The 115,343-nt window shown below is 64.1% G+C and carries 97 protein-coding genes, 1 tRNA gene and 3 pseudogenes (2 of these 101 only partly in view); 43 read left to right on the forward strand and 58 right to left on the reverse strand.

Annotated elements, in window-relative coordinates; all coding sequences use genetic code 11:
* From ACVWY5_RS29150 to ACVWY5_RS29175, 6 genes are all read right to left on the reverse strand, one after another.
* Window positions 1–882: the 5' portion of a trypsin-like peptidase domain-containing protein gene (locus tag ACVWY5_RS29150; RefSeq protein WP_028334930.1), read on the reverse strand. It extends 207 nt beyond the left edge of the window; the window shows 882 of its 1,089 coding nt (coding positions 1–882); its start codon is at window positions 880–882; the stop codon falls past the left edge of the window.
* Window positions 883–979: 97 nt separating this feature from the next.
* Window positions 980–1,855 (reverse strand): dihydrodipicolinate synthase family protein, encoded by an 876-nt coding sequence (locus ACVWY5_RS29155; RefSeq protein WP_028334929.1) that lies wholly within the window; start codon window positions 1,853–1,855, stop codon window positions 980–982.
* Window positions 1,848–2,804, reverse strand: a complete 957-nt coding sequence (locus ACVWY5_RS29160) for an NAD-dependent epimerase/dehydratase family protein (protein WP_028334928.1) — start codon at window positions 2,802–2,804, stop codon at window positions 1,848–1,850. The genes ACVWY5_RS29155 and ACVWY5_RS29160 overlap by 8 nt, the downstream gene beginning before the upstream one ends.
* 23 nt (window positions 2,805–2,827) lie before the next feature.
* Window positions 2,828–4,468, reverse strand: coding sequence for a phosphoglucomutase (alpha-D-glucose-1,6-bisphosphate-dependent) (gene pgm / locus ACVWY5_RS29165; RefSeq protein WP_028334927.1), 1,641 nt, complete (start codon window positions 4,466–4,468; stop codon window positions 2,828–2,830).
* A 245-nt stretch (window positions 4,469–4,713) separates the two neighbouring features.
* Window positions 4,714–6,366, reverse strand: coding sequence for an acetolactate synthase large subunit (locus tag ACVWY5_RS29170; protein WP_028334926.1), 1,653 nt, complete (start codon window positions 6,364–6,366; stop codon window positions 4,714–4,716).
* A 78-nt stretch (window positions 6,367–6,444) separates the two neighbouring features.
* Window positions 6,445–9,111, reverse strand: coding sequence for a M1 family metallopeptidase (locus ACVWY5_RS29175; protein ID WP_028334925.1), 2,667 nt, complete (start codon window positions 9,109–9,111; stop codon window positions 6,445–6,447).
* 251 nt (window positions 9,112–9,362) lie between these two features.
* Here ACVWY5_RS29175 and ACVWY5_RS29180 point away from each other — a divergent pair, with 251 nt between their 5' ends.
* Window positions 9,363–10,817: a GH1 family beta-glucosidase gene (locus ACVWY5_RS29180; protein WP_028352160.1), complete on the forward strand. Its 1,455-nt coding sequence runs from the start codon at window positions 9,363–9,365 to the stop codon at window positions 10,815–10,817.
* Here ACVWY5_RS29180 and ACVWY5_RS29185 read toward each other — a convergent pair whose 3' ends face one another.
* Both ACVWY5_RS29185 and ACVWY5_RS29190 read right to left on the reverse strand, forming a co-directional pair.
* Complete coding sequence (locus ACVWY5_RS29185) at window positions 10,818–11,885, reverse strand: maleylacetate reductase (RefSeq protein WP_028334924.1); 1,068 nt, start codon at window positions 11,883–11,885, stop codon at window positions 10,818–10,820.
* Window positions 11,886–11,905: 20 nt separating this feature from the next.
* Entirely contained in the window at window positions 11,906–12,886 is a 981-nt protein-coding gene (locus tag ACVWY5_RS29190) for a helix-turn-helix domain-containing protein (RefSeq protein ID WP_028334923.1), read from the reverse strand.
* 140 nt (window positions 12,887–13,026) lie between these two features.
* On the opposite strand from ACVWY5_RS29190, the gene ACVWY5_RS29195 reads away from it, so the two are divergent.
* On the forward strand, window positions 13,027–13,752 hold the full coding sequence (locus ACVWY5_RS29195; RefSeq protein ID WP_028334922.1) for an alpha/beta hydrolase: 726 nt from the start codon (window positions 13,027–13,029) through the stop codon (window positions 13,750–13,752).
* Here ACVWY5_RS29195 and ACVWY5_RS29200 read toward each other — a convergent pair.
* Both ACVWY5_RS29200 and ACVWY5_RS29205 read right to left on the reverse strand, forming a co-directional pair.
* Window positions 13,749–15,242 (reverse strand): flavin-containing monooxygenase, encoded by a 1,494-nt coding sequence (locus tag ACVWY5_RS29200; RefSeq protein ID WP_028334921.1) that lies wholly within the window; start codon window positions 15,240–15,242, stop codon window positions 13,749–13,751. The two genes, ACVWY5_RS29195 and ACVWY5_RS29200, sit on opposite strands and share 4 nt — an antisense overlap.
* A 117-nt stretch (window positions 15,243–15,359) precedes the next feature.
* Complete coding sequence (locus ACVWY5_RS29205; RefSeq protein ID WP_028334920.1) at window positions 15,360–15,809, reverse strand: cupin domain-containing protein; 450 nt, start codon at window positions 15,807–15,809, stop codon at window positions 15,360–15,362.
* Between the two features lie 263 nt (window positions 15,810–16,072).
* Between ACVWY5_RS29205 and ACVWY5_RS29210 the strand changes: the two genes are divergently transcribed.
* From ACVWY5_RS29210 to ACVWY5_RS29225, 4 genes are all read left to right on the forward strand, one after another.
* Window positions 16,073–17,101: an AraC family transcriptional regulator gene (locus tag ACVWY5_RS29210; protein ID WP_028334919.1), complete on the forward strand. Its 1,029-nt coding sequence runs from the start codon at window positions 16,073–16,075 to the stop codon at window positions 17,099–17,101.
* A gap of 96 nt (window positions 17,102–17,197) precedes the next feature.
* The gene (locus tag ACVWY5_RS29215) at window positions 17,198–18,064 is read left to right on the forward strand and encodes a S1C family serine protease (protein WP_028334918.1); all 867 of its coding nucleotides are present in this window, start codon (window positions 17,198–17,200) and stop codon (window positions 18,062–18,064) included.
* Window positions 18,061–18,435, forward strand: coding sequence for a response regulator transcription factor (locus ACVWY5_RS29220; protein ID WP_456671725.1), 375 nt, complete (start codon window positions 18,061–18,063; stop codon window positions 18,433–18,435). The genes ACVWY5_RS29215 and ACVWY5_RS29220 overlap by 4 nt, the downstream gene beginning before the upstream one ends.
* A gap of 336 nt (window positions 18,436–18,771) precedes the next feature.
* Window positions 18,772–18,984, forward strand: a complete 213-nt coding sequence (locus tag ACVWY5_RS29225; RefSeq protein ID WP_028334916.1) for a hypothetical protein — start codon at window positions 18,772–18,774, stop codon at window positions 18,982–18,984.
* Between the two features lie 139 nt (window positions 18,985–19,123).
* Here the strand turns inward: ACVWY5_RS29225 and ACVWY5_RS29230 are convergent, their stop codons facing one another.
* Window positions 19,124–19,474 (reverse strand): hypothetical protein, encoded by a 351-nt coding sequence (locus ACVWY5_RS29230; protein ID WP_028334915.1) that lies wholly within the window; start codon window positions 19,472–19,474, stop codon window positions 19,124–19,126.
* Window positions 19,475–19,805: 331 nt separating this feature from the next.
* On the opposite strand from ACVWY5_RS29230, the gene ACVWY5_RS29235 reads away from it, so the two are divergent.
* The 7 genes from ACVWY5_RS29235 to ACVWY5_RS29265 all read left to right on the forward strand — a co-directional run bounded on the left by ACVWY5_RS29235 (window position 19,806) and on the right by ACVWY5_RS29265 (window position 28,875).
* Complete coding sequence (locus ACVWY5_RS29235) at window positions 19,806–20,915, forward strand: mandelate racemase/muconate lactonizing enzyme family protein (protein ID WP_456671726.1); 1,110 nt, start codon at window positions 19,806–19,808, stop codon at window positions 20,913–20,915.
* A 219-nt stretch (window positions 20,916–21,134) separates the two neighbouring features.
* The gene (locus ACVWY5_RS29240; RefSeq protein ID WP_028334913.1) at window positions 21,135–22,553 is read left to right on the forward strand and encodes a M20 family metallopeptidase; all 1,419 of its coding nucleotides are present in this window, start codon (window positions 21,135–21,137) and stop codon (window positions 22,551–22,553) included.
* Window positions 22,554–23,023: 470 nt separating this feature from the next.
* The gene (locus ACVWY5_RS29245; protein ID WP_028334912.1) at window positions 23,024–24,814 is read left to right on the forward strand and encodes a peptide ABC transporter substrate-binding protein; all 1,791 of its coding nucleotides are present in this window, start codon (window positions 23,024–23,026) and stop codon (window positions 24,812–24,814) included.
* Window positions 24,815–25,093: 279 nt separating this feature from the next.
* Window positions 25,094–26,050 carry an ABC transporter permease gene (locus ACVWY5_RS29250; protein ID WP_016842735.1) on the forward strand — a complete coding sequence of 319 codons (957 nt, stop codon included), beginning with the start codon at window positions 25,094–25,096 and terminating at the stop codon, window positions 26,048–26,050.
* On the forward strand, window positions 26,016–26,933 hold the full coding sequence (locus tag ACVWY5_RS29255; protein WP_028334911.1) for an ABC transporter permease: 918 nt from the start codon (window positions 26,016–26,018) through the stop codon (window positions 26,931–26,933). The genes ACVWY5_RS29250 and ACVWY5_RS29255 overlap by 35 nt, the downstream gene beginning before the upstream one ends.
* Window positions 26,930–27,910: an ABC transporter ATP-binding protein gene (locus tag ACVWY5_RS29260; protein WP_283090560.1), complete on the forward strand. Its 981-nt coding sequence runs from the start codon at window positions 26,930–26,932 to the stop codon at window positions 27,908–27,910. The genes ACVWY5_RS29255 and ACVWY5_RS29260 overlap by 4 nt, the downstream gene beginning before the upstream one ends.
* Window positions 27,907–28,875, forward strand: a complete 969-nt coding sequence (locus tag ACVWY5_RS29265; RefSeq protein WP_028334909.1) for an ABC transporter ATP-binding protein — start codon at window positions 27,907–27,909, stop codon at window positions 28,873–28,875. Before ACVWY5_RS29260 ends, ACVWY5_RS29265 begins: the two co-directional genes overlap by 4 nt.
* A gap of 187 nt (window positions 28,876–29,062) precedes the next feature.
* Here ACVWY5_RS29265 and ACVWY5_RS29270 read toward each other — a convergent pair whose 3' ends face one another.
* Window positions 29,063–30,025, reverse strand: coding sequence for a LysR family transcriptional regulator (locus tag ACVWY5_RS29270; RefSeq protein WP_028334908.1), 963 nt, complete (start codon window positions 30,023–30,025; stop codon window positions 29,063–29,065).
* A gap of 100 nt (window positions 30,026–30,125) precedes the next feature.
* Between ACVWY5_RS29270 and bla the strand changes: the two genes are divergently transcribed.
* Window positions 30,126–31,025, forward strand: a complete 900-nt coding sequence (bla, locus tag ACVWY5_RS29275; RefSeq protein ID WP_038377578.1) for a class A beta-lactamase — start codon at window positions 30,126–30,128, stop codon at window positions 31,023–31,025.
* A 34-nt stretch (window positions 31,026–31,059) separates the two neighbouring features.
* Here the strand turns inward: bla and ACVWY5_RS29280 are convergent, their stop codons facing one another.
* Entirely contained in the window at window positions 31,060–32,481 is a 1,422-nt protein-coding gene (locus ACVWY5_RS29280; protein WP_028334906.1) for an amidase, read from the reverse strand.
* Window positions 32,482–32,704: 223 nt separating this feature from the next.
* Here ACVWY5_RS29280 and ACVWY5_RS29285 point away from each other — a divergent pair, with 223 nt between their 5' ends.
* The gene (locus ACVWY5_RS29285; protein WP_193395265.1) at window positions 32,705–33,619 is read left to right on the forward strand and encodes an ankyrin repeat domain-containing protein; all 915 of its coding nucleotides are present in this window, start codon (window positions 32,705–32,707) and stop codon (window positions 33,617–33,619) included.
* Between the two features lie 298 nt (window positions 33,620–33,917).
* On the forward strand, window positions 33,918–34,736 hold the full coding sequence (locus ACVWY5_RS29290; protein WP_038377577.1) for a class I SAM-dependent methyltransferase: 819 nt from the start codon (window positions 33,918–33,920) through the stop codon (window positions 34,734–34,736).
* A 352-nt stretch (window positions 34,737–35,088) separates the two neighbouring features.
* On the opposite strand, the gene ACVWY5_RS29295 is transcribed toward ACVWY5_RS29290, so the two are convergent.
* The 11 genes and pseudogenes from ACVWY5_RS29295 to ACVWY5_RS29345 form a co-directional block, all read right to left on the reverse strand.
* A complete protein-coding gene (locus ACVWY5_RS29295; RefSeq protein ID WP_244978680.1) occupies window positions 35,089–35,655 on the reverse strand; it encodes a c-type cytochrome in 567 nt (188 codons plus the stop codon).
* Window positions 35,656–35,744: 89 nt separating this feature from the next.
* On the reverse strand, window positions 35,745–37,454 hold the full coding sequence (locus tag ACVWY5_RS29300) for a pyrroloquinoline quinone-dependent dehydrogenase (protein WP_028334903.1): 1,710 nt from the start codon (window positions 37,452–37,454) through the stop codon (window positions 35,745–35,747).
* A 406-nt stretch (window positions 37,455–37,860) separates the two neighbouring features.
* Complete coding sequence (locus ACVWY5_RS29305) at window positions 37,861–38,799, reverse strand: carbohydrate kinase family protein (RefSeq protein ID WP_028334902.1); 939 nt, start codon at window positions 38,797–38,799, stop codon at window positions 37,861–37,863.
* A gap of 8 nt (window positions 38,800–38,807) precedes the next feature.
* A complete protein-coding gene (locus ACVWY5_RS29310) occupies window positions 38,808–40,460 on the reverse strand; it encodes an FGGY-family carbohydrate kinase (RefSeq protein WP_028334901.1) in 1,653 nt (550 codons plus the stop codon).
* Window positions 40,461–40,502: 42 nt separating this feature from the next.
* A complete protein-coding gene (locus tag ACVWY5_RS29315) occupies window positions 40,503–41,276 on the reverse strand; it encodes an SDR family NAD(P)-dependent oxidoreductase (RefSeq protein WP_028334900.1) in 774 nt (257 codons plus the stop codon).
* Window positions 41,277–41,368: 92 nt separating this feature from the next.
* Window positions 41,369–42,376, reverse strand: coding sequence for an ABC transporter ATP-binding protein (locus ACVWY5_RS29320; protein WP_028352159.1), 1,008 nt, complete (start codon window positions 42,374–42,376; stop codon window positions 41,369–41,371).
* Between the two features lie 16 nt (window positions 42,377–42,392).
* On the reverse strand, window positions 42,393–43,223 hold the full coding sequence (locus tag ACVWY5_RS29325; RefSeq protein ID WP_028334898.1) for a carbohydrate ABC transporter permease: 831 nt from the start codon (window positions 43,221–43,223) through the stop codon (window positions 42,393–42,395).
* Between the two features lie 4 nt (window positions 43,224–43,227).
* The gene (locus ACVWY5_RS29330) at window positions 43,228–44,100 is read right to left on the reverse strand and encodes a carbohydrate ABC transporter permease (RefSeq protein WP_024583852.1); all 873 of its coding nucleotides are present in this window, start codon (window positions 44,098–44,100) and stop codon (window positions 43,228–43,230) included.
* A gap of 209 nt (window positions 44,101–44,309) precedes the next feature.
* Window positions 44,310–45,622 (reverse strand): annotated as a pseudogene (locus ACVWY5_RS29335) (ABC transporter substrate-binding protein).
* A gap of 552 nt (window positions 45,623–46,174) precedes the next feature.
* Window positions 46,175–47,128, reverse strand: coding sequence for a sugar-binding transcriptional regulator (locus ACVWY5_RS29340; protein WP_028334896.1), 954 nt, complete (start codon window positions 47,126–47,128; stop codon window positions 46,175–46,177).
* A gap of 9 nt (window positions 47,129–47,137) precedes the next feature.
* Window positions 47,138–47,803, reverse strand: a complete 666-nt coding sequence (locus ACVWY5_RS29345) for an HAD family hydrolase (RefSeq protein ID WP_028334895.1) — start codon at window positions 47,801–47,803, stop codon at window positions 47,138–47,140.
* Window positions 47,804–47,917: 114 nt separating this feature from the next.
* Between ACVWY5_RS29345 and ybaL the strand changes: the two genes are divergently transcribed.
* Window positions 47,918–49,639 (forward strand): YbaL family putative K(+) efflux transporter, encoded by a 1,722-nt coding sequence (gene ybaL, locus ACVWY5_RS29350; protein WP_028334894.1) that lies wholly within the window; start codon window positions 47,918–47,920, stop codon window positions 49,637–49,639.
* Between the two features lie 61 nt (window positions 49,640–49,700).
* Entirely contained in the window at window positions 49,701–49,934 is a 234-nt protein-coding gene (locus ACVWY5_RS29355; protein WP_028334893.1) for a hypothetical protein, read from the forward strand.
* 86 nt (window positions 49,935–50,020) lie between these two features.
* Here the strand turns inward: ACVWY5_RS29355 and ACVWY5_RS29360 are convergent, their stop codons facing one another.
* The 5 genes from ACVWY5_RS29360 to ACVWY5_RS29380 all read right to left on the reverse strand — a co-directional run bounded on the left by ACVWY5_RS29360 (window position 50,021) and on the right by ACVWY5_RS29380 (window position 53,248).
* Window positions 50,021–50,245, reverse strand: coding sequence for a hypothetical protein (locus ACVWY5_RS29360; RefSeq protein ID WP_016843345.1), 225 nt, complete (start codon window positions 50,243–50,245; stop codon window positions 50,021–50,023).
* Between the two features lie 51 nt (window positions 50,246–50,296).
* Entirely contained in the window at window positions 50,297–50,575 is a 279-nt protein-coding gene (locus ACVWY5_RS29365) for a chaperone modulator CbpM (protein WP_028334892.1), read from the reverse strand.
* A complete protein-coding gene (locus tag ACVWY5_RS29370; protein ID WP_028334891.1) occupies window positions 50,572–51,474 on the reverse strand; it encodes a J domain-containing protein in 903 nt (300 codons plus the stop codon). Before ACVWY5_RS29370 ends, ACVWY5_RS29365 begins: the two co-directional genes overlap by 4 nt.
* Before the next feature lie 125 nt (window positions 51,475–51,599).
* Window positions 51,600–51,782, reverse strand: coding sequence for a hypothetical protein (locus ACVWY5_RS29375; protein ID WP_028334890.1), 183 nt, complete (start codon window positions 51,780–51,782; stop codon window positions 51,600–51,602).
* 83 nt (window positions 51,783–51,865) lie between these two features.
* A complete protein-coding gene (locus ACVWY5_RS29380) occupies window positions 51,866–53,248 on the reverse strand; it encodes a YXWGXW repeat-containing protein (RefSeq protein WP_080667118.1) in 1,383 nt (460 codons plus the stop codon).
* Window positions 53,249–53,916: 668 nt separating this feature from the next.
* Here ACVWY5_RS29380 and clpB point away from each other — a divergent pair.
* The 5 genes from clpB (at window position 53,917) to ACVWY5_RS29405 (ending at window position 59,175) form a co-directional block, all read left to right on the forward strand.
* Window positions 53,917–56,529: an ATP-dependent chaperone ClpB gene (gene clpB, locus ACVWY5_RS29385; protein WP_028334889.1), complete on the forward strand. Its 2,613-nt coding sequence runs from the start codon at window positions 53,917–53,919 to the stop codon at window positions 56,527–56,529.
* Window positions 56,530–56,629: 100 nt separating this feature from the next.
* Window positions 56,630–56,884, forward strand: a complete 255-nt coding sequence (locus ACVWY5_RS29390; RefSeq protein WP_028334888.1) for a DUF2171 domain-containing protein — start codon at window positions 56,630–56,632, stop codon at window positions 56,882–56,884.
* 147 nt (window positions 56,885–57,031) lie between these two features.
* A complete protein-coding gene (locus ACVWY5_RS29395) occupies window positions 57,032–58,093 on the forward strand; it encodes a Dyp-type peroxidase (protein ID WP_028334887.1) in 1,062 nt (353 codons plus the stop codon).
* Window positions 58,086–58,901, forward strand: a complete 816-nt coding sequence (locus ACVWY5_RS29400) for a family 1 encapsulin nanocompartment shell protein (RefSeq protein WP_028334886.1) — start codon at window positions 58,086–58,088, stop codon at window positions 58,899–58,901. Before ACVWY5_RS29395 ends, ACVWY5_RS29400 begins: the two co-directional genes overlap by 8 nt.
* A gap of 37 nt (window positions 58,902–58,938) precedes the next feature.
* A complete protein-coding gene (locus ACVWY5_RS29405; RefSeq protein WP_456671727.1) occupies window positions 58,939–59,175 on the forward strand; it encodes a hypothetical protein in 237 nt (78 codons plus the stop codon).
* Between the two features lie 118 nt (window positions 59,176–59,293).
* Here ACVWY5_RS29405 and ACVWY5_RS29410 read toward each other — a convergent pair whose 3' ends face one another.
* Window positions 59,294–60,583, reverse strand: coding sequence for an MFS transporter (locus ACVWY5_RS29410; protein WP_028334884.1), 1,290 nt, complete (start codon window positions 60,581–60,583; stop codon window positions 59,294–59,296).
* Window positions 60,584–60,701: 118 nt separating this feature from the next.
* Here ACVWY5_RS29410 and ACVWY5_RS29415 point away from each other — a divergent pair, with 118 nt between their 5' ends.
* The gene (locus ACVWY5_RS29415; protein ID WP_028334883.1) at window positions 60,702–61,913 is read left to right on the forward strand and encodes an amidohydrolase family protein; all 1,212 of its coding nucleotides are present in this window, start codon (window positions 60,702–60,704) and stop codon (window positions 61,911–61,913) included.
* Window positions 61,914–61,940: 27 nt separating this feature from the next.
* On the opposite strand, the gene ACVWY5_RS29420 is transcribed toward ACVWY5_RS29415, so the two are convergent.
* From ACVWY5_RS29420 to ACVWY5_RS29430, 3 genes are all read right to left on the reverse strand, one after another.
* Window positions 61,941–62,966, reverse strand: coding sequence for a cellulase family glycosylhydrolase (locus ACVWY5_RS29420; protein ID WP_028334882.1), 1,026 nt, complete (start codon window positions 62,964–62,966; stop codon window positions 61,941–61,943).
* Window positions 62,963–64,252, reverse strand: coding sequence for an O-antigen ligase family protein (locus tag ACVWY5_RS29425; RefSeq protein ID WP_028334881.1), 1,290 nt, complete (start codon window positions 64,250–64,252; stop codon window positions 62,963–62,965). Before ACVWY5_RS29425 ends, ACVWY5_RS29420 begins: the two co-directional genes overlap by 4 nt.
* 75 nt (window positions 64,253–64,327) lie before the next feature.
* Entirely contained in the window at window positions 64,328–65,182 is an 855-nt protein-coding gene (locus ACVWY5_RS29430) for a WecB/TagA/CpsF family glycosyltransferase (protein WP_051376191.1), read from the reverse strand.
* A gap of 463 nt (window positions 65,183–65,645) precedes the next feature.
* Here ACVWY5_RS29430 and ACVWY5_RS29435 point away from each other — a divergent pair, with 463 nt between their 5' ends.
* Window positions 65,646–66,776, forward strand: a complete 1,131-nt coding sequence (locus ACVWY5_RS29435; protein ID WP_028334879.1) for a GNAT family N-acetyltransferase — start codon at window positions 65,646–65,648, stop codon at window positions 66,774–66,776.
* A gap of 24 nt (window positions 66,777–66,800) precedes the next feature.
* Here the strand turns inward: ACVWY5_RS29435 and ACVWY5_RS29440 are convergent, their stop codons facing one another.
* Window positions 66,801–68,021 carry an FAD-dependent oxidoreductase gene (locus ACVWY5_RS29440; protein WP_028334878.1) on the reverse strand — a complete coding sequence of 407 codons (1,221 nt, stop codon included), beginning with the start codon at window positions 68,019–68,021 and terminating at the stop codon, window positions 66,801–66,803.
* 618 nt (window positions 68,022–68,639) lie between these two features.
* Between ACVWY5_RS29440 and ACVWY5_RS29445 the strand changes: the two genes are divergently transcribed.
* On the forward strand, window positions 68,640–69,965 hold the full coding sequence (locus ACVWY5_RS29445; protein WP_198400244.1) for a lipopolysaccharide biosynthesis protein: 1,326 nt from the start codon (window positions 68,640–68,642) through the stop codon (window positions 69,963–69,965).
* A gap of 118 nt (window positions 69,966–70,083) precedes the next feature.
* Here the strand turns inward: ACVWY5_RS29445 and ACVWY5_RS29450 are convergent, their stop codons facing one another.
* On the reverse strand, window positions 70,084–72,189 hold the full coding sequence (locus ACVWY5_RS29450) for a GumC family protein (RefSeq protein WP_028334876.1): 2,106 nt from the start codon (window positions 72,187–72,189) through the stop codon (window positions 70,084–70,086).
* A 279-nt stretch (window positions 72,190–72,468) separates the two neighbouring features.
* Here ACVWY5_RS29450 and ACVWY5_RS29455 point away from each other — a divergent pair, with 279 nt between their 5' ends.
* Entirely contained in the window at window positions 72,469–73,659 is a 1,191-nt protein-coding gene (locus ACVWY5_RS29455; protein ID WP_028334875.1) for a glycosyltransferase family 4 protein, read from the forward strand.
* 15 nt (window positions 73,660–73,674) lie between these two features.
* Window positions 73,675–75,228 (forward strand): glucosamine inositolphosphorylceramide transferase family protein, encoded by a 1,554-nt coding sequence (locus ACVWY5_RS29460; protein WP_028334874.1) that lies wholly within the window; start codon window positions 73,675–73,677, stop codon window positions 75,226–75,228.
* Window positions 75,229–75,246: 18 nt separating this feature from the next.
* Here the strand turns inward: ACVWY5_RS29460 and ACVWY5_RS29465 are convergent, their stop codons facing one another.
* From ACVWY5_RS29465 to ACVWY5_RS29520, 12 genes are all read right to left on the reverse strand, one after another.
* Window positions 75,247–76,449, reverse strand: a complete 1,203-nt coding sequence (locus tag ACVWY5_RS29465; RefSeq protein WP_028334873.1) for an ABC transporter substrate-binding protein — start codon at window positions 76,447–76,449, stop codon at window positions 75,247–75,249.
* A 56-nt stretch (window positions 76,450–76,505) separates the two neighbouring features.
* Window positions 76,506–77,207 carry an SDR family NAD(P)-dependent oxidoreductase gene (locus ACVWY5_RS29470; RefSeq protein ID WP_028334872.1) on the reverse strand — a complete coding sequence of 234 codons (702 nt, stop codon included), beginning with the start codon at window positions 77,205–77,207 and terminating at the stop codon, window positions 76,506–76,508.
* 39 nt (window positions 77,208–77,246) lie between these two features.
* Window positions 77,247–78,053 (reverse strand): glutathione S-transferase, encoded by an 807-nt coding sequence (locus ACVWY5_RS29475; protein ID WP_028334871.1) that lies wholly within the window; start codon window positions 78,051–78,053, stop codon window positions 77,247–77,249.
* Between the two features lie 24 nt (window positions 78,054–78,077).
* Entirely contained in the window at window positions 78,078–79,238 is a 1,161-nt protein-coding gene (locus tag ACVWY5_RS29480) for an iron-containing alcohol dehydrogenase (RefSeq protein ID WP_028334870.1), read from the reverse strand.
* Between the two features lie 41 nt (window positions 79,239–79,279).
* Entirely contained in the window at window positions 79,280–80,053 is a 774-nt protein-coding gene (locus ACVWY5_RS29485) for an enoyl-CoA hydratase-related protein (protein WP_028334869.1), read from the reverse strand.
* Window positions 80,054–80,065: 12 nt separating this feature from the next.
* Window positions 80,066–81,076, reverse strand: coding sequence for an NAD(P)H-dependent flavin oxidoreductase (locus tag ACVWY5_RS29490; protein WP_028334868.1), 1,011 nt, complete (start codon window positions 81,074–81,076; stop codon window positions 80,066–80,068).
* 21 nt (window positions 81,077–81,097) lie between these two features.
* Window positions 81,098–82,285, reverse strand: a complete 1,188-nt coding sequence (locus tag ACVWY5_RS29495; RefSeq protein ID WP_028334867.1) for an acetyl-CoA C-acyltransferase — start codon at window positions 82,283–82,285, stop codon at window positions 81,098–81,100.
* A 15-nt stretch (window positions 82,286–82,300) separates the two neighbouring features.
* A complete protein-coding gene (locus ACVWY5_RS29500) occupies window positions 82,301–83,431 on the reverse strand; it encodes an acyl-CoA dehydrogenase family protein (protein WP_028334866.1) in 1,131 nt (376 codons plus the stop codon).
* Window positions 83,432–83,531: 100 nt separating this feature from the next.
* Entirely contained in the window at window positions 83,532–84,713 is a 1,182-nt protein-coding gene (locus ACVWY5_RS29505) for an acyl-CoA dehydrogenase family protein (RefSeq protein ID WP_028352158.1), read from the reverse strand.
* 12 nt (window positions 84,714–84,725) lie between these two features.
* The gene (locus tag ACVWY5_RS29510) at window positions 84,726–85,463 is read right to left on the reverse strand and encodes an SDR family oxidoreductase (RefSeq protein ID WP_028334864.1); all 738 of its coding nucleotides are present in this window, start codon (window positions 85,461–85,463) and stop codon (window positions 84,726–84,728) included.
* A 48-nt stretch (window positions 85,464–85,511) separates the two neighbouring features.
* A complete protein-coding gene (locus ACVWY5_RS29515) occupies window positions 85,512–87,026 on the reverse strand; it encodes a class I adenylate-forming enzyme family protein (RefSeq protein WP_028334863.1) in 1,515 nt (504 codons plus the stop codon).
* 104 nt (window positions 87,027–87,130) lie between these two features.
* On the reverse strand, window positions 87,131–87,769 hold the full coding sequence (locus ACVWY5_RS29520) for a 2-hydroxychromene-2-carboxylate isomerase (protein ID WP_028334862.1): 639 nt from the start codon (window positions 87,767–87,769) through the stop codon (window positions 87,131–87,133).
* Between the two features lie 205 nt (window positions 87,770–87,974).
* On the opposite strand from ACVWY5_RS29520, the gene ACVWY5_RS29525 reads away from it, so the two are divergent.
* Complete coding sequence (locus ACVWY5_RS29525; protein WP_028334861.1) at window positions 87,975–88,481, forward strand: winged helix-turn-helix transcriptional regulator; 507 nt, start codon at window positions 87,975–87,977, stop codon at window positions 88,479–88,481.
* A 45-nt stretch (window positions 88,482–88,526) separates the two neighbouring features.
* Here the strand turns inward: ACVWY5_RS29525 and ACVWY5_RS29530 are convergent, their stop codons facing one another.
* The 3 genes from ACVWY5_RS29530 to ACVWY5_RS29540 form a co-directional block, all read right to left on the reverse strand.
* Entirely contained in the window at window positions 88,527–89,402 is an 876-nt protein-coding gene (locus ACVWY5_RS29530) for a PhzF family phenazine biosynthesis protein (RefSeq protein ID WP_028334860.1), read from the reverse strand.
* A gap of 26 nt (window positions 89,403–89,428) precedes the next feature.
* Window positions 89,429–90,472 (reverse strand): alpha/beta fold hydrolase, encoded by a 1,044-nt coding sequence (locus ACVWY5_RS29535; RefSeq protein ID WP_028334859.1) that lies wholly within the window; start codon window positions 90,470–90,472, stop codon window positions 89,429–89,431.
* Window positions 90,473–90,574: 102 nt separating this feature from the next.
* Window positions 90,575–92,896 (reverse strand): molybdopterin guanine dinucleotide-containing S/N-oxide reductase, encoded by a 2,322-nt coding sequence (locus ACVWY5_RS29540; protein WP_028334858.1) that lies wholly within the window; start codon window positions 92,894–92,896, stop codon window positions 90,575–90,577.
* Between the two features lie 431 nt (window positions 92,897–93,327).
* Between ACVWY5_RS29540 and ACVWY5_RS29545 the strand changes: the two genes are divergently transcribed.
* The 8 genes from ACVWY5_RS29545 (at window position 93,328) to ACVWY5_RS29580 (ending at window position 101,496) form a co-directional block, all read left to right on the forward strand.
* The gene (locus ACVWY5_RS29545; protein WP_028334857.1) at window positions 93,328–93,990 is read left to right on the forward strand and encodes a hypothetical protein; all 663 of its coding nucleotides are present in this window, start codon (window positions 93,328–93,330) and stop codon (window positions 93,988–93,990) included.
* Window positions 93,987–94,253, forward strand: coding sequence for an HGGxSTG domain-containing protein (locus tag ACVWY5_RS29550; protein WP_038377574.1), 267 nt, complete (start codon window positions 93,987–93,989; stop codon window positions 94,251–94,253). The genes ACVWY5_RS29545 and ACVWY5_RS29550 overlap by 4 nt, the downstream gene beginning before the upstream one ends.
* Window positions 94,254–94,619, forward strand: a complete 366-nt coding sequence (locus ACVWY5_RS29555; RefSeq protein WP_321176882.1) for a hypothetical protein — start codon at window positions 94,254–94,256, stop codon at window positions 94,617–94,619.
* A 676-nt stretch (window positions 94,620–95,295) separates the two neighbouring features.
* Window positions 95,296–95,625 carry a hypothetical protein gene (locus ACVWY5_RS29560; protein ID WP_028334854.1) on the forward strand — a complete coding sequence of 110 codons (330 nt, stop codon included), beginning with the start codon at window positions 95,296–95,298 and terminating at the stop codon, window positions 95,623–95,625.
* 410 nt (window positions 95,626–96,035) lie between these two features.
* Window positions 96,036–96,644, forward strand: coding sequence for a DUF262 domain-containing protein (locus tag ACVWY5_RS29565; RefSeq protein WP_051376190.1), 609 nt, complete (start codon window positions 96,036–96,038; stop codon window positions 96,642–96,644).
* Between the two features lie 29 nt (window positions 96,645–96,673).
* Window positions 96,674–97,507: a hypothetical protein gene (locus ACVWY5_RS29570; protein ID WP_051376189.1), complete on the forward strand. Its 834-nt coding sequence runs from the start codon at window positions 96,674–96,676 to the stop codon at window positions 97,505–97,507.
* Window positions 97,508–97,908: 401 nt separating this feature from the next.
* Complete coding sequence (locus ACVWY5_RS29575) at window positions 97,909–98,895, forward strand: glycoside hydrolase family protein (RefSeq protein ID WP_028334853.1); 987 nt, start codon at window positions 97,909–97,911, stop codon at window positions 98,893–98,895.
* Window positions 98,896–99,186: 291 nt separating this feature from the next.
* Window positions 99,187–101,496 (forward strand): O-linked N-acetylglucosamine transferase family protein, encoded by a 2,310-nt coding sequence (locus ACVWY5_RS29580; protein WP_080667115.1) that lies wholly within the window; start codon window positions 99,187–99,189, stop codon window positions 101,494–101,496.
* A gap of 191 nt (window positions 101,497–101,687) precedes the next feature.
* On the opposite strand, the gene ACVWY5_RS29585 is transcribed toward ACVWY5_RS29580, so the two are convergent.
* Window positions 101,688–101,876 (reverse strand): hypothetical protein, encoded by a 189-nt coding sequence (locus ACVWY5_RS29585; protein WP_050386810.1) that lies wholly within the window; start codon window positions 101,874–101,876, stop codon window positions 101,688–101,690.
* Window positions 101,877–102,335: 459 nt separating this feature from the next.
* Window positions 102,336–103,679, reverse strand: coding sequence for a TubC N-terminal docking domain-related protein (locus tag ACVWY5_RS29590; protein ID WP_028334850.1), 1,344 nt, complete (start codon window positions 103,677–103,679; stop codon window positions 102,336–102,338).
* Window positions 103,680–104,792: 1,113 nt separating this feature from the next.
* On the opposite strand from ACVWY5_RS29590, the gene fabF reads away from it, so the two are divergent.
* Complete coding sequence (gene fabF / locus ACVWY5_RS29595) at window positions 104,793–106,055, forward strand: beta-ketoacyl-ACP synthase II (RefSeq protein ID WP_028334849.1); 1,263 nt, start codon at window positions 104,793–104,795, stop codon at window positions 106,053–106,055.
* An 85-nt stretch (window positions 106,056–106,140) separates the two neighbouring features.
* Here the strand turns inward: fabF and ACVWY5_RS29600 are convergent, their stop codons facing one another.
* Together ACVWY5_RS29600 and ACVWY5_RS29605 are read right to left on the reverse strand one after the other, a co-directional pair.
* On the reverse strand, window positions 106,141–107,322 hold the full coding sequence (locus ACVWY5_RS29600) for a radical SAM protein (protein ID WP_028334848.1): 1,182 nt from the start codon (window positions 107,320–107,322) through the stop codon (window positions 106,141–106,143).
* A 26-nt stretch (window positions 107,323–107,348) separates the two neighbouring features.
* Window positions 107,349–107,744: a hypothetical protein gene (locus ACVWY5_RS29605; protein WP_028334847.1), complete on the reverse strand. Its 396-nt coding sequence runs from the start codon at window positions 107,742–107,744 to the stop codon at window positions 107,349–107,351.
* An 802-nt stretch (window positions 107,745–108,546) separates the two neighbouring features.
* On the opposite strand from ACVWY5_RS29605, the pseudogene ACVWY5_RS29610 reads away from it, so the two are divergent.
* The 3 genes and pseudogenes from ACVWY5_RS29610 to ACVWY5_RS29620 form a co-directional block, all read left to right on the forward strand.
* A pseudogene (locus ACVWY5_RS29610) lies at window positions 108,547–108,992 on the forward strand (IS5/IS1182 family transposase); the annotation flags it as partial.
* Between the two features lie 803 nt (window positions 108,993–109,795).
* Window positions 109,796–110,485 carry a hypothetical protein gene (locus ACVWY5_RS29615; RefSeq protein WP_028334846.1) on the forward strand — a complete coding sequence of 230 codons (690 nt, stop codon included), beginning with the start codon at window positions 109,796–109,798 and terminating at the stop codon, window positions 110,483–110,485.
* Window positions 110,486–111,697 (forward strand): helix-turn-helix domain-containing protein, encoded by a 1,212-nt coding sequence (locus tag ACVWY5_RS29620; RefSeq protein WP_028334845.1) that lies wholly within the window; start codon window positions 110,486–110,488, stop codon window positions 111,695–111,697.
* A gap of 69 nt (window positions 111,698–111,766) precedes the next feature.
* Here ACVWY5_RS29620 and ACVWY5_RS29625 read toward each other — a convergent pair whose 3' ends face one another.
* The 3 genes from ACVWY5_RS29625 to ACVWY5_RS29635 form a co-directional block, all read right to left on the reverse strand.
* The gene (locus ACVWY5_RS29625; RefSeq protein WP_321176881.1) at window positions 111,767–111,901 is read right to left on the reverse strand and encodes a hypothetical protein; all 135 of its coding nucleotides are present in this window, start codon (window positions 111,899–111,901) and stop codon (window positions 111,767–111,769) included.
* A 67-nt stretch (window positions 111,902–111,968) separates the two neighbouring features.
* Window positions 111,969–112,220 carry a hypothetical protein gene (locus ACVWY5_RS29630; protein ID WP_028334844.1) on the reverse strand — a complete coding sequence of 84 codons (252 nt, stop codon included), beginning with the start codon at window positions 112,218–112,220 and terminating at the stop codon, window positions 111,969–111,971.
* Between the two features lie 1,234 nt (window positions 112,221–113,454).
* Complete coding sequence (locus ACVWY5_RS29635; RefSeq protein WP_456671728.1) at window positions 113,455–113,754, reverse strand: hypothetical protein; 300 nt, start codon at window positions 113,752–113,754, stop codon at window positions 113,455–113,457.
* A gap of 177 nt (window positions 113,755–113,931) precedes the next feature.
* Here ACVWY5_RS29635 and ACVWY5_RS29640 point away from each other — a divergent pair.
* Window positions 113,932–114,312 (forward strand): annotated as a pseudogene (locus ACVWY5_RS29640) (tyrosine-type recombinase/integrase); the annotation flags it as partial.
* 186 nt (window positions 114,313–114,498) lie between these two features.
* Here the strand turns inward: ACVWY5_RS29640 and ACVWY5_RS29645 are convergent.
* Window positions 114,499–114,575: transfer RNA gene (locus ACVWY5_RS29645), tRNA-Pro, on the reverse strand.
* Between the two features lie 90 nt (window positions 114,576–114,665).
* Between ACVWY5_RS29645 and ACVWY5_RS29650 the strand changes: the two genes are divergently transcribed.
* Window positions 114,666–115,343, forward strand: partial view of an L-threonylcarbamoyladenylate synthase gene (locus ACVWY5_RS29650; RefSeq protein WP_321176880.1) — the 5' portion only. 297 nt of this gene lie beyond the right edge of the window; only the first 678 of its 975 coding nucleotides appear in the window; the start codon lies at window positions 114,666–114,668; its stop codon lies off the right edge, out of view.

The raw sequence follows: 115,343 nt of genomic DNA on the forward strand, positions 1-115,343 counted from the left end.
GCGCTCGGCCGGCGACCCCGGTGTCGTGCGCACCACGATCAATCCTTCGGCACCGATACGGGTGGCGACGGCCTCATTGGCGGTGACGATGCCGATCCCCGGCGTCGGCACGCGGCCGTTGCGGATCAGCTCGGGCACCACGCGATTGACGATGTCGACCGGGATCGCGAAGCCGATGCCGGCATTCGAGCCCGATGGCGACAGGATCGCCGTGGTCACGCCGATCAGCCGGCCGGCGGAATCGAGCAACGGGCCGCCCGAATTGCCCGGATTGATCGCGGTGTCGGTCTGGATCACGTTGGAGATCTCGCGGCCGCTGGAGGTCGGCAGCCGGCGCTTGAGCGCGCTGATGATGCCGCTGGACATCGATTGATCGAGCCCGAACGGGTTGCCGATCGCATAGGCAAACTGGCCGACCTTGAGATCGGACGAGCTGCCGAGCGCCAGGGACGGCGGCAGGTTGCGCGCGCTGCGGATGCGCAACACGGCCAGATCGTAGTTCGGCGCCGTGCCGACGATTTCGGCGCGTACCGCCTCGCCGGAGGCAAAGCGGATCGCGACCTGGCTCGCATTCTGCACCACGTGGTTGTTGGTGACGACGTGGCCGTCATTGTCCCAGACAATGCCGGTGCCCGACGCCGCGCCGCCTTCCTGATCCTCGCTCAGCGGATTGGCGGCAGTTTGCGTCACCACCTGCACGACCGACGGCGAGACCTTCTCGAAGATCTCGACATTGGCCTTTTCGGCGTCCGACAGCGCGCCGCGCTCGGCGACCGCGCGGGCAGCCGGGCCGCTCCACGGCGCCTGACGGATGCTGCCGGCCGCGAATATCAGCAGAACGGCCGCGATCACGGCCAGGACAAGGACGGTACGCCGATTCATTGCTGTGCTCCACGCAACAAACGCGCTGACCAAGCGGAGGTTTCCGGCATTGCCAAGGCGGATTGCCCGGCATTTTGCCGCGTGGCCCCCGACGGCTTCAGGCCAGATCGCGCAACGCCGCCTCGACCACCTTGCGCTGCTCGGCCGTGAGCGGCGCCTGCGGCGGCACGGGATCGCCGACGTCGTAGCCCTGGCTCGCGAGCCCGGCCTTGATGCAGGCGGCGAGGTTGAAGCGGGCAAACGCCTCGTTGATGCGCCACAGCTTGCGCTGCAGGGCCATCGCCTCATCCCAGCGGGTGCGGCGGCACAGATTGTAGAGCTCGACGCTTTGCCGCGGGATGATGCAGGCCGGGCCCGCCATCCAGCCGTCGCCGCCGATCAGCATCACCGCGGCCGGAATATGGGCGGAGGCCGAGAACACCTTCAGGCTGTCGCCGCAACGGTTCATGATCGACAGCAGCCGCCCGGTGTTGGTCGAGGCGTCCTTGATGTAGCCGATGCGCGGATGCTCGGCGAGCCGCGCGATGACGTCGAGCGTGAGGTCGGAGCGCTGGAAATTCGGATTGGTGTAGATCACGACCGGAATGTCGACGGCATCGGCGATGGCGCGGAAATAGGCTTCGACCTGCGCATCGCCGACCGGAAAATACGCCTCCATGATCGCGAGGATGCCGGTCGCGCCGCGCTTCTGGTAGGCCTTGGCCTGCGCCACCGCGTCTGCCGTCGAGGTCGAGGCGACGCCGGCGACCACGGGCACGCGGCCCTGCGCGGCCTCGATCGTGGTCGCCACCACCTGCATGCGCTGCGCATTGTTGAGGTAGGCGAACTCGCCGGTCGAGCCGAGCGGCGTCAGGCCGTGGACGCCGGCCTTGACCAGATCGTCGCAGAGCCGGCCCAGCACCTCGGTGCGGACATGGCCGGCAGGGTCGACCGGGGACACCAGATACGGAAAGACGCCGTGGAAATCAGCCATTTGCGAGCCTCGTTGACGGCGAGACATAATCGGGATCGTGCGCAAAGGGAAGCGGCGTGCCGCTGCGCAAGGCGCCGAGCACCGCTGCGAAATCCGTGCCGGCGCGGAAACCGAGCAGCCGTTCGGCCTTGCTCGCGTCGTAGATCCGGCCGATCGATTTCGGCAGGTGCCAGCCGCGCCGCGCGAACAGCGCCGGCGCATCGGGGAAGGTGCGCGCGATGACCCCGGCCGCGTCCGTCTTCAGGTCGGCGACATCGCTGCGCGCAAACGGCGTCGGCGCGCTGATGACAAAGACCTCGAAGCCGCGGATCTTGTCCAGCGCCGCGACATGAGCATCGGCGGCGTCCTCGACGGTGAGGCGGCGGTACAGCAGCTCGGTCGCCTTCAGGTTCTCGCCATGGATGTCGCGGATGGTGTCGTCATCCTCGGGGAAGAAGCGGCTGGTGCGCAGCACCGCGCAGTTCAGCCCGTGCTCGCGGCTGTACAGCCGGCACAGCCCTTCAGCGGCAAGTTTTGTCACTCCGTAAATGTTGCGCGGCTCGAGCGGTCCTGTCGTCTCGTCGAGCCACACCGCAGCATGGCCTTCCTCGTCGCGGATCGCCTGCGAGATCATCAGCGAGGTCGTCGAGGTGAGGACGAAACGGTCGTGGCCGGCAGCAACGGCTGCCTGCAGCAAATTGAGCGTGCCTGACACGTTGACGTCGACAAAGGCCTGCGGCGCGAACCGCGCGATATCGGGCTTGTGCAGCGCGCCGCCATGGATCACGGCCTCGATGCCGTAATCCGCGAACACGCGCTCGACCACCGATCGTTCGGCTACCGAGCCTGTGACATCGGTCGCCTCGCCCGGGACGACGTCGAGGCCGACCACATCATGGCCGGCCTGTCGAAGCCGCGGCGCGAGGAAACGGCCGAGCCAGCCGGAGGAGCCGGTCAACAATATTCGCATGAGGTCCGCCCGGCTCGCGCGTTTCAGAACACCTTGGCGATCGCGGCCTGCGCGTCGCCCTGGATCTGCTTGAGATGATCCGGCCCGCGGAAGCTTTCGGCGTAGATCTTGTAGACATCCTCGGTGCCAGAGGGACGCGCGGCGAACCAGCCCGCCTCGCTCTCGACCTTGATGCCGCCGAACGGCTGGTCGTTGCCCGGCGCCTTGGTCCTGACCGCCCGCACGGCATCGCCGGCGAGCTGCGTCATGTTGAGCTGATCGGGCCCGAGCGCCTTCAGCGCGTTCTTCTGCTTCGGCGTCGCCGCCACATCGATGCGCTCGTAATAGGGAACGCCGAGTTCGGCGGTCAGCTCGCCAAACAATTCGCTCGGATCCCGGCCGGTCTTGGCGATGATCTCGGCCGCCAGGAGGCCGAGGATGATGCCGTCCTTGTCGGTGGTCCACACCGAACCGTCGCGCTTCAGGAAGGATGCGCCCGCGCTCTCCTCACCGGCAAAGCCGAAGCCGCCGCTGCCGAGCCCGTCGACGAACCATTTGAAGCCGACCGGCGTCTCGACCAGCTTGCGGCCCAGCTTCGTCGCGACGCGATCGATGATCGAGCTCGACACGATGGTCTTGCCGATCGCGGCGTCCTTGCTCCATTGCGGCCGGTGCGCGAACAGATAGGCGATCGCGGTGGCGAGGAAGTGGTTCGGGTTCATCAGCCCGTTCGAGCGCGTCACGATGCCGTGGCGGTCGGCGTCGGTGTCGTTGGCGAAGGCGACGTCGAAACGATCGCGCATCCCGATCAGGCTCGCCATCGCATAAGGCGACGAGCAGTCCATCCGGATCTTGCCGTCCCAGTCCGCGGTCATGAAGCGGAAGGTCGGATCGACCGCATCATTGACGACCGTGGCGTTGATGCCGTAGCGCGCGATGATCGGCTGCCAGTAGTGCACCGCCGCGCCGCCGAGCGGGTCGACGCCGATCTTGACGCCGGCGGACTTGATCAGCGCGAGATCGACGGTGTTGCCGAGATCGGCAACATAGGGCGTGATGTAGTCGTGCAGATGCGTGGTCGCTGCCTTGCGCGCGCGATCATAGGGCAGCCGCGCGACGCCCTTGAGGCCTGCCTCGATGTAGCGGTTGGCGTTCTTCTCGACCACGGCGGTGACGTCCGTGTCGGCCGGGCCGCCATGCGGCGGATTGTATTTGTAGCCGCCATCCTCCGGAGGATTGTGTGACGGCGTGATGACGACGCCGTCGGCAAGGCCCGTGCTGCGGCCCTTGTTGTAGCTCAGGATCGCGTGCGAGATCACCGGCGTCGGCGTGTAGCCGCCCTGCGCATCGATCATGGTCTCGACGCCGTTGGCCGCGAACACCTCGACCGCGCTGGCCAGCGCCGGCTCGGCCAGCGCATGGGTGTCGATGCCGATGAACAGCGGCCCGGTGAGGCCCTTCTCGCGCCGGTAATCGCAGATCGCCTGTGTGGTGGCGAGGATATGGTCCTCGTTGAAGGAATTCTTCAGCGACGAGCCGCGATGGCCCGAGGTACCGAACGCAACCCGCTGGGCGGGATCGCCGGCGTCGGGCTTGCCGGCGAAATAGGCCGTGACCAGCCGCGGCACATTGGCAAGCGCGGCGGGATCGATGGGTTTGCCGGCGGCAGGATTTGGTGCAGTCACGTGACCTCTCAGATCTGGTATCGCCGGCCATCAGCACAACGAGTGATGCCATCGCGTAATATCTTGGCGTGCTACCATGGCGGCTTACGTTCAATCAAGCCGAGGGCTTTTCGTTCCTTGCCCATCGCAGCCATGCTTCAGCTTCTTGTTTGAGCATGATCTCCGCGCAAACGCTTTGCGTTTGTCGCGAGGGAAAACCGCTTCGCACTTTGCGCTAACGCGGCCGTTCGGGTCCGGATCATGCTCTACGACACATCGATCTGCTGCACCTTCTCGCGCAGTTCGTCGACCAGCACCCGCTTGTTCTCGGTATAGTCGATCGGCACCACGACAAGATGCACGCCGCCGCCGGAGAAGGCGCGCTCCAGGGTCGGGACGATCGCATCCGTGCTCGCGATCCGCGAACCCTTGGCGCCGTAGCTCTCGGCGTATTTGACGAAATCCGGATTGCCGAAGGTCAGGCCGAAATCCGGGAAATTGTCGACCGCCTGCTTCCAGCGGATCATGCCGTAGGCGGAATCCTCCAGGATCAAAATCACCAGATTGAGCTTGAGGCGGACGGCAGTCTCGAGCTCCTGCGAGTTCATCATGAAGCCGCCATCGCCACAGACCGCGAGCACGCGGTTCTTCGGATACAGCATCGCCGCCATCATCGCCGACGGCAGGCCGGCGCCCATGGTCGCGAGCGCGTTGTCGAGCAGCAGCGAGTTCGCGAGCAGCGTGCGGTAGTTGCGTGCGAACCAGATCTTGTACATGCCGTTGTCCAGCGCGACGATGCCGTCCTCCGGGATGACCTGCCGCACATCGTGCACGATGCGCTGCGGCGTCGGCGGCCAGCGGCCCTCGGTGGCGCGATCGGTGACCTTGGCCAGAATGCTCTCGCGCAGGCTGAGCAGCGCGCTGGCATGCGGCAGCTTTCCCTCGACCCGATCAGCCAGCAATTCGAGGCTCGGCCCGACATCGCCGATCACCTCGCATTGCGGGAAATAGACCTGCTCGACCGTTGCCGGCATGTAGCTGACATGGATCACCTGCGGCCCCTTCGGGCCCATGATGAAAGGCGGCTTCTCGACCGTGTCATGACCGATCGCGATGATGAGGTCGGCGCGGTCGATCGCCTCGTGCACGTAGTCGCGCTCACTCAGCGCGGCAGTTCCCATATACTGATTGGTGCCGCCCGACACCGTGCCCTTGCCCATCTGCGTCGTGAAGAACGGGATCTTCGTGCGCCGCACGAAGTCGCCGATCCCGGCGGTGGAGCGCGGACGCGATGCCGCAGCACCAAGCATGATCAGCGGGCGCTGCGCCTTCAGGATCATGTCGGCGGCGCGGTCCAGCGCGGCGGCGTGCGCGATCGGAATTTCGATCGGATGCGGCGGTATCATTTCGACCGGCGCAGTCTCCTCGCCCGCGATGTCCTCCGGCAGTTCGAGCAGCACCGGCCCCGGCCGTTCCTGCGTCGCAATGCGAAAGGCGTCGCGGACCAGCGTCGGAATGGTCGCGCCGCTGACGATCTGCAGCGACAGCTTGGTCAGCGGACGAAACGTGTTGACGATGTCGACAATCTGGAACTTGGCCTGCCGGCTGCTCAAGATGCCCTTCTGGCCCGTCAGCATCACCATCGGCATCGCGCCGAGCAGCGCATAGGCGGCGCCGGTGGTGAGGTTGAGCGCGCCGGGGCCGAGCGTCGTCATGCAGACGCCGGGCTTTCCGGTCAACCTGCCATAGGTCGCCGCCATGAATGCCGCGGCCTGCTCGTGGCGCGTCACGATCAGGTTGATCGAGGATTTGCGCAGGCTCTCGACGACGTCGAGATTCTCCTCGCCGGGAACGCCGAACACCCGCTCCACGCCCTCATTCTCGAGGGCAGCGACCAGCAAATCGGAACCTTTGACCATCTCAGCCTCGCATCGTTGATTACATGCCGCGCACGGAGCATAGCCGCATCGCGCGCCGCCGGAAACTCCCTCGCGATCTCACGGCTTGTGCGCCCTGATCCAGGCGTCGGCGGCGGGCAGCACGCGCGCGGCAAGATCGGCCGAGATTGCGATCGCCTGCACCGATCGCGCCACCATCACCCGTCCGCCGGTGGTCGATTGCGACGGAGCGAACGCAGCCAGTTCCGCCGCGTGTGCCTCATCGGTAAAGTTGGTCATGAAGTTCGGCACGAACTGGTCGCGGAAGTTCGGCCCCTGCCTCGCCAGCAAACTATCGAAATTGGTCCGGACGAAGTCCCAGGCGAGCTGCGGCTGCTCGCCGGCGGACGCAACCGCGTTGATCATCCCCGTCACGATCGTGTCGGGCAATTCGTTGGTCAGCGTCAACGCCAGCGTTGCCCGCGCCAATTCGGCATCGCGGGCACTTGCCGCCGCGAGATAATAGCGCAGCCGTTCATTGGTTGCCGTGCTGTTACGTGCCAGCGCCAGCAGCTGGTCGTAGGTCGCCCGATCGGCGGTCACACCGACAACATGCGTGACGGCGTCGCGCAATGCGGTCGGAAGCGAATTGGGATCATCGACGAATGCCGCAAAGCGCCGCTTCGCTTCCGCCAGAATAGCTGCATCCCCGAGATCGCCAAGCGTCGAGATCAGGCTTGCACGCAACAACGCAATGTCATCGTCGCCTGAACCGGCGCCGTCCCATCCGATCCGATCGAACACCGGGCGCAGCTTGGCGCGGGCATAGGCCTGGATCACCGGCCGCTCGGTGCGGTCGCGAGCCAGGCGGTTCAGCGCCGCAAATGTCGAAATCACCTGGTCCCACACCGCGCGATGGTCACCGGCATCGAGCGCATCGAGCAGCGCGAGATAGGACGGCGCCTCCGCGCGGCCCGCCTGCACCAGCGCCCAGCTGTCGGTAACGACATTGAGACGGTCGGCGACCTGCATTTGCGGGAATGCGTTCAGCAACGCCGCACGGTTCTTCGGACCGTACTCGACCCTGAAGTAACCGACGTCGCCGAGGTTGACCTTGATCGCATCGCCGCAGGCGCCGGCCGGCATATCGGTGCTTCCCTTCAGCAATATCTCGTCAAACGGCTTGCCATGCGTCGGTCCGACCGCAACGGGGATCTGCCAGTTGCGGGCCGGCAGCGGCGGATTGTTGGCCGGCGCGATCACGAAGCGATCTTGCCGCAAGGTCAGCCGTTGCGCCGCGCCATCGCAGTCCGTCTCGGCCACGACCAGCGGCACGCCGTCCTGCTCGGTGAAGGAGGCGGCGATCCCAGTGATCGCCTTGCCGCCGCTACTCTCGAGCGCCTGCCAGAGATCAGCGGTTGTCGCGTTGCTGTAGGCATGCGCGGCCATGTATTTGCGGATGCCGTCGCGGAACGCCGGTTCGCCGAGATAGGTCTCGAGCATGCGGATCAACGCCTGCCCCTTGTTGTAGGTGATGGCGTCGAACGCCGTCACCGCTTCGCTGTGATCGGCAATCGGCTGCTGCACGGGATGCGAGGTGCGCCGCGCATCGAGCGCCATGGCAAACTGCTTCGCGCCGTAACCGTTCAGCCAGCCCTGCCACTGCGGATAGAACTGCTCCGAGGCCTTGGTTGCCATCCAGCTGGCAAAACCCTCGTTGAGCCAGAGATTGTCCCACCACGCCATGGTGACGAGATCGCCGAACCACATATGAGCCATCTCGTGCGCGATGATGGCGAAGATGCCGCGCCGCGCGGTCTCGGCGGAAGTCGCAGGATCGAACAGCAGCCGGCTCTCGAAGAAGGTGATGCCGCCCCAGTTTTCCATTGCGCCGCCGAACCCGCCGGGAACGGCGATCAGGTCGAGCTTCGGCAGCGGATATTTGACGCCGAAATAGTCGTTGTAATAGCCGAGCAGCTTCACCGCGCTGTCGAGTGCGAACCGGCCCTGCCCGCTCTTGCCCTCCGTCGTCACCACGCCGACTGTGACGCCGCCGGCATCCGCTGTGACGCGCTCGAGCTCGCCGACCGTGAGCACGAACAGATAGCTCGACATCTTCGGCGTCGGTGCGAACGCAACCTTCTTGAGATCGCCGGCGACCGGCTCTTCGCTGGTCACGGGCATGTTGCCGACCGCGAGCAGATTGCGCGGAATGACGACGGTCAGCGCGAAGCTCGCCTTGAACGACGGCTCATCCCAGCACGGGAAGATCCGCCTTGCATCGGCTGGCTCCAGCTTGCTGGAGATCATCCGCTTGATCCCGGTCCCGGTCGGGTAGTCGACCGAGAACAGGCCGGTGCCGAATTTGTTGATCTGCGCCGTGAAGGCGATGCGCAGCTTGTGGCGGCCGGCCGCAAGCGGCCTGGCGAAGGTCAGCGTTGCGGTCTGCGCGGCGGCATCGGTCGCGACCTCCGCGCGCTGCGCGCCGTCATCGATCGTAACCTCTGCGAATGTCGTGTTGACCGCGTTCAGCGTCAGCTGCGCGGTCGCCTCGCGCGCCTCGATGTCGACGGTCTCGACGCCGGGCAGAGCGAGGCCCGCGATATCAGGCGTCAGCTCGATCGCGTAATGCAACGGGACCACCGTCTTCGGCAACTTTCCGGGCGTGCGGTCGAACGAAAATGTCTGCTCGGCCTGCGCGCTTGCGGCCATCGCCAAAGCCAAGCCGATCGCAGTGGCAAGACGACGCAGCAGCGCCCTTCGGACATGGGTTGCAGGCTTGTTCATCGCGCGCAGCTCACGGGAATTTCGGGGATATTCGGATGTCATTGCGGAAAGACGTAGCAGGCAATCTAGTAGAGAAAATGTCGCCACAAAACTGACAACTCCGCGACATTGACATCGCAATGGTTCGCATTGATTGGTACGCCGCTCGCCACGGCGCTTGGGCCTGCCGACCCCTTGTTGCTCAACGGCGGGATGGAAGGTTAACCTACGGCCCGCATTCCAGCCGCAGCGTTCGGCGACGGGAGACAGCAATGTTCGGAAAGTTCTCGCGCCGGCAGTTTGGGGGCCTTGCAGGCCTTTCGGCGCTCGGTTTGAGCGGCCCTGCCGAGGCTGCAAACCGTGCGCCGCGGCCGGACGGCACGAACTTTCCCACGGGCTTCGTCTGGGGCACCGCAACTTCGTCCTACCAGGTCGAGGGCGCGGTCAACGAGGACGGCCGCGGCCCGTCGATCTGGGACACTTTCACCCATACATCGGGCAAGATCGAGGACGGTTCGACCGGCGACCGCGCCAACGACCACTATCACCGCTACAAGGAGGACGTTCGTCTCATCAAGGATCTCGGCGCCAAGGCGTATCGGTTTTCGATCGCCTGGCCTCGGGTATTTCCCGACGGCTCCGGCACGCCGAACCCGAAGGGCCTCGACTTCTACAACCGCCTGGTCGACGAGCTGCTGGCGAACGGCATCGAGCCCTACGCCACGCTCTATCACTGGGACCTGCCACAGGCGCTGCAGGACCGCGTCGGCGGCTGGCGCTCCCGCGACACCTCGAAGGCATTCGGCGACTATGCCGGCTATGTGGCGCAGCGACTGACCGACCGCGTGAAGAACGTCTTCACCCTCAACGAGGTCGGGCGTTTCCTCCCCTTCGGCTATGCGCTCGGCGTCGACGCCCCGGGGCTGAAGCTGCCGGCGGGCGAGGTGAACCAGGCGCGCCACCATGTGGCGCTGGCGCATGGCCTTGCGGTGCAGGCGATCCGCGCCAAAGGCCGTGCCGGCACGCGGGTCGGGCCGGCCGAGAACATCACCGCCTGCGTGCCCGCCTTCAACACGCCGGAGAACATCCGCGCCACCGAGATCGCGACCCGCGAGCTCAACGCAGGTTTTCTCGGTGTCGTCCTCGAAGGCAAATACACCGAAGGCTTCCTGCAATATGCCGGTGCGGATGCGCCCAAATTCACCGCGGACGAGCTGAAGATCATCTCGCAGCCCAATGATTTCGTCGGGCTGAACATCTACGCGCCGCAATGCTACATCCTTGCCACCGAGCATGCCCCCGGCTGGAAGCCGCTCCCGATGCCGGCTTCCTTCCCGCACATGAGCTCGGAATGGCTGCGGATCGCGCCGGAGACGATCTATTGGGCGCCGCGGATCGCCGCCAAGCTGTGGAACATCAAGAGCATCTATATCAGCGAGAACGGCACGTCCGGCGAGGACAAGGTGCATCCGGACGGGCAGATCTACGATCTCGACCGCATCATGTTCCTGCGCAACTACCTTGCGCAATTGCAGCGCGCGACCGCCGACGGGGTCCCGGTTCACGGCTATTTCCTGTGGAGCCTGATGGACAATTTCGAATGGATCTTCGGCTATGAGAAGCGCTTCGGCCTCTACCGGGTGGATTTCGAGACCCAGGCCCGGGTGCCGAAATTGAGCGCGGCATTCTACCGTGACGTGATCGCGCGCAACGCGATCGGGGTCTGATCATCCGGCCTGCGGCCGCGTACCGGACCACGCGCGCTTCAGCAGGTCGCGGATGCCGCTCTCCTCGATCGGCCGCGGATTCCAGTAAGGATTTTTGGTGGCGAGCGCAGCGGCCTTTGCGATGCCGTCTTCGGGCATGCCGATCTCGGCGAGCGAGCGCGGCGCGCCGAGCCTTGCCGACAGATCGAACAAGCCGTCGGCGGCGCTGGCCGCTCCAAGCGCCCTCGCCGCGCGGCTAACTGGATCGCGCGCGGCCGGCGTATTGTAGGCGATGGTGTGCGGCAGCAGCACTGCATGGGTCTCGGCATGCGGCAGGTCGAACAACGCGCCGACCGTATGACAGAGCTTGTGGTGCAGCGCCATGCCGACGGTGCCGAGACAGACCGCGCACAGCCACGCGCCATAGAGCGCGTCCGCGCGCGCATCGAGATCGCGCGGCCGTGCGATCACGTCCGGCAGCGATGATGCGAGCTTTGCGATCGCCTCTTCCGCCATCAGCGAGGTGATCGGGTTGCCGTCCCGCGCGTACAGCGCCTCGGCGGCATGCGCGATCGCATTGAGGCCGGAGATCGCGGAGAATTTTGCCGGCATCGAGATCGTCAGGTTGACGTCGTAGATCACGGTCTCGGGCAGTATCCTTGGCGATGATTGCGTGGTCTTGACGCCGTCGACGGTCTCGCCGAGCACCGGCGTCATCTCGGAGCCGGCATAGCTGGTCGGCACGATCAGTTGCGGCAGGTCGGTGCGCAGCGCAATCGCCTTGCTGAGGCCGGTCGCGGCGCCGGCGCCAATCGCAACCACGCCGTCCGGCTTGAGCTCGCGGACGATCTCCATCGCATGTTCGGTCACCGCCACCGGCGTATGCACCACTGCGCCGTCGAACAATCCGGCCACACGGCCGCCGGTCAGGTCAGCGAGATCGCCGAGCTCGGCTTGCTGCCGCCGGCTTGCCAGCACCAGCGCGCGGCTGATGCCGAGCCGGTCGAGCTCGTCCGCCAGCTGCGCGACCGTGCCGACCCCGAACACGACCCGCATCGGGCTGACCTGGTAGGTGAATGGTTGCGCCATGGCGATTTCCGAAGGGTTGGTCAGCCGCGGCGCCAGTCGCGCGGCGTGCAGCCGAAGCGGTGCCTGAAGCGCCGCGTGAAATGCGACAGGTCGGAGAAGCCCCAGTCGAACGCGATGTCGCCGATCGCGCGCCCCGAGAGCGCGGGACCCCTCAGATCGCGCGCGGCGCCGTCGAGACGGCGGTCCATCACATGGCTGGCGAATGTCGTGCCGGCGCGCTCGAACAGTTTGTGGACATAGCGCTCGCTGATGCCGATCGCAGCCGCAACGGCGGCAACGCCGAGCCCGGGCTCGCGCAGCCTGCGGTCCACGGCACGGCGCAGCGCAAGCCACGTCGCATCGGCAAGGCTTGCGCTCTCCGCGACGCCTGCGCGACCACTGCACGACAGGCTGAGCGCGACCAGATCGAGCAGCACGCCGAACAGCCGCGCGTTGTCCGCATCCGAGGCACGGAGCGCGGATGTGTTCAGAACCTGCGCCGTCTCGGTGATGAGATGGCCGACGAAGGGATCATCCGAGACCCGCGCCGGCGCGACCTCGGGCGCCGACGGCAGCCGTTCATCCAGCGCCTCGGCCGGCACCCAGAACGAGGCGACCTGCAGCGCCGGGCCGCGGTCGTGCAGCAGCGCGAACCGCTGGCCGCTGTCGAAGATTCCGACCTGCCCCGGCGACAGGCTGATCTCGCGTCCCGCCTGCCGGATCCGGCAGCGGCCGGCGAGCTTCAGATTGAGGTAGTAGCAGCGCCGGCTGGACACGGCGATGTCGGCAGCCGAGCGCCGCACGACATGCTCCGGGAAGCTGACCCGGTTGACCGCGCCGTCGCCGAGCCCAATGGTCTCGACGCGGGCAAGGAAGCCGGGCGTCGCCGGCGGCTCCGGCGTCAGGTTCATGAAGGCCCGGCAGATCGCCTCGCGGTAATACGCGAACTGCTCGCCGGGCCTCGTGTCCGCGGTATTCCAACTCAGCCTGCGCGAGCGATCCGCGGCGGCGATTTGCTGCATCAGTTCACTCCGAGCCCAGTCCGGTTCGCTCACAGCCAAGCGCGTTCCGCGGGTCCAGGTCAATATCCATCAGGAAGCGAATGAAACTTGCGCGTATCCCGGTCCGTCCGGACGCGGCAATCCAGACAGGGAGGTACAACATGTCGACCTATGTTCTCGTCCATGGCGCCTGGCATACCGGCGCCGAGTTTGAGCCGGTTGCGGCTGCCATCCGCAAGGCCGGCCATGTTGTCCACACCCCGACCATCAGGGGCAACCGCCCCGGCGACCAGAAGGACTCCGGGCTCGCCGAGGCGATCCAGTCGATCGCGGATTATCTAGCCGAGCATAATCTGAGCGACATCGTGCTGGTCGGCCACAGCTATGGCGGCATGGTCATCACCGGCGTTGCCGACGCCGCCGCGAACCGCATCCGCCGCCTCGTCTACTGGAACGCGTTCGTGCCTGATAACGGCGAGTGCCTCAACGACATGGTGCCGCCGCACTATCGCGGCCTGTTCGACGCCATCCACGCCGAGCGTGGCGACGGCTCAGTGGTGCTGCCGTTCCCGATCTGGCGCGAGGCCTTCATCAACGACGCCGATCTCGAGACGGCGCAGCGCGCCTATGACAAGCTCAACCCGCATCCCCTGAAGACCTTCCAGGACAAGATCTCGCTGCGCACCAATCCTGCCGAGATGCCGATCGCAAAGTCCTACGTGAACTGCACGGAGGACACCGCCATGCCACACAGCCTGCCCTGGCATCCGAGGTTGTCGGAGAAGCTCGGGCTGTTCCGCCTGGTCCAGGTGCCGGGCAGCCACGAGCTCTGCTTCTCCAATCCCGAGCGGCTGGCACAAGCCTTCCTCGACGCCGGCCGCGATTAGGCCACCGCCCTGTAAGCGGGCGCAGTCGCGAGGAAGCTGGCATAGGCGTCCGCATCCGGCGGGGTGAACTTTTCGACGAGCGGGTTGCGGCGCGACGCCTTGGTACCGATGTCCGCCAGCAGCTCGTCGAAATGCTTGAAGTGGTACGGCGCGACGCACAGCCCGCCATAGACGCCCGCTGCCGGACGCTCGACGCGCTTGAAGTTCAACATCATCGCGATGTTGTCGTTCATCTCGGCCGCGCTCGGCTGCCGCGCCAGCTGGCCGTCGGCGTAGCGCACCAGCCAGTTCGCGGCGAGATCGGCGCACAGCACGGTGCAGAAGCTCGAATTGAAGCCGACGAAGCCCATGTCGGGCAGATCGGGATTGGCGATCAGCCGGTAGAGACGGTATTGCCCGTCGGGCTCGACCAGCTTGTTCTGATACTCCTCGGGCAGGAACGGCACGCCGAGCTTGTAGCCGATCGCGAGCACCGCGACATCGGCCGCGACGCGCTGGCCGCCGCTCATCACGATGGTCTTGCCGTCGTAATGGTCGAAGGTGCCGCGCACTGCCTTGATCCGGCCGTCGGCGACCATCGGATAGAAGCCGGGGGTTGCGATCGGCACCGAGCAGTTGACGCCGTCCTCGATCCGCTCCTTCGGCACCATGCCGCACTGCTTCAGCTTGAGCTGCACCTTCAGCATGCTCTCGAGCCCGCGCCAGTTCGCCCACACGAACGGCTTTGCCACGACATGCACGAGGCGTGCCATCGGCCCGATGCCCCAGCTGGCAAACATCTGCTCCTGCGCGCGGATGTAGAGGATGCGCTTGAAGTTGACGAGGCCGCCGACGAAATAGGGAATCCGCCAGACCGGTTCGCGAAACACGATGGTGACTTCGCTGGCGCCGGAATTGACCGCATTCACCGCGATGTCGGTCGCCGATTTGGAGCCGCCGAGCACCACCACCTTGCGGCCCTTGGCAAGCGTTGGATCGCCGTATTGCGATGAATGCAGGATCTGCCCGCCCTGCGCCTTGAAGCCGTCCTCGCCGGCCAGCGGCAAGGTCTGCGGCTCGTTGAATTGCCCGGTGCAGACCGCGACGAAGTCGAAATCCTCGTGGCCGGTGGCGCCGTCGGTCGAGCGCAGCGCCAGCGTCCAGCCCGGCCTGCCGTCGGCGCGGCGCTTCATGCCTTCGACCTTGGTGTCGAACCGCATCGCGCCGTCGAGCCCGTGGCTGCGAGCGTAGTCGCGCAAATAGGCATGGACCTGCGGACCCTTCGGCCATTCCGGATAGGACTCCGGCATCGCCTTGTCGGTGTAGCGATAGAGCTCCTTCGGGCTCTGGGTCTGCACGTCGGGATAGGAGCGCGCCGGCTCCCAAACCCCGCCGAGATCGCCGCTGCGCTCGATGATGGTCACCTTGTGGCCGCGACCGGCAAAGGCCTTGCCGGCGGCAAGGCCGGAAATGCCGGCGCCGATGACGCACACATGCTTCTGCTTGACCATGAAACCGCTCCGAATTGAATGAACAGGTCCAATTTCGCTAAGCGCGCGCGTCCCTCATCGCCGGAGTCCAGCTCCGGCGATTGCCGCCTCGCGTGCGTATTGTCTTGTGTCGCTAGCCTAGTCGTTGGCTTCCGGCGGCAGGAAGTCCACCTCGTGCTCGGCGGAGATACGCACCACCTCGGCGGGGTCCTGCAGATTGTGCAGCTTCTCGAACAGCGCCTCGAGCTTTTGCATCGGCGACACCCAGAACAGCGCCCGCACCGGCTTATCCGACTTGTTGAAATAGCCGTGCGGGATGCCGCGCGGCATGCGCACGAGGTCGCCGGCCTTGGCCTGCACCCAGACGCCGTCGAGCTTGAGGTCGAGCACGCCTTCCTGCACCAGGATGAACTCGTCCTGGGTCGGGTGGATGTGCACCGGCACGAACTGGCCGGGATCGCTGTTGGTCTCGAACGCGAAGGTCGAGTCGGTGATCGCCTTCGGATAGTAGACCTGGCCCAGGATATTCCAGGTCTTGCCACCGTAGCCGGTGCCGGTTCGGGTAATGCCTTTTTCGAGCGTGCCCATGTCAGCCTCTCCAGTTTTGATGCGCAGTGCCGACACGGAGCCTGTCGCCGGCCGGTGAGGCTGTCTAGCCGATAAACGAATCCGCACCCGGCACCTTCATGCTGCAATGCGGGAGCATTGCGCCGGCCGGCTGCTGCCCCATGCCGCCGCATCGTCCTGACCGCCGATCGGGCAGATTGCACGACGAAACGGCGTTCCCCTTTGCCGCGGGATGCTCTAGGCTGCCTGATGTTTTAGACCTCAAACAACTCCGGACGGCCGGCGTGACTGCTGTTGGCAACGAGGTTTCGGCAAGCGCGAATTCGGCAAGCGCAAGGCTCAAGGATTTCGCACGCGTCGCGACGGCGCGCGTCGATGACGCGGCGGAAGCGATCGGCCGCATCTTCTGTCCGCACGATCTGACGCCGGTCGATCACTCCGCGAGCGATTTCTCCGCGCATCACAATTGCGCCGACTTCGACGGCTTCTCCGTCAGCTATGTCGCCTATGGCGGGTCGGTCGCGATCAATCCCGGCTGCCTCGATCGCTTCTTCCTGTTGCAGATGCCGCTGTCCGGCTCGGCCTCGGTGCGGACCGCCGCGCACGAGCTCACCACCGGACCACGGCACACCGCCTCGCTGCTGTCGCCGACCATTCCGACCGAGATGACCTGGCGCGGCGACTGCGCCCAGCTGATTTTGCTGCTCGACCGCAAGCTGGTCGAGCATCGCGCCGCGGCGCTTGGTGGCGTGGCGGTGAGGCCGGTCGAGTTCGATCCGGCCGTCGCGTTGGGCGGGCCACTCGGGCAGACGCTCTCGGCCAGAATCGAGCAGCTTGTCGCGGCCGCCGAGCAGCTCGGGCCGCGCAAGACTTTGTCGGCGGTCGCGGCGGCCGATTGGCGCGAGTCGTTTCTCAATGTCCTGCTCAATGAACAGAGGCACAGCCTGAGTTCGGCGATCGATGTCTTCAACGGCCGCACTGAGGCCCAGCCGGCCGCCTTGAAACGCGTGCGCGCCTATCTGGAAAACCGCGCGACCGAGCCGCTGGACCTCGCCGAGCTTGCGGAGATCGCGGGCACCGGCATCCGCGCGCTGCAACTCGGTTTCCGCCGTCACTTCGGCACCACCGTGTCCGAGATGCTGCTCGACATCCGCCTCGCCCATCTCAACGCCCGCCTCAAGACGGCGCGGCCGGGCGAGCGCATCGTCGATATTGCATTCGACCTCGGCTTTACCCATCTGAGCCGGATGGCGAGCGCCTACCGCGCCAAGTTCGGCGAGAGCCCGAAGGCGACCCTGCAGCGGCTGAGCTGAGCGGCGGTTCCGGCGGCCCGGCCACGCCCTGCCCATCCGGCCAGTATCGCCGTCAGCCGCGACATCCCAGATTGAGGGAAGCCAACGGAGTTTCCCATGACCGAAACGAATATCCTGTCCTCGCTGTCATCAGCCCTTGCGGAGACCATTGCGCGCGCTGCGCCCGCCATCGTCTCCGTGCATTCGCATCGCGCGCGCGCCTCCGGCTTTGTCTGGAAGGCGGGCTTGATCGTCACCGCCGACGAAGCGCTGGCCGACGAGGGCGAGATCGAAATCCAGTTCGCCGACGGCAGCCGCAGGCCGGCGACCGTCGTCGGACGCGACCACACCACCGACGTCGCGCTGCTGCGCGTCGAAGGCGATGTCGCCCCCGTCAAGCTCTCGACCGGGAGCCCCGCGCTGGGATCGCTCGCGGTGATCGTCGCGGCCGACCGCGGCGCGCCGACCGCGCGGCTCGGCATGGTCGCGTTGTCGGGCCCGGCCTGGCGCAGCCTGCGTGGCGGCGAAATCGATGCACGGATCGAGCTCGACGTCCGGCTGCGGCACAGCCAGCAGGGCGGCCTCGCGCTGAACGCCGCGGGCGAGCCGTTCGGCATGGCCGTGCTCGGCCCGCGCCGCGTGCTGACGATCCCGGCGACGACCATCGAGCGGGTCGCAGGCCAGCTCGAGAAGAGCGGCCGCATCGCGCGCGGATATCTTGGCGTCGGATTGCAGCCGGTCCGGCTCGACGACGGCCTCGGCGCGATGGTGATGAACGTCGACAAGACCGGCCCCTCGGCTGCCGCCGGCATCCGGCAGGGCGACGTGATCATTGCCGTGAATGGCGAGAAGCTGTCCGGCGTGCGGGCGCTGTCGCGCGGCCTCGGACCGCAGAGCGTCGGCACGGTGGTCGAGCTTACCGTGCATCGCGGCGGCGAGCCGCTGAACTTCAAGGTGACAGTCGGCGAGAGGCCCGAGACGTGAGCGATAAGCCGGCCAACGACATCGTCATCGCGCTCGAGGTCGACGACGCCGTCCTCGCCGACCGGCTGGCGACCCTGCTGGGCGGCGTCGCCGGCCTGCGGCTCGCCGCGCCGGGCGAACAGGCCACGGCGGCGGTCGTCGCGCGCAACCGCGAAGCAGCGGGCGCCAGCGACTTCGAGCTGACGCCGCGCGAGCTCGACGTGCTGGCGCTGCTGGCGGAAGGCGCGTCCAACAAGATGATCGCACAGCGGCTCGGGATTTCCGTTCACACCGCCAAGTTTCATGTCGGCTCGCTGCTCGACAAGCTCGACGCCACCGGCCGCACCGACGCCGTCGCCCATGCCGCGCGGCGCGGGGTGATCAATTTGTGAGGGGTGGGATGACTGTTGTAGTGACACTGAGCCGAGATCTCTCCACTCGTCGTCCCTGCGAAAGCAGGGACCCATAACCACAGCATTTGATTGTGAACGAGATCGTGGCCCCAGCGTCGCGCAACAATGCGCACTTGGGGTAATGGGGTCCTGGCCTTCAACAGGACGACGGCGAATCTTCGTGCGCACTCGTCAGTTGCACGCAGCCACTGAACAGCGACCCCAAATCAGCGATTTGGAAAATTCCGCCCTGCGGACACCCGACTCAGTATTCGACCGGATACAGACGCCTTCACGATCTGGCTATGCAATCTTCAGCCAACAAGAAGAAACGGCATGAAGAAGCTGATCGGTCGTCATCGGGACATTCAATACACACTCACCAACATCGAACCTGACCTCTGGGCTTGGTCGTTCGACATCAACGGCAAGACCAGGCAAGGCAGCACGCGCGCGCGGCTCGACCTGCTGGCGCGGCGGCGCGTCTGCACGCTGATCGATCGCGAATTGAAACGCGCGGAACGTACCAGGCCCAACCAGCCTGACTAATCGCTCTCCCCGGTGAAAGTCCGTTGGACGGGCCGCGCCTATCAGAAATGAAAACTCCCGCAGCGCCGGCCGCGGGAGTTGTTGGCATCGGTGGCCGCGGGGAGGTCCAACCACCGCTGCCGACATACGCTGACCCTGGTCAGGCTGTTTTGGCGAACATCGTCAGCACGCCATCGGCAATGTTGATAGCGACGACCTGCGACGAAGTCAGGCCTTTGGCCTTGAGCGCGGAGACCGCCTGCGGTGTCGCGTCAATCGACTTCCGAAGCGACTGGATGTCGTCCTCCTTGGTCTTTGCCATCGCATCCTCGATCTTCGATCGCATCTCGGGCTTGAGGTCCTTGATGTCGACGACCTGTATGCTCCGAATGACAGTGGATTGATCAGATGACTGCGGCGGCGCCTTTGGTTGCGCGCCTTGCGCTTGCACCAAGGCGGGCGTTCCGAGGGCGAGCGCGGCAACAGTGACGAATGCTGTGAGATTGCGCATGGTCGATTCCTTTTCGAGGTCAGCAAGCGATAAAACCTACGCGCGAAGTTTGGCTGGCGTCTGATTTTTCCGTGGCCATTCATTGGAGCCAATGCGACCGCAATGCGGGCGTCGTGGCCCGCTCAGCCGCAGCGCCGACGTCCAGCGCGTGGCATCGCTCGTCGCCACGACAGCCGCATGGTCCCAGTCCGTTATGACCGCCGATCTACATAGCGGTCATATGCCTTGCATCTCCGAAGGCACGCCGATCGCTCAAGGCAGACATTCGCAGGCGCAAGGTTGCAGGCAGCCGGCGCTTTTGAGATCGTGTGTCACGCATTGCATTCGTCCCATGACAAGGAGTTCCGGCGTGGCCATCCTCAAGGACCTCAGCATCGGATTCTACAAGATCCCGCTCCCGGTGGTGCTGAGCGACAGCACGCATGGCGAGATCAAGGCGTTCGAGCTCGTCACGATCCGCGCCCGCGATGCCGACGGCGCGGAAGGCACCGGCTACACCTACACGGTCGGTCGCAATGGCGGCGCCATCGCCGATATCCTGGGCCGCGAAATCACCGAGATCGCGCGCGAGATGGAGGCCGACGACACCGAGCAGCTTTGGCACAAGGTGTGGTGGGCGCTGCATTATGGCGGCCGCGGCGGCCCGGCGGTGCTGGCGCTGTCCGCGCTCGACATCGCGTTGTGGGACCTCAAGGCGCGGCGGGCATCGATGCCGCTGTGGCGGCTGCTCGGCGGCTTCGACCGCCGCGTGCCCTGCTATGCCGGCGGCATCGATCTCGATCTGCCACTGGATGGTTTGCTGAAGCAGACCGACGACAATCTTGCCAAGGGCTTTCGCGCCATCAAGATGAAGGTCGGCCGGCCGAGCCTTGCGTCCGACGTGGCGCGCGTGAAGGCGATGCGCGGCCATCTCGGCGACGAGTTTCCGCTGATGGCCGACGCCAACATGAAATGGACCGTCGAGGAAGCGATCCGCGCCGCGCGCGCCCTGCAGCCGTTCGACCTGACCTGGCTCGAGGAGCCGACGATTCCGGACGACGTCGCGGGACACGCCCGCATCCTGCAGGCGGGCGGCGTGCCGATCGCGGCCGGCGAGAACCTCCGCAGCCTGTGGGAGTTCAAGCCCTATATCGCCGGCGGCGCGCTGTCCTATGCCGAGCCCGACGTCACCAATTGCGGCGGCGTGACCAGCTTCATGAAGATCGCCCGGCTCGCCGAGGCCTTCAATATTCCCGTCACCAGCCATGGCGCGCATGACATCACCGTGCATCTGCTGGCGGCGTGCCCGAACCGGTCGTATCTCGAGGCGCACGGCTTCGGCCTCGACCGCTATATCGAGCACCCGCTGGTTCTGGAGCAGGGCATGGCGATCGCGCCGGATCGCCCGGGGCACGGCATCGCCTTCGACTGGAAAGGCCTGGAGCGGCTCGGCGCCGCCTGACGCAAAAACATTTCTGCACACCAAGACGTGACATTCGGAAAAGCAGGTCTGCCGGCGCGCGCTAGGCGGCGTCGCGACAAGCTGCTAGCGTTTCGCGCTTCAGATTGCCCAACGCGCGATGAGATCATCGCGCTTTGGCTCATTGTCTGAGCATGATCTTTTCGGAAAACCGCTTCACACTTTTCCGGATCATGCTCTAGCGTTAAGGGATCGGAGCAAATGGACAACCGTAGTGATGTTTGGCGCGGCGTCGACGCGATCAAGCCGCGTTTCATCGAATTGAGCGACCGCGTCTGGGCGATGCCCGAGGTCTGCTACACCGAGGCGCGCTCATCCGCCGAACATCTGGCCGAACTGCGCCATCAGGGTTTTCGCATCACCGAGAACGTTGCCGACATCCCGACCGCGGTGATGGGCGAATGGGGCAAAGGCGGCCCGGTGATCGCCTTCCTCGGCGAATATGACGCCCTGCCTGGCCTCAGCCAGGAGGCCGGCGTCGCCGAGCATCGCCCGGTCGAGAGCGGCGGCCACGGCCATGGCTGCGGACATAATCTGCTCGGCTCCTCCGCGCTGCTGGCCGCGACTGCGGTGAAGGACTGGCTCGCCGCCAACAAGGTGCCGGGGCGCGTGCGCTATTACGGATGCCCCGCCGAGGAAGGCGGCGCGGCAAAGGCCTTCATGGTGCGCTGTGGCGCGTTCGAGGACGCCGACATCGCCATCACCTGGCATCCGCACAGCTTCTGGGAGGTGGCGGTGACGCCGTCGCTCGCCAATACCCGCGCCGATTTCATCTTCACCGGGCGCACCTCGCATGCGGCAGCCTCGCCGCATCTCGGCCGCAGCGCGCTCGATGCGGTGGAATTGATGAATGTCGGCGTCAACTACATGCGCGAGCACATGCCAAGCGACGCGCGGGTGCACTACGCGCTGCTCGACACCGGCGGCATCGCGCCCAACGTGGTGCAGGCCCATGCCCGGGTGCGCTATTCGATCCGCGCCCGCGACCTGCCCGGCATGAACGAACTGGTCGAGCGCGTGCACAAGATCGCGCAGGGCGCGGCGCTGATGACCGAGACCAAGGTGGAGATGAAGATCATCTCCGCGGTCTCCAACATCCTGCCCAACACGCCGCTGGAACAGACGCTGCACCGGATCATGGAAGAGCTCGGCCCGCCGCATTTCGACGATGCCGACAAGGATTTCGCCGGCAAGATCCGCGCGACCCTGACCGACAAGGACATCGCCTCGGTCTATTACGCGATCGGCATGGAGCCGACCGACCGGCCGCTCGCCGATTTCCTGGTGCCGATCGACGCCAAGCGCAATCCGCTGATCGGCTCGACCGACGTCGGCGACGTCAGCTGGGTGGTGCCGACCGTGCAGGTCCATGCACCGACGGTTGCAATCGGCACGCCGTTCCACACCTGGCAGGTTGTGGCGCAGGGCAAGACGCCGGCTGCGCACAAGGCGATGGTGCAGGCCGCCAAGGCGATGGCCGGCCTCGGCGTCAAGGCGCTGATGGAGCCGGAGCTGATCGCGGCCGCCAAGGCCGACCTCACGAAGCGGACGACAAGAACGCCGTATGTCAGTCCGCTGCCGGCGAATGTTGCACCGCCGTTGGACATGTCGATCGCCTGAGAGCCGCATTGAGCGGGCCGGGCCTGCTCTCCGGGATCAAGCAATCGCATACCCGCATCGTCATGGCCGGGCTTGTCCCGGCCATCCACGTCTTTCTCACGCGGAAACGGAGATGTGGATGCCCGGCACAAGGCGGGGCATGACGAGTTTGTGGACGGATCGAGCGCATATGCGATAGCTCGGCCTTCAGACGCGAACTCCGGCCCGCGTGGCAAAAAAGCATCTCGGAACAAAGGATAACGAACAAATTTTCCGCACTGCGAGGCGCGCAAGGGCGCGCTTTTGGCGCCGATCTGCTGAACCGATGTGCGGCAAGGGGAGGTTCTGCACAAGCGATAGCCAAAAGACCTAGGCGCTGAACGGCGGGAGGCGTTGACCTTCGCGGTCATTCGGTGTGCCATCCTGCCGCCAACACGGCGGCCGGTTCCACGGCCCGCCGCAATAACCAATTGAGCCGGACCGAGGGGACAATGTTCGACAAGAATCTGCGTGGCATGATCGACGACGTGAAGGACGGGCGGATGGATCGCCGCGCCTTCGTCAAGCGAATGATTGCCGTCGGCCTCACCGCGCCGATGGCCAACCAGATCCTTGCGATCGGCGGCGTCGCGATGGCGCAGAGCCCGAATCCCTACAAGCCGACCAAGCGCGGCGGCGGCGGTCCGCTGAAGCTGTTGTGGTGGCAGGGCCCCACCCTGCTCAATCCGCACTTCGCCACCGGCACCAAGGACCAGGACGGCTCGCGACTGTTCTACGAACCGCTGGCAAGCTGGGACGTCGACGGCCACCTCAACCCGATCCTCGCCGCCGAAATCCCCTCGATCCAGAACGGCGGGCTTTCCAAAGACGCCAAGACGGTGGTCTGGAAACTCAAGCCCGGCGTCAAATGGCATGACGGCAAACCCTTCACCGCCGACGACGTCGTGTTCAACTGGGAATATGCCACCGATCCCGCGACCGCAGCCGTCTCGAGCGGAACCTATTCCGGCATGACCGTGGAGAAGGTCGACGACCTCACGGTCCGCATCAAGTTCAAGGATCCGACTCCGTTCTGGGCCAACGCGTTCGTCGGCGCCTATGGCTGCATCATCCCGAAGCATTTGTTCGCTGAGTACAAGGGCAGCAAGTCGCGCGAGGCGCCGAACAATCTGAAGCCGGTCGGCACCGGCCCCTACAAGTTCGTCGAGTTCAAGCCGGGCGATCTGGTGCGCGGCGAGATTAATCCCGATTACCACATGCCGAACCGGCCCTATTTCGACACGATCGAGATGAAGGGCGGCGGCGATGCGGTGTCGGCGGCGCGCGCGGTGATCCAGACCGGTGAGTATGATTTCGCCTGGAACATCCAGGTCGAGGACGAGGTGCTGCTGCGGCTGGAAAAGGGCGGCAAGGGCAAGACGCTCTATGCCGTCGGCGGCGACATCGAATTCATCGCCATCAACTTCACCGACCCGAACACCGAGGTCGACGGCGAACGCTCGTCGATCAAGACCAAGCATCCGATCCTGTCGGATCCGGCGGTGCGCAAGGCGCTGGCGCTGCTGGTCGACCGCGACTCCGTCAAGAAGGTGATCTACGGCCGCGCCGGCCGCACCACCGCCAACTATCTCAACGGCCCCGAGGAGTTCGTTTCCAAGAACACCAGATGGGAGTTCTCGGTCGAGAAGGCGAGCGCGCTGCTCGAACAGGCCGGCTGGAAGGTCGGCTCCGACGGCATTCGCGAGAAGGACGGCAAGAAGCTGAAGCTGCTGTACCAGACCTCGATCAACGGCCCGCGGCAGAAGACCCAGGCGATCGTCAAGCAGGCCTGCCAGAAGGCCGCCATCGACGTCGAGCTGAAGTCGGTGGTGGCCTCGGTGTTCTTCTCGTCCGACGTCGCCAACCCCGACACCTATTCCAAGTTCTACGCCGACATCGAGATGTTCCAGATCCCGATGACGCAACCCGACCCGGGCCTGCACATGCGCCGCTATCTGTCGCGCAATGCCGCGACCAAGGAGAACAAGTGGCAAGGGCAGAACTTCCCGCGCTGGGTCAACAAGGATTTTGACGCCGCGATCGAAGCGGCCGATACCGAGACCGATCCGATCAAGCGGGCTGAGCTCTACATCAAGTGCAACGATCTGATGTGGCAGGACACGGTGGTGATCCCGGTGATGCACCGCCTCGCGGTGGAAGCCTGCTCCAACACGGTGCGGCCCGCGCTCTCCGGCTGGGCCAACCAGACCGACAATCTGCAAGACTGGTATCGTGAAACCTGAGACACGAGGACAGGTTCGGAGTTGAGTAGGTGCATCTTCTCCCTCTCCCCGTTCTTACGGGGTCGAGACGAGCGGAGCTCGCTCTTGGAGGGTTGGGGTGAGGGGCTTTCGCAGCAAATACCGTGAAAGATGAGTTCGTGGAGACTCCCCCTCACCCGGAATTCAAGCTGTGCTTGAATTCCAACCTCTCCCCGCACGCGGGGCGAGGTGAAGCTCGCCATTCGACTGGAGGCAAGATCAACGTGCTCAAGGTGCGAGCGTTAGTTAGATGATCTCTCGATGAGTCAATATATCCTGCGTCGCCTGATGATCGCGATCCCGAGCCTGCTCGGGATCTCGCTCGTGCTGTTCGTGGTGCTGGCGCTCGCGCCGGGCGATCCGTTCAGCGAGCTCGCGACCAACCCGAACGTGCCGCCCGAGGTGCAGGCCGCGCTGCGCGCCAAGTTCGGCCTCGACGACCCGATCTATCTTCGCTACCTGCACTGGCTCGCGGCGATGGCGCAAGGCGACTGGGGCTTCTCCTTTGTCAGCCGGATCAATGTCGACACGCTGATCCTGCAGCGGCTGCCGACCACGCTCTACGTGATCGGCTCGGCGCAGCTGCTGGCGCTGTTGATCGCGATCCCGGTCGGCGTCTATGCCGCCACCCGGCCCTACTCGATCTTCGACCAGCTCGCCAATACCTTCGCCTTCATCGGCTTCTCGCTGCCCACCTTCTTTACCGGCATCCTGTTCATCCTGGTGTTCTCGGTGAAACTGGACTGGCTGCCTTTCGTCTATACCGACGTGCCGGGCAGCGGCATTCCCTGGCTGCTGGAGATGATCCGGCAGGCGATCATGCCGGTGATGGTGCTCGGCCTGTTCCAGGCGGCGTCGATGACCCGCTTCGTGCGCTCGGCGATGCTCGACGTAATCCGGCTCGACTATGTCACCACCGCCCGCGCCAAGGGACTCGGGCAAGCCAAGGTGATCGTCAAGCATGTGATGCGCAACGCGATGATCCCGGTCGTCACGCTGATTGCGCTGCAAATGCCGGCCGTGTTCGGCGGCGCCATCGTCACCGAGCAGATCTTCCGGATTCCCGGCATCGGCTCGCTCCTGATTTCTTCCATCCTCGCCAATGACACGCCGGTCGTGATGGCCGTGACTTTCGTCTTCGCGTGTCTCGTGGTGCTGTTCAACCTGATCGCAGATGTCCTCTATGGCTGGCTTGACCCTCGCATCTCCTTCCGCTGAGCGGCGCGGCTATTCGCCCTGGCGCGAAACCTGGCGGCGCTACCGCCGGCACCGGCCGGCCGTGGTCAGCGCCGTACTGCTGCTGCTGCTGATCGCGGCCGTCGTGATCGGCCCGTTCGTCTGGCGCGTCTCGATCAGCGACATGGACGTCGTGGCTGGCCTGCAGGGGCCGTCGCTGGCGCATCCGTTCGGCACCGACGATCTCGGCCAGGACCTGCTCGCCCGCATGATCTATGGCGGGCGCATCTCGCTCGCGGTCGGTCTCGCCGCGATGCTGGTCTCGGTGTTCGTCGGCACGCTGATCGGCGCGCTCGCCGGCATGTCGCGCGGCGCGCTCGGCTACGCGCTGATGTGGCTGACGGACTTGTTCCTGTCGTTGCCGCAGCTGCCGCTGCTGCTGATGCTGATCTATCTGTTCCGCGACGGGCTGAAGGCGATGTTCGGCCCGGAGGGCGGCATCTTCATCCTGATCGTGCTGGTGATCGGCGGCTTGCGCTGGATGCCGGTCGCGCGCCTGGTGCGCGCCCAGTTCCTGTCGCTGCGCGAGAAGGAATTCGTCGAGGCGGCGCGCGCGCTCGGCGCGAGCCCGGTGCGCCAGGTGGTGCGCCACATCCTGCCCAACGCGCTGGGACCGGTGATCATCGCCGGCACGATCGACGTCGCCGCCGCCATCATCGCGGAATCGACACTGTCGTTCCTCGGCCTCGGCTTTCCGCCGGATACGCCGACCTGGGGCCGCATCCTCTATGACGCCAAGGACTTTCTCGACATCGGGCCGCATTGGGCGCTGTTTCCGGGCGGCGCGATCTTCATCGCGGTGGTCGCCATCAACTTCATCGGCGACGGGCTGCGCGACGCGCTCGACGCGCGCAAGGTGATCTGATGGCGCTGCTCGACATCAAGGGCCTGAAAACCCATTTCAGCACCGACGACGGCATCCTCCAGGCGGTCGACGGCGTCGACATCAGCATCAACCGCGGCGAGACGCTGTGCGTGGTCGGCGAATCCGGCTGCGGCAAGACCGTCACCGCGATGTCGATCCTGAAGCTGATCGCGATGCCGCCGGGCAAGATCGTCGAAGGCGAGATCATCTTCGAGGGTCGCGACCTGGTGCCACTGACCAGCCATCAGCTCGACGACATCAGGGCGAAGGAGATCGGCTTCATCTTCCAGGAGCCGATGACCTCGCTCAATCCGGTGCTGACCATCGGCGAGCAGATCGCCGAGAGCCTGCGCCGCCACGAGGCGGTGACCAAGAAGCAGGCGCTCGAGCGCACCATCGAGATGCTGAAGCTGGTGCAGATCCCCAACGCCGCGGGCCGCGTGCATCATTATCCGCACCAGTTCTCCGGCGGCATGCGCCAGCGCGTGATGATCGCGATGGCGCTGGCGTGCCGGCCCAAGCTCGTCATTGCCGACGAGCCGACCACCGCGCTCGACGTCACCATCCAGGCGCAGATCCTCGATCTGTTGCAGGACATGAAGGAACGCTTCGGCATGGCGGTGATGCTGATCACGCACGCGATGGGCGTGGTCGCCGAGACCGCGCAACGCGTCGTCGTGATGTACGCCGGCAAGGTGGTGGAGGAGGCGCCGGTCGACGAACTGTTCGGCAATCCGCGCCATCCCTACACCCAGGGCCTGATCCGCTCGATCCCGCGCATCGATCTCGACGCCGCGCACAAGACGCGGCTGGAGGCGATCGGCGGCTCGGTGCCGATCCTGATCAATCCGCCGCCCGGCTGCCGTTTTGCCGCCCGCTGCAAATACGCCATGAGCATCTGCACCGAAAAGGAGCCGCGGCTGCGCGAGATCGCGCCCGGCCATCGCATGGCCTGCCACCTCGGAGACGTGTCATGAGCGAGCCGCTGCTGCGCGTTTCCAATCTGAAGAAGCACTTTCCGGTGCTGGGCGGCCTGCTGTCGCGCGAGGTCGGCCAGGTCTATGCGGTCGACGGCGTGTCGTTCTCGGTCAATCGCGGCGAGACGCTCGGCCTCGTCGGCGAATCCGGCTGCGGCAAGTCGACCACCGGCCGCTGCGTGCTGCGCCTGATCGAGCCGACCTCGGGCGAGGTCGTGTTCGACGGCCAGAGCGTGACGGGTCTGGGCGGCGGCGATCTGCGCGCCATGCGGCGCAACATGCAGCTGGTGTTCCAGGATCCGTTCGCCTCGCTCAATCCGCGCATGACGGTCGGCGCGATCCTTGGCGAGCCCTTCATCATCCATAACCTCGTGAGCTCGGCCAGCGAGCGGGAGGACCGCGTCGCGAGCCTGTTGGTCAAGGTCGGACTGAAGGCCGAGCACATGCGGCGCTACCCGCATGAATTCTCCGGCGGCCAGCGCCAGCGCATCGCGATCGCCCGCGCGCTGACGCTGGAGCCGAAGCTGATCGTGTGCGACGAGCCGGTCTCCGCGCTCGACGTCTCGATCCAGGCCCAGGTCATCAACCTGCTCGAGGATCTGCAGGCCGAGCTGAACCTCACCTATCTGTTCGTCGCCCACGATCTCTCGGTCGTGGAGCACATCTCCGACCGCGTCGCGGTGATGTATCTCGGCCGCATCGTCGAGCTCGCCAAGGCCAGCGATCTCTACCGCAACCCCCAGCATCCCTATACCAAGGCGCTGCTCTCGGCCGTGCCGGTGCCGGATCCCAAGGCGAAGCGCGACCGCATCCGCCTGAAGGGCGACGTGCCGAGCCCGATGAATCCGCCCAAGGGCTGCCACTTCCACACCCGCTGTCCGATCGCCGAGGAGCGCTGCCGGCAGAGCGCGCCGGAACTGCTGGAAGGCAGGAACGGGCATTCCGTGGCGTGCCATCTGGCGTAGGTCGCGCGCCAGATGCGATAGCCAGCCGGCGCGGGAGCGCACCGCCAAAATATCGAAAACAACCCCATGCAAAGTGGCCGGCGGCTGCGGGCGTTCGACACGGCACTTGACATGTCGGGCAAATCAGCGGCATTATTCGATAATTCCGAAATAGTGGCGACGATAGTTGAAATCACGTCGTCAGACGTTAACGCCGCTTGGTGTTGGTCCGCGGCTTCGGTCCGGCCTTTGTCTTGATCTTCCGCCGCGGTGCGGGCGCGACGGCGTCCTCAACCTCATTCACCTCCGTCCGCAGCGTCTCGAGCAGCCAGTCGCGAAACGCGCGCATGCCCGGCGTCACCTCGCGCGATTTCAGCCAGGTCAGCCAGTAGGATCCCGCCGGGACATCGGCCGCGAACGGCCGCTTGAGCCGGCCGGAGGCCAGCTCATTGTCGAACATCGCGATCGGCACCAGCCCGACGCCGACGCCGCGCGCGGCGGCCTCGGCCATCGCGACCGAACTGTCGAAGATCGGCCCCTGGATTTTCGGACACGGCGCGCCGGCGACCGCAAACCATAGCGGCCACTCCTCGGCGCGGTAGGAGCGCAGCAGGAATTCCTGCGCGAGATCGGACGGCTTGCGCAGCCGGTCCGCCGCGTCGGGGCAGCACACCGGCGAGAGCGGTGCGGACAACAGATGGATCGCCTCGGTGCCGTGCCACGAGCCGTCGCCGAAGCGCAGCGCGAGATCGAGCCCGTCGCCTGCGATGTCGACGCGGTTGTTGTTGGTGAGCAGACGCAGATCGATATAGGGATGCGCGCGCTTGAAGCGGTCGACCCTTTGCAAGAGCCATCCGGTCGCGAACGTCGTGACGCAGCCGACGGTCACGACCTCGCGCGTGCCCTTGGCCTCGATGCGGTCGATCGCGGCGCCGATCCGGTCGAGCGCGTCCGACAGCACCGGCAGCAGCGCCAGCCCCTCGTCGGTGAGCACCAGCCCGCGCGGCAGCCGGCGGAACAGGCTCGTACCCAGGAGGTCCTCGAGCTGCTTGACCTGATGGCTGATCGCGGTCTGCGTCACGCGCAGCTCCATCCCGGCGCGGGTGAAGCTGAGCAGCCGCGCCGAGGCCTCGAAGGCGCGCAGCGCGTTCAGCGGGAGGTGCCGGCGCACGGCGTCATGACCAAGTTTTCCTCATGCCTCGCTGTATAAATGATTGTTTGTGCGCCGTCACGCCGCCCGGCAGGTTCGCGCCGCCAACGGGAGATTCGACATGCTGACGAGACGGACATTTGGATTGCGCGCGCTGGGCCTTGCGGTGTCCTGCACCCTGCCGCGGCAAGGCACAGCGGCAGGACCAGGCGAGCCGGCGCAGCGGCTGCAGCAGGAGTTTGCGCGCATCGAGCTCGCGACCAGCGGCCGGCTCGGCGTCGCCGTACTCGACATGGAGACCGGATTGCGCGCGAGCCGGCGCGGCGACGAGCGGTTCCCGATGTGCAGTACCTTCAAGGCGTTGGCCTCGGCCGCGGTGCTGCACCGGGTCGACCGCGGCGAATCCAGCCTCGATCAGCGCGTACAGATCGAGGCCAAAGATATCTTGGCCTACGCGCCGGTCACCAAGGGACGCGTTGGTTCGGCCATGACGCTGTCCGAACTCTGCGCGGCTGCGATCAAGCTCAGCGACAACACCGCCGCCAACCTGCTGCTGCGCGAGATCGGCGGGCCCGCCGGCTTCACCAGCTTCTTCCGCACCATCGGCGACAATGTCAGCCGGCTCGACCGCTGGGAGGTGGAGCTGAACGAAGCCGTGCCCGGCGACCCGCGCGACACCACGAGTCCTGTCGCGATGCTGAAGGATTTGCAGCGCGTGCTGCTCGGCGATGTCCTGTCCGCGGCCTCGCGCCAGAAGCTGGTGGACTGGATGGTCGCCAACAAGACCGGCGACGCAAGGCTGCGTGCCGGCGTGCCTCGCGACTGGCGGGTCGGCGACAAGACCGGCACCGGCGAGCGCGGCACCTACAACGATATCGGCGTGTTCTGGCCGCCCGGCCGCAAACCGATCGTGGTGACGGTCTACCTGACCGGGGCAAGTGCCCCAATGGAGAAGTGCAACGAGGTGATCGCCAATGTCGCGCGCGCCGTCGCGAATGCGAGCACCGGTCAGAGCGGCTAAACCTGCGACGCCGCGATCAGCGTCGCCGACAACGTCAGGCCGGCCAGCGACCAAGCAAGTCGCTCGCCGCCTCGAACAACGCCGCAACGCGCAGCAGTTCGGCATCGGCCCGGAAGCGGCCGACCAGGTGCAGTCCGATCGGCAGGCCGTCGCGACCGAAACCTGCGGGGATGCTGACGGCGGGATGCCCGGTCATGTTGAACAGCATGGTCCAGGGGAACCAGTGCGGCCGCACGCTGTCGAAACTCCGGCCATCGATCTCGATCGTGCCGAACAGGTCCTGGTCGATCGGCAGCGCCGACCGGGTCAAGGTCGGCATCGCCAGGAGATCGCCGCGTGCGAACAGCGACTGCACCCGGCGGAACAGCACGGTGCGCTCGAACATCGCCCGCTGGTAGTCGACACCGCTGACCTGCGCCGCCAGCGCGAGCTGCTTCAGGAAGGTTGCGCTGAGATCATTCGGATGATCGGCCGCGAGCTTCTCGAAGCGGGTGCGCCAGACGGTGTGGTTGATCGCACGCCAGATCGGCTCGATGTTAAAGCCGTCGCCGGAAAACTCTTCGAGCTCGGCCCCGAGGCTCGCCAGCCGGTCGAGGCTGGACTTGAACGCCGCGGCCACTTCGGACGTGACCGGGCGCCCCGGCGGCGACACGCAGAACAGCACCCGCCGGCCCCTGAGGTCGCCACGCGGCGCGGCAAGCCCGAGATAGTCAGGCACCGGCACCCCGATCGACCAGGGATCCGACGGATCCTCTCCCGCCATCGCCTGCATCATCAGCGCCGTATCGGCAACGGTGCGCGTGGTCGGTGTGACATAGGTCTGGTTGCCGAAAGCGTCCTGCACCTGGCTATGCGGGATTACCCCGTTGCTCTGCTTGATTCCGACCACGCCGTTGCAGGCGGCCGGAATCCGGGTGGAGCCGCCGCCATCGGTCGCAACCGCCAGCGGCGCGATGCCGCTCGCGACCGCGACCGCCGCGCCGCCGCTGGAGCCGCCACTGGACCGCTCGGCACTCCATGCATTGCGCGTCCGTCCGAACAGCGGCGAATCCGTCAGGCAGTTGCTGCCGAACTCCGGCGTCGTGGTCTTGCCGATTAATATGCCGCCCTGGGCACGGAGGCGGGCCACGGCGATGGCGTCATTGTCGGGCACGTTGCCCCGGTACGGCACCGCGCCGAAGGTCGTCCGGACGCCTTTGGTGTTGACGATGTCCTTCACCGTGAAGGGGATGCCGTGGAGCAGACCGAGCGGCTCGCCAGCCGCGATTTGCCGCTCGGCGGCTTTCGCCTGCGCCATCGCCGCATCGCCGCACAGCGTGATGAAGCAGTTCAATTCGGGTTGCAGCCGCTCGGCACGGGCGAGCACCGCGCGCGTAATCTCGACAGGCGAGACCTCCTTGCGGGCGATGCGCCCACGAAGCTCAACGGCAGACAGCAGACACAGATCGTCGCTCATTTGGGCGTGGACTCGCGTCAAAGATGGTCGACGGACGCATCGTGCCGCGTGGCATGCCGCAAGTCCATCGGCTCGGACGCATGGCGTGCCGCCACGGAGCCGCGACGGCGCATGGCCTGCCGAATCGGCGGGCCCTTCCCTGCCGCGCGGCTTGGCAGCGACCGAGGATCATGCGACGCTCGAACCGAATGGCGCTGCTGTCAGCATGACGGAGGACCACGCCTTGTATCGCCGCATTGCCCTCGCCGCGCTGATCGTTGCCGGCAGCGTGCACGGCAGCCTCGCGGGGCCCGATCCGGCGCGGTGCCGCGAGCTGATCCGCAAATACGAAACCGACAAGGCCCAGCTCAGCGCGGTCGAGATCTCGCTGTCGCTGTTTGCGGCCGCCAACGCCGATTGCATCAACCTTGCCACCGAGCTGCTCGATCACGGCGCCTCGGTCGATGCGCGGGACCGGCTGGGCGCAAGGCCGCTGAGCCACGCCGCCCGCTCCGGCCATCTCGCGATGGTCGACCTGCTGCTGGCGCGCGGCGCGCCGCTCGATGCGCGCAACCTCGCGGGATCGACCGCGCTGTACTTTGCCGCCGAGCGCGGCCATGTCGCGATCGTGCAGCGCCTGATCGACCGCGGTGCCGACGTCAATCTCACCGGACGCAGCGGCGCCTCCCCGGTCGCGGCCGCGGCCTATGCCGGCAGGGACATGGTGGTGCGCATGCTGCTGGCGCACGGCGCCGACGGCCGCAAGGCAGACGACACCGGCAAGCCGCCGGTCGTCTATGCCGCGGCGGGCGGCCAGCTCGGCATCGTCAAGCAGCTGCTCGCGCGCGAGATCGAGATCAACGCGCGCTACGCCAACGATCTGACACTCCTGATGTGGGCCGCCGGCCCTGACGAGACCGTGCCGGAGGCGCAGGCACTGGAGGTCGTCTCGTACCTGCTGGACGCCGGCGCCAAGGTCGACGACCGCGATGCGCGCGGCCGCACGGCACTGATGATCGCCGCCGAGGGCAATCATCCTGCAATCGCGAAGGCATTGCTCGCTCATGGCGCCGATGCGGCGCTGGCCGACAAGGCCGGCAAGCATGCCGCCGATCTCACCATCCTGTCGGCGCTGCGCGAGGAGCTGACGCCGCGTTGAGGCATGATGACCGTGCTCCTCTCCAGAGAGCTGGGGTGAGGGTCTATCACCGCGTACACAGCAAGAGACGGGTTTGCGGAGACTCCCCCTCACCCGGATCGAGTCTCACGATGCGACATAGCCGAAGCTCTGCTTCGGCGTTCCAGGGCATGTACTCATTAAGCGGCAGCGGCTGAAGAGCGGACATTCCCTGAGGTCGCAGATGGGCCATAAGCAGACTCCCTTGCAGCTTGCCATCCAATAGGCCAGCATCAACACTCAAGACGTTCGATACTTTCCACTCGCGGTAGGGGAAGTCATGTCGGTCCACGAACATTGGCAAATGGATGCCAGCGCGCCGGAACTCTACGAACGCTATCTTGTACCAGCCATTACTTCGGTATGGGCGAGTGACCTGCTCGACCGCATCGCACCTAGGCAAGGCGAAAGCGTGCTCGACGTCGCCTGTGGGACCGGCATAGTCGCGAGGTCGACGCAGCAACTAGGCTTGGCGGGACGAGTGGTTGGCCTTGACCTCAATACTGCGATGCTCGCAATTGCGCGCTCGAAATCTCCAAAAATTGAATGGGTTGAGGGGAGCGCGCTTGACCTTCCGTTTGAAGCAGACTGCTTCGACGTGGTGCTTTGCCAACTTGGGCTTCAATTTTTTCCAGACCGGCTTCTTGCGCTAAAGGAAATGGTGCGGGTGCTGAAGCCCGCAGGACGCGCTGGGTTCAGCGTCTACAGCGCAATTGAGAAAACTCCAGCAGCACACGCTTTTGTGCAGGCACTCGATAAGTGCCTGGGAAAAGAGGCGTCGCGCACCAAACGTTCCGAGCACCTCTCTTGCGATGCTCAGGAGATTGCCGATTGGACGAAACAGGCGGGCTTTGATTTTGTCGATGTGGCCGCTGTGACCCAACAGATTAAGTTCCCGTCAATGTTGGATTATGTCCGCTTTCAGCTCACGGCAACGCCGATGGCTGGCCTCTTGAAGGACAAAGAGGCGCTTGAGCGGGAGCGGCTAATCATCTCGATTTCCGAGGATGCTGCCTCTCGTCTCGACCATTCGATGCTGGCAGGTGGCAAGCTGACATTTCCGCAGCAATCGTTCGTAGCGATTGCTTCCCTCCGCTAATGTCTGTTTTGGGTTCACTTTTGGACGCCGCGCGAGCGAGCGCCAAGGTTAGCAACGGGCCAAGAACCAGTGAGGCTGAGCGGTCTGACGGCAGCTGGCTCGACCTCCCCCGCAAGCGCATGGCAATCGCATATGGGCTCGATAGCTCCACAAAACTCGTCATGCCCGGCCTTGTGCCGGGCATCCACATCTTGGTTTCCGCGAAAGACGTGGATGGCCGGGACAGGCCCGGCCATGACGGCGCGGAAACACCGGTGCTGGAGCCATATGCGATTGCCCTGCCCGCAAGCGGGAGAGGGAGCGCACCTCCATCGCGCGCTATCCGACCTCATCCCATTAGCCTGCCCGCCGCTCACAGCCCCGCCAGATAGTCCACCAGTGCGGCAAGGTCGTCGGGCGACGTTGCCAGCATCAGGTCGGACATGCCGGGATTGTTGCCGCGCGCACGGGTGCGGAAATCGGCGATGGTCTTGGCGAGGTAATCCCGCCCCATCCCGGCCAGCCGCGGCACCGTGCCGTCGCCCTGGAAGCGATCGAGATGGCAGGCCGGGCAGCCGACCGAGCGGCTGGCGCTGACCGCCTTCTCCGCCACGTCCTTGGGCGCACGCGGCTGGCCGAGGTCAGGCCACGGCTTCTGCGAAAAATATTCCGCGATCGCCAGCATGTCGTCGCGCTCGAACTGGGCCGCGATCGGCTGCATGATCTCGCTCTTGCGATCGCCGCGCTTGAAATCGCGCAGCTGGATGTAGAGATAGCCGGCCTGCTGGCCCCAGATCGTCGGAATGGTCTTGTCGACCGGCTTGCCGCTCTCGCCGTGGCAGCCGGCGCAGACCTGTACTTTTTCCTCAATCGTCTCTGCGCGCCCCTGCGCCGCCATCAGCAACAGCGCGACGCCGCAAATCATCCATCTACTGAACATCTGCTCATCCGTAGAAAACAGAGGCGGGACCGAACCGGTCCCGCCTCGCCGTCAATGTTTGCACGCGTAATGATGCATCAGACCCAGGCTCAGTCGAGCGTGAAGGCGATGATGTTGTTGCCGCGCTTGTAGTCGAGCTGGGTGTTACCGCCCGCACCGACCACGATATATTGCTTGCCGCCGACCATGTAGCTCGACGGCGGCGCATTGACGCCGGCGCCGGCGCGGAAGCTCCACAGCTCCTTGCCGTTCGACGAATTGTAGGCCGCGAACTTGCCGTTGCCTTCGCCCGTGAAGACCAGGCCGCCGGCGGTAGCGAGGATGCCGCCGATCATCGGCTCGGGCGTGTTGACCTGCCATTTGATCTTGCCGTTGTTGTAGTTCACCGCGGTGATGTTGCCCGCCTGCTTCTCGCCCGGGATCACCTTGAAGGCGCCGCCCAGCCACAGCTTGCCGTTCGGATAGGCCGAGCTCTCGACGTGGTAGGTCATCGGCTGATGCAGGTTGATCGCGTAGGCCAGCTCCTGTCCCGGATCGGTCGCGATCGGCGACCATTCGACGCCGCCATTGGCGCCGGGCAACATGCGCGCGCCTTCCTTGGTCGGCAGCACCCACATGTTCTCCTGCGGCACCATCGCCTCGGAGAAGCGGATCAGGCTGCAGTCCTTGCGATCGTGCACATAGATGTGCCCGGTCTTGCCGGCATGGATGACGCCGGGAATCGTCTTGCCGCTCTTGTCCTTGACGTTGACCAGCACCGTCGGGCTGACCGCGTCGAGGTCCCAGACGTCATGGGCGATGTACTGGAAGTGGCAGACATACTTGCCGGTGTCGAGATCGAGCGAGACCAGCGAGTTGGTGTAGAGGTTGTCGCCGGGCCGGTTCGAGCCGTCGAGGTCGGGCGACGGGTTGCCGACGACGAAGTAGATCCGGTTGGTCGCGAGATCGACCGACGGGTTCTGCCACACGCCGCCACCGAGCTTGGCATAGGGATCGCCGATCTTGGCGAGCATGTCCTTCTCGGCCTGGATATTGCGATGCATGTCGCGGCCGGTGGCGTCCTTGGTCGCCCAGACACCGACGGAGTTCTCCGGAATGGTGTGGAAATTCCAGAGTTGCTTGCCGGTCTTGGCGTCATAGGCGCGCACGAAGCCGCGGATGCCGTATTCGCCGCCGTTGGTTCCGATCAGCACCTTGTCCTTGACCACGGTCGGCGCCATCGTCTCGCTGTAGCCGAGCTCGGGATCGGCGATGTTGGTGGTCCAGACCACCTCGCCGGTCTTGGCATTCAGCGCCATCAGCTTGGAATCGAGCGTCGCCAGATAGACCCGGTCGCCGAGCACCTGGACGCCACGATTGTTGGGACCGCAGCAATAAACCGTGATCGGGCCCATCTTGTGGGCATAGTGCCAGAGCTGCTGACCGGTCTTGGCGTCGAGCGCATAGACATGGCTGAACGACGTCGTGACGAACATCACGCCATCGACTACGATCGGAGATGTCTCAAGCGATTCCTTGACGTCGGTCTGGAAGATCCATGCGACGTGCAGGTTCTTCACATTGTCCCGGCTAATCTGCTTGCCCGGATAGAATCGCGTCTGGGCATAGTTGCCGTTGGTGAGCAGGAAGTCCCTGGTGCTCTTGTCGGCGGCGTTGAGCTGCTCCTGGGTCACCGGAGAAACATTGGCGTTGCCGAGGACCGACTGCTTCTCCTGCTTGACTTCCTGCGCGATGGCGGCGCCCGACAACAGGCCAACGCCGAGTGCGGCGGCGAATGCCGCAATCCCTTTCACATACATATCTTCCCCCGTTATTTCTTGGTTGCAATATTAGGGATGCGTGTCTGCTACTTCCCTTCGAGGCCCGGTCGCCCTGGCGAGCCCGCAACCCGTTGCGTGGCCTGGTTGCGCTGCAATAGACGATCAAAAAAAGACGACGACAGGTATCGATGGATGGGTTCCATGTTAGCGCGGTCTTTCACAAAGACAACCGATGCGCTCAAAGCGAAGCCGAAGCAGCATGACTTCGCACGCTCGAAACGCAGCGATCGCGGGTTGGCATCAAATCCGAGCGATATCGGGTGCTTCGGACGCCTTCACGCATCGCCGGGCAGATTTGCCTTCGCAGGCGCAGCACGCAAAATGAGACTAAGCGTCAAGCGACGGCATCGCGCGGGACGTCGCGCCGGCTGAGGCCGTGCATGCCCTACCAATAGTCGGCCGGCAACTCCCGGCTCCGTGGCGGATCGGCGCCGGGCCGCGTGCAGGTGAAGGCGGCGCATTTGCAAGCAAAGGACAGCGCACGGGTCAACTCGGCCGCGGAGACGTCGCGCAACCGCGGCTGCGCGATCCGGTCCAGCCGATGCAACGCGGCGAGCATCGCCGCCTGAAAGCTGTCGCCGGCGCCGATCGTATCGACGACGTTCACCACCGGCGCTTCGGCCGCGATTGATCCGGCCTTGCGATGCCAGGCACAGGCGCCATCATTGCCGCGCGTGATGACGACGAGCGATGCGCCGCCCGACAGCAGCGCCTCGGCCCGCGCAGCATAAGCCTCGTCACCGAACAGATAGGCGAAGTCGACGTCGGACATCTTCACGATGTCGGCCTTGCCGCAGAACGCAAGCATGCGCGCGCGATAGGCGTCCTTGTCCTTGACGAGGTTCGGCCGGCAATTCGGATCGAGCGAGATCGTCACGTTCGGCCGCGCATCCTCGATCAAGGCCAGCGTCTCCGCAGCACCCTTGTCATGGACCAGCGTGGTCGAGCCGGTATGCACGCAGGTGACCTCGTCAAGCGCGACCGCATCGCGCCGATAGGTCCAGTTCCGCGATGCGGTGTCGGCGTCGTAGAAGGCGTATTGCGTCTCGGTGCCGGTGACGCGCGCAAACGCCAGCGTCGCCTGGTGATCGCTGCGCGTCGCCCGGCTGAGATCGACGCCTGAGGCTACGGCATGATCGGCGATCATCCTGCCGAAGGTGTCGGTCGAGATGCCGCCGACAAAGCCGGTGGGAACATCGAGCCGGGCGCTGCCGATCGCGATGTTGAGGCAGGAGCCGCCGACCGCGGGCGTCATGGCCTCGCGTCCATCCGCCGTCTTCGACGGCAGGAAATCGATCAGTGCATCTCCGCAACTCAGCAGCATGGGCAACCTTACGTCGGCGCTTCGCCGGGCGCCGGCCTCATCGCCTCGCGGCTGTCGCGGTCAAGCTCTCGCAGCATCTTGTGCACGCCGCGCTTCTTGCGGTGGAACTCGGCAAGTTCCGGCCTGGTTGGCTCGCTCAACCGCCCGAGCGCCGACATGCCGGCCATCGCCGCATTGATCGAGTTGTGCGCGCCGCTGGCGACCGCGCCCAGCATCGCTGCTCCGAGCAAGACGGGTTCCTGCGTCTGCGGCAGCGCCACGGCGTAGCCTGTCGTGTCGGCCATGATCTGGCGCACCAGGGGGCTGCGGCTCGCGCCACCGCCGATCACGATGGTCTTGCCGTTGACGCCATGCGCCTGCAAGGCGTCGATGACGTCGGCAAGGCCGTAGGCCAGCCCGCACAGGCCGGCGATGAACAGCCGCTCCAGCGCCGATACGTCGGTGTCGAGATCGAGCCCCGCGATCACTGCGCGCGAGCCGGGATCGGCATAGGGCGAACGGTTGCCGAGAAATTCCGGCAGAACATGAACGTTGCGCGCGAGCAGCGCCGCAGCACCGGCATGGCCGCTGCGCGCCAGGATGCGCTTCTCGAGGTATTCGATGACGTCGACGCCGTCGGTCTTCGCCGCGAGCGCAACCCCGGCATGCGCCGGATGCGACTTGAGCAGGTGATCGATCGCAGCGCCGGCCGCGGATTGGCCGCCCTCGTTCAGCCAGAAGCCCGGCACCATGCCTTCGAAATACGGCCCCCAGACGCCGGGCACGAAGCAGGGATCGACCGTCGTCGCCATGATGCAGGCCGACGTTCCCATGATGTAGGCGAGCCGTTGGCAGACATCGACCGCGGAGCCGGAGCCATCGCGGCCGCCGATCGCGCCGACGCCGCCGGCATGGGCATCGATCAGGGAGGCACCGACCGCGGTTCCCGGCACGAGGCCGAGATCGCGCGCGGCATCCTCGGACAGCCCGCGGCCGAGCGGCGAGCCGGGCGGCACGATCTCGCTGCCGATCCGCCCAAAGCGGTTAGCCGCGAGCGCCTCGAGCCCGACCCGCTTGAAAAAGGATTCGCTCCAGCCGCCCTCGCCCGCGACATAGGTCCATTTGCAGGTGACCGTGCAGGTCGAGCGCGCCAGCGAGCCGGACGCGCGGAACGACAGATAGTCGGCAAGATCGAAGAAATGCCCGGCGGCCTCGAAGGTCGCGGGCAGATGCCGCTTCAGCCAGAGGATTTTCGGGATCTCCATCTCCGGCGAGATGGCGCCGCCAACATAGCGCAGCACCTTGTCGCCGGTCGCGTTGACGAATTCGGTCTCGTCCATCGCGCGGTGATCCATCCAGACCACGACATTGCGTACGGGATCGCCGGACGGGCTGACGGTGAGCGGCCGGCCCGCTCTGTCGAGCACGACCAGCGAACAGGTCGCGTCGAACCCGATGCCTTTGACGTGTTCGGCCGCAATTCCAGCCTCCCGCATCGCTTTGCCGACGGAAGCGGCACAGGCCGCCCAGATGTCATCGGACGATTGCTCGACGATATCGCCGGGCTCGTGCCAGACCCGGATCGGATGCCGGGCCGAACCCAATAGCTTCCCCGACTCATCAAACACGCCCGCCCGGGCGCTGGTGCTGCCGACGTCCACCCCGATATAGGCTTGCCGCATGACCGCTCTATCTTCCGTTGAGCATGATCCCCGGGCGCAAGCCTACCAGCAAGTGTAGCCGCCATCGACCAGAACGATGCTTCCGGTCATCAGACTCGCCGCCTCGGACGCCAGGAACAGCACCACGGAGGCGATCTCGTCGACCTGCCCCATCCGCGCCATCGGGGTTCCGCCGATCCAGGCGTCGTACATTTTGGGGCTGTTCTTCACGAAGGCGTTCAGCGGCGTCTCGATATAGGTCGGCGCCACGGCGTTGACGCGAACCCCGCGCGCGCCCCATTCGGCGGCGAGCGATTTCGTCAGGTGATGCACCGCGGCCTTGGAGGCGTTGTAGAAGCACTGTTCCTGCGGCCTGTTGACGATGAAGCCGGACATCGAGCCGACATTGACGATGGTGCCCGATTTCGCCTTCAGCATGTGATTGCCGAAGGCGCGGCAGCACCAGAAGGTGCCGTTCAGGTTGACGTCGATGACGTTGAGCCAGTGCTCGTCGGTTACGGTTTCCGCCGGCGTCTCGCTCCGTGCGATGCCGGCATTGTTGACGAGGATGTCGACCTTGCCATACTTGCCGACCAGTTCGTCGGCGACCGCGGCGACGCGAGCGGAATCCGTCACGTCCATCAGCGCGATGTCGGCGTCGAAGCCCTTGGCCTTCAGCGCCGCCTGCGCGTCATTGGCAACCTTGGCGTCGCGGTCGCCGATGATGACCTTGGCGCCGGCTTCGGCGAGCGCTTCGGCGCAGGCGAGCCCGATGCCCTGACCCGCGCCGGTGATGATGGCGGTCTTGCCGCCGAGCCTGAATTTCTCGAGATACATTTTCTTCTTCCTTAGCTTCTTTTGAGCATGATCTGTTCGGAAAACCGCATCACACTTTGCGCTAACGCGGCCCTCCGGGTCCGGATCATGCTCTACGCGTGAATCGATTTTCCGCTGTCGTCGAAACGGTGGATGCGCGCCGGATCCGGGATCAGCGACACCCGGTCGCCGGGATGCAGGTCGAGTTCGCCGACATAGCGCGCGGTCAGCATTCCCAGCGGTCCGGCGTCGACATAAAGGAAGGTGTCGCTGCCGAGATGCTCGGCGACCGAGACGGTGCCGTGCCAGCCGCCCTGCCCGTCGCGCTCGACCCTCAAATGCTCGGGCCGCACCCCGATGGTCGCGGCGCCCTGCTGCTTGGCGATCTCACCGGTGACGAAATTCATCTTCGGCGAACCGATGAAGCCGGCGACGAACAGGTTGGCCGGCTTCTCATAGAGCTCGAGCGGCGAACCGTATTGCTCGATCTTGCCGCCGTTCAGCACCACGATCTTGTCCGCCATGGTCATGGCCTCGACCTGGTCGTGGGTGACGTAGATCGCCGTGGTGCCGAGCTGCTTCTGCAACCGCGTCACTTCCAGCCGCATCTGCACCCGCAGCGCGGCGTCGAGATTGGACAGCGGCTCGTCGAACAGGAACGCCTTCGGTTCGCGCACGATGGCGCGCCCGATCGCGACGCGCTGGCGCTGGCCGCCGGACAGCTCGCGCGGCTTGCGGTCGAGATAGGGTGTCAGGTTGAGCGTCGCCGCGGCGGCCTCGACCTTGCGGTTGATCTCGTCCTTGGCGATCCCGGCCATCTTCAGGCCGAACGCGATGTTGCCGCGCACGCTCATATGCGGATAGAGCGCGTAGGACTGGAACACCATCGACAGCCCGCGCTTGGCCGGCGGCACGTCGACCACATTGCGTCCGTCGATCAGGATGGCGCCGCCGGTGACATCCTCGAGCCCCGCGATCAGGCGCAGCAGCGTGGTCTTGCCGCAGCCGGACGGACCGACGAAGACCACGAAGGAGCCGTCGGCGATATCGAGATCGGCGCCCTTGATGATGTGGACCGGCCCGAACGATTTTTGCACACCCTGCAGCGTAATCTGACCCATGGCGAAAGCCTTTCTGCTACTTGACCGCGCCGAAGGTCAGGCCGCGGACGAGCTGCCGCTGACTGAACCAGCCGAGCACGAGAATGGGCGCGATCGCGAGCGTCGACGCCGCCGACAATTTCGCCCAGAACAATCCTTCCGGGCTGGAATAGGACGCGATGAAGACAGTGAGCGGCGCGGCCTCGAGCGTCGACAAATTGAGGGTCCAGAACGCCTCGTTCCACGCCAGGATCAGGTTGAGCAGCAACGTCGAGGCGAGCCCCGGCACCGCCATCGGCGTCAGCACGTAGATCAGCTCGCGCCCGATCGTGGCGCCATCCATCCGCGCCGCCTCGAGGATGTCCTTCGGGATCTCCTTGAAATAGGTGAACAGCATCCAGATCACGATCGGCAGATTGCCGAGGCACAGGATGAAGATCAGGCCAGAGCGGGTGTCGAGCAGGCCGAAGGTGCGGTAGATCAAGTAGATCGGCACCAGCACGCCGACCGGCGGCATCATCTTGGTGGACAGCATCCAGAGCAGCACGTCCTTGGTGCGCTTGGTCGGCGAGAACGCCATCGACCACGCCGCCGGGATCGCGATCAGCATCGCGATCAGCGTCGAACCGCCGGCGATGATGATCGAGTTGAGCGCGTGGTGGAAATAGTCGCTGCGCTCCTGCACCGTGGCGTAGTTCTCGGTGGTCCAGTGGAAGAACAGGAACGAGGGCGGGATCGCGAACGCCTCGAGCTCGGTCTTGAAGCTCGCCAGCACCATCCAGAGGATCGGGAAGAAGATCAGGAAGCCGACCAGCCAGGCCGCCGCCGTCGAGATCACCTTGCGCCGTGTCGTGACCATCCGCGCCATGACGTTACGCCTCCAGATTCCGGCCGACGATACGGACGAGGAAGAAGGCGACGATGTTGGCGAGCACCACCGCGACCAGGCCGCCCGCCGAGGCGCTGCCGACGTCGTACTGGATCAGCGCCTGCGAATAGATCAGGAAGGCGATGTTGGTGGTCTGCAAGCCGGGGCCGCCGCCGGTGGTGACGAAGATCTCCGCAAACACCGTGAGCAGGAAGATGGTCTCGATCAGGATCACCACGGTGATCGGGCGCGCCAAGTGCGGCAGCGTGATGTAGATGAAGGTCGAGATCGCGCTCGCGCCGTCCATCTCGGCCGCCTCCTTCTGCTCCTCGTCGAGCGATTGCAGCGCGGTGAGCAGGATCAGGGTCGCGAACGGCAGCCATTGCCAGGAGATGATCAGAATCACCGAGAACAGCGGCGCGTCGTTGAACCAGTCGATCGCCGGCAGCCCGAACAGATGCGCGATCCAGGCGAACAGGCCCGACACCGGATGCATCAACAGGTTCTTCCATACCAGCGCGCTCACCGTCGGCATCACGAAGAACGGCGCGATTACCATCAGGCGGACGATCGAGAGCCCGACCACCTGCTGGTCGAGCAGCAGCGCCAGCGGCACGCCAAGGATGATCGTGATCGCGAGCACCGAGCCGACCAGCACCAGGGTGTTCTGCAATGAGGCGAGGAAGGCCGGATCGGTCAGGAAATAGCGGAAATTCTCCAAGCCAACGAATGATTCAGAGCCGGGATCGAGCAGATTGTAATGCAGGGTCGCAAAATAGATCGTGAGCGCCAGCGGCACGATCATCCAGATGAACAGCAACGCCACCGCGGGCGTGAGCAGCGTGCGTGCGAGCAGTTGGGTCTGCTGGGTCGCCATCCCCGCCTCCTTCTCAAGGAAAGGAGCGACCATCCCGCTGCGGGACAGGATGGTCGCAAGTGGCCCAGCTCGGGAGGTCTAAGCTGGTCGGGCGGCCAAGGCGGCTGTCGCGCCTTGGCTATCGAGTCGCGGCTTTGTTTTGAGCATGATCTTTTCGGAAAACCGCTTCACACTTTGCGCTAACGCGGCCCTCCGGGTAAGGATCATGCTCACTTGATGTAACCCGCGCGCTTCATTTCGCGCTCGGTGGCGGACTGCGCCGCGGTGAGCGCCGCATCGACGGAGGTCGAGCCGGACAGCGCCGCGGAGAACTGCTGGCCAACCTGGGTGCCGATGCCCTGGAATTCAGGGATCGCCGCATACTGCACGCCGACGTAAGGCACCGGCTTCACCGTCGGCTTGTTCGGATCGGCGGCATCGATCGAGGCCAAGGTCAGCTTGGCGAAGGGCGCGACCTTCAGGTAGTCGGGGTTCTTGTACAGCGAGGTGCGCGTGCCCGGCGGCACGTTGGCCCAGCCTTCCTTCGACGCGACCAGCTTGGTGTAATCCTTGCCGGTCGCCCAGGCGATGAACTTCTCGGCCGCGTCGACCTTCTTCGAACCGGCAGGAACCGCGAGACTCCACGCCCACAGCCAGTTGGCGTTCTTGCCGAGCCCGGTGTTCGGCGCCAGCGCGAAGCCGACCTTGTCGGCGACCTTGGATTCCTTCGGATTGCTGACGAACGACGCTGCGACGGTGGCGTCGATCCACATCGCGCATTTGCCGGCGTTGAACAGCGCGAGGTTCTCGTTGAAGCCGTTGGAAGAGGCGCCGGGAGGGCCGGCCTGCTTCATCAGGTCGACATAGGTCGTCAGCGTCTTCTTCCATTCCGGCGAGGTGAATTGCGGCTCCCACTTCTCGTCGAACCAGCGCGCGCCGTAGGAATTGGCCATCGCGGTCAGGAACGCCATGTTCTCGCCCCAGCCGGCCTTGCCGCGCAGGCAGATGCCATAGACGCCGGCGGACTTGTCGGTCAGCTTCTTGGCTGCGTCGACCACGAAGTCCCAGGTCGGGCTCTCCGGCATCTTCAGGCCGGCCTTGTCGAACAGGTCGGTGCGATACATCACCATCGAGCTCTCGCCGTAGAACGGCGCGGCGTAGAGCTTGCCGTCGACCGAGACCGCATCCTTGATCCTGGGCAGGAGGTCGCCGACGTCGTAGTCGGCGCCGAGCTTGTCGAGCGGCACCAGCCAGTTCTTCTTGGCCCAGATCGGCACCTCATAAGTGCCGATGGTGAGCACGTCGAACTGGCCGCCCTTGGTGGCGATGTCGGTGGTCACGCGCTGGCGCAGCACGTTCTCCTCGAGCGTCACCCATTTGACGGTGATGTCGGGATTCTTCGCGGTGAATTCGCTGGTGAGCCCCTGCATGCGGATCATGTCGCCATTGTTGACGGTCCCACCGTCAGCGTGGTCTGGGCGATCGAGGGGGCAGAGATCAAAACAGCAGCCGCGCCCGCAACGGCGCAAAGGACGTTTTTCAAGGTGACCTCCCTTATGTCACGTTGAGCATATGCCCACGTGTTGAGCGTATGTTCATCCCGTCACCAAACTTTGTCAAGCGCGAGGGAGCGCCGTCCCGCGCGATAGCGGGTTCCGCTGCACGCTGGAATGGAGCTGCTTGCGGAGGCGAAAAGAGCGGCTAAGCGCCTGAGAAGTCGAACTGCAACCACGACGGGACTGCACTCCCTCGCCCTGTTCTTACGGGGAGAGGGTTGGGGTGAGGGGCTCTCTCCGCGCATACGGACCCACGGGAATGCGTGGAGCCTCCCCCTCACCCGGAACGCATCTGACGATGCGTTCCGACCTCTCCCCGCAGGCGGTAGGGCAATCGCATACGGCCGTTTGAGGCAATCGGAGTTCCCACAAACTCGTCATGCCCGGGCTTGTCCCGGGCATCCACGTCTTCGTTTCCACGCAAAGAAAAGACGTCATGGCCGGGACAAGCCCGGCCATGACGGCGCGGAAGAATCGGTTCATTCCAAATGCGATTGCCCTGCCGCAGGCGGGGCGAGGTGAAGCCCGATCCGTGGCGCCTAGCGATCCAGCACCGCGCGGGCGGTGGCCTCATCGGTGATGAGGCCATTGACCACCCGGCCCGCCAATGCGGCCTTGATCGACGGCACCTTGGCGGCGCCGACGGCTGCCGCGATCGTGGTCGCTTCCGCGGGGATCTGCGGCGGAATGCTCGTCAACCGCTTGTTGGTGCCGCCCTTGATCAGGCGGCCCTTGGCGTCATAGGCCCAGCCGGTCACCTCGCCGACCGCGCCGAGCCGCATCATCTCCAGCAGCTCCTCGCGGGTGACGAAGCCGTCGACATGGACCTGGGCCTTCTGATCCATCTGGCCGATGCCGATCAGCCGCAGATCGGCCTTGGCGGCGACCGCCCTCACCCGCGCGATCGGGTCGATGCGGACCATGCGATTGCGCTCGTCCTCGCTCGACATCAGGAACGGCAGCGGCATCGGGTAATGGCGCGCGCCGGTGCGGTCGGCGAGCCGTCCCACTGTGTCGTAGAAGCTCGCCGAGCCGTCGGCGGAGATGTTGCCGACCAGCGAGACGATCTGGTGATCGGGCCGCTCGATCGGCGAGACCCGCTCGACTGCGGCGCGCACCGCACGGCCGGTGCCGAGCGCCACGATCACGGGCGTCTCCGAGCGCAGCGTCGTCTCCAGCAGGTTGGCGCTGCGTTCGGCGATCCCTGCATTGGACAGCAGTGCCGCCGGATCGGTCGGCACGACGTCGCAATGCACCAGATCGAACCGCGCCTTCAGCCGGGAAGCCAGCTCCATGCAGGCCGCAATGGGATGTTCGAGGCGAAACGTGATCAGCCGCTCCGCCAGGCACAGCGACACCAGGCGCTGCGCCGAGGCGCGCGACACCTGCAGCATTTTCGCAATCTCATCCTGGGTGTGGCCCGCGATGAAATACAGCCAGCCGGCGCGCGCCGCATCGTCGAGACGAGACTTTTCGTTGTCGGGCGCAGCCATCGTCTTGCGTCAGCCTTCCATCCAGAAATCCGTCATCGCGGCGAAGATTCGATCGGCCCCGGCCTGCCGCAGCAGAGCACTGCCATCCGCCAACCGATAGTGGGCGCCGCCGACAAATCCCCACACTTTCATGCCCGCCGCCTTCGCGGCCATCACGCCGCTGACGCTGTCCTCGATCACGAGCGTGCGGCGCGGCGCAGCGCCCATTGCGCCTGCCGCATGCAAGAACAGATCGGGGGCCGGCTTGCCGTGCTTGACCATCTGCGCGGTGTAGAGCCGCGGCCCGAAGCTGGCGGCGAGGCCGGTCAGCTCCAGCGAGAACTTCACCCGATCGAGATCGCTCGACGAGGCGACACAATATGGCAGCCGCAATTCCTTGAGCAGCGCCGCGATGCCGGCGGTCGGCTTCAGCCGGGAGCGGAAGGTCTCACGGACCTGCAGCGCCAGGTCAGGCAGAAACGTCTCGGGCAACGGCTTTCCGACGCCCCGGCAGTAGTCGACCACGGCCGCGGTGCTGCGGCCGAGGAAGAGTTGGAGCGCCCGCTCGGTGCTCATCTCGATGCCGGTTTGGACCATCGCCTCGGCAAGACAGCGGCAGCTCAATTCCTCGCTGTCGACGAGCACGCCGTCGCAGTCGAAGATGACCAAATCAGTCTCGGGAAGCCGCGGATCCATCCCGGCATGAGATCATATGCTCACGTTATGAGCAATAGATCACAATTTTCGCGCGGAATGCCGCGCCTCAAATGGTCGCGGTGCACCGCCAGGGATGCTGTGCGACAAGGCGAAATGCCGCATGACACACCTCTGATCGCGACCGTCGTCGCGGGCCTCGGCCTCGCTTTTGTCTTCGGAACCATCGCCCAGCGCTTTCGGGTTCCGCCACTGGTCGGTTATCTGCTCGCGGGCGTGGCCGTCGGTCCCTTCACACCCGGCTTCGTTGCCGATCAGGCGCTGGCAACCGAGCTCGCGGAGCTCGGTATCATTCTCCTGATGTTCGGCGTCGGCCTGCATTTCTCGCTCAACGACCTGCTGTCCGTGCGGAAGATCGCGGTGCCCGGCGCGATTGCGCAGATTGCGGTCGCCACATTGATGGGCCTCGGCCTCGCGCTATTGATGGGCTGGACCGTCGGCGCCGGTCTGGTGTTCGGCCTCGCGCTGTCGGTCGCAAGTACCGTCGTGCTGTTGCGCGCGCTGCAGGAGCGCCGTCTGATGGACACCGAACGCGGCAAGATCGCGGTCGGCTGGCTGATCGTCGAAGACCTCGCCATGGTGCTGGCGCTGGTGCTGTTCCCGGCGGTGGCGAGCTTGCAGGGCGGCGATGGCGCGGCGCTCACCTCCGATCCGCTCGCCGCCCGTTTCGGTCTCGGGCTCACCGGCGTGCTGGTGCTGACGCTGATCAAGATCACCGTGTTCATCGCGCTGATGCTGGTGGTCGGGCGCCGGCTGATCCCGTGGGTCCTGCACTACATTGCGCATACCGGCTCGCGCGAGCTGTTCCGGCTGACCGTGCTTGCGATCGCGCTCTGCATCGCGTTCGGCGCGACCAAGCTGTTCGGTGTCTCGCTGGCGCTCGGCGCCTTCTTCGCCGGGATGATGCTGCGGGAATCGCCGCTCAGCCAGCGCGCGGCCCAGGAAACCCTGCCGCTGCGCGATGCGTTCGCGGTGCTGTTCTTCGTCTCCGTCGGCATGCTGTTCGATCCACTCAGCGTGGTTCGCGAGCCCTGGCCGTTCGCAGCGACTTTGTTCGTCATCGTGGTCGGCAAGTCGATTGCCGCCCTTCTGATCGTCGTGCTGTTCCGTCATCCGATGGCAACCGCCCTGATGATCTCGGCGAGCCTCGCCCAGATCGGCGAATTCTCCTTCATCCTGGCCGAACTCGGCGTTGCGCTCAATCTGCTGCCGAAGGCCGGCCGCGACCTGATCCTGGCGGGTGCGATCTTCTCGATCATGCTCAACCCGCTGGTGTTCGCGGTGGTCGACTGGCTGACGTCGCGGCTCGAGAAGCCGCAGGCTTCCTCGCCGACCGCCGCAGCCTCTGAACCGATCCCGGTCACCGAATTGCAGGATCACACCATCCTGGTCGGCTACGGCCGGGTCGGCAGCATCGTCGGCGATGCGTTGCATCAACGCAGCGTGCCGTTCCTCGCGGTCGAGGCGTCCGACGACATGGTCGCCAAGCTCAAGGAGCGCGGCATCGAAGCCCTGATGGGCAACGCCGCGCGCGCCAGCGTGCTGCGCGCGACCAATCCGGCCGCCGCGCGGTCGCTGGTCATCGCGATTCCCGAAGCCTTCGAGGCCGGCCAGATCGTCGAACAGGCGCGCGCCGCGAATACCGAGATCCAGATTATCGCCCGTGCGCATTCCGACGCCGAGGTCGATCATCTCAAGGCACTTGGCGCCGACATCGTGATCATGGGCGAGCGCGAGATCGCCCGCGGCATGATCGAGGAACTCGACAGGGCGCGTCCGGCTGCGATGCGAACGGCCGAGCAGGATTCGGCAGCTTGAGATAGATTGCGCCCGCCGTACCGATGCGCGCCGCGCGTCACGCGATGAGGGAGATCGAGCGATGGCCTTCAAGAGCCCGCATGTTTCGCTGGTGTCGTTCTCGGTCGAGATCGGCGCCACTGACACGACAAATATCATGCAGATCGAGACCGACCTGCATCTGAACACCCGTCATCCGAGCTATGACGCGGCCGCCGTGGAGCGACTGGTGCGTGACGCACAAGCCTATCTCGTCGGCAATGCCGGTCAGGTCACCCGGATCCGGCTGGTCTCCACCCGCGGCGGCCAGACCTGAAGCCTCCTTATTTGAGCATGATCTCCGCGCAAACGCTTCGCGGTTGTCGCGAGGGAAAACCGGCTTCCACTTTTCCGGATCATGCCCTAGCCGCCAAGGAATGCCGGCGCCAGATCTTCCTGCACGATGATGTTGGCGGCTTCCGTCGTCAGCTCGCTGCCGACCAGGTCAAGATTCTTGGCGGCCTCGAACAGCATCGAGCGGACGTCGTCCGGCGTCAGCACGCCTTTCGCGATCAGCTTGCGCACCAGCGCCTGCAGGATAAGAACGTCGATCTCGCCATGGGCCAGCGGCGTCGGCTTGTCCGTCATGATCGTCTCCGAGGCTGATCCCAAGGCTGAGGTTCGTCGCAAGTGAGGCGCCTAGCGCGGTGGTGATGACGCCATGTCCTTGTGCAATTGTTCGAACGCGCGGCGCAGGCCGTGCAGCTGATCGACCAGATGAAGGATGACGTCGATGCCCTCGTCGTTGACGCCGAAGTCGCCCTTCAGGTCGCGGATCAGATGCGCGCGCGCCACGTCGGTGTCGGAGAAGCTGATCTCGCTGGCGGTCTCGTCCGGGACGAGCCATTGCTGCTCGATCCAGAACTCCAGGGTCTGCACCTCCAGACCCGCATCGATGAGGAACTGCTGCTTGTTCATGATGCACCATCCTCGCGCGGATCGAATGCCTTTCGATCCCAATTCGACACAAACGCCTCGAGCTCGGGATCGGGTCCCTTGGGCAGGACCACCTTGAGCCTGACGAGTTCGTCGCCATGGCTGCCGCCAACGCGAGGCGCGCCCTTGCCGCGCAACCGCATGGTCGTGCCGGTGTTCGATCCCTTCGGAACCGTCATGGTCACGGCCCCCGTCGGCGTCGGAACGCGGACTTTTCCGCCGAGCACCGCCTCGGACAGCGAGATCGGCAGTTCCAGCGTAATATCGTCACCCTCGCGGGTGAAGCGCGGGTCGGGGCGAACTTCCACCTCGATCAGCGCATCGCCGGGACCGCCCTTGCCGCTGCCGGGCATGCCCTTGCCGCGCAGACGAATGATCTGGCCATCGACGAGCCCCGGCGGGATCGTCACATCGAGCGTACCGCCGTCGGGAAGCGTCAGCCGCTTGCTCGCACCGGTGATCGATTCCGCGAAGTCGATCGCGAGAGCGTAATGCAAATCGCGGCCGCGCCGGTTGGCGCGCGCCTGCTCGCTGCGCCGGAGCAATTCGGCGAAGGCGTCGTCCTGGTCCATGTAGTCGGCATAGCCGGAGCTGTCGGCATAGGGATGCCCCGCATCGGCGGTGGCGAAATCCCGGTAGTAGCGATGCTGCGGCCGCTCGGCGCCATCAGCATCGATCTCGCCGGCGTCGAAGCGCTTGCGCTTCTCGGCATCCGAGAGCAGATCGTTCGCAGCCGCGACTTCCTTGAATTTGTCTTCGGCCGCCTTGTCGCCCGGATTGAGATCCGGATGCAGCTTCTTCGCCAGCTTGCGATAGGCCTTCTGGATATCGGCCGCAGACGCCGTCGGGGCAACGCCAAGGACCTCGTACGGATTTCTCACAACCTGCTCCGCAACACCGTGAGTGCACCTGCAATCATGAGGGCGCAAAAGCAGGCGATTTGCAAGTGCGCAGGCGCGCCGCCCGGAAGCGGCCGACGCAGCATGCGCTCACGTCACATGGCAAGTTAAGATGTATGTCCGGGGTCCAGATAGTTCGGCATGTTCTTTTGCTGCTGCGGCGTCATCTTGGCAGTATCCGGCTTGCCCGGCACGCCCCGCGGACCGAGGAGGGCCCGCTGCATGTCGTCCTCGCTCAAACGCGGCTTGCCATCGTCGAGCTGTCCATCGCCACCGTGACTCTGTGCCATGACCAACCTCCAGTGATGATCGCTTGGACAGGCGGAACAATACCGCGCTCCGCCGAAACGAGCCAGCGGAGCGCGGACGTGCCCTAGTGTTGCTCCTGCCGCTTCTCCTCCGCGGGATGACCTGCCGCGGGCGCGGCATGCGGAGCGGCGTGCGGCTCCGGCCGTGCCACCGGCTGGGGATGGGCGGCCTGCGGCTGCGGATGCGGCTCAGGGCGCGCCATCGTCTCCGGTCGCGGTTCGGGCCTCGCTGGCTCGGGCCGCGCGACGGGCTTCGCGGCAGGCTCGGGACGCGGCTCTTCCTTGCGCACCTCTTCGGGCCGCTTCTCCTGCACGGCAGGCCGCGCCGCTTCTGCAGGATGCGGCTCGAGCTTCGGCTCGGCGGCAGGCGCTGCGCGCTTCTCTTCGACCGCGGGCCTGTTCACTTCGGCGGGCGGATGCGCCGCAACGCCCTTCTCGGGAACCGGAAGTGCATGGGATCCGGCAGACGCCGGCGCAGCAGGATGCGGCTCGGCCTTGGTCTCGGGAGCAGGTGCCGCGCGCTTCTCCTCGGCCGCGGGCTTGTTCGCCTCGACGGGTGGATGCGCCGCCGGAAGCTCCTTTCCCGGGACCGGGAGCGCATGGGAAGCAGCCGGTGCGGTTGCGGGTGCGGCTGCAGCTCCCGGGTGCCCCGACTCCCCGGTCGCCGGCCGTGCGGCGTTGGCAGGCACCGCCTCGCCGGCCGGCCGCGCGCGAACCACGCCCGGTCCCTTCAATTCGCCGGGACGCGCCGTTGCGGCGACTGCGGGCACGCCATTGTTGGTCCGCTTGAACAGGCTCGGATCCTGGCTTGCGGTCTCGACCTGCTTGCGTTGCAACGGCGTCGCCGCGAAGTGCTGCTCCTTGGCGACCGCGCGCTCGGCCGGCGTCGGCCGCACCTCGATGCCGCCGCGGCCGCCATTGTAGCTGACGTTGTTGACGGTGGTCTGATTGATCGTGACGTTCTTCTCGTAGACGTTGGTGATCCGCGCACCCTGCAGATTGTTCACGGTGCGATTGTAGAAGAAATTGCCGTGATCCCAGCGGCCGCCTTCATAGCCTGCGCCGCCGTAGCCGAATCCGTAGTTGATGCCGCCATAGAAGCCGACGCGATCACCCCAATAGCCCTGATGGAAAATGAAGCCGCCACCGAATGCGCCCCAGTAGCCGGGCGTCCACAGCAGTCCGACCCGCGGCGGCTGCACCCAGGTGCCCGGCACCCAGTAGTAATCGCCGCGATCCTCGTCCCACGACCAATTGCCCGGCGACCACATGTAGCCGGGACCAGGCACCGGCGGCTGATCGTAGGTCGGCAACGGCGGCGGCGCAGTCTCGACGGCAGAGACCGGCGCGCATGCCGCATCCTGCGCGATTGCCGGCACCGCAATCGCAGAGAACAGCGCCGTGGCAATCGCTGCACACGACACGGTCGAAAGGAGACGAGTTGTCATTGGGAGCCTCTTCGATGAGCACGTTCGACGTGAGACGGAACAAAAGTTCCGTGCGTCGGCAATGCACCGACACACTTCATCGCTAGCGCCTTGACCTTACACCAGCCTGAAACGCATCGACGCGACAGGAAACGCGCTCGTCCGGTATTCATGGTCAGTTCAGAGTGCGCCGTGATGCAACGTTGCGCGATGCAGTGGAACATCGCGCGTTGCTTCTCTGCATCATCGATGCAAGCTGCGCGAATCGCGACGTGATCGATTCCGATAGCGTGTCACGATCATGACTTTGGCCTTTGTACGATCACGGCGATCCATGCTCATCCAGCACTCGCTTCGCGAGCCCGGCGATCCATCGAACCGCAATCAGCGCGACGCGTGCATCCGGCTTGCCGGCGCGGCTGTAGCAGTGCCAGCGGATGAGTGCCAAAGACGAACATCAACCCTCGCAACGGCTTAATCGCAGCATCCCAGCGAGCGCGCTCCGCGATTGACACTCTCCCGAAAGGACCACACGATGCGAGATGCGGCAGCCTTTGGCCCGCGGTTTTCCGCCGGCGCAATTGCACGGGGCTGTTGCATGATGGATGTCATCGTTCCGCCATCTGTCGCCGGCGGGACTGCGTGGCTGACTTGATCTCGACGAGCCTGCGCTGCCTTGAGGTGCCACGATGAACATTGAAAAATATACCGATCGCGTTCGCGGCTTCATTCAGTCGGCACAATCGCTCGCGATGCGCGAGGGCCATCAGCAGTTCTCGACGCTTCACATCCTGAAAGTGCTGCTCGATGATCCCGAAGGCCTCGCAGCCGGCCTGATCGACCGCGCCGGCGGCAATTCGCGCGCGATCCTCAAGGCGACCGAAGAGGCGCTGGCGAAGGTACCGAAGGTCAGCGGCGCCGGCTCCGGACAGATCTATCTGGCGCCCGAGACCGCGCGCGCCTTCGCGGCGGCGGAACAGGCCGCCGACAAGGCCGGCGACAGCTTTGTCTCGGTCGAACGCTTGCTGCAGGCACTCGCAGCCGACAAGGACAGCGAGGCCGGCAAGCTGCTCGCCAAGGGCGGCGTCAATCCGCAGAACCTGAATGCGGCCATCAACGCGCTGCGCAAGGGCCGCACCGCCGACAGCGCATCGGCCGAGAATGCCTATGACGCGCTGAAGAAATACGCCCGCGACCTCACCCAGGCCGCGCGCGACGGCAAGCTCGACCCGGTGATCGGCCGCGACGAGGAGATCCGCCGCACCATCCAGGTGCTGTCGCGGCGGACCAAGAACAATCCCGTGCTGATCGGCGAGCCCGGTGTCGGCAAGACCGCGATCGTCGAGGGCCTCGCGCTGCGCATCGTCAACGGCGACGTGCCGGAAAGCCTGCAGGACAAGGCGCTGCTCGCGCTCGATCTCGGCGCGCTGATCGCCGGCGCAAAATATCGCGGCGAGTTCGAGGAACGGCTGAAGGCAGTGCTGCAGGAAGTGACCTCGGCCGAGGGCGGCATCATCCTGTTCATCGACGAGATGCACACGCTGATCGGCGCCGGCAAGGGCGACGGTGCGATGGACGCATCCAACCTCCTGAAGCCCGCGCTCGCCCGCGGCGAGCTGCATTGCATCGGCGCCACCACGCTCGACGAATACCGAAAGCATGTCGAGAAGGACGCGGCGCTGGCCCGGCGCTTCCAGCCGGTGTTCGTCTCCGAGCCGACGGTCGAGGACACCATCTCGATCCTACGCGGTTTGAAGGACAAGTACGAGCAGCATCACGGCGTGCGCATCGCGGATTCAGCGCTGGTCGCAGCCGCCACGCTGTCGAACCGCTACATCACCGACCGTTTCCTGCCCGACAAGGCGATCGACCTGATGGACGAGGCTGCGGCGCGGCTGAAGATGCAGGTCGATTCGAAGCCGGAAGAACTCGATTCGCTCGACCGCGAGATCATCCGGCTGAAGATCGAGCAGGAAGCGCTGAAGAAGGAGACCGATCTCGGCTCCAAGAGCCGCCTGCAGACGCTCGAGAAGGATCTCGCCGACCTGGAAAAGAAATCGGCGGACATGACGTCGAAATGGCGGTCGGAAAAGAGCAAGCTCTCCGATGCGCAGAAGATGAAGGGCGAGCTCGAACAGTTGCGTACCGAGCTTGCCAATGCGCAGCGCAAGGGAGAATTCCAGAAGGCGGGCGAACTGGCCTATGGCCGCATTCCCGAGCTCGAGAAGAAGCTCGCGGCGGTCGAGGCCAGCGAGACCTCGTCCGCCAGCGAGACCGTGACTGCCGACAATATCGCGCAGGTGGTGTCGCGCTGGACCGGCGTTCCGGTCGACAAGATGCTGGAAGGCGAGAAGGACAAGCTGCTGCGCATGGAGGAGATGCTCGGCAAGCGCGTCGTCGGCCAGGCCGAGGCGGTGCGCGCGGTGTCGACCGCGGTGCGCCGTGCCCGCGCGGGCCTGCAGGATCCCAACCGGCCGATCGGCTCGTTCATGTTCTTAGGTCCCACCGGCGTCGGCAAGACCGAGCTCGCGAAAGCGCTTGCCGAATATCTGTTCGACGACGAGACCGCGATGATCCGCCTCGACATGTCCGAATACATGGAGAAGCACTCGGTCTCGCGGCTGATCGGCGCGCCGCCCGGCTATGTCGGCTATGACGAGGGCGGTGCCCTGACCGAAGCGGTGCGGCGGCGGCCTTATCAAGTGGTGCTGTTCGACGAGATCGAGAAGGCGCATCCCGACGTCTTCAATGTGCTGCTGCAGGTGCTCGACGACGGCCGCCTGACCGACGGCCAGGGCCGCACCGTCGATTTTCGCAACACGCTGATTATCATGACCTCGAACATCGGCGCCGAGTATCTTGTCAACCAGCCGGAAGGCCAGAGCACGGGCGCGGTGCGCGAGCAGGTGATGAACATGGTACGGGCGCACTTCCGCCCGGAATTCCTCAACCGGATCGACGAGATCATCCTGTTTCATCGGCTGCAGAAGAGCGACATGGGCCGCATCGTCGAGATCCAGTTCTCGCGGCTGCGCAAGCTGCTCGAGGATCGCAAGATCGAGCTGGAGCTCGACCCGAAGGCGCGCGACTGGCTGGCGGAGAAAGGCTGGGACCCGGCTTACGGCGCCCGCCCGCTGAAGCGGGTGATCCAGCGCAGCGTGCAGGATCCGCTGGCGGAGATGATCCTTTCCGGCGACGTGCGCGACGGCTCAGAGGTAAAACTCTCGGCCACCAGGGCCGGCCTCACCTTCAACGGCAAGAAGCCGGAGAACGCAGCGGCGGACGAATTCGAACCGGTGTGAGACAGGCCGGATTGCCCACGACGCGCTGTCATCGCCGCGTCGTCTGGGCGCATCATATGCAAGCCGAATATACCAGCTGACCTGCAACCAGGAGAGCGCCATGACGCAGCACAAGATCAAGGACAACATGGAGGTCATCGGCGCCGATGGCGTGCATGTCGGCACCGTCGATCACGTCGAGGGCAACCGCATCAAGCTCAAGAAAAGCGACAGCGACGGCTTCCACAAGGGCCATCACCACTTCATCGAGCTCGGCTTCGTGGCGGGTGTCGAAGGCTCCAAGGTTCGGCTCTCGGCCAACGCCGCGATTGCGGTGACCCTCGAGGAAGAGAAGTCCGGCAAGCCCGTCGATTGAGGCAGGTACCTCTGCAAGAGCGTGAGCCATTCGAGCCCTTGTAAAGGTTCCACTGGCATGCTCCTCTGCCGCTGTCTGGACGCCGATCCGGCGTCCAGCGCCTGCCTTTTGTCCTCGTGGAAGTGCCGTTTAGTCAAGGAGACATGCGTGCCATCAGCCGTTCCGCAACCGGTCGCTGCGAAGCTGACGCGCGCGGCCATCTTCCTTGCGGTCACGCTCAAGCCCAATCCGGAATATGATGCGGTGGTGCGGTCGCTGTGCGCCGACCTGGGCGCGCTCCTGCGTGCCGTGGGCTTCCGCGATCTCGAGGGCCGGCTGTCATGCGTCATGGGCATCGGCTCCGACGCATGGGACCGGCTGTTCGGTGCGGCGAAGCCGAAAGGCCTGCATCCGTTCCGCGAGATCAACGGCATCCACCACGCCGTCGCAACGCCGGGCGACCTGCTGTTTCACATCCGCGCCGTGCCGATGGATCTGTGCTTCGAGCTGGCGACCCAGATCATGACGCGGCTCGGCGATGCGGTTGCGACCTCCGACGAGGTGCACGGCTTCAAATATTTCGACGAACGCGACCTGCTCGGCTTCGTCGACGGCACGGAGAATCCGGAGGACCAGGCGGCCACCGACGCCACCATTATCGGCGAGGAGGACGCGGCGTTCGCCGGCGGCAGCTATGTGATCGTGCAAAAATACCTGCACGACCTGAAGAAGTGGAACGAGCTGCCGGTCGAGATGCAGGAAAAGATCATCGGCCGAACCAAACTGTCCGACATCGAGCTCGACGATGCGGTGAAGCCGAGCTACGCGCACAACTCGCTGACCACGATCGTCGAGAATGGCGAGGAGCTCGATATCGTCCGCGACAACATGCCGTTCGGCAATATCAGCAAGGGCGAGTTCGGGACCTATTTCATCGGCTATGCCAAGTCCCCGCACCGGATCGAGCGGATGCTCGAGAACATGTTCGTCGGCAAGCCGCCGGGCAATTACGACCGCCTGCTCGACTTCAGCCGCGCCGTCACCGGCATGCTGTTCTTCGTCCCGTCGGCGACTTTCCTGGAGGATGTCGCGAGCCAGGCGCCGGCACCTTCGCCCGCCGAGCCGTCGCTGGACGACGCCGGGGCCGACAACGCACCTGCACCAGGAATACCGCCGGCCGACGGCTCGCTCGGGATCGGCTCACTGAAAGGAGAGGCTGGACATGAATAATCTTCATCGGGGACTCGCCCCTATCTCGGACGCGGCATGGGCCCAGATCGAAGAGGAGGCCTCGCGCACGTTGAAGCGCCATCTGGCGGCGCGCCGTGTCGTCGACGTCGACGGTCCGAAGGGAACGGATTTCTCCGCGGTCGGCACCGGTCATCTCAAAAAGATCGCGGCGCCGGGCGACGGCGTCGAGGCGACGCAGCGCGACGTCCGCGCGCTGGTCGAGCTGCGCGTGCCGTTCGAGCTCTCGCGCCAGGCGATCGACGATGTCGAGCGCGGCGCGAATGATTCCGACTGGGATCCGCTCAAGGATGCCGCGCGCAAGATTGCCTTCGCCGAGGATCGCGCGGTGTTCGACGGCTACGCGGCCGCCGGCATTGAGGGTATCCGTCAGGGCACCAGCAACCCGGTGCTGACGCTGCCGTCGAGCGTCAAGAACTATCCCGCCGTGGTCGCGCAGGCGGTCAGCCAGCTGCGGCTTGCCGGCGTCAACGGTCCCTATACGCTGCTGCTCGGCACCGAGCCCTATACCGCGATCGGCGGGGCGACCGACGACGGCTATCCGGTGCTGCAGCACATCCAGCGCCTGATCGACGGCAAGATCATCTGGGCGCCGGCGATCGAGGGCGGCGTCCTGCTGACCACCCGCGGCGGCGATTTCCAGCTCTCGATCGGCCAGGACCTTTCGATCGGCTATCTCAGCCACTCGGCGAAATCGGTTCAGCTGTATTTCCAGGAGACCATCACCTTCCTGATGCTGACGAGCGAGGCGTCAGTGGTGCTTGCGCCGGAGGCGAAGAAACCCGCCTAGTCTTACCGGCGTTGACTCATCCGGGAAGTCTCCGGCCATGGCCGGAGCTTCCGTTGAACTGCAACGGAGAGGAGGCGCGCAATGGGACTACGATCTCTACATCAATCCGAAGAAGACATCGGTCGGTCTTTATGTCCGCAAGGGCGCCGGCCTTCCCGACCTTGCCGATGCCAAGGACTGGGTGTTCGACGGCACCTCGGCGCAGGCCAATCTGCCGCCGCAGCTCGTGAAGGAAATCGAGGCCAACGGCCACGCCTTTCGCGACATGGATTGAGCGCGTCTGCCGGCGCCTTGAGCCTCATCCGTTCCGATTGAATCGGAAGGGGAGCTCAAGATTTTTGTTGGACGCGTTTTCTTCACGCGAACCGGTATCCACTTCGCTCGAAAACGCTCTATTTCTCGCCGAGCTTCACCGGGGCGGTCTCGGGCATCAGGCTCATGGCCACGATGCCGACCGCCGCCGCGAGCAGGAGATACCAGGACGGCGCCAGCGGATCCCCTGACACGTGCAGCAGCCACGTGACCACGAGTTGCGCGGTGCCGCCGAACGTCGCGATGGCGACCGCGTAGATCGTGGCGAACACGCCGCCGCGAATGCTCTGCGGCAGCGCTTCGGTGAAGGCGGCATAGAACGCCGTGAACGGCAGCGATCCGATGAATGACAGGATGCCGAAGCCGAACAGCAGCGACCACGCGCCGGGGTCCTGGACGATCCACAGGAAGGCCGGATAGGTCAGCACCAGCACGACCAGCTGCGGCCAGATCATGATCGGCTTGCGTCCGAGCCGGTCGGCAAGCCAGCCGCCCAGCACCGCGCCGATGATCTGCAGTCCGTTGCTGACCAGCGATACCGTGAACGCCCGCGACGGCGACACATGCAGCGTATTCTTGGCGTAGGTCGTCATGTATTGCGTCACATAGGTCGAGATCGTGCCGCTGGCCAGGATCATCACCGCCAGCACGATGACGCGAAGATGCCGCCGCGCCAGCGCCACATGGCTCGAGCGTTCGACCTGCCCGGCGACGTGCTCGCCGTGCGAGACCGTTTCCGGCAGCGTGCGGCGCATCCAGATGCCGAACGGCAGACACACGGCCCCGAGCAGGAACGCGATGCGCCATCCATAGGCCTGCAGCATGTCGGGTGCCATCGCGCTGCTCAGGATGACACCGACAAGCGCGCCGACCGTCGCCGCGATCTCCTGGCTGGCGGGCTGCCAGGCGACCACGAGGCCGCGGTTCCTCGGTGAAGCGATCTCGATCAGATAGGCCGTGGTCGGCCCGACCTCGCCGCCCAGCGCGAACCCTTGCACCATCCGCGCCAGGATCACGATGATCGGCGCCACAATGCCGATGGCGGCATAGGATGGCGTCAGCGCGATAGTCAGGATCGCACCGCCCATCAGCGCGAAACTCATCAGCATCGCCGGCCGCCGCCCAACGCGGTCGGAGAAAATGCCGAGCACGATGCCGCCGATCGGCCGCGTCAGGAAACCGGCGCCGAAGGTCGCAAGCGACAGCATGAGGCTGCCGTATTCGCTGTGCGCGGGGAAGAAGGTGCGGCCGATCTCGGTCGCAAAGAAGCTGTAGGTGATGAAGTCGTAGAACTCCAGCATGTTGCCGATGGTCGCGGCAAAGGCTGCGCGCTTGACATCGAACTCTTCCCTGCTTGCAATCTCCGGCAACGCTCTCGGTTCCTTGTCTGCTTGTGCGAGCGGAGTATTATTCCTCCGACCATGTTAGGCAAGGCATGGAGAGCCGCGCGATCTGCATGCGACGCAAGCGACCAGAGGAACAGATCCGATGCCAGCCGACAAACTCTTCATCAACGCCAGGTTCGGTGACGACGCCAGCCGCGATATGCTGGTCCGTGGCGGCCGCATCGTTGCGATCGAGGCGAACGGCGAACGCCCCAGCGGGGTCGAGATCGTCGATCTCGGCAATGCGCTGGTCGTGCCCGGCTTCGTCGAAGGCCACATCCATCTCGACACCAGTTTTTACGGCGATACATGGCGGCCGCACCGTCCCTGCACCGACGGATTCGACGTCCATGAGCGGGTGGCGTTTCAGGCCGAGAACCTTGCCGGCGCCGCGCCGATGGACGTGCGCGCGCGGAACCAGCTCGACCTCTGCATCGGCCATGGCACGACGCAGATGCGCAGTCACGTCATGGTCGACGGTTCCGTTGGGCTGAAGTCGCTGGAGACCATCCTCGGGGTTCGCGAGGAATACAGCGACTTGATCGATATCCAGCTCGTGGCGTTTCCCCAGAACGGCATCCTCACCAGTCCCGGCACGCCGCAACTGCTCGACGAGGCGATCAAGCTCGGCGCCAACGCCGTCGGCGGGCTCGATCCGGCAAGCTTCGACCGGGATATCGAGGGCCATCTCGACGTCGTCTTTGGCGTCGCGCAAAAGCACGGCGTCGATGTCGATATCCACCTTCATGACGGCGGCATGCTCGGTGCCTTCGAGGTCGAGCAGATCGCGGCGCGCACGCGTGCGCTCGGCATGGCGGGCCGCGTCGCCGTCAGCCACGCTTACGGGCTCGGCGACATTCCCGCCGATGCGCTGAAGAAGACCGCCGACAGTCTGGCGCGTTCGGGCGTGGCAATTATGACGAATGCGCCGGGCAGCCGGCCGTTCCCGCCGGTCGCCCTGTTGAGGAAGGCCGGCGTCACGGTGTTCAGCGGCAACGACAACATCCGCGACTCCTGGTGGCCCTATGGCGACGGCGACATGCTAGGCCGCGCCATGATGATCGGATACCGCTCGGGCTTCTACACCGATGAGGAGCTCGCGATCGCGTTCGACATGATCACCGCGGCCGGCGCCAAGGCGCTCAGGCTCGAGGACTACGGCCTGCATGTGGGGGCCAAGGCCGATTTCGTGACACTGAACGCCGTGCATATCCAGGAGGCCGTGGTGGCGCGGCCGTCCGGGCGTTCAGTTTACAAGGGTGGCGTGCTCACCGCGCGGGACAACCGCGTCGTCAAGGCCGCCGGCCGATCCTGAAGCGGACGCTGCGTCCAATCGAAGGGCTTAGCGGACCGGAGGGATGATCGCGCGGAGGATATCCGCCTTCCAGCGTTGCCGGGCGCCGTCGAACGCCGCAAAATCGTGGTCGAACTGCCAGTAAGCCCACGCCCAGCCATTGCGTTCCGCGCGTCTCGCCATGAACGACAGATACTTCGCGCGGCTCTCCGCCGGCGCGCGCTCATAGACGCCGAACTCGCCAAGATAGATCGGGCGCTGCTCCTTCTCGGACCAGGATCGGATCTTGTCGAAATCGGCCGAGGCCGTGGCCAAGTCTTCCGCGGAGCCCCAGCTCAACGGACCGATCTTCGAGAAGGTCGGCGACCATGGCGCGCCCTGGTGGGTGAATCGCAGCGGCAGGTAATAGTGGAATGTGACGATGAGGTTTCGGTCGCCGGCCGGCAGCACCAGCTGATCGATCGGCAGCTCCTCGGTGTTCAGGATCGCGACCACGACGTTGCGCTTCGGATTCGCATCCCGGATGATGGCAAGGCAATCGCCGAGCAGCGCATTCCATTCGGCCGAGGTCATGTTGCCACCGGGCTCGTTCAGGATATCGAACACCAGCGCCGGGTATTTCCCCGCATAGCGCGATGCGATCTGGCGCCAGAATGCCTTGAGCTTCACGCCGCATTCGGCCACGTCGCGTTGGCAGAGCTCGGTGTCGTGCTCATCGAGGATCGGAACCAGCCTGCTGGCCAGCACCTGCTCGATCACGGCATCGAGGCGCCGCAGGACGGCATCATCGAGGATGTTGCCGGAGTCCATATGCCTGAAGCCGAAGAAATTGATCCGGACATGGGAAAAGCCGGCCTTGCGAATCGCGGCGAGGTTTTCCAGGCGGAACGGCGCATTCTGGTAGCCTTCCCAGATGCCGTCATAGCCGAGAATATTGATTCCGCGCCCCAATGCCACGGCGACCGGCGATACCCCCTGCCCCGCCGCCTTCGCCGGCGCGATCAGCGGGAGTGCAAGTGCCGCCGCCGCCAGCATGACGAAGGCTCTTTGCAGAAGCGATCGGAACGCGATCATGGCTGCTCCAATTCGCGCGGCTCTACGCGCGACGACGGCACCGGCCGGCAAATGGCGAGGAAGAATGCGATCAGCAGCACCGACGTGAACATCGTCGAGCGAAGGAAGACCGTCTCGGTGAAATTGGTCTGGCAGTTGAGGAAGACGAACCCGATGATCAACGCGCAGTGCAGACGGTCGATCGCCCGCCCTGCGATCAGGCAGAGCACCTTGTAGGAAAACAGGAAGACGCTCGCCGTGAACAGGAAATAACCCAGGAATCCGGTCTCGACGAGAATGGCGATATAGCCGTTGTGATAATTGTCGAGCACCCAGCCGTGGTTCTGATTGAAATAATCGTAGATCGCCGGATTGGTCCAGAATCCGTTGATGCCAAATCCGAGCAGCGGCGCGTCATCGAAGTGGCTGATGGCGTACTGCCAGATGAAGGTTCGCTCGGTGAAGTCGATCGTCGTGTCGAAGGCATGAATCGAATCGTATCCGGTCGTATAGAAATACAGGATCAATAGCGCTGCCGCGACGCACATGACACATGGCAGGATCGCGTAGACCTGCATGCACCGGACCGACCACAGGGAGGTGAGCAGCAGCGCGCAGGCAACCAGCGACAGGGTGCCGGCGCCGCGCGACTCCGAGAGCATGACGCAGGTGGAGGCCAGCATGAACGTCACGAGGAATGGCAGCCATCCCTGCCCGGTTATCTTTCGATAACAGGCAAAGAACATGAGATAGGCCCCGGCGAAGCCCAGGGTTTGCTTCGACTCGAAGACGCCCTGCCACTGTCCCTTGTGCATCCAGGTCTGATCGACCCCGATGTCCGGGAGGATCACCGCGCAGAGCGCAGAGGCCGCGATCAGCACGAACAGGCCGCGGGTGGCCGATGTCACGATGTCGTCGATATCGACGCGGGTGATCATGCAAAACGCGCCAAGCGTCGTGATTGCGAGCGCCGCGGCCTTCATCAGGGCCGCCACGCCGAGGTTGGTCCACAGCACGGAAACAGTGGCGAACGCATAGAACGCGACGATCACGAGCGTGTCGAGATTGGGGGCCAGCCGCAGGCAGGGACGGATGAACAGGCTTGCGTAGATCAGGACGCCCCACATCAGCAGGGCGACGGCCTGCTGCACCAGGGTCAATTCGGTCGGAAGCAGCGCGGCGTGGAAGGTCCCCATCGACATGATCACATTGATGGTGATCGACCAACCGACGACGGTCCTGGCGAAATTTTCCGCCCCGACGCCGGGTGCCTGCCAGATCGAACTGTCGATCGCACGTCCGTCCATCCGGTTGTACTCCGCTCATGGAATGAGCTTGCTGCTCCGGTGGATCGGAGCAGCACATTGCACTCGTTAGAGGCGTCAGTCTTTCATTGACGGAGATCGGGTCCGGTTGAAGAGCAGATAGAGCGCGTGCGGGTTGGTCGTCAGGTAGCGCCAGAACAGCCGCCGCGGCTCGAGCCACAGGCGCCAGGCCCACTCGAGGCCGACGATCTGCATCCATCTCGGCGCACGCGGCCGAGAACCGGACAGGAAGTTGAAGAGCCCGCCCGAGGTCTTGATGACGCCGACATTGCCGAGCCGAGGCATGAATTGGTCGACGAAAGCCTGCTCATAGGGCACGCCGAGCGCGACCCAGAGAAAATCAGGCGCCAGGGCGTTGATCTCGTCGACTTTGGCCCGCAGCGCGTCGCCGCGCAGATAGCCGTGCGAATGGCCGACGATCTTGAGTGCCGGATAGGCCCGGCGGACATTGGCGATGGCAGCCTTGTTCTCGGCTTCGTTGGCGCCGAACAGGTAGAAAGTCAGCCCGAGCTCTTCCGCCTTGCGCGCGACGTCGTGAAACAGATCCGTGGTCGCGACGCGCTCGGGAAGCGGATTCGGCGACCGTAGCTTGGACACCATGACCAGCGGTTGCCCGTCGGCGTTGATCAGGTCGGCGGTACGGAACAGCCGGTCCGTCATCGGCTCGGTCGAGCAGCGCGACAGCACCTCGCCGTTGGCGGAGGTCAGATACAGCGGACGATTGGCGCGCCGGTTCGGATGCACAGCCTCGACCATGAACTCGGCGGTCTGCTCCCGATCGAGCACGGCGAGCCGCAGCCCACCGATGGTCGCCCGGGGGACACCGGCAGTCGCAGCCCTGCCGACAGGATTGATACGCCGCTCCCGCGCGCCGTGCGGCAAAGATCCGATCTGCGCCGGCGCCGAGGACATTTGCTCGGCCCGCGACGTGTCGCAAATCCGGACAGGCGGAGCAGCCATGTCCGAATTGAGACGCCGAGGCGGCTTGCGGTCGGCCTGCGGGGACGAAATTGCGTAGGAAGCGCGGGTTTTTTGGCTGTGACTCAGCATTTCGGCGGGACTCCAGGACTTGCGAGCCCTTAACTGCAATATCCGGTCCAGACCGGGTGCGATATCTCACCACGGCGCGATTGAACGCATCCTTAAGGGATTGTTAACGATGCCGATCCCTCGGACGCGGCCACGTTGAGATGACAGTCGATCGCAGTCGATGCGATGAAGCCAATGGCTCGACCCAGCAACAATGTGCAAAGGTCGACGCATTGCATTAATACAAATCGTATTCTGCCGCTGCCCGAGCCGATCGACCTTTGCTATAAGGGCGGCGTGCCGGATACAATCGGCGCTTTGAAACTGTCGTTTTGTTTGGTCTCACATGAATAAGAATGATGACGCGTTCGATGTCAGCATCGACGACGCATTCGACTTCCTGTCTGAAGAGTACGTGAAGTTATTTGAAGGCTCGGACGCGACCGCCTTCCAGCATCCGCTATGGCTGGACAGCCTTTATCGCAAGCTCGCTCCCGCCGCGTCGGCCAAGCCGCTGGTCGTCGCCATCCGCCATCGTGCGAACAAGTCGCTTGCGGCCGTACTGCCGATGCTGCGCGTGCGGCGCGGCCCGATGCGCACCATCGAATTCGCCGATCTCCGCGTGTCCGACTATCTGTCGCCGGTGTGCAGCATCGCGACCTTCACCGACCTACTGCAAGACCAGCGTGCCTGCGAAAGGCTTCGACAGCTGCTGCGGCCATTCGATCTGCTGCGCATACCCAAGCTGCTCGATGCGAGGATGCCGATCGAGAATCTGCTCGGAGCGCCCCATCGCAGCCTGATGGATACCAATGCTTACGCGACGGTCCTGGTCGCGCCGTTCGAGCAATGGCAGGTCAATGCAATGGGAAAGTCGTACCAGAAGGAGCTGGCAAAGAAATGGCGCCAGATCCACAGGAAGGGCACGCTCACCTTCTCAAGCTGCGACGATAGCGCTTCGATCGATGAAGCCATGGAGACGATGAGAAAGTTTCGCGGTCCGCGGTTTCACGAACAGGGTGATGGCGACCTGTTGCAGCGACCGGAGTATTTCGATTTCTACTCGAGCGTGGCGCTTCGCGGCATGGGCTCGTTTGCCCGGCTCTACGCCATGAAGATGGACGGCAACGTCATCGCGGCGGCCCTCGGGCTGGTTCACCGTGACAGCGTCCTTGTCGTCATGACGGCGTTCGATGTCGAGGGGTACAAGAGCCAATCGATCGGCGCGCTGACATTCGAGAGCGTCGCCAGGGATTGCATCGAGCGCGGCGGCCGGGTGCTGGACTTCACCATCGGTGACGAACCCTACAAGATGCAGTTCGGCGGTCAGCCGACGCCGATGTCGGCCGTGACACAGGCCGGGAGCGCCGCCGGCTCGCTCGCGCTGTTTGCCTTGAAGCAGGCGCCCTGGATCAAGCAGGCCGCCAAGCGTGTGACCGATTTCAGGCCGGTCCGCACCTCGACCGGCACGCGCTAGCGCCGCCCGGCGCTGGCAGCCCGGTCAGCGGAGCGCGCTGCGGACGCGCATCACCCATCCCGGACGAATCCGGTCCACCCGGTGCGTGATCGTGCGGCGCAGGAAGTGCAGCTTCCGCCGCAAGTTCCAGCGCACATCGGTGTTCGACGTCAAGGCCTGGCGGAAGTTCGCCAGTTGCAGCGAGTGGTGATCGGCGGCGAGCTTGTCCCGATCGGAATAGAACTGCGCAATCTTGTCCACGCCCATACCGGCGGTCTCCAGCCAGCGCGGCACATAGTCCGTGCAAAGACGTTCGACATCCACCAGCAGGCGGCCCACGCCGGTTCCGGCTGCGGGACAATTGGTCTGAAACGCGTCGCCGATCAACACGACGCCGGGCTGCAGATGCCCCTCGGTCACGGTCAGATCCATGACCCAGTTCTGCACCTGGCCGACCACCTCGAAATCGCCGAGATAGGGCTGCAATCCCGGCATCAGGCGAAGCAGCGTCCGTCTGGTGTCGCGGCGCAGCTCGCGCATGATCGGATCGGTCGGATCGCGGAACATGAACAGGTTCGCCCGCATGCCGCCCGACATCGGAAACAGGCTGAGATAGTCGACGCCGTCAGCCGCCTCCTCGCCATAGCAGGTCAGCGCATCGAAATCGAACGGCGCGTTGTCCGGCCGTGCGATCGTGAAGCCGAACGAGACAGAGTGGCGCGCAGCAAGCATCTGCCGACGCATTCCGAGACTGTGGCCGAGCACGTTCGCCATGCCGGTCGCCAGAACGACCAGGCGCGAGACGACCCGCTTGCCGGAGGCCAGCGTCAATTGCTGACGTTCCTCGCTGCAGCTGACATTGGTCACCTGGTCGAGCAGCAAGCTCGACGCATCGGGCGTCAGGCCGCGTGCCATGTTGACGAGGTTGGCATAGGAAATCCCGTAGGACCGGCCGACGCCGATATCGACCAGCTTGCCGCTCCTGATGTTGAGCACCCGGTCATAGGGCGCGGCAATGGCCTCGACGTCGTCGATGAAGCCGAGGCGGCGCAGGATATCGATCTGCCGTCCGGCGATCTTTTCGACCCGGAATTCGTCCGGCGGGATCGATCGCTTGTCGATCAGGACGACGCGGTATCCGGCTCGGGCGAGCACAGCCCTTGCAAGCGACCCTGCCAGACCGGCTCCGACAATTGCGACGTCCGCTTCGATGACCTCGGTCTCGCAGGCCACGATCGGCTTGGTCGCATTTTTCTCGGCAATCATGTTTGTCCGCTCCGACGGCTAGAGCGTTTTCGAGCGAAGTGGATACCGGTTCGCGTGAAGAAAACGCGTCAAAACAAGAATCTAGAGCGCCGTTCCGATTCGATCGGAACGGGAAAAGCTCTGGTTGGCCGCAGAACTGCAATTTCCTTGCCTGCGGTGTCGCCTTGCCGATCGAGCACGGCGAGTTCCAGAATTGAGGTTAATGAAAACGTCCGGACCACGATCAGTGGTCTCTCGGCACATGGCTTGCACGACGGTCAGCCATGAAACTGAACCTTTGCAGGCTGCGCAGCGGGACGGCGAGGCGATTGCCAGGCCATCGAGCAGCGACAGATGGCGTTGACGCGCAAGCGCAGTCTCATTCGGCAAACTCCGCGCCACTGGACCGGGCGCTGGAGGCAAATCCGACCTGCGCCGTTTGGGGACAGGGCAGACGGCGCCGTTCCAGAATGGAGCAACGCGACCTGGCCCTGTTCACAACTGCGTTGGGCCCGGCAGCCATTCGAGAGGAACGGAATCTTAGCAAGAGAACATTAACACTCCAGGCTTCACCGATTGCTGCGGTCAACAGCCCCACTGGATATTGAGACGTCTCTGGTGATTGCCTCCGTGCTCCAACTGTTACGGCGCGACGTTACGCGCGGCGTTGCCGGGACCATCCTGCTCAAGGTTGGTAGCGGCGGGCTCGCATTCGCGTTGTTCTCGCTCGCCGCGCGGGCGATGACGCCCGACGCGTTTGGAAACTTCGCAACCCTGCTCTCCGTCGCCCAGATCGCCTCGGTGGTGGGCCTGGTCGGCCAGGAGCTGCTCCTGGTTCGGTTCCTCAACGAGTATGAGGTGCGCGGCCAGACCGAGTTCACCAAGGGTGTGCTGCTGTCGAGCCTGAAGAACTCCGCCATCGGGATGCTGATCTCGATCGCCGCGATCGCCGCGGTGGCAAGCATTCGCGGCGAGTGGTGGCTCTTGATCCTGTCGGTCTCGGCGTTCACCGCAATCAATGCAGGGCTCATGCTCGGCAGCCAGATCGCGCGATCCCTGGTCAGCATCCTGATGGGCGAAGGCAATCGGGAGTTCTTCTGGCGCGTCGCCGTCGTCCTGTTCCTGATCGCGGTGCTGTTCGGCCACCGGCAGCTCACCCCCGCCGAGCTGTTCAGCGCGATGTCGGGCGCGATGGCCCTCGGGCTCGTCGTGCAAATCGTATCGATCATGCGCGTGCTGCCGAACCTGCGGTCGGTCACGGCGCGCTTCGAGGCCTCGCGCTGGAACAAGAGCGCATTCCGGTTCTGGCTCGCCTCCATTCTCGAGGCGGCAAACCAGTATTTCGACGTCATCCTGGTCTACTGGATGCTGGATCCGGCCACCGCCGGCGTCTATTTCGCCGCCTCGCGGCTGGCGAACATCTTCGCGATGTTGTCGGCTGCACTGTACACGTTCGGGGCGCGCCGTCTGCCCTCGCTGTATTTCAGCAAGAACCACGGCGAGCTCGAGCATACGTTGAAACTGATGGCCGAGGTGACCGCGCTCTGCGTGCTCAGCGGGCTCGTCATTGTCTGGGTGGGTGCTCCCTATCTGCTCGGCCTGTTCGGGCCGCACTTTGCGGCGCAGCAGTGGGTGCTGATCGTGCTCGCGATCGGAACGGCCTTCCAGGCGGCAGGCGGGCCCTCTGCCGCTGTTCTGCAGCTGACAGGCCATGAGCGCGATTATGTTCCCGTCGTCGCAGCCAACGTGGCGCTACGGCTGCTGGGATTTGTCGTGCTGATCCCCTGGCTCGGCGTGCTCGGCGCCGCGATCGCGGCGACGGCTTCGCTGGTCCTCGCCACCATCGCGCTCAACGTGTTGTGCCGGCGGCGGACCGGCGTCGACCCATCCATTCTGGTGCTGTCGCATCTGTGGCCGTCGAAAGGTGATGCCTACGCGGTCCGCGTTGCCGACAGCAACGACTAGAGCATTTTCGAACGAAGTCGATACCGGTTCGCGTGAAGAAAGCGCGTCAAGACAAGAATCCGGAGCCGCGTTCCGGTACCATCAGAATCGAAAGGCTCCCGCTTCAGCTGAACCGCCTTCAGCTCGCCAGGCCGAGCGCCTCGCCCTGGCGACCGCGAACGGCGTCATTGACCGCAACGCGATTGACGACCAGCGCGGTTGGGACCGAACCATACCCGGATAGATCGGCCCGCGCCTTGCCGATCGCGGCCGAGTTGGCGGTCCCTTCGCGAACCACGAGGATCACCAGGTCGGCATGGGCAGCCAGCGCCACCGCGGCAGGCTGCAGGGCAAGCGACGATGCGTCGACGATGATCAGGCCGAAATCGGCGCGAATATCGTCCGGCGGATAGGGCGGCGCCTTGCTGCTGGCGCCCAGCAGCTCGACGACGGACGGCAGATCGGCCTTGATGATCCCAAATCCTTGCGGCGGCGCGCCCTCGGCGCGCCTGGATTCCATCTCGATCAGCACGCTGAGCATTCCGTTCTTGACCGCGGATCGGTTCAGCGACCGCGCGACGGTGCTGCCGCCGGCACCGGCCTCGACCGACAGCAGCAGCGCCACCTTGCCGTGGTCTCCCGGAAGCTGCTCGATGTTCTCGATCAGTAGCACAAGATGCGCACTGAGATCGGGCTCGGCCGTCGACGAGATCGGGGTCTGCCAAACGCTCCTGACCGCGTCCGGCGACGCGATGTTGGGAATGCGGGCCAGCACGGGCAATCCCGGCGGCAGCGCAGGTTGCGGCGCGGCCGGCGCAAGTGCGGGCGCCTCGGCCTGACGCAGCGGCGGAATGGCCTTGATCGGGAGCTGCTTCAGATTCAGACCGGGAACGGCGACGATCGCCGTCGACGTCAGCAGCGAGACGATCGCGAGCGCGACCAGCAACAGCGGAAGCGGCGGCAGCGTCGAGCGCACCGGCGGCGTCGCAGGCGATGCGACCTTGGTCTGCGAGCTCTGCAGCAGCCGCTGCTCGTCGGTGGTCTTGTAGCGCGAGAGGAACTGCTCGTAGATATTCTTGTTGGCGTCGGCGTCGCGCTGCAATTCCTGCAGCTTGACCAGCGCCTGACCGTCGATCAGGATTTGCTGTTCGACCGCCTTCTGCTGATCCTCGAGCGCTTTCTGCTGATCGCGCTGCGCCTCATATTCCGACTTCGCGGTGTCGATGTTCTTCTTCCGCTCGATCTCGATCTGGCGGTTGAGATCGCTGAGCTGGCTGAGGGCCATCACGAGGTCCGGATGACGATCGCCCAGCACCCCGCGCTTTTGTGCGATCTGGTCGTTGAGCGCGGAGCGCTGGGCGCGCAGCGCGCTCAGCAGGTCCTGCTTGACCGGCCCGTCGACATTGGCCTTCAGGTCGCGCTGCAGCTGCTCGTAGCGAACCTTGGCCTCCTCGGTGCGGGCGCGCGCGGCGGCGACCTGCTGGGTCAGATCGGTGACGCGCAATTGCTGCGTCGTCGATTCCTTGCCGGCGTTGACGATCCGGTGCTCGAGCTTGAACTTCGCAACGGCATCTTCCGAAGACCGCAAGCGGTCGTTCAACGTCTTGAGGCGGCTCTTCAGCCAGTCGGCGGCTTCGTCGGTCGCCACGCTGCGCGTGCCGCGCTGGCTGGCGACGAACGCCTCAGCCACCGCGTTAGCGTAGTACGCCGCGCGCTGCGGGTTGTTGGACGTGAACTTGATGGCGATGACATAGGTCAATCCGCGCCGGGAGATGTCGAGCCGGTTGCGAAACCTGTCGAGCAGGCGCGTCGGGTCGGTCCTGCCGCCGGAGATGTCGCTGTCCTCGGCGACCTTGAGTTGCTCGATCAGCGGCCCGAGAAATCCGTCGGATTTGGCGATCTCGACATAGCTCTGCAGTGCTGCGGCATCCTGACCGATGCCCGGCAGGACGTCCTGATCGGTGGTCACGCGCTGCTCGCGCGGGTCGACCACGACGAGCGCGGTCGCGGCATAGCGCGCCGGAATCAACATCAGCAGAATGACGCCGACCGCGAAGATCACCGCGGCGAGCATTAGAATGCGTTGACCGTTCTCGCGGAAAAAAGCCACCACGCCGGGAATGCTAAGCACGCCTTTGGTGGTTTCCGCAGAGGATTGGCTGGTCTGCACGCCGGCAGTTTCCCACGACGCGGCGGGTTCCGTGGCTTCGGAACGTCTCGGGCCTACGCGGCTACCGAACTTCATGGGGCTGTGACTCGAATTCAACTGACAGTACTGCTCCAACGTAAATATCTATGGTTAATCCACGGTTACCCCCTCCTCATGCGGACGTAACCAATTAGTTAACGAGCCGGCTGTACCCTATGTGTGAAACAATGGCTCACGATTGCTGGCAATGTCTGATCGCACGAAATGAGCAGTAACCTCAACACGCGCTACTCGGTCTACGAGCGCGCCTCGCGTGATAAGTACGCGCGCAATAGCGAGGGGGACGATTCCACTCCTTCGACGGGTGAGGAAGCCGTGCTCCATTACAGGCCAAGCACAGAATTGCGCGAGGCATCGACCGCATCACGCGATCAATCGAACGTGGGCAAGCCAAAGCTGCGTGTCGTCCTGGTGCAGACCCAGGCCGAGAACGCCGGCGCGCAGGAGATATCGCGGCTGCTCGGCGCGGGCCTCAGCGCGCGCGGCTATGACGTCGCCAACCTGTTCTTCTTCCGCAAATCGGATTCGTTCGACGAGCCGCCCAATACATTCTATTGCGCGCCGAGCCGTCCGGGAAACCCGCTGGCGCTGCTGCGGATGCTGTGGACGCTCGCCGGTCATCTCAGGACCCTCAGGCCCGATGTCGTGCTGACCTTCCAGCACTTCGGCAATGTGATCGGCGGAGGCGTCTCGCGCTTCGTCAGCCGCGCCCCGGTGATCGCCAACCAGGTGTCCTCGGCGATGTCGATGAGCATGCCGGTGCGAACCGCCGACATCATCATGGGCTCGACCGGCTTCTTCCAGTGCATCACGCTGAACTCGCGCGACATGGAACGTGAATACGCGCGCTATCCCGCGACCTATCGCGCGCGCATGACGCACGTCCCCCATGGCTTCGACGACAAGTCGCACAGCCTGCCGAAGAACGTCGCGCGGCAGCAGTTCAAGCTACCCCCGGATCGCACGCTGCTCGGCTGCGCGGCAAGGCTGCATCCGCACAAGCGGCTCGATGCATCGATTCGCCTGCTGGCCGCCGACCAATCCTGGCATCTTGCCCTCGCCGGGCAAGGCGCGGATGAGGAACGGCTGCGAGCCCTGGCGAACGAGCTTGATGTCGCGGACCGGCTGCACTTCATCGGCGAGATTCCACCGCGCCAGATGGCCGAATTTCTGGCGTGCCTCGACGTCTTCGTATTTCCGACGCAGGCCGAAACCTTCGGCCTCGCCGCGGTCGAAGCCGCGAGCGCCGGCATCCCCTGCGTCGTCAACGATCTACCCGTGCTGCGCGAGGTGCTGTCCTATGACGGACGGCCCGCGGCGGTCTTCGTTGACGCGGCTAACGAGACAGAGTTTTCGGCCGCCGTATCGAAAGTCCTGACCGATCGTTTGTTGAGCGACCAGCTGCGGCAAAGCGCCGTAGGCCTGAAGTCGCGTTATTCGTTGGATGCCATGATAGAGGAATACGTCCGGATTCTCGGCAATGCCGTAGGAGTGGACGCGCACTAGGAAATTGGGCTGGACATGATTATCGAGTTTCGCTGCGATCGAGCGCAGGCGCGGCTCTGGATGCGTCGCGAGACGCTGCGCGTCAACGATCAGGATATTCCCGTTCAAATCGCCTGGACGACGACGCCGGGGCCCAGGCCCGCCGGCCTCGACATGCTGTTCGAGCTCGAACGCATCGTGCTGCGCAAGGGCAAGGCGGGCGAGGCCGACAGGCTGAAAACGATTGCGGAACGACCGCGCATGGGCAACCCCGATGTGGTGGTCGACTTCACCACTGCCGCGCGGGACCCGAACTGCTCCGCCGGGCTCTACCTCCGTCCACGCTTCAACGGACAGGCGGGCGAAGCCGCCGCACTGGCCGCCATTCTCGCCGGCGACCTGCCGGTGATTGAAATCGTCAACGAGCTCGACGGCGCGGTGATGGACCGCGGCCATCCCTCGGCGGAAATCGCCGCCGGCCTGAGCGGCGGGCTCGAAACGGTGATGGCGCGTACCTTGTCCATGCTGCCGCCGATCCTGTCGGGGGCTCCGCGACTGGTGCCGCAACTGGCTGTGCCGGCGGCCAGCGCGCCGCGAAATCCCGCGCCCTTTGTCCTGCGCGGCGTCGCGACCTCGATCGCGAAGGAAATCTACCGTCTCTGCTGCTACGCGCCGCATTGGCATGTCGGATGGCGCTACGCCGACAACGCGGATGTCTGGCGGACCGGTGACCTGTCGGGACCTGCCTGGAACGTGCTCGGCGATCCTGGCAATCACTTCTATGCCGATCCCGTCCCGGTGAAGTGGCAGGGCAGGACCTTCGTGTTCTTCGAAGACCTCGACCACCGCACCGGCAAGGGCATCATCTCCACGATCGAATTCGACGGCAAGGGTCCGGTCGGCACGGTGCTGCCGGTGCTCGAAGAGCCCTGGCACCTGTCCTACCCGTTCCTGATCGAGAACAACGGCGAGCTGTGGATGATCCCGGAAAGCACCGCGCATCGGGACGTCCCGATCTACAAATGCGTCCGCTTTCCCGACAAGTGGGAACGGCAAGGCACGCTGCTGTCAGGGCTCGAACTCGCCGACGCGACCATCACGCAGCATGACGGCCTCTACTACATGTTCGGCGCCTGGCGCGACGGCACCGGCGGATATTCCGACACGCTGGCGATCTATTACGCCGAGCAGTTGTTCGGCCCCTGGCGTCCGCATGCAAGCAATCCGATCCTGATCGATCGCGCGACGACGCGGCCGGCCGGCAATTTCGTGACCATCAACGGCAAGCTGTGGCGGCCGGTGCAGGACTGCAGCAACGGATACGGCGCGGCGCTCGGACTTGCGGAAGTGCTCGAACTGTCGCCGACGACTTACCGGCAGGCCGTGCGCCATCTGCTCAAACCCGGGCCGCTGTGGACCGGACGCAAGCTGCACACGCTCAACCGCTGCGGCCGGCTCGAGGTGATCGACGGTTCGCGGGTTCAGCCGAAGACCACAGCCTTGCTGAATAGCCTGCGGTCAAGCGACCAGTCGGCGCAGCGGGAATGGCAAAACACGCTAGCGAAGCCGATCGCACGTCGGCTCCACTAACGCCTCGGTCGACCCGGTTCAGTTCAGGTCGGCACTCAGTACGCCGCCGAACTGCTCCCATGAGCTTCCGGTCCAGCGTTGCAGCTGAAGCTGCGTATAGGCCATGCTGTTGTCGGGACCTGTGTTGATGGCGATGCCCGGCATCAGCGTCGGCAGCACGAGCCCTCTGATGTTGCGCGCCTGCTTGACGATGTTCTCGCGCGACAGGTCGTCGCCGCACTGCTTCAGCACCTGCTCCAGAATCTGGCCCTGCTGGGTGCCAAACAGATAATTGTTGTCGCCGATATCGGCGCCGGGAAGATACTTCTCGAAATGGGCGCGATACCATTTCATGCCGGGATCGTCGGCCCACTTCCTGTCGTTCGGGTCCTTGGTGATGGTCGCCACCACAACGCCCACCGCCTTGTCCGCCCCCGCCGGCACGATGGTCGCGGAAACCGAGCTCGACACGTAGTTGACGATGGTCAGCGGCGACCAGCCGATCTCGTTCGCCTTCTTGATCGCCTGGGCCGCGAATTTCGGCGTGCCGGCGATCAGGAACGCCTGCGCACCCGACGCCTTTAGCGTCACCACGCGGGATTCAATGGTCGGCTCGGTGACCTCATAGGGAGACGTCACGACCTTCTTGTCGAAATCGGCCTTCAGCACCTCCTTGAACGCGACGACGAAATCGCGGCCGAGATCATCGTTCTGGTAGAGGATCGCGACCTTCGCGTCGGGCGCCGTTTGCGTGATGTATTTTGCGTAGATCTTTCCTTCGGTGTTGTAGCTCGGCAGCCCCGTGGTGGTCAGCGGAAACTCGGTGAAGTTCGCAAACTTGGTCGCGCCGCTGACGACGAACAGATGCGGCACCTTTTTCGCGGTGACGTATTTGATGGTCGCGCCGATGCCGGGCGTGCCGAGCGGGCTGAACAGGAACGCCACCTCGTCGCTCTCGATCAGCTTGCGGGTCTGCTCCACGGCCTTGGGCGGCGTGTAGGCATCGTCATAGGTGATGAGGTTGATCTTGCGGCCGTTGATGCCGCCGCGGTCGTTGACGGAATGGACGTAGGCGATCAGGCCCTTGCCGGTGTTGCTGAGCGGCGATGCCGGCCCGCTGAACGGGAACGTCGCACCGACCTTGATCTCCGACTCCGAGACCCCTGGTGTTTCGGCGCGGACTGGAGCCGCGGCAAGCGCCGCAAGCATCGCAACGGATACGGCAAACGTCTTCAACAACATGAAATTCCCCCTGAGCTTTTATGAATTGACCAACTCTTGCGACCGACGTGCGGCGCCTACCAGGCTTCTCCGAACGGCCTAATCTCGACATTGAACGACCACGCGCTGCGATCCTGATGGGCGACGTGCCAGACCTCGTCGGCGATCGCTTTCGGCTTGATGAAGAAGTCGTCCGGCCGATCCGGCCAGCGCTTGCGCGTCCACTCCAGATCGATCACGGCATCGATCACGAGATAGGCGACATGAACACCTTGCGGCCCAAGATCGCGGGCCATCGCCTCGGCGAGAATCCGCTGCGCCGCCTTGGTCGGCGCGAACCCCGCGAAGCCGGCCTTGCCGCGCAATGCCGAGGTGTTGCCGGTCGCGACGATCGCGCCCTTGCCGGCAGCGATCATCGCCGGGGCGAACCGCCGCGCCAGGTACAACAGTCCCATCGTGTTGACCTGGAAGTTGCGATTGAGAATCTCCGGATCGATCTCGCGGAAGGTGCCGAATGCCCCGCCGACGGCGTTGTGTATGACCACGGCGGGATTGCCGAGATCGCGCTCCACGGCCGAGGCCACCGCCTCGACCTGCGCGGGATCGGACACATCGCACCGATAGGCCTTTGCGCCCGGCAGCTGCTGCTCGAGCGCAGCGAGACGCTCCGCGTTCCTGGCGAGAAGCGCGACGTGATAGCCGCCCTCGGTGAATCTCCTGGCGAGCGCCGAACCGGTGCCGGGCCCAACGCCGGATATCAGACAGACAGGTGCGGTCATGCGATCAACCCTCCGCGTTGCGGCCGATGGCCTTCATGGTCAGGCGGCTGCCTTCGACAGCAGCTTCTCGACATAAGGCTTGAGGTCCGGTCTGACGTGCTCATGCGCGATCAGGCGATCAAAGTGAGCAAACATCAGCGGATACTCATCCTGCGCGCCCGGGTGCAGGATTTTCGTCAATCCCTGCTTTTGCAGCTGCTCGGTCCGCGCATGTTCATTCATGAACAGCGCGAGTTCGGCGGCAAAGCAGATGTCGGCAATCGAGACACCGTTCCCGACCAGCGCCTCCCGCCGCGGCGACAGCGCCTGCTCGATGCCGGACGCATAGATCGCGAACGCATCCTTGGCCCGCGCATGAATGGCCGCATCGACGGTGCCGCCCGAGAGCGCCAGCAGATAGATTTGCGAGTCCCGCGCGAACACCAGGCTGACATCGAGAAAACTGTCGATCCGCGACGCCTCATAGGCGTCGCGCCCGTAGAGCGGGAATGCTGCCGCGCCGAGCCGCGCCACCGCGCGCATGATGCTGTTCGATTCGAAGATCCCGACCTTGCCGTCGGCGCCGAACGCCGCCGGCACATTGCCGAACGGCTGTGCCGCCATGAACGCATCGGTCTTGAAGAGCTGCGCGCCGGTCAGTCCGACCCGCCCGGTGCGCGCCAGCGACGACAGCGAGGCGCGCTCGTGCTCCGCCAGCGGGCGGGCATCATAGTCCCACAACCAGTCCCGCAGCTCCTTGCCCGAGGCGCCCCTGACCTCGACATCGACACCGCAGAACCGCGCCGCGATGGTCGCCTTCCAGACGCGCGGGTTCGGCAGATAGGAGAAGATGCGCAAGGCGGCCATGGCGGCTGCTCCGGTGCTGATGCCTCAGGCGGCGAGCTTCAGGATCTTGACGACGTCGCCGGGCTCGCGGATCGGCTGCGGGTTGGCCCGCGTGAAGATCGACAGCATGGCGTTCCGGCCGATCAGCTCGAAGCGGTCTTCGCCGACGCCGACATCGGCAAGCCGCCGCGGCAGGCCGAGCTCCGCGATGAACGCCGCAAACGCCTCGCCGGCGTCGCGCCCCGGCGCGCCGAGCGCAGCGGCGATCGATTGCTGGGCGGCCTCCGTCGCCGGGCGGTTGTAGCGCAGCACGCTCGGCATCATCACCGCCGTGCAGAAATAATGCGGCACGTCGCAGGTGCCACCAAGCACATGGCCGATGGCATGACTGGCGCCCATCGGCACCCGCGACTGCAATCCGAACGCCGACAGCCAGGAGCCGAGCTGGCAGCTCAGCCGCGCCGCCTCGTCATCGGGGTGGGCCTTGGTGCGCAGCAGACCATCGTGCAGATAGCGCAACCCCTGCTGGCACACCGCATCGACCAGCACATTGGGACGGCTGGAGCAGATCGCCTCGATGCCGTGATCCATCGCCCGCGTCCCGGAGCCGAGCCAGAGCTTCTCCGGCGTATATTTCGTGATCGCGGGATCGAGGATGATGCTGCGCGGCATCATCATCGGGTGGTTGAAGATCTGCTTCAGCTTGCGGCTGGTGTCGGTGACCAGCGCGCCGGAATTGTACTCGCCGCCCGAGAGCGTGCTGGGGATTGCGATCATCCGGACCTTCGGCGAGCGGAACGGCCCGAAGCGCCGGTCCGGCGTGGTCTCGAAGCCGTCGAGCCCGGCCGGCTCGAAGATCGCGTGCTCGATGCACATCAGCACGATCTTCGCCGCATCGACCACCGAGCCGCCGCCGATCGCGACGACGAGGTCCGCCCTGGCCTCGCTGGCCTGCCGCGCGATCTGCGTCACCACGTCCCGCGTCGTATGCTGCGGCACGCCGTCGAAGGTCGCGACATGGCGGTCGCCGAGGGCGTCACGGATCTTCTCGATCTCGTCGGTCGTGGTGTTCAACGTCCGGCTGGCGATCAGGTAGACTCGCCTGGTGCCCAGCCGCTCGGCCTCCTCGCGCAGCGCCTCGGCTGCCGGCTTGCCGTAGATCACGGATTCCATGGCGGGATATTGATGGCTGCCGATGACGCCCATGCTGTTCACTCCCTCGATGTGTCCGTGAGTTACGCCGCCGGTCAGGCCGACAGCTTGGTGAAATCGGGCTGACGCCGTTCGGCGAAGGCTGCAAAGGCCTCGCGCGCCTCAGGCGTCGTCAACCTCTCCTTGAACAGCACGCCTTCCTCGGCGATCTGCGCCGCGATCCGTTGCTGCTCACGCATCAGCTTCTTGGTCATGCCGAGCGAACCCACCGGTCGCCTGGTCAGCGCGATCGCCGCGTCATGCGCCCTCTGGCGCAGATCGGCCTGCGGCACCACGGCATTGGCGAGGCCTGATGCCAACGCGCCCTGCGCGTCCATCGGCTCGCCGAGCGCGAACATCGCATAGGCGCGCGCGTGCCCGATCCGCAGCGGCAACAGCCAGCTCGACGCCGCTTCCGGAACCAGGGCGAGATTGACGAAGGGCGTGATCAGCCGGGCGTTCTCGGCGAGATAGACCAGGTCGCAATGCAGCAGCATGGTGGTGCCGACGCCGACCGCATTGCCCTGCACGGCCGCGACCAGCGGCTTGCCGACCTTGCTGATGGTTTCGATAAAGCGATGCGCGGGGCTATCGACTGCGCTTTCGCCGCGTGCCTGGCTCGCGAAGTCGGCAAGGTCGTTGCCCGCGGTGAAGCTGTCGCCGTCGCCCTGGAACAGGATCACGCGGACGGCCGGGTCGGTCTCCGCCTGCCTCAGCGCCTGCGACATGGCATTATACATAGCGCCGGTCAGCGCATTCTTCTTCTCGGGCCGCTGCAAAGTCAGCGTCATGACGCCGGCGGCGATCTCAACCTTGACATGCTCGGTCATGGCACTCTCCCGTCAGGCGACCGCGCGGGCCGGCGTGGTTTCGAACTTGCCGTCGAGGAAGCCGGTCAACCGCTGCCGGATGATGGCTTCGGCTTCAACCATGATACGGTCGATCAGCTCCTTGACGGTCGGGATGTCGTGGATCAGGCCGACCACCATGCCGCAGCTCCAGGCGCCGGCATCCATCTCGCCGTCGATCATCACCTTCGGATAGACGCCGGCGACCTGCTCGTGGATATCCTCGATCTTCAGCCTGGCGCCCTTCTCGCGCTCGATCTCGAGCAGCTCATCGACGCCCTTGTTCTTCAGCACCCGCTCGGTGTTGCGCAGCGCGCGCATCACGAGACGGGTGTCGAGTTCGTCGGCGTCGAGCAGCGCCTGCTTCACATTAGAATGAACCGGCGCTTCCTTGGTCGCGATGAAGCGGGTGCCCATGTTCATGCCGGCAGCGCCCATCGACAGCGCCGCGACGAGGCTGCGCGCGTCCGCCATGCCGCCCGAGGCGACGAACGGGATCTTCAATTCGTCCGCCGCGCGCGGCAGCAGGATCATGTTCGGGATGTCGTCCTCGCCGGGGTGACCGCCGCACTCGAAGCCGTCGACGCTGACCGCGTCGCAGCCGATCTTCTCGGCTTTCAGCGAATGCCGCACCGAGGTGCATTTGTGGATCACCTTGATGCCGGCGGCCTTCAGCGCCGGCATGTACTGTTCCGGGCTGCGGCCCGCGGTCTCCACCGCCTTGACGCCGCCCTCGCGGATCGCGGCGATGTATTCGGGATAGGGTGGCGCGGTGAAGCTCGGCAGGAAGGTGAGGTTCACGCCGATCGGCTTGTCCGTCATGTCGCGGCAGCGCGCGATCTCCTTCGCCAGCAGCTCCGGTGTCTTCTGCGTCAGGCCGGTGATGATGCCGAGGCCGCCGGCGTTGGACACCGCCGCCGCCATCTCGGCGAAGCCGACAAAGTGCATGCCGCCCTGGATGATCGGATGTTGGATACCGAACAGTTCAGTGATTGCTGTCTTCACAAGTTTCTCCCGCGTTTCCGCTCAGTGGACGATCTCGAACAGGCCGGCAGCGCCCATGCCGCCGCCGATGCACATGGTCACCACGCCGTATTTCGCCTTGCGCCGCCGGCCCTCGATCAAGAGGTGGCCGGTGAGCCGCGCACCGGTCATGCCGTAGGGATGGCCGATCGCGATCGAGCCGCCGTTGACGTTCAGCTTGTCCGGATCGATGCCGAGCTTGTCGCGGCAATAGATCACCTGCACCGCGTAGGCCTCGTTGAGCTCCCAGAGATCGATGTCGTCGATCTTGAGGTTATGTCGCTTGAGGAGTCGCGGGATCGCGGCAACCGGGCCGACGCCCATCTCGTCCGGCTCGACGCCGGCGGCGACGAAGCCGCGGAAGATGCCGAGCGGCTTCAGGCCCTTCTGCGCGGCGATCTTGTCGCTCATGATCACGCAGGCCGAGGCGCCATCCGAGAGCTGGCTGGCGTTGCCGGCGCTGATGGTCTTACCCTCGAACACCGGCTTGATCTTGGCGAGCCCATCCGCCGTGGTATCCGGCCGCGGCCCCTCATCCTTGGCCAGCGTCACCTGCTGATAGCTGACCTCCTTGGTGTCCCTGTTGACCACGGCCATTTTGGTCGTGATCGGCACGATCTCGTCGTTGAAGCGTCCGCCCTGCAGCGCGGCGCCGACGCGGCGCTGGCATTCGAGGCTGTATTCGTCCTGCTTGTCGCGGCCGATCCCATAGCGCTCGGCGACGACTTCCGCCGTCTCCAGCATCGACATGTACATCTCGGGCTTCATCGCCATCAGCTCGTCGTCGACGGCATGGAACCTGTTCATGTGCTCGTTCTGCACCAGGCTGATCGACTCGATGCCACCGCCGATCGCGATCTCGACGCCGTCTGATATCACCGAACGGGCTGCGACCGCGATCGCCTGCAGGCCGGAGGCGCATTGCCGGTCGATGGTGGTCCCGGCGACCGTCACCGGCAGCCCGGCGCGGATGGCGCCCTTACGCGCGACGTTCATCACCATGGTGCCCTGCTGCATGGCGCAGCCCATCACCACATCCTCGACCTCGCCGGGCGCGATGCCGGCGCGCTTCACCGCCTCGGCCATCACATGGCCGGCCAAAGTCGGGCCGTCGGTGTTGTTCAGCGCGCCGCGATAGGCCTTGCCGACGCCGGTGCGCGCGGTGGAGACGATGACTGCATCTTGTGACATGCTTGCCTCTCTGAATCAGGCGGCCGCGTCGAGCTGCGCATAGCGCAGCACGTGATAGGCGGGATCGCCGAATTGGATGTTGATGGAGGAAATCCGCTTGAAGTAGTGGCCGACATTGAGCTCGTCGGTCATGCCCATGCCGCCATGCAGCTGCACCGCCTGGTCGGCGACGAACTTCCCGGCATAACCGATCTTGGATTTTGCGCCGGCGGCCAGCCGGGAGACTCCGGCCTCATCCTCGCTGAGACTGAGGCTGAGATGCTGCATCAGCGACAACGCCTCCTGATGCGCGATGAACATGTCAACCATCCGGTGCTGCAGCACCTGGAAGCTGCCGATCGTGACGCCGAACTGCTTTCGCGTCTTGGAATAGTCCAGCGTCGCGGCGTTCAGTTCGCCGATCGCGCCGACCGCCTCGGCGCAGAGCGCGCCGATGGCGCGGTTGCGGCAGGCTTCCAGCGCGGCGACGCCCTTGCCTTCGCTGCCCAGCAATTCCGCGTGCACGCCGCGCAGGCTGATCTCGGCCGCCCTCCGACCATCGATCGTCCCGAAGCTTTGCAGGTCGAGATTGGCGGCGCGGCGATCGACCACGAACAGGCTGACGCCACCGCGATCGTGACGATGACCCGAGGTGCGCGCGGAGACGATCAGATGATCCGCCCATGGCGCGGCCATCACCGCCGTCTTCTCGCCGGTGAGGACGTAGCCGTCGCCGTCGCGGCGTGCCGTGGTGGTGACGGTGGCGAGGTCGAAGCGCGAACCCTTCTCGGTCCAGGCCAGCGCCCAAAGTTTCGTGCCTGCGATGATGTCGGCAATGAACGCTTGCCTCTGCGCGTCGGAACCTGCCTGCTCGATCAAGCCACCCGCAACGACGACCGTCTCGACGAACGGCTCGACCACGAGATGGCGGCCGAACTCCTGCATGATGATCATGGTCGACAGCGGCCCGCCGCCGAGCCCGCCGACCGCTTCCGAGAACGGCGCGCCAAGCAGGCCTAGTTCGGCGAATTCAGCCCATTGCTTGCGGCCAAACCCCTCCTCGCTCGCGACGATCTTGCGGCGGGCGTCGAAATCATACTGATCGCGCAGCAGCCGCTGGACGCTGGACCGCAACAATTCCTGCTCTTCCGTGAACTGGATATCCATCCGATCCTCGTTGCCGCTAAAGCGCGATGAAATGCGCCTTAGCTCCTTGTTTGAGCATGATCTCCTCGGAAAACCGCTTCACACTTTTCCGGATCATGCTCTAGAGACCAAGCACCGCCTTGGCGATGATGTTGCGCTGGATCTCGTTCGACCCGCCGTAGATCGAGAGCTTGCGCGAGTTGAGGTATTTCTCCGACGCGGTGTGGCCGTAGTCCGGGCCCGGCATGAAGTGATTGGCGCTGACGGGATGCTCGCGGATCGCAAGCCCGTAATTGCCGATCGCCCGATGCGTCAGCTCGGTGATATCCTGGAAGATTTCGGTGCCGCGGATCTTGAACAGCGAGGCCGCCGGTCCCGGGTCGATGCCGCGCGCCATCTGGGCGACGACGCGAAGCTCGGTCGCCTCCAGCGCCAGCACGTCGAGCTCGACACGGGCGATATCCCTGATGAATTCCAGATGTGCCGGATCGTCTTCCGGAATCTCCGCTTTGACGATCTTCTTCAACCGCTCGATATAGCGTGTCGAGCGACCGATGCCGGCCATGCTGGTGCGCTCATTGCCGAGCAGGAATTTGGCGTAGGTCCAGCCCTTGTTCTCCTCGCCGATCAGGTTCTCGGCGGGGACGCGGACGTTCTCCAGGAAGACGTCGTTGACCTCGTGCGAGCCGTCAATGGTGATGATCGGGCGCACGGTGACGCCCGGCGACTTCATGTCGATCAAGAGGAACGAGATACCGGACTGCGGCTTGGCCGTGGGATCGGTGCGCACCAGGCAGAAGATCCAGTCGGCATGCTGCGCCAGCGTGGTCCAGGTCTTGTGGCCGTTGACGATGTAATGGTCGCCGTCGCGCACCGCCTTGGTGCGCACGGTGGCGAGGTCGGAGCCGGAGCCTGGCTCCGAATAGCCCTGGCACCACCAGTCCTCGCCGGACAGGATACGCGGCAGGAATTTCCTTTTCTGCGCGTCGTTGCCGAACGTGTAGATGACCGGGCCGACCATGGTGACGCTGAACGCCAGCGGCGGCATCGTGCCGGCGCGCGTCGTCTCCTGCTCGAAGATGAAGCGGCGGGTGATCGACCAGCCCGGCCCGCCATATTCCTTCGGCCAGAGCGGCGCGATCCAGCCCTTGTGGTGCAGGATGCGATGCCACAGCAGCATCTGCTCCTTGGAGAGATCGGTCTCCGGATTGGCGACGCGCATCTCCGCCGGGTAGTTGTCCTTGATGAAGGCGCGAACCTCATCGCGGAACGCCGCATCTTCAGGGGATAGCGCGAGCTCCATCTGACCGGCTCCCTACCACTTCTCGCCGAAGGGCCGGATTTCCAGCTCGAAGGTCCAGGCGCTCTTCGGCTGCTGATAGAGCTGCCAATAGGCGCCCGCGACCGATGCCGGCGGCATCAAGAGATCGGGATTGTCGAGCGCGTTCGGGCCGAGCGCCTCGATGCGGCGCTGCCGGACCCATTCGGTATCGACGCCGGAATCGATGATCAGATGCGCGACATGGATGTTCTTCGGTCCGAGCTCGCGGGCCATCGCCTGCGCCACGGCGCGCAGGCCGAACTTGGCGCTGGCAAAGGCGGCATAGCCGCTGCCGCCGCGGAGCGACGCGGTCGCGCCGGTGAAGAAGATGTTGCCCTCGCCGCGCGACATCATCAGCCGCGCCGCCTCGCGCCCGGCGAGGAAGCCGGAGTAGCAGGCCATCTCCCAGACCTTGCGGAACACCCGCTCGGTGGTCTCGAGGATCGGGAAATTGACGTTGGCGCCGATATTGAAGATGCAGACCTCGAGCGGCGCATGCTTGTCGGCGTCGTTGAGGAAGGCCGTGATCTCCTCTTCCTTGCGCGCATCGAGCGAGCGGGCGTGGATCTCGCCACCGGCGGCCTCGATCTCCTTGACCAGCGGCGCGAGCTTGTCGCCGTTGCGGCGGCCGGCGAAGATCGTAAAGCCTTCGGAGGCGAACTTCTTGGCGATCTCGCCGCCGATGAAATCACCGGCACCAATGACCGCCACCGTCCTGTTTCTCTTCTGCATGGTGTACTCCGGTTCCGTTTGAGTGAACTGGCTTGCGGCGGCTGGGTCTCAGCCGCGCAGCGACTCCGCCAGCTTGTGCTTCAGCAACTTGCCCGTCGATGTCGCGGGCAGCGCGTCCATCAGGATAATCTCCGACGGACGCTTGTACGAGGTGAGTTGCGGGGCAATATGGGCCATCAGGTCCTGCGCGGTGGCGGTCGAGCCCTTGATCAGCTGCACGAAGGCGACCACCTCCTCATTGCCCTCGACCGGCCGGCCGACCACCGCGCACTGCACCACGGCGTCGTGCGTGCTCAGCACCGCCTCGATCTCGGCCGGATAGACGTTGAACCCGGAGCGGATGATCATCTCCTTGGTCCGCCCGACGATATAGAGCGCATCATTCTCGAAGCGGGCCAGATCCCCGGTGTTGAACCAGCCATCGGGATCGATCGCCTTGGCGGTCAAATCGGGCGCGCGGTAATAGCCGCGCATCACGTTCGGACCGCGGACGTGAAGCTCACCGACTTCCCCTGCCGCAACCGGCTTGAGGTCACGGCCGACTAGTTTTGCCTCGAGGCCCGGCATGACGGTGCCGACCGCATGATCCGCACGCGGATTGTCGGGCCGGACGCCGGAGATGCCCGGCGAGCATTCGGTGATGCCATAGCCGTTGAGCAGCGGCAGCCCGAGCTCCTGCTCGACCCGTGATTTGAGATCGAGGTCGAGCGGCGCGCCGGCCACCGAGATCACGCGCAACCGGCCGCGATCGAGCTTCGGCAGGCCGGCATTGCGCCGGTATTCGAGCAGACGCTGATAGGTCGCGGGCACGCCGTTCAGGATCGTGATGCCCTCTTCAGTCATCGCCTTGACCAGCGCGGCCGGATCGTATTTCGCCACCAGACGCACGGTGGCGCCGATCATCAGGGTCATGGTCAGCAACGAGATGCCGACGATATGCGAGATCGGCAGCACGCAATACTGGACGTCATCGGCCGCCATCTTTCGGAAGCTTGCCGTCGCCCGGGCGCTGAACAACAGATTGCGATGGGTCAGCATCACGCCCTTCGGGGTGCCGGTGGTGCCGGAGGTGTAGATGAGGACCGCGACCTGGTTGGCGCCGTCGGCCTCGACCGGCTCCGCCACGGTTGCCAGGTTCAGGCCGGTGACGGCGATGCCGCGGAGCGGGCCGACATCCTGCACGGCCGCCTCGTAACGCGCGGCATGCGTAGCCGCCTCCTGCGAGACCTCGGCGGTCAGCAGCACGCGGCGGGCGCCGCTGTGATCCCTGATCTGGTCGAGCTCACGCGGCGACAGCCGCGGATTGACCACGATGGACCAGACATCGAGCCGGCTCGCCGCCAGCAGCAGGCAGGCTAGCGGAATCGAATTCTCGCTCACGATCATCATGCGGTCGCCGGCACGGATGCCGAGTGCCCGCAACGCCTCGGCGACGCGACCGACCGTCCGATCGAGCTCGCGGTAGGTCAGCCGCATCTTGTCGTCGATCAGCGCCGGCTGATCCGGCGTCGCCCCGACGTGGTGATCGATCACCTCGTGGATGCGGTTCGGCAAGCCTTCCACACTTCCTTCAGCAACTTGTTCAACAACTTGGGTCGACGCCTGCACTGAAACCTCCCTGTGGCAGCCCTTTGGGCTTGATTTGTTGTCTTGAGGAATTTTCCCGCTCAGGCGGTCCTGCGCTGCGGCGCAGCCAGCTGCGCGACGATCTCCTCCTCGATCTCGCGCAGCTTGTCCTTGCCGAAGAAGATCTCGTCACCGACAAAGAAGGTCGGCGAGCCGAACGAGCCGCGCGCCACCGCGTTGCTGGTGTTGTCGATCAGCTTCTTCTTCACCTCGTCCTGCTGGGCGCGGGCGATGATGCGGTCGATATCGAGGCCGGAAGACAGGAACGCTTCGCGGAACACCTGCGGATCGTCCATCTTCTTGGGCTCGGACCACATGTGGTGATAGGCGGCGCGAAAGTACGGCTCGAACAGCCCTTCGAAATCGGCAGCGACGACGCCGCGCATCAGCATCAGCGTGTTGACTGGAAAGAACGGGTTGGTCTTGAACGTCGTGATGTTGTAGCGGCGCAGGAAGCGCTCGGTCTCGAGCACGTTGTATTCGGGCTTGTTCTTGATGCCGCGCAGCGACTCGCCGGGCGACATGTTGCCGGTCGCCTTGTAGACGCCGCCGAGCAGCACCGGGATGTAGTCGAATTTCACGCCGGTACGCTTCTCGATGTCGGGCAGCGCCAGTTCCGCCAGATAGGCGTTCGGACTTCCAAAATCGAAATGGAATTCGACCTTGAGCGGAGCAGCCATAGAACGCCCTTCCCTTTGAGTGCCAGCGGCCGTCAGCCGCCGCGTTGATCGAGCCGGGACCTTAAGTTCTATTTTAGAACTGTCAATATGATATTTGTCATCTAATGACTAAGTCGCGGCTCCAAGCGACGCATCCTATTGAAATGACGTTAGTTCTGTTTTAGAATTTAATCGGTGATGTCGGCGCAGACCGCAGGAGATGCTGATGAAATGGGATGCCCTCGAGGAGGAGCCGTGCTCGGTGGCCCGCACGGTGGCTGTCATCGGCGACCGCTGGAGCCTGCTGGTCCTGCGCGAATGTTTCCTGCGCATTCGCAGGTTCGATGACTTCCAGGCCTCGCTGGGGATCACGCGGCATCTGCTCGCCGACCGGCTGAAGAAGCTGGTGCGGTTCGGGGTGCTGCGCAAGATCCCCTATCAGGAAGCGCCGAAGCGCTACGAATACATCCTGACGCAGAAGGGGCTCGACCTCTATCCGATCATCATGTCGATCGTGCACTGGGGCAACGTCCACATGGTCGATTCGCGCGGCCGGCCGATGCTGCACGAACACAAGACCTGCAAGAAGATGTTCGATCCCGTGATGGTCTGTTCGGAATGCGGCGAGCCGCTGAGTGCGAAGGCGGTCCACGTGCATCCGGGCCCCGGCGCCCGGAAATCATCACCGGTGCACGCCAAGGCGCAGGAGCGAGCCAAGCGAGCCGCTGATTAGACCTGGATGCTGTTTACGAAGCCGGCGCCTCGCGCTGACGGCTGCTCAGCCTGACGGCGCAGCCATCAGCGCGACATTGCCGCCAAGCAGGCAGCCGACGGGACGGCCGCCGGCGAAGCCGATGCGGACGCGGATCTCAGACAGCCGCCCCATCGCCCTGCCCTGCAGGATTCGGATCTCGTCGTCATCAGGAGCGACCAGGCCGTAGTCGAGCAAGCCGAACGCCAGCGCCGCGGCCGCAATGCCGGTCGCGGCATCCTCGCGATAGCCGGAGGAGCGCGGGAATTGCCGGGCCTCGAACAGGCGCGCCTTTCGGTCGATCACGGCGAATGGATAGAGCCCGGTCGATCCGATCCGGCCGCAGACCGCCTCGACGTCCCCTATCGCGGGATCAAGCGCATTCAGCGCTTCGGGGGAGCGCATCGGAACGAGTGTCTTGATCCGCGATGTGACGGCATTGCACGGTGTCACCGCGTCGATCGCTTCCGGCCCGACCGCGAGCGCCCGCAGCACGTCATCGCGTTGACCTGCAGTCAGCGGAACGGTCTTCCCGGCCGGCTGGGTGATCTCGACACTGGGCTCGCCGTGACGATCACGGCTGATGAAGCCGGTGACCGGACCGCTGCGCGTCGAGATCCGGATGGTGTCGCCCGGCAGCCTTCCATGGCGTGCAAGCAGCCAGAGCGCGCCGATGGTCGCGTGGCCGCACATTTCCATTTCGTGATTCGGAACGAAAAAGCGGAACGTGGCGTCGAAATCGTCGCTCTGTGCCGGCAGCACGAAGCCGGACTCGTGACCGTGGCGGCGGGCGACGTCCTGCATCTCGGATGCGCTCATGCCGCTTGCATCCACCACGATCGGACAGGGATTGCCGCCCTGCCCATCGACCGTGAACACGCTGACCAGTTCGGCTGTCGTCATGATGTCGCCCGCGTGTCTCGCCGTCCCTACTTGACCAGCGTCGCGCCGGTCTCCGGATGCTGCAGCCAGCCGAGCAGCGCCTCGTGGAAGCGCACCGGCGCCTGGATCTGCGGCGAGTGGCCGAGGTCGGGGAATTCGATCAGCTGCGCATGCGGAATTCGCTGCGCGGCCTCCTTGCCGAGCACCGGATAATTGCCGAGCGTCTTGCGAATCTCCGGCGATGCGGTGTCCTTGCCGATCGCGGTGGTGTCCTTGTCGCCGACAAAGAGCAGCGTCGGCGGCTTGATCTGCTCGAACTCGTAGAACACCGGCTGGGTCGCGATCATGTCGTAGAGCCGCGCCGAGCTCGATGCCACGGCGGCGCGGCCCGGGCCGCGATACATGCCGGCCAGCATCTGCACCCAGGTCTCGTAGGACGCATCCCAGGTGTCGGCGTAATAGGTGGCGCGCTCATAGGCGCGGATGCTGTCCGCGGTGACGCGCGTCTCGCGCTGCATCCAGCCGTCGAGGCTGAGCCACGGCACGCCCTTGGCCTTCCAGTCTTCGAGCCCGATCGGATCGACCAGCACCAGGCGGTCGGTGGCCTCCGGATACATCAGGGCGTAGCGCATCGCCAGCATGCCGCCGGTCGAGTGGCCGACCATGATCGAATGCGCGATTCCGAGCGAGGCGAGCAGCGCGCGGCTGTTGCCGGCAAGCTGCTGGAAGGTGAACTGATAGCGCTCCGGCTTGCTGGACTTGCAGAAGCCGATCTGGTCCATCGCGATCACGCGATAGCCGGCGCCGTTGAGCGCCTTGATGGTGCCGTCCCAGGTCGCGGCACAGAAATTCTTGCCGTGCAGCAGCACCGCGGTCTGGCCGTTCGGCGTCGCCGGCTTGACGTCGAGATAGGCCATGTCGAGCTCCTGCCCCTGCGAGCTGAAGCGATAATGCTCCACGGGATAGGGATAGTCGAAGCCCTGCAGCTCCGGTCCATAGGCCGGCTCGGCGGCCGATTGCGCCAATGCGTTGGACGAACCGAGCACAACGGTCGCAGCAACGGCAAGATGAAACAGGGTTTTCAGGGGCATCTCGGCAAATCCAGAACTCAGGGGCGATCTCGTGATGCCGTAGCCGAACGCGTGGGCGCCATCCAGCGCCATCAGATGATTTGTTCGTGATCCCGCGTGAAATTACGCCGGATCGAACGCGCGGATCGGCGGCAGATTGCCGTTGAACCGCTCGACCTCAACGCTTGTCAGCTGGCCGGTGCAGCCCTGCGCGAAGGATGACGTGCCGATGTCACGCGTCAGCACGTTCGGATTGCCGTGCACGCAGAGCGGCGCCTCCTCCTCGGGATCCATCGGATCGTACCAGGCGCCGGTCGGCAGCTGAACCACGCCGGGCGCGATGCCGTCGGTGACATGCACCGCGGCGAGGCAGGCGCCGCGCGCGTTGAAGATGCGGATGATGTCGCCGTCGGCAATGCCGCGCGGCTTGGCGTCGCGCGGATTCATGCGCGCGACCTCGCGGCCGCGGTGCTTGGCGTCAAGCGAATGGCCGCCGAAATCGAGCTGGCTGTGCAGGCGCGTCACCGGCTGGTTGGCGACGAGGAAGCACGGCGCGCCAGGCGTCGGCGTGTCGGTCTTCTCGAGCCAGACCGGATGGCCCGGACAATCGGCATCGCCGTGGCTAGCGATCTTCTGCGAGAATATCTCGATGCGGCCGCTCGGCGTCGGCAGCGGCCGCGCCACCGGGTCCTCGCGGAAACGGCGCAGCGAGCCGCCGTCGTCGAGATGCTGCGGCACGACCAGGCTGCCGCGCGCCCAGAACTCCTCGAAGCTCGGGGCTTCGAGCCCGCGCGCGGCGAGCGCCTTGCGGGTCGGCTCATAGAGATGTTCCAGCCACTCTCGCGACGTGCGCCCCTCGGTGAAGGGCTCGCGGGCGCCAAGCCGCTCGGCGAGATCGGCGAAGATCTCGTAGTCGTCGCGCGCAAGGCCGAACGGCTCGGCGATCCGGTGCATCGCGACCATCAAGGGATCGTTGCTGGAATAGCCGATGTCCTCGCGCTCCAGCGTCATGGTCGAGGGCAGCACGATGTCGGCGTGACGCGCCGTGGCGGTCCAGGCGAGTTCGTGCACCACCAGCGTGTCGAGCCGCGCAAACGCCTTGCGCAGGCGGTTGAGGTCCTGGTGATGGTGGAACGGATTGCCGCCGGCCCAGTAGACGAGGCGGATATCCGGATAGGCCCGCGTCTCGCCGTTGTAGCGATAGCTGGTGTCGGGATTGAGCAGCATGTCGGCGATGCGCGCCACCGGAATGAAGTCGGCGACGCCATTGCGGCCCTGACCGAGCGTCGGCCCGGGCATCGCATTGACGCGGCGGCCGTAGTAGCCGATCGCGCCGAGCGAATAGGCGTAGCCGCCGCCGGGCAGGCCGATCTGGCCGAGCGCCGCCGCCAGCACCATGCCCATCCACACCGGCTGCTCGCCATGCTCGGCGCGCTGCAGCGAGTGCGACACGGTGATCAGCGCTCTGCGGCCGGCGAGCCGGCGCGCGAGCGCCTTGATGGTGCCGGCATCGATGCCGCAGATCGCCGCAGCCCATTCGGCGCTCTTGGGCTGACCATCGGCCTCGCCGGTCAGATAGCGCAAAAACACCGGCCAGCCCTCGGTGTAGCGATCGAGGAAGGCCTGATCGTGCAGGCCTTCGCTGACGAGCGTATGGACGATGCCGAGCATCAGCGCGGTGTCGGTGCCGGGTGTGGCCGTCAGCCATTCGGCGCCGGCCTCGACGGGCAGATCGTCGCGCAATGGACTGACCAGGACGAACGCGCAGCCGCGCCGCTGCGCGGCCTCCATCGCGCCGCGCTCGACATGCTTGCTGATCGAGCCGCCGGCCACCATCGAGTTCTTCAGCGCCATGCCGCCGAACGCCAGCACGATGTCGGTTTCGGCCGCGATCTGCTCCCAGGTGACGTTGCGCTTGGTGATGTCCTCGTAGCCGGTCAGGATCTGCGGCAGCAGCACCGAGGACGCGCCCGAGGAATAGGTGTTCACCGAGCGGACATAGCCACCCATGGCGATGTTGAGGAAGCGGTGCACCTGGCTCTGCGCGTGATGGAAGCGGCCCGCGCTGGACCAGCCATAGGAGCCGCCGAACACCGCGCCGGGGCCGATCGTGTCGCGGATCCGCGTCAGCTCGCCGCCGAGCAGGTCGAGCGCCTGCTCCCAGCTCACCGAGACGAACTCGTCGCGGCCGCGGCGATCGTCCGGACCGGGCCCCCGCTCGAGCCAGCCGCGGCGGATCGCAGGCCTCGCGATGCGCGCCTGATGGCGCAGCGCGCCGGGGAAATTGTTGATGATGCCGTTCGGATCGGGATCGGCGGCATAGGGCCTGACTTCGAGACCCGCCTTGCCGAGCCGCGCCGAGAACACGCCCCAATGCGAGGTGTGCGGCTTGAACCCGTCGGACAAATCGAGGCCGGGATCGGGGTGGCCAATGGTCTCGCTCATCGATGCTCCTTCATCCCAGGCCGGTTCATCCCAGGCCGGCGCCGCGCCACGCCTGTCGCAACGTCCCGGCCAGTATAATGATCCAATCGGCGCACGGTACCCGCTAACACGGATCGCACCGTGCCTTGCCGGCATGACTGCGGGCGACGGCGGCGGAACTCCCCACCGGGGCCGCGCCGCCAAAATATCGAAAACAACCCCATGCAAAGGAGCCGGCGGCCGGCGGCGCTCGAATGGCGACTTGACACGTCGGGCAAATCAGCGGCACACTTCCAATATTCCGAAATCGTCTGACCGCCCCCCTCGCCCGCAACAGCCGGCGCGCGGATGGCGCTTGCCGCCCAAAACCCTCCCCCAATCGACATCGCACCGGCTGCCGCAGCGAGCGATCGTCTGCGCGCTTGCCGCGCGCATTCCAGGGAATACCCGACATGGATACTGCACCCGACATCGCCGTGCCGACGATGGCCGCCGCAACCGGCCAGACCCAGGCCGCCGCAGCCCCGCGGATCAAATTCTCCTCGCACGGCTTCTGCATCGACCATCCTGATCCCGAGCTCGGCGCGCAGCTGATGGCGAACGCGCTGGGGGTCGCCGATCGCGACGCGATGGACGGCATCCTGCGGCAATTGGTCAAGGCCAGCGTGAGCGGCGGCAAGCCCTGCGAGGTCAACCTCTCCTTCATGATCTCGATGGTGAGAAGCATTCGCCCGCGGGATTCCGTCGAGGCGATGCTGGTGGCGCAGATGGTGTCGGTTCATGTGATGGCGATGCGATGTGCCCATCACCTCGCGCATGCCAAGGACCTCACCCAGCACGACAGCGCCGCGCGCGCATTGGGCCGGCTCGCCCGCACCTTCCCCGCCCAGATCGACGCGCTGAACCGCCACCGCAGCCATGGCGAGCCCGCCATCACCGTGCAGAACGTCAACGTCGAGGACGGCGGCAACGCCATCGTCGGCAACGTCACGCAGCATGCGAGCGTGATCGTGTCCGACAACAGCCCGGCATCCGCGGCGCGGAATGCGCCGAAGGCCGTGGGCTCGCGGCGACGGCGGAATTCCGCCGATGGCGGGCGGGACGCCCAGGCATGAGCCAGCACATCGGACATACCGGCCCGATGCTGGCGAGCCCGCGTTGCGGCGCCAGGACCCGCACCAGTGGCGCGTGCCGCGCGCCGGCGGTGCGCGGCAAGACGCGCTGCCGCATGCATGGCGGCGCAAGGGGATCCGGCGCGCCACGGGCGAACCGGAATGCGCGCAAGCACGGCCTGTTCACTCGGGAAGCGATCGCCGAGCGGCGGCAGATACGGGCGTTGTTGGGAGACGTGCGGAGGATGCTGGAGGGGATGAAGTGATTGCGTTCCGCAAATGGCCGCGCGCAAAAAACGGCATTTAGGAACGCCGATCTTCGAGGCGTGTTGCAACAGCTCGAGAGCAAAGGAAACGTTCAAATGAAAATTGCGAAGATCGCACTGGCAACGGCATTCATATTCGGGTCAATCGCGGCGGCCAGCGCTCAAGGCAGTGGTGGGGGTGGAGGCGGCGGTGCCGGTGGAGGCGGTGGCAACTCTCCCGCTGCGACCACTGGTCAAGGTGCATCCAGCAGCCCCGGTGCGGCAAACCCGGGCGCGACGATGAACGATCCGAAGTCGAAGGAAGGCAGTGGTAGCGGCAGCGCCATGAAGCACGAGACGATGCCGAAGGACCACATGAAGAAATAGATCGCGACCGAACTGATGGTCGTTCGCCCGCACTCCTCAACGACCAATGGGCCGCCGGGCGTGAAACCCCGGTGGCCCATCCTCGCTAATGGATCACAAGGGCTGCGGCGATGCCGAACGCCGTGAGCGTTGCAACGGCCAAACTCATCAGGGTTATCGCTACAGGTCTGGGCATGACGATTAAACCCGCTGACGCAGTGAAAGGCTACTGATTGCGGACATCGCCGCGTGCCGAAGACGACAACGCAACCGGTTGCGGCCCCGCCAGCAAAGATCCGGATTCCCGGCGGTCAGTGCACGAAGGCCATGATCAGCGCAATGGTGACCAGCGCGTAAGTGCTGGTAACGGCGATGCCCAAATACAAACGCTCCATTGCGGCCTCCTGACCTCAAGGCGCCGCCCCCGCGCCATCAACCTAGCGCGCGCTCCGGCGCCGAGCAGTTGGAATTCCGGATCATGGTAAATCTACGGGCAGACCGTCCGGACTAGTCCTGTAAGCTGCCGGCGCCAACGCTATGGGCTCATTGCATCCGACTGAGGAAGTAATCCTCTCTCTCCATTGCCGGCCTGTTGGGCTTGCCGTTTAATGTGGGGGCGAGAAAGGCTGGATTGGCTCTCCAATCGCGCCCCTCGAAGAGCGGGCCACCTGCTTCGGAAGCACAGGCGGGTGGCCCGTTGCCGGGGCGCGATCGCGGCAAGTTCTCGCACAACGCCCGGATGAATGCGTCGCGATGGCCGGATGCGACCGGCCGGCGGCGCGCCTGCACCCTTCCCGCCCAGATCGACGCGCTGAACCGCCACCGCAGCCATGGCGAGCCCGCCATCACCGTGCAAAACGTCAAGGTGAAGGACGGCGGCAACGCCATCATCGGCAACGTCACCCAGCATGCGAGCGTGATCGCTTCCGACAACAACCCGGCCTCCGCGGCGCGGAATGCGGCGAAGGCTTCGCGCGCCAGGCGACGGCAGAATTCGGCTGATGCCGGGCGGGACGCCCAGGCGTGAGCGATCAGATCGGCACCACCTGCCCCGATGCTGGCGAGCCCGCGTTGCGGCGCCAAAACCCGCACCGGTGCGCGCCAATACGCGCTGCCGCATGCACGGCGGCGCACCGGAATCCGGCGCGCCAAGGGCAAACCGGAACGCGTGGAGGCACGGCCTGTTCACTGGGGATGCGATCAGTGAACGGAGGGGGATTCGGGAGTTGCTGGGGGAAGCGCAGAAGGTGTTTGAGGAGATGAAATGATGGGGCTTTCGCAAACGTTGCCGAATCATCCCGACCTATTCGTCCCCTTAGCTGGGGGATTATCATTTTGACTGAACCGGAAGGAGGACGGTACGCTAGCCAAGCTGCCCGCCTAGATAGCTATTGGACCGCGTGGCAAGCTACGGCTGATTCGCGCCCGGAGACATCTATGCTGGAAGCCCAAACCCTTCGAACGCTTTACCGTGTCTCTGACTTCGTCGGTTGGCAGCGTGAAGGCACACTCGAACTGAACCCGAATTTTCAACGCCGATCGGTTTGGAAAAAGGGTGCGAAATCATTCCTGATTGACACCATCATTAGAGGGTTTCCGGTCCCAATCATATTTTTGCGGGACAAGAAGACCGACCTTAAGACCCTAAAAGGCAAGCGCGACGTTGTTGACGGCCAGCAGCGTATTCGCACTCTCCTTTCGTTCATCGATCACAATCTACTGCCGGACTATGATCCGCAGCGCGATGATTTCGAAATCAATAAAACGCACAACAAAGATTTCGGCGGCAAGAGATTCCATCAACTCACGATGGAGGTTAGGCAGCGCATTCTCGATTATCAATTCAGCGTACACTCTTTCCCAACCGATACTGATGACCGGATGATCCTGCAAATCTTTGCAAGGATGAACGCCACCGGCGTCAAGCTTAATCCCCAAGAACTCCGAAACGCCGAATTTTTTGGCGAGTTCAAAACCAGCGCGTATGAGTTGGCTACCGAACAACTGTATCGGTGGCGCGACGATTGGGAGGTGTTTACCCTTTGATCCATAGGGATTAGTAAGCTCATATAAGCATGAAGAAACTTCGCGAAAAGCTTGGCCGGTCATTCAAGCGGCGTTTGGCAAAAGCCCTTTTGCCCATGTCCGTGCTCCCGACTAAACTCACCCTGCGGAAAAAGTCCCCCCTCCGGATCCTTGTCGATAGCTCCGTCCTAGCCCATGGAATTACGCATGAGGGCGGCTGGATTTCCACGGGATCAGTGATGTGGGGTGGCAAGGTCGAGGTTCCAACAGGATATTTGGCCAAGATACCGATCCACGCTCCAGGTAACGACACGCCGCTCTACAACGAGGTTCAATACCTCGCAGGAATCGCCCACCTAGCCCGCGCAGGTTATCTTAAGCTCTGCACGTCGGCCGAGCTTAAGGCAGAACAATTCCGGCAACCAATTGGTCGGTTTCAGGGATATGGCTCCGCCGATCACAACGTTTTTGCCAGCATCAGGTTTGAAAGCGTCGATGGGTTCAAGCTTGATCTAAACGACGCTAAGCAAGCTCAACTGGATCGCATCGCATCCTGTGCTGATCCGACTTATCAAGCGTTGCTTGCACAACTCGGTCAAAAGCAGAGCCTAGACGCATACCACATCTACACGGCAGAGAAGTTTGACCTGTTTGCGTTTCTGCATATTGATTTCAAGCTCGATAGCTCTCTACAGAGAAAATCGAAGTCAACGCACTTGAACGACCTAAAGACCCGCGTCCTTCTGCCTTCGCAATTTGCGAAGATGATCAACCTGCTACCTGTCCATACCAACCTGCTGACCTTAGCGGACGACGATACTTTCTTTCGTACTCGTGCCGCCTTGCATGCCCACGACCAAAAGCGCCATCGTCCAAACAGGTAGGCTTATAGGCGGCGGCGAGATCGTCCTTGGACACGAAGCTGCGATCAAGACTCGGCTTGGTGACGCCGGTCCGCTCGACGACCTCATCGACGGCGGCAATGTCGACGGCGCTTGCAGTTGCTCACCGAATCTGCCGGCACGTCCCGCGCGTCTCCATCTCAAATCTGCTCGTCATTTTCAGAAACAAATTTCCGGGCGAAACGGGCGCCCGAGTGTGTCATCACAGCAGAATTCCTTGCTCAATAGACAGGACGACCTAGGAACAATTTCATGATTGTGCGGGGCTTCTTTTTGCCGTCCTCACCATTTTCCCGGCAAGCGCAATTGCCAGAAGCTGGTTTCTCAATGGCCTCGGGAGCAGCGGCATTTATCACATCTGGGAGTTCGGCGACGACGGCCTGGTGTCGAGCCTGACGCCGGCGCTGTCGCCGCCCGATGGCGTTCTTCACCTCGCATGGCCATCCGCGATCGCGCCGGATGCGCACACGCGGCGTCTTTATGCGTCAGCCTATACGACGGGCTGGTTTCAGCTGCGGCTCTGGACGTCGACAAACGAAGGAGCCTGGATACCGCAAGGAATCGCCTTTCAGTCGGACACGTCCGAGCCCGGCGGGATCGGCCCGGCGCAGGTGGTGTATGAGCCCGGAGCAGCCGAGCCGTACATGATCTATTACCTCGACCGCGCGTCGAACCAGATCAAGCTGGCGACCAGCGTCGACGGCATGACATTCACGCGCCACGGCGCCGTGATCACGCCCTCACTGCCCGAGGAAGCGTCCGGGCTGTCGATCAGCTATGCCTGCCGGCGCGCGAACGGCGAGTATGTCATCTTCTATCACGGCTACTACAACAACACGCAGAACGCCGTCGCGCTGGTTGCCACGGCAGATAGCCCGCACGGCCCGTTCACGAAGAAGGCCATCATTGCGCGGCCCGATGGTTTTGCATCGACGCTTTCCGCCCACCGTCTCAATGCAACCGCCACCGCTGATGTCGCGGTGCCGCTGGGGATTCCCCTGCTGGTGGGTGGCGGCACGGCACGACAGGAGGCCAATGTCGCAATCAAACAGGACGAGACGACGATCTGGTTCGAGCGGCCATTCGTGTTCGATCACGTTTCGGATCGTCTGGTTTCGGTCTCGCGAAACAAGGTGGAGCTGTCCTACGCCCAGGAGCAGCCGGACGGCAGCTGGCGCGGAGTCTTCTCGCTCTACAATCCAGACCCTGGCGTCGCTTCAGAATATACGACGGAGGGCAGCGCCCGATCCCTGACCGCGCCATGGTCGTATGCGAGAACCGGGTTTCGTTTCAAGCCATGGTATCGCGGCGGGGAAAATTCGACCGAGAACCCGACGCCGCTGCTCAGCAACGACGCGTGTTCGAGCTAGAGTGGCAGGCGCATCGTGACTGCGACTTTGATGCTCCAGACGATGCCCCCGCTTCCGTCGTGACCGTCCACGGTTCGGCTGCGGCCGACGAGGCAGCCGCAGGGCTGATCGAGGACCATCCGCTTCAGCCCGACTATTCGCGGAGCTGTTCCTGGAGGCCGTTGCGCAATCGAGGACGATCTGCCAGTTTTCAACCTTTAATAGACGGGCGATCCTTATCGCGGGCACAGGATGCGACGTGTCTGCCAGCGTGAGGCCAGGACCCGGACACGGAGCGCGTGAAGACGTCTGATGCCCGAAACAGGTGGATTTCAAAGATCCAGTTCGACCGCCTTGCAGCGCGCCTTCGCGCAGGCTGTCGCGCTGCATCAGCGGGGTCAGTTGGCGGCAGCAGAAAAGATCTATGAAGACATGCTCCGACAGCAGCCCAACAACTTCGATGCACTGCACCTGTTGGGCCTGATTTCCGCGCAGACCGGCCGCAGCGAGCGCGGCGTCGACCTGATCCGGCGAGCGATCAGGCTCAACGGCAACGTCGCGGACGCGCACAGCAACCTCGGCAATGCGCTGCGCGCGTTGCGTCGCTTCGACGAAGCGCTCGCGAGCTTCGACAGGGCGGTCGCGATCAAGCAAAACCTTGCGCCGGCTCTCTACAATCGCGCAATCACGCTTGCGGACCTCGGGCGCAACGAGGAGGCGCTCGCAAGCTACGATCGCGTGATCGCGCTCGTGCCTGACCATGCAGATGCCCATCGAAACAGGGGCACCGCGCTGAGAAAGCTGGAGCGGCCCGAGGAGGCCCTGGCGAGCCTGGACAGGGCGATTGCGCTCAAGCCCAACGATGCCGGCGCACACAACGATCGTGGCAACGTGCTCAACGACCTCAAGAGGTTCGATGATGCGCTCGCGAGCTACGACCGGGCGCCGGGAATTGCCGGCGCGTGCTACAATCGCGGCAACGTGCTGATCGAACTGGATCGTCTCGAAGAGGCAATCGCGAGTTACGACAGAGCGATCGCGTTGCGGCCCGACTATGCCGAGGCCTACAACAACCGCGGCTCGGCGCTGTTCAGGCTCAGGCATCATGAGGCGGCGCTCGCCAGCATCGACAAGTCGATCCAGCGCAAGGGCGACGATGCGGCTGCCCACGCCAACCGCGGCAAGGTTCTATCCACTCTGGCGCGCTACCACGAGGCACTCGCCGCCTATGACAAGGCCGTCGCGCTCAAACCGGACCAGGCCGACATCGAAGGCTATCGTCTGCACGCCAAATCCCACATGTGCGACTGGGCCGACCTTGACGCCGAGTGCGACCGACTTATCGAGTCGATCAGGAATCGCAACGCGACGACGCCGCCATTTCTGTTTTGTAGCGTTCCTTCATCGACCGCCGATCAACTGCTATGCGCCACGCGATGGACCGCGAAGAATCATCCGCCGTCTGCAAGCCAGCGCTGGCGGGGCGAGCGCTACCATCACGATCGAATTCGCGTCGGCTATTTCTCGTCGGATTTTTGCAACCACGCGACATCGCTCTTGATGGCAGGGATGTTCGAGTGCCACGACCGGTCGAAATTCGAGACGGTGGCAATCTCATGGTCGCCCAACGACCCCTCGGAGATGCGTCGACGGCTGGAGGCGTCGTTCGATCGATTTGTCGAGGTCCGGGACATCAACGACGATGAGGTCGCCGACCTGATCAGACGATCGGAAATCGACATCCTGGTTGATCTGAAAGGCTTTACCGGGGGATCCCGCACCAGAGTCCTTGGCCGCCGGCCTGCCCCCATCCAGGTCAATTATCTGGGCTATCCGGGAACACTCGGCGCCCCGTTCATCGACTACATCATCGCCGATCGTACCGTGATCCCGGATCATCATCGCGAATTCTACAGCGAAAAGGTGGTCGCCCTGCCCAACAGCTATCAGGCCAACGACGACAAACGTGTCATTGCCGATCGCTTGTTCACGCGCGGCGACGTGGGGCTGGCGCCGACGGGCTTCGTGTTCTGCTGCTTCAACAACAACTACAAGATCACGCCTGACATGTTCGACCGGTGGATGAGGATTCTCGGCCGGGTCGAAGGCAGCATGTTGTGGCTCCTCGAAGCCAATGCCGAATCTGCCGCAAATTTGCGCAAGGAGGCGGTCGCGCGTGGCGTCGCTGCGGAGCGCCTTGTGTTCGCACCGCGTATGTCGTTACCCGACCATCTCGCACGCCATCGCCTCGCCGGCCTGTTCCTCGACAGCACTCCCTACAACGCCCACACGACCGCCAGCGATGCGCTATGGGCCGGGCTGCCGGTGCTGACCATTCTCGGCGACACGTTTGCCAGCCGGGTCGCGGCGAGCTTGCTCCATGCGATCGGCCTGCCCGAGCTTATCGCGCAATCGCCGGAGACTTATGAGCGCATGGCAGTCGATCTTGCGACCCGTCCCGAAAAGCTCGCGGCGCTCAAAACCAGGCTGGCGGCCAACCGGCTGACGGCACCGTTGTTCGATACCAAACGTTTCACCCGGCATGTCGAGGCCGCCTATACCGCGATGTATGAGCGTCACCAGGCGGGCATTGCGCCGGACCATATCGTCGTCCCGGCGTGATCGTTGCTGGCTACTCGCCGCCTCAGCGACGCGAGACGCTTGGTCCAACCATAGCCGACTTTCGTGAGCAGCCGGACGCGATCTCCGTCGCGCTCGAGGCGCAGGCGGTAACCGTTGTTCTTGATCTCATGGACCACTCGGGAACGGCCGGGACCACCTATGCATAGCCCAGAGGGTATCGTGGTTCGCTTTTACGAATCTGGCTGGTTCGTTAGGCCCTTCGCTAAAATCTCAGCTTGTTCCTTGGTCAGCTTTTCGGCAAAGGGGCCATTTTTCCTTATCTGAGCTGGCCCTTTGAGTTCGCTGTCGTAGACCATCCAGCCGATGCTTCCTTGCCGAACGAGGAACCGGCCTCGCATCGGGCGTCCAATAAATTCCATTGCTACCACCACCTGCAAAATACGAGTTCGACATTAGCTCGCGGGATGGAGCGCGCGGCATTGAACTATGTGAATCGTGGCGATCGAACAATGTTTGCGCTTTCCCGTCGAATTGAAAGCGGCCCCAACCTGAGGGCCGCCAACCCGAGCAATGCGGGTTTTCCTCCGGCAGTCGGGGGGGCCTGGCTGACCGGAAGCGTCAATTAGACGTCCTGTCCGCTCGATGGTTCCTACCTGCCGCGCATTTTGGGAAAAAGCGGCAATCGCCGTCGCGATTAACACCGGTTATTTCCGGAACGAAGGCGACCACTTTGAAATGGCGGTCGGGGATGACGACCTTGGGCCTCCACGGCGTAGCGGCCGTTTGCCCAGCTGCAGGATAACTCTTCTCACGATCGATAAGATCGATGCTGTACTCGACAGCTTACGCTACGGGCTGTTCGGCAATAGTCCAGCAGGTCACCCGTAGGCATCGTGATCGGCGATGACGCTGCAACTTCCGTCCTCTCGGAAGAACAGGCCGTTGCCCGCGACTTCCTTCCACCAACCCCGGCCAATCCGAGATCGACGCATACTCACCACGCCAAAGCGCCACGCGCTCATATCACCCTGGAATGGCTGCTCGGAGAGCAAATCTTGATATCCCGGAACAGGCCAGGTGTGATCCAGCACATCCCACTCGGTGAGATTGCCCCCAAGCCAAGCATCGAAATGATCCCTGATTTTCGTCCCGGGAGGATTCGGAAACAGGGAATTGATGCAGGCTGTTCCGTCCGCGTCCAACCTCGTGGGAAGAGCCTCGACGACCCTTTGCAGAAGCTCGGTACCGTCTATTCCACCGCTCCAAAAATTGTCGCTCGCCTTGGCGGCAGTGTCCGGTGCGTAGGGAACGTTGGATACCAGCAGATCACATGTTCCGGCGATCGAATCGAAGAGATCGCTTATGATAAAATCGATGTTAGTCTTTTCGTTTAGCGCTGCATTGAAGTTGGAGAAGGCGATGGCGCGCGGACTGACGTCTGCGCCCACTACCCTCTCGGAATGGTCGCTCGCCAGAATAGCGTGCACGCCGGAGCCTGTTCCCAGATCAATGGCGCGCCTGCGGGCGATCCTCTTGACCATGCCGCCGAGTATAAAGCTCTCTCCCCACAGCCACATGACTTGATTGATTGCGGTGTTCTTCTCTCCATGATCCGTGACGAGGTATTTCCCATAACATGGGAACAGACTGAAGTCCGACCGCAACACGTCGCCGTCTTTTTCAACCAATCCCATTTCGAGCGCCGCATCAACAAAGAGCGACGAAATCCGTTTCGCGACGATGTCTGCGCTCACCTGCTGGCCATCGATGAAGAGCGTAATGAGATTGTCGATTGGATCTTCCTCTCGAGGAGTCCAAGACGTTCGCATTTTTTGCCAGAAATTCACCCCGATGCGAGGAAGTACCTCGAGGCGTTCGGCACAGCTTGCAAGGTCGTAGCCGCAACCCCGGAGTTCCTTAACGAAGCGGCTCATGCATTCGCGCTGTGCCGGGATTATCGGCAACGGAACTTGCCTGGAAATTGTCGGCAGGAGCGCTCCTGTCCCATCCTCGCGCTCGATGGGCAGGGAATCGGCCGGACCGCTCTTCGGCGTCTCCGCCTGCCGCAACCAGGCGAGCAGATCCTGCTTTCGGTCCGCCAGTGTCGCGCGCAACTCTGCGTCAAGAGCGCCAGCGGGAGCGCTGCACTTAAGGCGTTCCCCTTCGATCCATACTCTGACGTTCCGCTCGCGGAGAATCGATAAAAGCGTGGCTGTTTCCATGTCAGGTGCCTCGCCTTGGGATAGCCCGACCTGAGCCGGGCAGACGCTATCCCAAGCTCTCGGCGCCTGGTCAATTATCCATATGGCCGAGAACGCCCAACGCCGCCCGCTTAAAATGCATGCGGGCGGCGTCGGCCTTGCCCCAGGAGGAAGTGCAAATTCCTGATGATTATCGGTACGTTCGAAACGCAAAGGGTTGATGACGATGGGGCCGCAATACGGGGGAACCCAGAGGTGGGTGCTGTTCTACGCGAACGAGTCTTTGCCGGCCTGCGTTTTGCGTCCCATCAGGATACGCGCATTGACCGATATACGTTAATGCGGTCACTCGGAACCTGGGGCAGGCTGGCTTCCATATTCAGGACCGATCTCGACGGCGTTGAGTTCAGCCTCATCGGCTTAGCGGGGACATCGCTGATCGCGCCTATCATCAGCTTGGGCTGGCTATGGTCTGCTGAACCTGCCGTACCTCATGGATGACATGTCGGCTTGGCCTCGGTGTCGATGCCTCTCGCGCGGCCATTTTCTCTTGACGTCAGGGTTTCAACTGCCGCCAACTGAGGCGCCCCTTACTCTTTCGCCGCCGGATGGAGTGATCCCTTCTCGGCTTCGTGTTCTTCGATCAGGCATGCGATGCCGTTTTTGGTGCGCTGGTCCGTCACTCGCAAGGCTATCGACTTGTAGTGTGCGATCCGATCATCCAGCTCGGCGCAATTTCTCACACATCGAATCGATCATCGCCTCCTCGATCATCGCCTCCTGAATGGATAGCCGCGGACCTCCGAGCAATCCTTGCAGCGCATGTAGCGCTCGAGCTCGCGCACGGGCGTAGACTTCGGCCGGCGGACGATGGTCAGGTCGACAGTCTGGCGGGTCTCACAGCCGATTCATTTCACTTCGAGGCGGCGGTACATGGGTTTCGGCCGCAATCTACTGACCACGATCCTAATCATTGAGACCGCCAGACGAACGGAGCGCTGGAGGGAAGGTAATCCCTTGACGTCCGGTCGGTCGAGATCATAGATGACGGTTATCATATAAAACAGACCCGACGCCCGGGCAAGTTCGAATCCCGGCCATGCCGGTTCGCACCAAGGGCGCGACAGGAGAACCATGCGTCGAATTGTTGTGACGGGCCTGGGGACGGTGTCTCCGCTGGGCTGTGGCACCGAACTGGTGTGGTCGAGGCTGCTTGCGGGGCATTCCGGGCTTACGGCGTTGCCCGAGTGGGCGGCCGCGCTGCCGGGGCGCGTCGCAGGACAGGTTCCTGACAAGGCCGGGGATGCCGAGGGCGGGTTCGATCCCGATTCCGCGGCCCCGCGCAAGGACCAGAAGAAGATGGACCGGTTCATCCTGTTCGCGCTGCTCGCAGCGGCCGAGGCCGTGGCGCAGGCCGGCTGGATGCCGGCCGAGGCGCGTGCGCAGCAGCGCACCGCCACCGTGATCGCATCCGGGATCGGCGGGTTTCCCGCGATCGCGGACGCCGTGCGCACCGCGGAGAAGAGCGGCCTGCGCCGGCTGTCGCCGTTCACCATTCCATCCTTCCTGGCCAATCTCGCGGCCGGGCACGTCACCATCCGCTACGGCTACAAGGGTCCGATCGGCGCGCCGGTGACCGCCTGCGCCGCCAGCGTTCAAGCGATCGGCGACGGCGCGCGCCTGATCAGATCCGGCGAAGCCGACGTCGCGATCTGCGGCGGCGCGGAAGCCTGCATCGATCCCGTGAGCCTCGGCGGCTTTGCGGCGGCGCGGGCGCTGTCGACGTCGTTCAACGACACGCCCGCGCGGGCGTCGCGGCCGTTCGACCGCGAGCGCGACGGCTTCGTCATGGGCGAAGGCGCAGGCGTGCTCGTCATCGAGGAGCTCGAACATGCCTTGCTGCGCGGCGCGAAGCCAATCGCCGAGCTCGTCGGCTACGGCACGACGGCGGACGCCTATCACATCACCGCAGGCCCGGAGGATGGCGACGGCGCCCGGCGCGCGATGGAGGCGGCGCTGCAGCAGGCCGGGTTGCGGCCCGACCAGATCCAGCATCTCAACGCGCATTCGACATCGACGCCGGTCGGCGATCTCTCCGAGCTCGAGGCGATCAAGCGCGTGTTCGGGCGCGAGGGAGGAATTGCCGTCAGCGCGACCAAGTCGGCGACCGGACATCTGCTCGGCGCCGCCGGCGGCATCGAGGCGATCTTCACCATCCTGGCGCTGCGCGATCAGGTCGCGCCGCCCACGCTCAATCTGGAGAACGCCGATTCCGCGGCGCAGGGCATCGACCTCGTCGCGAACGTTGCGCGGCGAATGACAATCGAACACGCGATCTCGAACGGCTTCGGATTTGGCGGCGTCAACGCCAGCCTGGTGTTTCGACGGTGGTCTTGAGACAGTCGGGCTTTGCTCGCACTGGAACGATACCGCGCGTGTCGCGTCATCTACAAGAGCGGAGCTGCCGATTGATCCGAATTGCCTAACCGCCCGCCGCTGCGTTGCGCACGCCAATCCGTTCCCCGTCCTGCTTGCGGACGTAGAGATGACGTTCCAGCACGGACTGCATATTCTCGAACATCGAATAGAGATCGTCGCAATAAACCGACGGATTGTCGAAACCGTTCTTCGTGGAGAAGCGGTGCGGAAGATAGCCTCCGCCGCAGGCGTTCATGAACTTGCACTGCCGGCACTTCTCGCAAAGATTGACCGACGCATCGCGTGCGGCTTTCCAGCGCGGCTCGTTCCTGACGTCGTCGATCGCGTGATCGAAGATGTTGAACCTCGTGTTGGTGAAACCGTCACCCGCAATTCGCAACACGTCGTGGGCCTCCACCGTGCCGTCGGTCATGACCGTGCAAAGCTCGACCGGCTTGTGGCCCACGCCTTCGGTCGGCGCGTTGTTGCCGATCAGGGCCGCGACCATGTCGGAAATGATGCGGACATTCGATGTCGGCGTCGTGCGATTGGCTTCCAGCCACAGGTCGAAGAGGCCGTTATAGAACGGGGCAATGGACGACGGCTTCTCGTCCACCGTCGCGTCGGGAATCATGATGTCGTAGTTGGCGATGCCGCACGCCGCGAAAAAATCCGCATACTCCTGCGGCGCGTAGGCCGGGTTGCAGACTGCGAGGGCGATCACGCCAATGTCGCGCGATACCAGCATGCGGGCGGCGCGTTCCACGGCGGCATGGGTGCCGGTACCCTGAAACGTCTTGCGGTGAGCGTCGTGAATATGTGCCGGCCCATCGATACTGATCGCCACCGAAATATTGCGGGCCTCGAAGCAGTCGAGCCATTCGTCGTCAATCAGGACGCCGTTTGTCGTCACCGCGATGGGGATCTCACAGCCGGTCCGGGATGAAATGCCCTCGCAGCCCTCCGCAAAACGGTGAAAATTATCGACGCCCCAAAGCAGCGGCTCACCGCCGTGCAGGATCACGGGAAAGTCGACGAGGGAGTATCTGGCGACGTGCTGTTCGAGGCGCAGCAACAGCTGCTGCAGCACCTCCGCGCTCATCAGCTTGGGCTTGTCATAGACGGCCGCATCGCGAAACCAGTAGCAATAGGAGCAATCGATGTTGCACCTCGCCGCCACCTTGACCAGCAACTGCGTGATCGGCTGCTCCTGGAACGCGACGGAATTTGAAGCGTCAACCGACATGCGGATACCAGCAAGCTGCGATCGGCCTAGTAGCCCCTGACGAAGCCACCTCGTCGGAACGCGCCTGCTCCGGGATAATATCCGCCGGCCCTGCGAAATGCGCCGGCGCCCGGATAGTAGCCGCCGCCCCTGCGAAAGCCGCCCGCATAGGGCCCCCTGGCAAAGGCTCCGCGCCTGAAATAGACCTGGGTTGCCTGGGGCTGTTCGGAAACCACCCCCAACTGCAAGCTCTCTACGTCTTGAGGACTCTGTTCTTGAAAGCTCTGTTCTTGAAAGCTCTGTTCCTGAGCGCTCTGTTCCTGAAGGCTCTGCTCGCGCACACCACTCAGCAATGCGTCGATACCCTGATGATCGCTTTCGATTGTCGCACCCGGCCCGTGCAGTTGCAGCAGGCTCGCCAAGACCGTCAGCGTAATCGCCATCGTCGAGCTCCTTTTCGCGATATGACAATCGAACGAAATGTCGGCGCGTGCTTCACGCCGGTCGAGCAACTGAAAGTATAGCAGCGGATTTGCAGCGGAGTCTAGGCATCGCGTCTGCGCCGATCAGCTCGCACGGGGTGAACGACCAGGGCACGCTCTCGCGCGAGCCCGTTCCGAAAGACCTGCGCAATCGCTCATGCCGGTGATCGCGGCCCACGGCACCGCGCAATTTGAATCGAGAGCCGCAGGCACGTGCTCGAAATCGCCGCTTTTGCGTGCCGAGCGGGTCAGTTCCGGGTTTGCGGATGAGGGCTCAAATGGCGCTCCCTAGGGAACTGAAACAAGATAGCTAATTCAACGCCTTACGGAATTGTTTGGGTAAGATACGCCTCATTGTTTTTCAAGGCGTTTCAAAATGGCCGCCCAAACTGGAGAATGAGAGTTGTAAGATCCCAGCTTACTTTTCCATGACTGTCGAATGGGTGAACTCCAAATATGGGAGCGAAACTCGAGCAGGTGGTCTTCCGATAGAGCCGCGGATTAGACAGTCAGCTTGAATGAATACAGGAAGATCAATCCCCTTCCGGCAGCTGTCTCCTATGTTCCGATGGTGTTTGCTCCAAAATCTGCCCGCGTCGGGACGAACGATCGGTAGGCCCCAATCTTTCGCGGTAGGTCGGGGACCGTTCCCCCGAAGATCCGTTTTTACAATCTTTCGAGCCGGACCGACCGCATGATCAGTTGCATGGTCGGCGTAGACGCTGTTTGTAGCCTGCATCCTGCGTGTTCTTTTGTAGCCTTAATCCTCGCCTGCCACGAGGCCCACATCACCGTGACTTTGCCAAAACCACTGACGGCGGGCGCGCCAAGGCGGATGGGCGCGTCGGTAAGCAAGACTTTGCGTATTTGGCGGAGGAAGACGCCTATCGCTGTCCTGCTGGGGAGCGGCTGCCATATTGTTGACGGCAATATGCTGCGGCGCTACTGGACCGCAGCCTGTCAAATTGTTCGCTCAAGCCCCAATGCACGGCCGGACCGGAGCGGCGGCTTACACCATGGGAGCACGAGCATCTGCTCGAGGCTGTGCAGCAGCGTCTTGACGCAAACCCAAAACCCATGCGTCAACGCCGGGAGATGGTCGTTCCCGAAAGTAGCCGCCGAGATGGCTCTCTCGATTGTGGCCTACAACCTGATACGGTCATGAACATTGTCGGCATTAAGCCACTGATCGCCGCGACCGCGCTCTGAGCCCCCCGCTTCCTGGCTGCCAAGACCGACATCCCTAAGGCCGTTTTTACACGACCAAGGCCCTTTGCTGACCTCCCGCCAACTGCGGCTCCGGTCTGCTGTTTGGGTCGGAGCCGCCATCTCGTCCATATCCAGCCCCAACTGATAAGCTTTTGTATGAAGGCCTTGTCAGCCCGCTCCGCTCTCTAGCCGACGCTCCAAACCGCCGCGATGAGTCCTGATCGTCCGACGTGGAGCTCGTCTCGGTGACCCTGTATTGCGGGTTTATGGTGCGCTCGGAGGGCGTTCGTCTTTGCTACAGTTTCAAGTAGTTGCGGATGTGGACTACCAGGCAGGGGCATTTCCGTCCGCAACGTGCCTTACGGTCGAGCTTTTTTCAGCGACCTTTCCTACGACACCGCTAGTGTGTTGCCTTCTCCAGATATTCCCTTCCGAGATTAACCTGACTGCTTGAGCACGTGACTTTTAATCATGGCGTCGAGGGTTCGAGTCCCTCCGCATTCACCATAAGCATCGCAAAAACAAACACTTAGCTTCATCGACACTTCTAGCCCGGTTGGCAATCTCGGCCAAAAGTTGGCAATCCAAATTAGAGCAGCAGAAGAAATCCCCTTCTTGGTGGCCGATTACAAACCAGAACCGATCAAAAAAACGACCACGCTGAGGATAATAATCTCCATCGGCTTAAGTTCAGACCGCGGGCCCGTGACCACCAACCCTCAGGCGTCTCAAGTCGCCACACTTTACTTTTTTAACCAGAATGTGCATCATACTTAAATCGATCCACGATTTAAGAGATTCGCATGCTAACCGACGCCGATGTTGTGGCTGCGCTTTGGTCCACCTTGCTCAAGGACACAAAGCTGACTTTTTGGAAGCGGCTTCAGAGCGCAATGGAATGGGCATACGAGGATTCTTACCAATCAGTTTTGAACGATCCACGCATTCTGGAGGACCAGCGACCGGCTAATTTGCTCGATCTGAGGTTCTATGTAGCCGAGACAGCACTGCAGCGGTCCGCGACTGAAACTGGTCTCGTTTCTACGGGGCAAAAGATCAGCATCAACGGTTGGAATTACACGCTCGTACGCGGCGGCGGCGTGTCGATGCTCCAGTCCTACGTTCAGACGCCGATTGAACTGGCCCGACCGGCAAAATTCCGAGAAGCGCATTCGGCGGTCAACACATTCTTGAGTGCACCTCAGTTCGATTTTGGCGATCTTGATCCCAAGATTTTTTCGGTCGCATTAGTCAGTGGAATTGTTATTCACGGCCCGGCGGGAAGGAACTTTGATCTGGAAAATCAGCGGCTCGGGTTCCTTAATTTTGCCGTTCCAGATGAGACCTACAGAACGTGGGGACTCAATTTCTCAGTCCAGGAGATCATTGCTCGGTTCGAACAGGCCGAGGTGGGAGTGGAAACTCCGCAGCGCGACATCGCGCGACCACTCATTAAACGCCCCGCGAGGAAAAAGGGCGATACGGAGGACTAGATGACAATAGGGACACAAGGATTCGCTGGCGCGCGCCTCACCGAAGCACGCCAGGCTTTTGGCTTGACCAAAGTAGCGTTGGCCGAAATGGTCAATGTAACGCCAGTCGCCATCACTCAGTATGAGAATGGTCCCCAGTCGCCACGTGCTGACGTCATGGACCGCATTTGCGATAAGCTCGGATTCCCAAGATCATTTTTTCTCAACCGTCCGACCGAAGACGACGAGAACCCGCTTTTCTGGAGGTCGAACGCTAGCGCCACTAAGATGGCACGTGAGAGGTGCTATCCGAGGTTGCGTTGGCTGAAAGAGATCACCGAATATCAGAAGCAGTTTCTGGATTTTCCTCGGCTTGATTTGCCTCGGCTCCATGTGCCGGAGGATTTTAGGTCGCTCACGTTCTCACAGATAGAGCACCTCGCCCAAGAATGTCGCGAGTGGTGGAATTTCGGCAACGGGCCCATTCCCGACCTGCTGCTCGAAATGGAGAACAGCGGTATCATCACCGCTCGTATCAACGTTGCGGCGGATTCCCTCGACGCATTCTCACAATGGTCTGCCCTTGGCACGCCGTTCGTGGTGTTGGGCAAGGACAAGGCAAGTGCAGTAAGGTCACGCTTCGACGCGGCGCACGAACTCTTTCACCTCCTGTTCCATAGGAAGGTAGACCGTCGCCGGCTCAAGAACACGTCGGACTGGAAGCTCCTGGAGGAGCAAGCTCATCGTTTCGCCGCCGCCTTCTTACTGCCGTCGAAGACCTTTGTAGAAGAGCTCTGGGCTCCGACCCTAGATGGAATGCTAGCTCGCAAGGAACGCTGGAAGGTCTCAGTCGCGATGATGATTGTTCGTTGCGAGACGATAGGCCTGCTGAATCAAGATCAGACAAAGAGGCTATGGATCAATTACAATCGTCGGGGTTGGCGAGGTGAAGAGCCTCTCGACAACCTGCTGAAATTCGAGGAGCCGCGCGTTTTACGACGAGGGTTTGAAGCTCTCGTCGATGAGAACGTCCGTAGTAGAGACCAAATCATAGACGATTTGTGTTTGCCCACGCGCGAGATCGAGCAGCTTAGCGCATTGCCAACAGGGTATCTCGCAGGAGGCAGGGCTGACGTAAAGGCGTTCCCGAAACTAAAATCGGCGCCTTCTGCTGAGGAGAAAGGCGAATCGGCCGACATAGTTTCCCTCTGGGATAGAAAGAAACTTACGTAGCATCGGCATCTATCGCCCTACTCGACCAATCAACCGGTGCAGCCCTGGAGGTTGCATCGGTCATCGTAGCTAGCGATAAACTTCGTTGAGGACGGCGTCGATTTCCAGATCCGAACTACCAGGAAATCTGCTGCGAAGCGCCTTGGCGGCCTCGGCGCGGCTTAAGCCGACTTTATCTTTGCAATCTTGCGCATAAAATTTCATTCGCGGCCGCGACATCGTCTCCCCCTTACGGTGTCGGCTGTTCTTAAACTGCCCTTTGAGCTGCCGATTAGCCGGCAGCCGGCCGCAACCGCAGCTCTTCCGAGACGTTCGTCAGGAAGTCGTTCGCCGCGCGCTTACCTAGAACGTCAGGCAGTGTCTTGTTTGCCCACTCGGCGTTGCCGGCCTCATAGGCCTGCTCAACATCGTTTCGAATTGCCGTGAGCTGATCTTCGGAAATCTTGAACTTGCTCTCGAAAATCCTCAGGAGCTCATCCTTGATCACTGTGTCACGAAGATAGAATAGTCTCGACGTGTTCATCAGTTGTCTCCGTTCGAGTCTTGCGAGGCTGTGCACGACGCGCCGGCATCGATCTACGTCGCGCCCTCACTCGCCGCCGCGCTCGATGCTTTTCTCTCAAAACATGCCAGTTCGAGACTGATAAAGATTCAGCGATTTTCTTATCAGTCAGCGAGACTTCATCTGCTTATCAGTCGGTTTGAACGGATCCAGCGAAGCCATATCTGGAAGATTAGCGCCACCCAAACGAGCCCGCGTACCTCACCGAGGCACGATTTGTCGCCTGACAACGGCCGGAACCCTTAATCTCTAGTCTGACAGCACCGCCGCGCGGACTATATTGTCACGATTGGTTGGCGACGCTCTCCCGCGCGGTCGACATGACTCGGGCATGAACGTCAGGACCGCATCAGGCTTGCATGTGACAATGCACACACAGGCCAAGGGCTACGAGGTAATATGCGATGAGGGCATTCTCGATTTGGACCATTTCAAAACTCGTCTCAGTGTTCCGATTTGCACTCGGAAGCCGCCGATTGTCCCACGAGCGAGCACGCTCCGCTTTCACAGTGGAAGCCTTCGCTTGTACTAATAGCAGCTCGGAATGGACGATATTATGACACTCGAAGCGACGCATTGATCGCGTATGGGAGAGCTCGAACTCGCTGAGTGGAGCGATGACGAAGCGATTCTTACAAAGGTCCGTATACTCCCCCAAGGTTAGTTAGCTTTGCCATGGCCGCGCAAAGCTTCGACCGCTCGAATGTTGAGGTCGTAACATCACCAGAAAAATTGGCTCGCCTCAGACCATCGGAAGGCTCGCGTGAACTTGGACCATCGACAAATGCACGACACTTGGATCTAGGTGACTTAGCCTTAGCATGGCCAGAGCGCATCTCTCCCCAGGTCTGGTTTCGCGTGATATGCCTATCCGCCTGTCTGCTGCCGCATCGTTGGCTTTTCCAGACGGATCGATGACTGCTTCTGGCCTGCGACGAGAAGCACGCCGCGGCCGACTCGAAATAGAAAGAATTGCTGGCAGAGATTATACTACGCTCGAAAACATCGAGAAGATGAGGGAGCTGTGCCGCGTCAAAGTAAGGGAGCCCGTCTCTATAAGCGAAAGGCACGATATCGCGGCGGAAAGCTCGTCGCCCGAGCCGTCTGGATCATTAAAGACGGCGAGCGCCATAGCGCCACAGGCTGCCTTGCGAGCCCGTCTGAAACAAAGCCGCCTCGAGAAGCAGAGCAAGCGCTAGCGGATTATATCGCGCAAAAGTACCAGCCCGAGCGCAAGCGGCGGGACATCGACGACATCGATTGCGCGGACGTGCTGTCGATCTATTTGACCGACGTCGGTGAGCCGGGCGACCAGTTTGAAATTGAAGCGAGGATTGAGCGGCTCAACGATTTCTGGGGTGGCAAGAAGCTGTCGGCAGTTAACGCGCAAACCTGTGCCCGTTACGTCAAACATCGTGGCAGCAAGGGCGGCGCGCGTCGGGACCTCGAGACTTTCCGCGCCGCGATCAACCATCATGCAAAAGAGGGCTTTCACCGCGGCACGGTTCGCGTATCCCTCCCGGCTAAAGGTGAGGCACGCGATCGATGGCTGACACGCAGCGAGGCGGCAGGACTGATTTGGCAGTGTTGGCGCTATCGCGAAAAGCAGACCATCCACGCCGGCAGCTCAAAGGGCGACCCGGTACGGACTGACCGCCGGCCACTGCGACACGTGGCCAGATTTATCCTGATCGGCCTCTACACCGGAACGAGGGCGGGTGCGATCGCGGCGGCATCACCGTATCCCGAACTTGGGCACTCGTACGTCGATCTCGAGCGTGGTATCTTTTACCGGAGGCCGATCGGCAAGCGAGCAACCAAGAAGCGTCAGACGCCAGCCCCGCTTCCACCCCGGCTACTGGCTCATATGCGTCGTTGGAAAGACCGCCTGCTGATGAGCACCTGCTTCGTCGAGTTCAATGGCAAGCCGGTCGCTTCCGTGAAGAAGGGCTTCAAATCTGCCGTGAATCTGGCCAGGCTGCCCGGGAAAGTCACTCCGCACACGTTGCGCCACACGGCGGCGACCTGGTTGATGCAGCGCGGCGTGCCGATCTGGGAGGCGGCCGGGTTCCTCGGCATGTCGCCGGAGGTCCTGCAGGAAACGTATGGCCATCACCATCCCGATCATTTGCACGGGGCGGCGGCAGCCATTGGCCAAAAAACGCGGTATGTTTCGGTGGTCAAATCGGTGGTTGACTCGGGAACGGCCACCGATGAGAACAAAAAACCTAAGGAAATCTGGTCGGAGTGGCAGGATTCGAACCTGCGACCCCTGCGTCCCGAACGCAGTGCTCTACCGGGCTGAGCCACACTCCGACTGAGGGCCGGCTTATAGCGTCGGGCTTCGGGGACCGCAAGGGACCACAAGGCACCCAATTGAGGAATCTAGTCACAGTGGATACAGGTTTGAAAACGCACGTTTTGTCCGCCGGCGCCGCCGCCACGGCGACCGCCGCCGGGGTCCTGGCCGAGGGCGGCCTGGTGGCGTTTCCGACCGAGACGGTTTACGGCCTCGGCGCCGATGCCGGCAACGCCGCCGCGATCGCCCGGCTTTACGAGGCCAAGGGCCGGCCGGCCTTCAATCCGCTGATTGCCCATGTCGCCGATCTCGGCGCCGCCCGCCGGATTGCCCTGTTCAATGGGCAGGCCCTGCGATTGGCGGACGCGTTCTGGCCGGGTCCCCTGACCCTGGTGCTGCCGAAGGCGCTGTCCTGCCCGGTTGCGGAACTCGCGACCGCCGGGCTCGATACCGTCGCCATACGCATCCCGGCCCACAAGGTGGCGCGCGACATCATCAAGGCTTTCGGCGGTGCCGTGGTAGCGCCGTCGGCCAATCTCTCCGGCCACGTCTCGCCGACCACTGCCGAGCATGTGAACGGCGATCTCGCGGGCCGCATCGATCTGATCGTCGACGGTGGGCCGGTCGAGGTCGGCGTCGAATCCACCATCGTCGGCTGCTTCTCCGATCCGGTGCTGCTGCGGCCGGGCGGGCTGACGCGCGCCGAGATCGAGCGCGTGCTCGGCCACCCCTTGCAGTCGCCGCCGCAAGACCCGGAAAGCGAGGCCCAGCCGGTTGCCCCCGGC

The sequence above is a fragment of the Bradyrhizobium sp. USDA 3256 genome, assembly GCF_054058275.1.

Bases quoted from the DNA above. Each gene is read 5' to 3' on its own strand.
- ACVWY5_RS29305 (WP_028334902.1), bottom strand. From the start codon at position 38,799: ATGCTGCTGAGTTGCGGAGATGCACTGATCGATTTCCTGCCGTCGAAG.
- ACVWY5_RS29180 (WP_028352160.1), top strand. From the start codon at position 9,363: ATGTTCGGAAAGTTCTCGCGCCGGCAGTTTGGGGGCCTTGCAGGCCTT.
- ACVWY5_RS29415 (WP_028334883.1), top strand. From the start codon at position 60,702: ATGCCAGCCGACAAACTCTTCATCAACGCCAGGTTCGGTGACGACGCC.
- ACVWY5_RS29295 (WP_244978680.1), bottom strand. From the start codon at position 35,655: ATGTTCAGTAGATGGATGATTTGCGGCGTCGCGCTGTTGCTGATGGCG.
- ACVWY5_RS29580 (WP_080667115.1), top strand. From the start codon at position 99,187: ATGCCCGAAACAGGTGGATTTCAAAGATCCAGTTCGACCGCCTTGCAG.
- ACVWY5_RS29520 (WP_028334862.1), bottom strand. From the start codon at position 87,769: ATGGCTGCTCCGCTCAAGGTCGAATTCCATTTCGATTTTGGAAGTCCG.
- ACVWY5_RS29600 (WP_028334848.1), bottom strand. From the start codon at position 107,322: ATGTCGGTTGACGCTTCAAATTCCGTCGCGTTCCAGGAGCAGCCGATC.
- ACVWY5_RS29205 (WP_028334920.1), bottom strand. From the start codon at position 15,809: ATGGGCACGCTCGAAAAAGGCATTACCCGAACCGGCACCGGCTACGGT.
- ACVWY5_RS29450 (WP_028334876.1), bottom strand. From the start codon at position 72,189: ATGAAGTTCGGTAGCCGCGTAGGCCCGAGACGTTCCGAAGCCACGGAA.
- ACVWY5_RS29240 (WP_028334913.1), top strand. From the start codon at position 21,135: ATGGACAACCGTAGTGATGTTTGGCGCGGCGTCGACGCGATCAAGCCG.
- ACVWY5_RS29360 (WP_016843345.1), bottom strand. From the start codon at position 50,245: ATGACGGACAAGCCGACGCCGCTGGCCCATGGCGAGATCGACGTTCTT.
- ACVWY5_RS29310 (WP_028334901.1), bottom strand. From the start codon at position 40,460: ATGCGGCAAGCCTATATCGGGGTGGACGTCGGCAGCACCAGCGCCCGG.
- ACVWY5_RS29195 (WP_028334922.1), top strand. From the start codon at position 13,027: ATGTCGACCTATGTTCTCGTCCATGGCGCCTGGCATACCGGCGCCGAG.
- ACVWY5_RS29535 (WP_028334859.1), bottom strand. From the start codon at position 90,472: ATGCCCCTGAAAACCCTGTTTCATCTTGCCGTTGCTGCGACCGTTGTG.
- ACVWY5_RS29510 (WP_028334864.1), bottom strand. From the start codon at position 85,463: ATGCAGAAGAGAAACAGGACGGTGGCGGTCATTGGTGCCGGTGATTTC.
- ACVWY5_RS29405 (WP_456671727.1), top strand. From the start codon at position 58,939: ATGGCCGGAGCTTCCGTTGAACTGCAACGGAGAGGAGGCGCGCAATGG.
- ACVWY5_RS29630 (WP_028334844.1), bottom strand. From the start codon at position 112,220: ATGAACACGTCGAGACTATTCTATCTTCGTGACACAGTGATCAAGGAT.
- ACVWY5_RS29215 (WP_028334918.1), top strand. From the start codon at position 17,198: ATGACCGAAACGAATATCCTGTCCTCGCTGTCATCAGCCCTTGCGGAG.
- ACVWY5_RS29320 (WP_028352159.1), bottom strand. From the start codon at position 42,376: ATGGGTCAGATTACGCTGCAGGGTGTGCAAAAATCGTTCGGGCCGGTC.
- ACVWY5_RS29485 (WP_028334869.1), bottom strand. From the start codon at position 80,053: ATGACCGAGCATGTCAAGGTTGAGATCGCCGCCGGCGTCATGACGCTG.
- ACVWY5_RS29290 (WP_038377577.1), top strand. From the start codon at position 33,918: ATGTCGGTCCACGAACATTGGCAAATGGATGCCAGCGCGCCGGAACTC.
- ACVWY5_RS29175 (WP_028334925.1), bottom strand. From the start codon at position 9,111: ATGAACAAGCCTGCAACCCATGTCCGAAGGGCGCTGCTGCGTCGTCTT.
- ACVWY5_RS29435 (WP_028334879.1), top strand. From the start codon at position 65,646: ATGAATAAGAATGATGACGCGTTCGATGTCAGCATCGACGACGCATTC.
- ACVWY5_RS29330 (WP_024583852.1), bottom strand. From the start codon at position 44,100: ATGGCGACCCAGCAGACCCAACTGCTCGCACGCACGCTGCTCACGCCC.
- ACVWY5_RS29380 (WP_080667118.1), bottom strand. From the start codon at position 53,248: ATGACAACTCGTCTCCTTTCGACCGTGTCGTGTGCAGCGATTGCCACG.
- ACVWY5_RS29170 (WP_028334926.1), bottom strand. From the start codon at position 6,366: ATGGTCAAAGGTTCCGATTTGCTGGTCGCTGCCCTCGAGAATGAGGGC.
- ACVWY5_RS29470 (WP_028334872.1), bottom strand. From the start codon at position 77,207: ATGACCGCACCTGTCTGTCTGATATCCGGCGTTGGGCCCGGCACCGGT.
- ACVWY5_RS29620 (WP_028334845.1), top strand. From the start codon at position 110,486: ATGACAATAGGGACACAAGGATTCGCTGGCGCGCGCCTCACCGAAGCA.
- ACVWY5_RS29465 (WP_028334873.1), bottom strand. From the start codon at position 76,449: ATGTTGTTGAAGACGTTTGCCGTATCCGTTGCGATGCTTGCGGCGCTT.
- ACVWY5_RS29480 (WP_028334870.1), bottom strand. From the start codon at position 79,238: ATGGGCGTCATCGGCAGCCATCAATATCCCGCCATGGAATCCGTGATC.
- ACVWY5_RS29570 (WP_051376189.1), top strand. From the start codon at position 96,674: ATGAAGAAACTTCGCGAAAAGCTTGGCCGGTCATTCAAGCGGCGTTTG.
- ACVWY5_RS29525 (WP_028334861.1), top strand. From the start codon at position 87,975: ATGAAATGGGATGCCCTCGAGGAGGAGCCGTGCTCGGTGGCCCGCACG.
- ACVWY5_RS29250 (WP_016842735.1), top strand. From the start codon at position 25,094: ATGAGTCAATATATCCTGCGTCGCCTGATGATCGCGATCCCGAGCCTG.
- ACVWY5_RS29375 (WP_028334890.1), bottom strand. From the start codon at position 51,782: ATGGCACAGAGTCACGGTGGCGATGGACAGCTCGACGATGGCAAGCCG.
- ACVWY5_RS29190 (WP_028334923.1), bottom strand. From the start codon at position 12,886: ATGCAGCAAATCGCCGCCGCGGATCGCTCGCGCAGGCTGAGTTGGAAT.
- ACVWY5_RS29505 (WP_028352158.1), bottom strand. From the start codon at position 84,713: ATGGAGCTCGCGCTATCCCCTGAAGATGCGGCGTTCCGCGATGAGGTT.
- ybaL (WP_028334894.1), top strand. From the start codon at position 47,918: ATGCCGCATGACACACCTCTGATCGCGACCGTCGTCGCGGGCCTCGGC.
- ACVWY5_RS29500 (WP_028334866.1), bottom strand. From the start codon at position 83,431: ATGGATATCCAGTTCACGGAAGAGCAGGAATTGTTGCGGTCCAGCGTC.
- ACVWY5_RS29245 (WP_028334912.1), top strand. From the start codon at position 23,024: ATGTTCGACAAGAATCTGCGTGGCATGATCGACGACGTGAAGGACGGG.
- ACVWY5_RS29315 (WP_028334900.1), bottom strand. From the start codon at position 41,276: ATGTATCTCGAGAAATTCAGGCTCGGCGGCAAGACCGCCATCATCACC.
- ACVWY5_RS29495 (WP_028334867.1), bottom strand. From the start codon at position 82,285: ATGTCACAAGATGCAGTCATCGTCTCCACCGCGCGCACCGGCGTCGGC.
- fabF (WP_028334849.1), top strand. From the start codon at position 104,793: ATGCGTCGAATTGTTGTGACGGGCCTGGGGACGGTGTCTCCGCTGGGC.
- ACVWY5_RS29400 (WP_028334886.1), top strand. From the start codon at position 58,086: ATGAATAATCTTCATCGGGGACTCGCCCCTATCTCGGACGCGGCATGG.
- ACVWY5_RS29420 (WP_028334882.1), bottom strand. From the start codon at position 62,966: ATGATCGCGTTCCGATCGCTTCTGCAAAGAGCCTTCGTCATGCTGGCG.
- ACVWY5_RS29565 (WP_051376190.1), top strand. From the start codon at position 96,036: ATGCTGGAAGCCCAAACCCTTCGAACGCTTTACCGTGTCTCTGACTTC.
- ACVWY5_RS29540 (WP_028334858.1), bottom strand. From the start codon at position 92,896: ATGAGCGAGACCATTGGCCACCCCGATCCCGGCCTCGATTTGTCCGAC.
- ACVWY5_RS29325 (WP_028334898.1), bottom strand. From the start codon at position 43,223: ATGGCGCGGATGGTCACGACACGGCGCAAGGTGATCTCGACGGCGGCG.
- ACVWY5_RS29440 (WP_028334878.1), bottom strand. From the start codon at position 68,021: ATGATTGCCGAGAAAAATGCGACCAAGCCGATCGTGGCCTGCGAGACC.
- clpB (WP_028334889.1), top strand. From the start codon at position 53,917: ATGAACATTGAAAAATATACCGATCGCGTTCGCGGCTTCATTCAGTCG.
- ACVWY5_RS29345 (WP_028334895.1), bottom strand. From the start codon at position 47,803: ATGGATCCGCGGCTTCCCGAGACTGATTTGGTCATCTTCGACTGCGAC.
- ACVWY5_RS29340 (WP_028334896.1), bottom strand. From the start codon at position 47,128: ATGGCTGCGCCCGACAACGAAAAGTCTCGTCTCGACGATGCGGCGCGC.
- ACVWY5_RS29390 (WP_028334888.1), top strand. From the start codon at position 56,630: ATGACGCAGCACAAGATCAAGGACAACATGGAGGTCATCGGCGCCGAT.
- ACVWY5_RS29425 (WP_028334881.1), bottom strand. From the start codon at position 64,252: ATGGACGGACGTGCGATCGACAGTTCGATCTGGCAGGCACCCGGCGTC.
- ACVWY5_RS29265 (WP_028334909.1), top strand. From the start codon at position 27,907: ATGAGCGAGCCGCTGCTGCGCGTTTCCAATCTGAAGAAGCACTTTCCG.
- bla (WP_038377578.1), top strand. From the start codon at position 30,126: ATGCTGACGAGACGGACATTTGGATTGCGCGCGCTGGGCCTTGCGGTG.
- ACVWY5_RS29225 (WP_028334916.1), top strand. From the start codon at position 18,772: ATGAAGAAGCTGATCGGTCGTCATCGGGACATTCAATACACACTCACC.
- ACVWY5_RS29200 (WP_028334921.1), bottom strand. From the start codon at position 15,242: ATGGTCAAGCAGAAGCATGTGTGCGTCATCGGCGCCGGCATTTCCGGC.
- ACVWY5_RS29230 (WP_028334915.1), bottom strand. From the start codon at position 19,474: ATGCGCAATCTCACAGCATTCGTCACTGTTGCCGCGCTCGCCCTCGGA.
- ACVWY5_RS29475 (WP_028334871.1), bottom strand. From the start codon at position 78,053: ATGGCCGCCTTGCGCATCTTCTCCTATCTGCCGAACCCGCGCGTCTGG.
- ACVWY5_RS29615 (WP_028334846.1), top strand. From the start codon at position 109,796: ATGCTAACCGACGCCGATGTTGTGGCTGCGCTTTGGTCCACCTTGCTC.
- ACVWY5_RS29155 (WP_028334929.1), bottom strand. From the start codon at position 1,855: ATGGCTGATTTCCACGGCGTCTTTCCGTATCTGGTGTCCCCGGTCGAC.
- ACVWY5_RS29625 (WP_321176881.1), bottom strand. From the start codon at position 111,901: ATGAAATTTTATGCGCAAGATTGCAAAGATAAAGTCGGCTTAAGCCGC.
- ACVWY5_RS29280 (WP_028334906.1), bottom strand. From the start codon at position 32,481: ATGAGCGACGATCTGTGTCTGCTGTCTGCCGTTGAGCTTCGTGGGCGC.
- ACVWY5_RS29300 (WP_028334903.1), bottom strand. From the start codon at position 37,454: ATGTATGTGAAAGGGATTGCGGCATTCGCCGCCGCACTCGGCGTTGGC.
- ACVWY5_RS29460 (WP_028334874.1), top strand. From the start codon at position 73,675: ATGATTATCGAGTTTCGCTGCGATCGAGCGCAGGCGCGGCTCTGGATG.
- ACVWY5_RS29590 (WP_028334850.1), bottom strand. From the start codon at position 103,679: ATGGAAACAGCCACGCTTTTATCGATTCTCCGCGAGCGGAACGTCAGA.
- ACVWY5_RS29235 (WP_456671726.1), top strand. From the start codon at position 19,806: ATGACAAGGAGTTCCGGCGTGGCCATCCTCAAGGACCTCAGCATCGGA.
- ACVWY5_RS29430 (WP_051376191.1), bottom strand. From the start codon at position 65,182: ATGTCCTCGGCGCCGGCGCAGATCGGATCTTTGCCGCACGGCGCGCGG.
- ACVWY5_RS29365 (WP_028334892.1), bottom strand. From the start codon at position 50,575: ATGAACAAGCAGCAGTTCCTCATCGATGCGGGTCTGGAGGTGCAGACC.
- ACVWY5_RS29255 (WP_028334911.1), top strand. From the start codon at position 26,016: ATGGCTGGCTTGACCCTCGCATCTCCTTCCGCTGAGCGGCGCGGCTAT.
- ACVWY5_RS29355 (WP_028334893.1), top strand. From the start codon at position 49,701: ATGGCCTTCAAGAGCCCGCATGTTTCGCTGGTGTCGTTCTCGGTCGAG.
- ACVWY5_RS29545 (WP_028334857.1), top strand. From the start codon at position 93,328: ATGGATACTGCACCCGACATCGCCGTGCCGACGATGGCCGCCGCAACC.
- ACVWY5_RS29550 (WP_038377574.1), top strand. From the start codon at position 93,987: ATGAGCCAGCACATCGGACATACCGGCCCGATGCTGGCGAGCCCGCGT.
- ACVWY5_RS29530 (WP_028334860.1), bottom strand. From the start codon at position 89,402: ATGACGACAGCCGAACTGGTCAGCGTGTTCACGGTCGATGGGCAGGGC.
- ACVWY5_RS29585 (WP_050386810.1), bottom strand. From the start codon at position 101,876: ATGGAATTTATTGGACGCCCGATGCGAGGCCGGTTCCTCGTTCGGCAA.
- ACVWY5_RS29605 (WP_028334847.1), bottom strand. From the start codon at position 107,744: ATGGCGATTACGCTGACGGTCTTGGCGAGCCTGCTGCAACTGCACGGG.
- ACVWY5_RS29185 (WP_028334924.1), bottom strand. From the start codon at position 11,885: ATGGCGCAACCATTCACCTACCAGGTCAGCCCGATGCGGGTCGTGTTC.
- ACVWY5_RS29160 (WP_028334928.1), bottom strand. From the start codon at position 2,804: ATGCGAATATTGTTGACCGGCTCCTCCGGCTGGCTCGGCCGTTTCCTC.